The organism is Micromonospora sp. NBRC 101691, assembly GCF_030269285.1.
Taxonomy (GTDB): Bacteria; Actinomycetota; Actinomycetes; order Mycobacteriales; family Micromonosporaceae; genus Micromonospora; species Micromonospora echinospora.
The window spans coordinates 57,672-173,014 of record NZ_BSTB01000014.1; the positions used below are offsets into that span (position 1 = coordinate 57,672).

The 115,343-nt window shown below is 72.3% G+C and carries 98 protein-coding genes and 1 pseudogene (1 of these 99 only partly in view); 69 read left to right on the top strand and 30 right to left on the bottom strand.

What is annotated here, in order from left to right:
• The 4 genes from QSK20_RS20885 to QSK20_RS20900 form a co-directional block, all read left to right on the top strand.
• Window positions 1-2,431, top strand: the 3' portion of a protein-coding gene (locus QSK20_RS20885; protein ID WP_285790284.1) for a PDDEXK-like endonuclease domain-containing protein. It extends 1,622 nt beyond the left edge of the window; only the last 2,431 of its 4,053 coding nucleotides appear in the window; its start codon lies off the left edge, out of view; it ends in the stop codon at window positions 2,429-2,431.
• On the top strand, window positions 2,431-3,273 hold the full coding sequence (locus QSK20_RS20890; RefSeq protein WP_285790285.1) for a hypothetical protein: 843 nt from the start codon (window positions 2,431-2,433) through the stop codon (window positions 3,271-3,273). The genes QSK20_RS20885 and QSK20_RS20890 overlap by 1 nt, the downstream gene beginning before the upstream one ends.
• A gap of 158 nt (window positions 3,274-3,431) precedes the next feature.
• Complete coding sequence (locus tag QSK20_RS20895) at window positions 3,432-5,273, top strand: nucleotide exchange factor GrpE (protein WP_285790286.1); 1,842 nt, start codon at window positions 3,432-3,434, stop codon at window positions 5,271-5,273.
• 159 nt (window positions 5,274-5,432) lie between these two features.
• Window positions 5,433-6,269: an SDR family NAD(P)-dependent oxidoreductase gene (locus QSK20_RS20900; RefSeq protein WP_285790287.1), complete on the top strand. Its 837-nt coding sequence runs from the start codon at window positions 5,433-5,435 to the stop codon at window positions 6,267-6,269.
• A gap of 19 nt (window positions 6,270-6,288) precedes the next feature.
• Here the strand turns inward: QSK20_RS20900 and QSK20_RS20905 are convergent, their stop codons facing one another.
• Window positions 6,289-7,155: a DUF72 domain-containing protein gene (locus tag QSK20_RS20905; protein ID WP_502888964.1), complete on the bottom strand. Its 867-nt coding sequence runs from the start codon at window positions 7,153-7,155 to the stop codon at window positions 6,289-6,291.
• A gap of 527 nt (window positions 7,156-7,682) precedes the next feature.
• Here QSK20_RS20905 and QSK20_RS20910 point away from each other — a divergent pair.
• The 10 genes from QSK20_RS20910 to QSK20_RS20955 all read left to right on the top strand — a co-directional run bounded on the left by QSK20_RS20910 (window position 7,683) and on the right by QSK20_RS20955 (window position 18,511).
• Window positions 7,683-8,885: a dipeptidase gene (locus QSK20_RS20910; RefSeq protein ID WP_285790288.1), complete on the top strand. Its 1,203-nt coding sequence runs from the start codon at window positions 7,683-7,685 to the stop codon at window positions 8,883-8,885.
• The gene (locus QSK20_RS20915) at window positions 8,882-10,510 is read left to right on the top strand and encodes an ABC transporter substrate-binding protein (RefSeq protein ID WP_285790289.1); all 1,629 of its coding nucleotides are present in this window, start codon (window positions 8,882-8,884) and stop codon (window positions 10,508-10,510) included. Before QSK20_RS20910 ends, QSK20_RS20915 begins: the two co-directional genes overlap by 4 nt.
• A 30-nt stretch (window positions 10,511-10,540) precedes the next feature.
• A complete protein-coding gene (locus QSK20_RS20920; protein WP_088980326.1) occupies window positions 10,541-11,494 on the top strand; it encodes an ABC transporter permease in 954 nt (317 codons plus the stop codon).
• Between the two features lie 91 nt (window positions 11,495-11,585).
• Window positions 11,586-12,467 carry an ABC transporter permease gene (locus QSK20_RS20925; protein WP_285790290.1) on the top strand — a complete coding sequence of 294 codons (882 nt, stop codon included), beginning with the start codon at window positions 11,586-11,588 and terminating at the stop codon, window positions 12,465-12,467.
• Between the two features lie 2 nt (window positions 12,468-12,469).
• Window positions 12,470-13,651: a M24 family metallopeptidase gene (locus tag QSK20_RS20930; RefSeq protein WP_088980325.1), complete on the top strand. Its 1,182-nt coding sequence runs from the start codon at window positions 12,470-12,472 to the stop codon at window positions 13,649-13,651.
• On the top strand, window positions 13,648-14,484 hold the full coding sequence (locus tag QSK20_RS20935; RefSeq protein WP_285790291.1) for an alpha/beta fold hydrolase: 837 nt from the start codon (window positions 13,648-13,650) through the stop codon (window positions 14,482-14,484). Before QSK20_RS20930 ends, QSK20_RS20935 begins: the two co-directional genes overlap by 4 nt.
• A complete protein-coding gene (locus QSK20_RS20940) occupies window positions 14,481-15,464 on the top strand; it encodes an ABC transporter ATP-binding protein (RefSeq protein ID WP_285790292.1) in 984 nt (327 codons plus the stop codon). Before QSK20_RS20935 ends, QSK20_RS20940 begins: the two co-directional genes overlap by 4 nt.
• Window positions 15,451-16,440, top strand: a complete 990-nt coding sequence (locus tag QSK20_RS20945) for an ABC transporter ATP-binding protein (protein WP_285790293.1) — start codon at window positions 15,451-15,453, stop codon at window positions 16,438-16,440. The genes QSK20_RS20940 and QSK20_RS20945 overlap by 14 nt, the downstream gene beginning before the upstream one ends.
• 32 nt (window positions 16,441-16,472) lie before the next feature.
• Entirely contained in the window at window positions 16,473-17,675 is a 1,203-nt protein-coding gene (locus tag QSK20_RS20950; protein ID WP_285790294.1) for a dipeptidase, read from the top strand.
• An 89-nt stretch (window positions 17,676-17,764) separates the two neighbouring features.
• Window positions 17,765-18,511 (top strand): GntR family transcriptional regulator, encoded by a 747-nt coding sequence (locus QSK20_RS20955; RefSeq protein ID WP_285790295.1) that lies wholly within the window; start codon window positions 17,765-17,767, stop codon window positions 18,509-18,511.
• Window positions 18,512-18,742: 231 nt separating this feature from the next.
• On the opposite strand, the gene ybiA is transcribed toward QSK20_RS20955, so the two are convergent.
• On the bottom strand, window positions 18,743-19,354 hold the full coding sequence (gene ybiA / locus QSK20_RS20960) for a riboflavin biosynthesis intermediates N-glycosidase (protein ID WP_285790296.1): 612 nt from the start codon (window positions 19,352-19,354) through the stop codon (window positions 18,743-18,745).
• A gap of 64 nt (window positions 19,355-19,418) precedes the next feature.
• Window positions 19,419-20,399, bottom strand: coding sequence for an enolase C-terminal domain-like protein (locus tag QSK20_RS20965; protein WP_285790297.1), 981 nt, complete (start codon window positions 20,397-20,399; stop codon window positions 19,419-19,421).
• A gap of 585 nt (window positions 20,400-20,984) precedes the next feature.
• Here QSK20_RS20965 and QSK20_RS20970 point away from each other — a divergent pair.
• Together QSK20_RS20970 and QSK20_RS20975 are read left to right on the top strand one after the other, a co-directional pair.
• Window positions 20,985-21,362 carry a hypothetical protein gene (locus QSK20_RS20970; RefSeq protein ID WP_285790298.1) on the top strand — a complete coding sequence of 126 codons (378 nt, stop codon included), beginning with the start codon at window positions 20,985-20,987 and terminating at the stop codon, window positions 21,360-21,362.
• A 35-nt stretch (window positions 21,363-21,397) separates the two neighbouring features.
• Window positions 21,398-23,590 carry a tetratricopeptide repeat protein gene (locus QSK20_RS20975; protein ID WP_285790299.1) on the top strand — a complete coding sequence of 731 codons (2,193 nt, stop codon included), beginning with the start codon at window positions 21,398-21,400 and terminating at the stop codon, window positions 23,588-23,590.
• Here QSK20_RS20975 and QSK20_RS20980 read toward each other — a convergent pair.
• Both QSK20_RS20980 and QSK20_RS20985 read right to left on the bottom strand, forming a co-directional pair.
• Window positions 23,492-23,947: a hypothetical protein gene (locus QSK20_RS20980; protein ID WP_285790300.1), complete on the bottom strand. Its 456-nt coding sequence runs from the start codon at window positions 23,945-23,947 to the stop codon at window positions 23,492-23,494. The two genes, QSK20_RS20975 and QSK20_RS20980, sit on opposite strands and share 99 nt — an antisense overlap.
• Window positions 23,944-25,164, bottom strand: a complete 1,221-nt coding sequence (locus QSK20_RS20985; RefSeq protein ID WP_285790301.1) for a hypothetical protein — start codon at window positions 25,162-25,164, stop codon at window positions 23,944-23,946. Before QSK20_RS20985 ends, QSK20_RS20980 begins: the two co-directional genes overlap by 4 nt.
• A 420-nt stretch (window positions 25,165-25,584) precedes the next feature.
• On the opposite strand from QSK20_RS20985, the gene QSK20_RS20990 reads away from it, so the two are divergent.
• Window positions 25,585-28,305 carry an ATP-binding protein gene (locus QSK20_RS20990; protein WP_285790302.1) on the top strand — a complete coding sequence of 907 codons (2,721 nt, stop codon included), beginning with the start codon at window positions 25,585-25,587 and terminating at the stop codon, window positions 28,303-28,305.
• Window positions 28,306-28,317: 12 nt separating this feature from the next.
• On the opposite strand, the gene QSK20_RS20995 is transcribed toward QSK20_RS20990, so the two are convergent.
• The 3 genes and pseudogenes from QSK20_RS20995 to QSK20_RS21005 all read right to left on the bottom strand — a co-directional run bounded on the left by QSK20_RS20995 (window position 28,318) and on the right by QSK20_RS21005 (window position 29,847).
• Window positions 28,318-28,827 (bottom strand): NUDIX domain-containing protein, encoded by a 510-nt coding sequence (locus QSK20_RS20995; RefSeq protein ID WP_285790303.1) that lies wholly within the window; start codon window positions 28,825-28,827, stop codon window positions 28,318-28,320.
• Between the two features lie 155 nt (window positions 28,828-28,982).
• Window positions 28,983-29,492: pseudogene (locus tag QSK20_RS21000) on the bottom strand (hypothetical protein); the annotation flags it as partial.
• Between the two features lie 160 nt (window positions 29,493-29,652).
• A complete protein-coding gene (locus QSK20_RS21005; protein WP_285790304.1) occupies window positions 29,653-29,847 on the bottom strand; it encodes a hypothetical protein in 195 nt (64 codons plus the stop codon).
• A gap of 220 nt (window positions 29,848-30,067) precedes the next feature.
• Here QSK20_RS21005 and QSK20_RS21010 point away from each other — a divergent pair, with 220 nt between their 5' ends.
• Window positions 30,068-30,733 (top strand): GNAT family N-acetyltransferase, encoded by a 666-nt coding sequence (locus QSK20_RS21010; RefSeq protein ID WP_285790305.1) that lies wholly within the window; start codon window positions 30,068-30,070, stop codon window positions 30,731-30,733.
• Window positions 30,734-31,079: 346 nt separating this feature from the next.
• Window positions 31,080-31,430, top strand: coding sequence for an STAS domain-containing protein (locus QSK20_RS21015; RefSeq protein ID WP_285790306.1), 351 nt, complete (start codon window positions 31,080-31,082; stop codon window positions 31,428-31,430).
• Between the two features lie 151 nt (window positions 31,431-31,581).
• On the opposite strand, the gene QSK20_RS21020 is transcribed toward QSK20_RS21015, so the two are convergent.
• A complete protein-coding gene (locus tag QSK20_RS21020) occupies window positions 31,582-33,033 on the bottom strand; it encodes a glycoside hydrolase family 3 protein (protein ID WP_285790307.1) in 1,452 nt (483 codons plus the stop codon).
• A 158-nt stretch (window positions 33,034-33,191) separates the two neighbouring features.
• Here QSK20_RS21020 and QSK20_RS21025 point away from each other — a divergent pair, with 158 nt between their 5' ends.
• The 4 genes from QSK20_RS21025 to QSK20_RS21040 all read left to right on the top strand — a co-directional run bounded on the left by QSK20_RS21025 (window position 33,192) and on the right by QSK20_RS21040 (window position 36,875).
• Window positions 33,192-34,370 (top strand): ROK family transcriptional regulator, encoded by a 1,179-nt coding sequence (locus QSK20_RS21025; protein WP_285790308.1) that lies wholly within the window; start codon window positions 33,192-33,194, stop codon window positions 34,368-34,370.
• Between the two features lie 130 nt (window positions 34,371-34,500).
• Window positions 34,501-35,343, top strand: coding sequence for an ABC transporter ATP-binding protein (locus QSK20_RS21030; protein WP_285790309.1), 843 nt, complete (start codon window positions 34,501-34,503; stop codon window positions 35,341-35,343).
• A 16-nt stretch (window positions 35,344-35,359) separates the two neighbouring features.
• Window positions 35,360-36,253 carry a ribokinase gene (locus tag QSK20_RS21035; protein WP_285790310.1) on the top strand — a complete coding sequence of 298 codons (894 nt, stop codon included), beginning with the start codon at window positions 35,360-35,362 and terminating at the stop codon, window positions 36,251-36,253.
• A 301-nt stretch (window positions 36,254-36,554) separates the two neighbouring features.
• Window positions 36,555-36,875, top strand: a complete 321-nt coding sequence (locus QSK20_RS21040) for a hypothetical protein (protein WP_285790311.1) — start codon at window positions 36,555-36,557, stop codon at window positions 36,873-36,875.
• A 280-nt stretch (window positions 36,876-37,155) separates the two neighbouring features.
• On the opposite strand, the gene QSK20_RS21045 is transcribed toward QSK20_RS21040, so the two are convergent.
• Both QSK20_RS21045 and QSK20_RS21050 read right to left on the bottom strand, forming a co-directional pair.
• Window positions 37,156-37,635, bottom strand: coding sequence for a DUF6232 family protein (locus tag QSK20_RS21045; RefSeq protein ID WP_285790312.1), 480 nt, complete (start codon window positions 37,633-37,635; stop codon window positions 37,156-37,158).
• A 74-nt stretch (window positions 37,636-37,709) separates the two neighbouring features.
• Entirely contained in the window at window positions 37,710-38,180 is a 471-nt protein-coding gene (locus QSK20_RS21050; protein WP_285790313.1) for a DUF6232 family protein, read from the bottom strand.
• Between the two features lie 96 nt (window positions 38,181-38,276).
• Here QSK20_RS21050 and QSK20_RS21055 point away from each other — a divergent pair, with 96 nt between their 5' ends.
• The 4 genes from QSK20_RS21055 to QSK20_RS21070 all read left to right on the top strand — a co-directional run bounded on the left by QSK20_RS21055 (window position 38,277) and on the right by QSK20_RS21070 (window position 42,662).
• On the top strand, window positions 38,277-39,050 hold the full coding sequence (locus QSK20_RS21055) for an enoyl-CoA hydratase/isomerase family protein (protein WP_285790314.1): 774 nt from the start codon (window positions 38,277-38,279) through the stop codon (window positions 39,048-39,050).
• 79 nt (window positions 39,051-39,129) lie between these two features.
• Window positions 39,130-40,752 (top strand): acetolactate synthase, encoded by a 1,623-nt coding sequence (locus QSK20_RS21060; RefSeq protein ID WP_285790315.1) that lies wholly within the window; start codon window positions 39,130-39,132, stop codon window positions 40,750-40,752.
• 123 nt (window positions 40,753-40,875) lie between these two features.
• Entirely contained in the window at window positions 40,876-41,856 is a 981-nt protein-coding gene (locus tag QSK20_RS21065; RefSeq protein WP_285790316.1) for an ATP-binding cassette domain-containing protein, read from the top strand.
• Window positions 41,853-42,662 (top strand): ABC transporter permease, encoded by an 810-nt coding sequence (locus QSK20_RS21070; RefSeq protein ID WP_285790317.1) that lies wholly within the window; start codon window positions 41,853-41,855, stop codon window positions 42,660-42,662. The genes QSK20_RS21065 and QSK20_RS21070 overlap by 4 nt, the downstream gene beginning before the upstream one ends.
• Before the next feature lie 83 nt (window positions 42,663-42,745).
• On the opposite strand, the gene QSK20_RS21075 is transcribed toward QSK20_RS21070, so the two are convergent.
• The 3 genes from QSK20_RS21075 to QSK20_RS21085 are packed head-to-tail and all read right to left on the bottom strand — an operon-like array spanning window position 42,746 to window position 43,894.
• On the bottom strand, window positions 42,746-43,192 hold the full coding sequence (locus tag QSK20_RS21075) for a PLD nuclease N-terminal domain-containing protein (RefSeq protein ID WP_285790318.1): 447 nt from the start codon (window positions 43,190-43,192) through the stop codon (window positions 42,746-42,748).
• A 28-nt stretch (window positions 43,193-43,220) separates the two neighbouring features.
• A complete protein-coding gene (locus QSK20_RS21080) occupies window positions 43,221-43,520 on the bottom strand; it encodes a DUF202 domain-containing protein (RefSeq protein ID WP_285790319.1) in 300 nt (99 codons plus the stop codon).
• On the bottom strand, window positions 43,517-43,894 hold the full coding sequence (locus QSK20_RS21085) for a YidH family protein (RefSeq protein ID WP_502888975.1): 378 nt from the start codon (window positions 43,892-43,894) through the stop codon (window positions 43,517-43,519). The genes QSK20_RS21080 and QSK20_RS21085 overlap by 4 nt, the downstream gene beginning before the upstream one ends.
• Window positions 43,895-43,949: 55 nt before the next feature.
• On the opposite strand from QSK20_RS21085, the gene QSK20_RS21090 reads away from it, so the two are divergent.
• From QSK20_RS21090 to QSK20_RS21105, 4 genes are all read left to right on the top strand, one after another.
• Entirely contained in the window at window positions 43,950-44,747 is a 798-nt protein-coding gene (locus QSK20_RS21090) for a GNAT family N-acetyltransferase (protein WP_285790321.1), read from the top strand.
• Window positions 44,748-44,749: 2 nt separating this feature from the next.
• A complete protein-coding gene (locus QSK20_RS21095; protein WP_502888969.1) occupies window positions 44,750-45,157 on the top strand; it encodes a hypothetical protein in 408 nt (135 codons plus the stop codon).
• A 512-nt stretch (window positions 45,158-45,669) separates the two neighbouring features.
• A complete protein-coding gene (locus tag QSK20_RS21100; protein WP_285790323.1) occupies window positions 45,670-46,449 on the top strand; it encodes an electron transfer flavoprotein subunit beta/FixA family protein in 780 nt (259 codons plus the stop codon).
• A gap of 11 nt (window positions 46,450-46,460) precedes the next feature.
• On the top strand, window positions 46,461-47,420 hold the full coding sequence (locus tag QSK20_RS21105) for an electron transfer flavoprotein subunit alpha/FixB family protein (RefSeq protein WP_285790324.1): 960 nt from the start codon (window positions 46,461-46,463) through the stop codon (window positions 47,418-47,420).
• 98 nt (window positions 47,421-47,518) lie between these two features.
• Here QSK20_RS21105 and QSK20_RS21110 read toward each other — a convergent pair whose 3' ends face one another.
• Both QSK20_RS21110 and QSK20_RS21115 read right to left on the bottom strand, forming a co-directional pair.
• Entirely contained in the window at window positions 47,519-48,349 is an 831-nt protein-coding gene (locus tag QSK20_RS21110; RefSeq protein ID WP_285790325.1) for an anti-sigma factor, read from the bottom strand.
• A complete protein-coding gene (locus tag QSK20_RS21115) occupies window positions 48,303-48,905 on the bottom strand; it encodes an RNA polymerase sigma factor (RefSeq protein WP_285790326.1) in 603 nt (200 codons plus the stop codon). The genes QSK20_RS21110 and QSK20_RS21115 overlap by 47 nt, the downstream gene beginning before the upstream one ends.
• 261 nt (window positions 48,906-49,166) lie before the next feature.
• Here QSK20_RS21115 and QSK20_RS21120 point away from each other — a divergent pair, with 261 nt between their 5' ends.
• The 7 genes from QSK20_RS21120 to QSK20_RS21150 all read left to right on the top strand — a co-directional run bounded on the left by QSK20_RS21120 (window position 49,167) and on the right by QSK20_RS21150 (window position 56,017).
• Window positions 49,167-49,997: a DUF4397 domain-containing protein gene (locus QSK20_RS21120; protein ID WP_285790327.1), complete on the top strand. Its 831-nt coding sequence runs from the start codon at window positions 49,167-49,169 to the stop codon at window positions 49,995-49,997.
• A complete protein-coding gene (locus QSK20_RS21125; RefSeq protein ID WP_285790328.1) occupies window positions 49,994-50,656 on the top strand; it encodes a class F sortase in 663 nt (220 codons plus the stop codon). The genes QSK20_RS21120 and QSK20_RS21125 overlap by 4 nt, the downstream gene beginning before the upstream one ends.
• Window positions 50,657-50,715: 59 nt before the next feature.
• Entirely contained in the window at window positions 50,716-51,888 is a 1,173-nt protein-coding gene (locus QSK20_RS21130) for a cysteine desulfurase family protein (protein WP_285790329.1), read from the top strand.
• Between the two features lie 153 nt (window positions 51,889-52,041).
• Window positions 52,042-53,115, top strand: a complete 1,074-nt coding sequence (mnmA, locus tag QSK20_RS21135; RefSeq protein ID WP_285790330.1) for a tRNA 2-thiouridine(34) synthase MnmA — start codon at window positions 52,042-52,044, stop codon at window positions 53,113-53,115.
• Between the two features lie 187 nt (window positions 53,116-53,302).
• A complete protein-coding gene (locus tag QSK20_RS21140) occupies window positions 53,303-54,307 on the top strand; it encodes a uroporphyrinogen decarboxylase/cobalamine-independent methonine synthase family protein (RefSeq protein ID WP_285790331.1) in 1,005 nt (334 codons plus the stop codon).
• Between the two features lie 212 nt (window positions 54,308-54,519).
• A complete protein-coding gene (locus QSK20_RS21145; RefSeq protein WP_285790332.1) occupies window positions 54,520-54,885 on the top strand; it encodes a VOC family protein in 366 nt (121 codons plus the stop codon).
• A gap of 130 nt (window positions 54,886-55,015) precedes the next feature.
• A complete protein-coding gene (locus QSK20_RS21150) occupies window positions 55,016-56,017 on the top strand; it encodes an ADP-ribosylglycohydrolase family protein (protein WP_285790333.1) in 1,002 nt (333 codons plus the stop codon).
• A gap of 60 nt (window positions 56,018-56,077) precedes the next feature.
• On the opposite strand, the gene QSK20_RS21155 is transcribed toward QSK20_RS21150, so the two are convergent.
• Complete coding sequence (locus QSK20_RS21155; RefSeq protein WP_285790334.1) at window positions 56,078-56,566, bottom strand: type II toxin-antitoxin system PemK/MazF family toxin; 489 nt, start codon at window positions 56,564-56,566, stop codon at window positions 56,078-56,080.
• Between the two features lie 137 nt (window positions 56,567-56,703).
• Here QSK20_RS21155 and ligA point away from each other — a divergent pair, with 137 nt between their 5' ends.
• The 6 genes from ligA (at window position 56,704) to QSK20_RS21185 (ending at window position 67,583) form a co-directional block, all read left to right on the top strand.
• Entirely contained in the window at window positions 56,704-58,839 is a 2,136-nt protein-coding gene (gene ligA, locus QSK20_RS21160; RefSeq protein WP_285790335.1) for an NAD-dependent DNA ligase LigA, read from the top strand.
• Between the two features lie 182 nt (window positions 58,840-59,021).
• Window positions 59,022-61,499, top strand: coding sequence for a putative bifunctional diguanylate cyclase/phosphodiesterase (locus QSK20_RS21165; protein ID WP_285790336.1), 2,478 nt, complete (start codon window positions 59,022-59,024; stop codon window positions 61,497-61,499).
• 158 nt (window positions 61,500-61,657) lie between these two features.
• Complete coding sequence (gene gatC / locus QSK20_RS21170; protein WP_088980289.1) at window positions 61,658-61,963, top strand: Asp-tRNA(Asn)/Glu-tRNA(Gln) amidotransferase subunit GatC; 306 nt, start codon at window positions 61,658-61,660, stop codon at window positions 61,961-61,963.
• A gap of 145 nt (window positions 61,964-62,108) precedes the next feature.
• Window positions 62,109-63,584, top strand: a complete 1,476-nt coding sequence (gatA, locus tag QSK20_RS21175) for an Asp-tRNA(Asn)/Glu-tRNA(Gln) amidotransferase subunit GatA (RefSeq protein ID WP_285790337.1) — start codon at window positions 62,109-62,111, stop codon at window positions 63,582-63,584.
• A 14-nt stretch (window positions 63,585-63,598) separates the two neighbouring features.
• Window positions 63,599-65,092, top strand: coding sequence for an Asp-tRNA(Asn)/Glu-tRNA(Gln) amidotransferase subunit GatB (gene gatB, locus QSK20_RS21180; protein WP_285790338.1), 1,494 nt, complete (start codon window positions 63,599-63,601; stop codon window positions 65,090-65,092).
• A 115-nt stretch (window positions 65,093-65,207) separates the two neighbouring features.
• Window positions 65,208-67,583 carry a thiamine pyrophosphate-binding protein gene (locus QSK20_RS21185; protein ID WP_285790339.1) on the top strand — a complete coding sequence of 792 codons (2,376 nt, stop codon included), beginning with the start codon at window positions 65,208-65,210 and terminating at the stop codon, window positions 67,581-67,583.
• A gap of 162 nt (window positions 67,584-67,745) precedes the next feature.
• Here the strand turns inward: QSK20_RS21185 and QSK20_RS21190 are convergent, their stop codons facing one another.
• Complete coding sequence (locus tag QSK20_RS21190; RefSeq protein WP_285790340.1) at window positions 67,746-69,278, bottom strand: metallophosphoesterase; 1,533 nt, start codon at window positions 69,276-69,278, stop codon at window positions 67,746-67,748.
• 84 nt (window positions 69,279-69,362) lie between these two features.
• Window positions 69,363-70,598 (bottom strand): PQQ-dependent sugar dehydrogenase, encoded by a 1,236-nt coding sequence (locus QSK20_RS21195; RefSeq protein ID WP_502888970.1) that lies wholly within the window; start codon window positions 70,596-70,598, stop codon window positions 69,363-69,365.
• Window positions 70,599-70,660: 62 nt separating this feature from the next.
• On the opposite strand from QSK20_RS21195, the gene QSK20_RS21200 reads away from it, so the two are divergent.
• Together QSK20_RS21200 and QSK20_RS21205 are read left to right on the top strand one after the other, a co-directional pair.
• Window positions 70,661-72,352 (top strand): hypothetical protein, encoded by a 1,692-nt coding sequence (locus QSK20_RS21200; RefSeq protein ID WP_285790342.1) that lies wholly within the window; start codon window positions 70,661-70,663, stop codon window positions 72,350-72,352.
• An 18-nt stretch (window positions 72,353-72,370) separates the two neighbouring features.
• Window positions 72,371-73,294: a 2-hydroxyacid dehydrogenase gene (locus QSK20_RS21205; RefSeq protein WP_285790343.1), complete on the top strand. Its 924-nt coding sequence runs from the start codon at window positions 72,371-72,373 to the stop codon at window positions 73,292-73,294.
• A 7-nt stretch (window positions 73,295-73,301) separates the two neighbouring features.
• Here the strand turns inward: QSK20_RS21205 and QSK20_RS21210 are convergent, their stop codons facing one another.
• Window positions 73,302-73,691: a PH domain-containing protein gene (locus tag QSK20_RS21210; RefSeq protein ID WP_285790344.1), complete on the bottom strand. Its 390-nt coding sequence runs from the start codon at window positions 73,689-73,691 to the stop codon at window positions 73,302-73,304.
• Window positions 73,692-74,023: 332 nt separating this feature from the next.
• On the opposite strand from QSK20_RS21210, the gene QSK20_RS21215 reads away from it, so the two are divergent.
• Window positions 74,024-76,486: a putative bifunctional diguanylate cyclase/phosphodiesterase gene (locus QSK20_RS21215; protein ID WP_285790345.1), complete on the top strand. Its 2,463-nt coding sequence runs from the start codon at window positions 74,024-74,026 to the stop codon at window positions 76,484-76,486.
• Here the strand turns inward: QSK20_RS21215 and QSK20_RS21220 are convergent.
• Window positions 76,466-77,497 carry a LacI family DNA-binding transcriptional regulator gene (locus QSK20_RS21220; RefSeq protein ID WP_285790346.1) on the bottom strand — a complete coding sequence of 344 codons (1,032 nt, stop codon included), beginning with the start codon at window positions 77,495-77,497 and terminating at the stop codon, window positions 76,466-76,468. The two genes, QSK20_RS21215 and QSK20_RS21220, sit on opposite strands and share 21 nt — an antisense overlap.
• Window positions 77,498-77,846: 349 nt before the next feature.
• Here QSK20_RS21220 and QSK20_RS21225 point away from each other — a divergent pair, with 349 nt between their 5' ends.
• The 5 genes from QSK20_RS21225 (at window position 77,847) to QSK20_RS21245 (ending at window position 85,907) form a co-directional block, all read left to right on the top strand.
• Window positions 77,847-79,133 (top strand): ABC transporter substrate-binding protein, encoded by a 1,287-nt coding sequence (locus tag QSK20_RS21225; RefSeq protein ID WP_285790347.1) that lies wholly within the window; start codon window positions 77,847-77,849, stop codon window positions 79,131-79,133.
• A gap of 90 nt (window positions 79,134-79,223) precedes the next feature.
• The gene (locus QSK20_RS21230) at window positions 79,224-80,225 is read left to right on the top strand and encodes a carbohydrate ABC transporter permease (protein WP_285790348.1); all 1,002 of its coding nucleotides are present in this window, start codon (window positions 79,224-79,226) and stop codon (window positions 80,223-80,225) included.
• Entirely contained in the window at window positions 80,222-81,103 is an 882-nt protein-coding gene (locus tag QSK20_RS21235) for a carbohydrate ABC transporter permease (RefSeq protein ID WP_285790349.1), read from the top strand. The genes QSK20_RS21230 and QSK20_RS21235 overlap by 4 nt, the downstream gene beginning before the upstream one ends.
• A complete protein-coding gene (locus tag QSK20_RS21240) occupies window positions 81,100-83,676 on the top strand; it encodes a glycoside hydrolase family 2 protein (RefSeq protein WP_502888971.1) in 2,577 nt (858 codons plus the stop codon). Before QSK20_RS21235 ends, QSK20_RS21240 begins: the two co-directional genes overlap by 4 nt.
• Before the next feature lie 221 nt (window positions 83,677-83,897).
• The gene (locus tag QSK20_RS21245) at window positions 83,898-85,907 is read left to right on the top strand and encodes an FAD-dependent oxidoreductase (protein WP_285790350.1); all 2,010 of its coding nucleotides are present in this window, start codon (window positions 83,898-83,900) and stop codon (window positions 85,905-85,907) included.
• Between the two features lie 125 nt (window positions 85,908-86,032).
• Here the strand turns inward: QSK20_RS21245 and QSK20_RS21250 are convergent, their stop codons facing one another.
• Window positions 86,033-86,509 (bottom strand): flagellar protein FlhE, encoded by a 477-nt coding sequence (locus QSK20_RS21250; protein WP_285790351.1) that lies wholly within the window; start codon window positions 86,507-86,509, stop codon window positions 86,033-86,035.
• 584 nt (window positions 86,510-87,093) lie between these two features.
• Between QSK20_RS21250 and QSK20_RS21255 the strand changes: the two genes are divergently transcribed.
• Both QSK20_RS21255 and ygiD read left to right on the top strand, forming a co-directional pair.
• Window positions 87,094-88,332 carry a S8 family peptidase gene (locus tag QSK20_RS21255; RefSeq protein WP_285790352.1) on the top strand — a complete coding sequence of 413 codons (1,239 nt, stop codon included), beginning with the start codon at window positions 87,094-87,096 and terminating at the stop codon, window positions 88,330-88,332.
• A gap of 323 nt (window positions 88,333-88,655) precedes the next feature.
• A complete protein-coding gene (ygiD, locus tag QSK20_RS21260) occupies window positions 88,656-89,537 on the top strand; it encodes a 4,5-DOPA-extradiol-dioxygenase (RefSeq protein WP_285790353.1) in 882 nt (293 codons plus the stop codon).
• A 236-nt stretch (window positions 89,538-89,773) separates the two neighbouring features.
• Here the strand turns inward: ygiD and QSK20_RS21265 are convergent, their stop codons facing one another.
• A complete protein-coding gene (locus QSK20_RS21265) occupies window positions 89,774-91,003 on the bottom strand; it encodes a pectate lyase (RefSeq protein WP_285790354.1) in 1,230 nt (409 codons plus the stop codon).
• A 250-nt stretch (window positions 91,004-91,253) separates the two neighbouring features.
• On the opposite strand from QSK20_RS21265, the gene QSK20_RS21270 reads away from it, so the two are divergent.
• Window positions 91,254-91,409, top strand: a complete 156-nt coding sequence (locus tag QSK20_RS21270) for a hypothetical protein (protein ID WP_285790355.1) — start codon at window positions 91,254-91,256, stop codon at window positions 91,407-91,409.
• A gap of 68 nt (window positions 91,410-91,477) precedes the next feature.
• On the opposite strand, the gene QSK20_RS21275 is transcribed toward QSK20_RS21270, so the two are convergent.
• Window positions 91,478-91,672: a hypothetical protein gene (locus tag QSK20_RS21275; RefSeq protein WP_285790356.1), complete on the bottom strand. Its 195-nt coding sequence runs from the start codon at window positions 91,670-91,672 to the stop codon at window positions 91,478-91,480.
• Window positions 91,673-91,932: 260 nt separating this feature from the next.
• On the opposite strand from QSK20_RS21275, the gene QSK20_RS21280 reads away from it, so the two are divergent.
• The 3 genes from QSK20_RS21280 to QSK20_RS21290 all read left to right on the top strand — a co-directional run bounded on the left by QSK20_RS21280 (window position 91,933) and on the right by QSK20_RS21290 (window position 95,972).
• A complete protein-coding gene (locus QSK20_RS21280) occupies window positions 91,933-92,916 on the top strand; it encodes a hypothetical protein (RefSeq protein ID WP_285790357.1) in 984 nt (327 codons plus the stop codon).
• A 295-nt stretch (window positions 92,917-93,211) separates the two neighbouring features.
• Window positions 93,212-95,788: a hypothetical protein gene (locus QSK20_RS21285; protein WP_285790358.1), complete on the top strand. Its 2,577-nt coding sequence runs from the start codon at window positions 93,212-93,214 to the stop codon at window positions 95,786-95,788.
• Window positions 95,789-95,828: 40 nt separating this feature from the next.
• On the top strand, window positions 95,829-95,972 hold the full coding sequence (locus tag QSK20_RS21290) for a hypothetical protein (RefSeq protein WP_285790359.1): 144 nt from the start codon (window positions 95,829-95,831) through the stop codon (window positions 95,970-95,972).
• 55 nt (window positions 95,973-96,027) lie between these two features.
• Here QSK20_RS21290 and QSK20_RS21295 read toward each other — a convergent pair whose 3' ends face one another.
• Window positions 96,028-96,222: a DUF397 domain-containing protein gene (locus tag QSK20_RS21295; protein WP_285790360.1), complete on the bottom strand. Its 195-nt coding sequence runs from the start codon at window positions 96,220-96,222 to the stop codon at window positions 96,028-96,030.
• Window positions 96,215-97,099: a helix-turn-helix domain-containing protein gene (locus tag QSK20_RS21300; protein ID WP_285790361.1), complete on the bottom strand. Its 885-nt coding sequence runs from the start codon at window positions 97,097-97,099 to the stop codon at window positions 96,215-96,217. The genes QSK20_RS21295 and QSK20_RS21300 overlap by 8 nt, the downstream gene beginning before the upstream one ends.
• 546 nt (window positions 97,100-97,645) lie before the next feature.
• Here QSK20_RS21300 and QSK20_RS21305 point away from each other — a divergent pair.
• The 4 genes from QSK20_RS21305 to QSK20_RS21320 are packed head-to-tail and all read left to right on the top strand — an operon-like array spanning window position 97,646 to window position 100,299.
• The gene (locus QSK20_RS21305) at window positions 97,646-98,002 is read left to right on the top strand and encodes a DivIVA domain-containing protein (protein ID WP_285790362.1); all 357 of its coding nucleotides are present in this window, start codon (window positions 97,646-97,648) and stop codon (window positions 98,000-98,002) included.
• Window positions 97,999-98,250, top strand: a complete 252-nt coding sequence (locus tag QSK20_RS21310) for a hypothetical protein (RefSeq protein WP_285790363.1) — start codon at window positions 97,999-98,001, stop codon at window positions 98,248-98,250. The genes QSK20_RS21305 and QSK20_RS21310 overlap by 4 nt, the downstream gene beginning before the upstream one ends.
• Window positions 98,247-98,918 (top strand): hypothetical protein, encoded by a 672-nt coding sequence (locus QSK20_RS21315; protein WP_285790364.1) that lies wholly within the window; start codon window positions 98,247-98,249, stop codon window positions 98,916-98,918. Before QSK20_RS21310 ends, QSK20_RS21315 begins: the two co-directional genes overlap by 4 nt.
• Window positions 98,919-98,928: 10 nt before the next feature.
• On the top strand, window positions 98,929-100,299 hold the full coding sequence (locus QSK20_RS21320; protein WP_285790365.1) for a DnaJ-like cysteine-rich domain-containing protein: 1,371 nt from the start codon (window positions 98,929-98,931) through the stop codon (window positions 100,297-100,299).
• A gap of 18 nt (window positions 100,300-100,317) precedes the next feature.
• Here the strand turns inward: QSK20_RS21320 and QSK20_RS21325 are convergent, their stop codons facing one another.
• Entirely contained in the window at window positions 100,318-101,043 is a 726-nt protein-coding gene (locus QSK20_RS21325; protein ID WP_285790366.1) for a TetR/AcrR family transcriptional regulator, read from the bottom strand.
• A gap of 95 nt (window positions 101,044-101,138) precedes the next feature.
• Here QSK20_RS21325 and QSK20_RS21330 point away from each other — a divergent pair, with 95 nt between their 5' ends.
• Together QSK20_RS21330 and QSK20_RS21335 are read left to right on the top strand one after the other, a co-directional pair.
• The gene (locus QSK20_RS21330; RefSeq protein WP_285790367.1) at window positions 101,139-102,113 is read left to right on the top strand and encodes a hypothetical protein; all 975 of its coding nucleotides are present in this window, start codon (window positions 101,139-101,141) and stop codon (window positions 102,111-102,113) included.
• Window positions 102,110-102,622, top strand: coding sequence for an ABA4-like family protein (locus QSK20_RS21335; RefSeq protein WP_285790368.1), 513 nt, complete (start codon window positions 102,110-102,112; stop codon window positions 102,620-102,622). The genes QSK20_RS21330 and QSK20_RS21335 overlap by 4 nt, the downstream gene beginning before the upstream one ends.
• On the opposite strand, the gene ilvD is transcribed toward QSK20_RS21335, so the two are convergent.
• A complete protein-coding gene (gene ilvD / locus QSK20_RS21340; RefSeq protein WP_285790369.1) occupies window positions 102,601-104,448 on the bottom strand; it encodes a dihydroxy-acid dehydratase in 1,848 nt (615 codons plus the stop codon). The two genes, QSK20_RS21335 and ilvD, sit on opposite strands and share 22 nt — an antisense overlap.
• 129 nt (window positions 104,449-104,577) lie before the next feature.
• On the opposite strand from ilvD, the gene QSK20_RS21345 reads away from it, so the two are divergent.
• From QSK20_RS21345 to ilvC, 4 genes are all read left to right on the top strand, one after another.
• Window positions 104,578-107,010: a putative bifunctional diguanylate cyclase/phosphodiesterase gene (locus QSK20_RS21345; RefSeq protein ID WP_285790399.1), complete on the top strand. Its 2,433-nt coding sequence runs from the start codon at window positions 104,578-104,580 to the stop codon at window positions 107,008-107,010.
• Between the two features lie 232 nt (window positions 107,011-107,242).
• Window positions 107,243-109,099 (top strand): acetolactate synthase large subunit, encoded by a 1,857-nt coding sequence (locus QSK20_RS21350; RefSeq protein WP_285790370.1) that lies wholly within the window; start codon window positions 107,243-107,245, stop codon window positions 109,097-109,099.
• 147 nt (window positions 109,100-109,246) lie between these two features.
• On the top strand, window positions 109,247-109,762 hold the full coding sequence (ilvN, locus tag QSK20_RS21355) for an acetolactate synthase small subunit (protein WP_088980265.1): 516 nt from the start codon (window positions 109,247-109,249) through the stop codon (window positions 109,760-109,762).
• Between the two features lie 123 nt (window positions 109,763-109,885).
• Window positions 109,886-110,899 (top strand): ketol-acid reductoisomerase, encoded by a 1,014-nt coding sequence (gene ilvC / locus QSK20_RS21360; protein ID WP_088980264.1) that lies wholly within the window; start codon window positions 109,886-109,888, stop codon window positions 110,897-110,899.
• A 98-nt stretch (window positions 110,900-110,997) separates the two neighbouring features.
• On the opposite strand, the gene QSK20_RS21365 is transcribed toward ilvC, so the two are convergent.
• The gene (locus QSK20_RS21365; protein ID WP_285790371.1) at window positions 110,998-112,698 is read right to left on the bottom strand and encodes a tetratricopeptide repeat protein; all 1,701 of its coding nucleotides are present in this window, start codon (window positions 112,696-112,698) and stop codon (window positions 110,998-111,000) included.
• 350 nt (window positions 112,699-113,048) lie between these two features.
• Between QSK20_RS21365 and serA the strand changes: the two genes are divergently transcribed.
• Window positions 113,049-114,644, top strand: coding sequence for a phosphoglycerate dehydrogenase (serA, locus tag QSK20_RS21370; protein WP_285790372.1), 1,596 nt, complete (start codon window positions 113,049-113,051; stop codon window positions 114,642-114,644).
• 173 nt (window positions 114,645-114,817) lie between these two features.
• Here serA and QSK20_RS21375 read toward each other — a convergent pair whose 3' ends face one another.
• Window positions 114,818-115,222, bottom strand: coding sequence for a hypothetical protein (locus tag QSK20_RS21375; RefSeq protein WP_285790373.1), 405 nt, complete (start codon window positions 115,220-115,222; stop codon window positions 114,818-114,820).
• Window positions 115,223-115,343: the final 121 nt, after the last annotated feature.

Consider the following 115,343-nt stretch of genomic DNA (forward strand, 5'->3'; position numbering starts at 1 on the left):
CACCATCGCAAGCTACGGGGAGCAGATCTTCGGTCCCACCCTGGACGATCACGTCTACGCCGCGGCACCCCGGCGGCTCAGGTCGCGTCGGTCGGAACCCCTGGGTGTGTTCCGCCGGATGCAGCTGCGTCGGGAGCTGTGGCGGAGCTGCCCGGGTGCCCCCCGCAAGCGCGCCGAACTGCACCGTGGCCTGCTCGCCGCCGTCGACCAGCGTGAGCGCTGGCAGAAGCTGAGCCGCCGGGACAGCGCACCGGTCGCCCTGGCGGGTGCCGACCTGTGCATGTCGACCTTCGTCAAGGTACGGAACCACCTGGCGGCGGTGGCGGCCTGTGCCCGCATCGAGGGCCTGGACCGGGGAGCCGCGACCACGGCAGTCGACACCCTCGCGGAGTTGACCGCCGACCGGGAGACGCTCTTCCGGATGCCGGAGCTCAACAAGCAGCAGGAGCTGTTCCGGTCACTGGGGCTCACCCACCTGCTCGACGATCTCGCCCGTCGACAGGCCTCCAGCGACGAGGCCGCCGACGTCCTGTTGCGGGCGTGGCTCCAGGTGATCCTCGACGAGATGCGCCTACGGGTGCCCCACCTCGGCCAGTTCGTGGGTCAACGACACACACAGCTCGTCGAGGACTTCCGGCAGGCCGACGCGTCGCACATCGCCTCGGCCGCAGCACGCGTGCGGCGGAACGTGGCCGTGAACCTGCGGCGTGTCCGCGACGCCTTCCCCGAGCAGAACGGTCTGGTCCGGCAACAGGCCGCCAAGAAGAGCCGGCACATGCCGCTGCGGAAGCTGCTCGACAGCGCCCCCGACGTGCTGCTGGCAGCCTTCCCGTGCTGGGCGATGTCGCCGCTCGTGGTCAGCCGCCTCCTGCCGGCACAGCGCAGGTTCGACATGGTGATCTTCGACGAGGCGAGCCAGATCGAGCCGCACGACGCGGTGGCCTCCATCATGCGCGGCACCCAGCTCGTGGTCGCCGGAGACCCGAAACAGCTTCCGCCCACGCCGTTCTTCCGGCGGCTCGTGCAGCAGAACCCGTCGGGCGACGACGACCTCGACGAGGAGAGCCTGGAGGACTACGAGTCGGTCCTCGACGTGCTCGGTGGTCTGATCTCGGACCGGCACCGGTTGTCCTGGCACTACCGCAGCCGCGACGAACGGCTGATCGCCTTCTCGAACGTCGAGATCTACGACCGTTCCCTGGTGACCTTCCCCGGAGTGCAGGTCGACAGCCCGCTGCGATCAGAGGTGGTGGACGGCCGGGTCCCGCCCGGCCAGAGCGGATCCTCGCCCGAGGAGGTCGAGCGGGTGGTCGACCTCGTCCTCGAACACGCCCGTCAGCGCCCCGACGAGAGCCTGGGCGTGATCACCATGGGCCAGAAGCACGCACAGCGCATCGAGATGGCCCTGCGTAACCGGCGGCGGGAGCACGAACACCCGGACGACTTCTTCTCCCAGGACCGGTCTGCGAGCCAGCGGTTTTTCATCAAGAGCCTGGAGAACGTCCAGGGTGACGAACGGGACGCGATCATCCTGAGCATCGGGTACGCCAAGACCCGCGATGGGCGGCTACCGATGAGGTTCGGCCCGCTCAACCAGGAGGGTGGGGAACGACGGCTGAACGTGGCGGTCACCCGGGCCCGCCGCCGGATGACCGTGGTAAGCGCCTTCTCGCACCACGACATGGACCCGACCCGGACGGCGGGGACCAGGAACCGCGGCCCCGAGTTGCTGCGGCGGTATCTCGAGTTCGTCGCCCTCGACGGTGACCTCGGTGCCCGCCAGCACACCGGCGTCGAACTGAACGGCCTCGAACGCAGCGTGCTGGAGGCCGTGCGACAGCAGGGAATCAACGCCGTTCCCCAGTGGGGTGTGTCCGGCTACCGGATCGACCTGGCGCTCGCGCATCCGGAACAGCCCGGCCGGATGGTGCTGGCAGTCGAGACCGACGGTCACGCCTACCACCAGGCGCACAGCGCGCGGGACCGGGACCGGCTGCGCCAGCAGCACCTGGAGCGGCTGGGTTGGGAGTTCCACCGCATCTGGTCGACCGACTGGTACGTCGATCCCGCCGGTGAAACCGCCAAGCTGGTGGCGCGGTGGCGACAGGCGGTGGAGAGGGCCGACCGCGCTCCGGCAGAGCACTTCGTCCGGCCGGAACCGGAGCGTCCCGCGCCACCCCCTCCGCCGGCCGCCCAGCGGGGCCCGCGGCCAGCGGTCATGAGCGGGCTCTCCATCACCGAGTACACCCGGGACCAACTGGTCCGCATCTGTACCTGGCTGCTCAGCGACCAACTCCAGCGTGACCGGGACGACCGGTTGCGGGAGGCCATGACCGAGCTCGGTTTTCGCAAGCGGGGTTCCGTCATCGTCCGACGTCTGACCGAAGCACTCGACATCGCCCAGCAGCGCGTGGACCGGGAGGTCTCCTGATGGTCAACCTCGATCTGCTCACCCTGGAACGGGTGGCTCGCCTCATCTGCGACATGGACGGTCCGTACGAGCGCACCGGGACGCAGATCGAGCGCTTCCTGCACCGGGTGCGGTGGCCCGGGGAACCGCAGTACGACGGTTCTCCCCGGGTGCCCTGGCTCAGTGACCAGTTGAGTGCCCACGCCGACGATGCTGCCGCGGTCGACCGGCTGCTCTGTCGCATCTGCGATCCCCTGGAGTACGACGGGGGCCTCGAAGCGGCCGAGCCGATCGCCGAGGAGTTGAACCGCATCCTGGCCTCCGAGCAGCTCACCGTCACGTACGTCGGCGGCCGTCCGGTGCTCGGCCAACTCGGCAGGACCGGCGACGCCCCGATGTACGGGCCGCCAGCGGACCTGCACGAGCGGGTGCGACGCCTGGCCACCGACAGCAAGGCCGTCGGGGTTCTCATGACCCGGGCCGAGGAAGCGTCGATCTGCCAGACCAACGGCGCCTATTCGATGGCGATCATCGGTATCGGGAGCTTCGTCGAGGGACTGTTGCAGGTCGTCGTGACCGGACACGACGCGGACGTCCGCAAGAACGGGCTGTCCGACCGGAGCGGGCGGAAGGTCCGGATCGAGCGCGCGGGTCTGCAACTTCTCCTCGAGCACGCGCACCGGCGGAAGTGGGTGCAGACCGATGCCCGGGATTTCATGGAGCAGGTTCGCAACTACCGGAACTTCGTCCACCTCCGGCACCAGGCCGACTACGGACTGGTGCCCGACCTGGACACCGTCCGGATGTGCTGGGCACCCGTGCACGCGCTGCTGAACGACCTGGAATCCGCGCTCCTGTCGTAGCAGCGGTTGCTTTCACATCGACGTTGGCTGGTCACCCCTCTCCGAAGGTCGGGAACTCCGCCTCCACTGCCCCTGCTGGATCGACGGCAGCGGGCGGTGGGTCGGTGGCGGCGTAACCGACCGGAGGTGGACGGGCACTACCCTCCCCGGGAGGTCCGATGCTGGGATTTCGATCGATCGTCACCACCCGCCAGGAGCGGGACAACCTGCTGCCCCTGGTGCGGGAACAGCTCGAAAAGTGGATGACAGGGCCCAAGGGCTGGGACCCTGCGGCGCTTGAAGTGAATCGCTGGGCCACCGTCGGTGACGGCGTCCGGGCGTTGTTGTTGCAGCACAAGGGGCAGGACGGATCAGCCTCGGAGCGGGTACGGATCGTCGAGGCGAAGCCGGAGGGACGATGGACCACCCAGCTGACCGCGCACTCGCCGCACGCCAGGGACCGCCCGGCATGGGCCTGGATCGACATCGAAGCTCCCGATCCTGACGGGGAAGCCGGTAAGACTCGCCCCCGGATGGCCGGAACGCCACGGTTCGTGGCGCCGATCCTCGACGTCGTCGAAGCCTGGGACGGCGCGGCCCGGCTGACGACACGTCCGATGATCATCCGTGAGGAAGAAGCTGACGAGGTGTATCGGGCACTGCTCGATCCCGAGCGGCGTGGCGTCGTCTTCGTGGCCGGTAGCGACGAATCGCTGCCGCTCAATCCCTGGGCGGACCTGATCGGACGGCTGACCCAGTTCACCAAGGGGCTGGCTGCGTGCTACGTCCTTGACGGTGCAGCAACACGGTTGTTGAACGACCGGCTGGGCGAGATGCACGCAGTCGCGCCCGGCCGGCTTCGGACCTATCGCTCACAGGTGCAGCCGGACGTGGCGGTGGATGCGCTACGCCACCGGGTGCTGAGCACCGAACGAATCCTCGACGACAGGGAACACGCCCGGCTGGCCCGTGTACTCGCGTCCAGCGCCCAGGTGCAGGCGCTCGAACAGCCACTGCAACCTGCGGTGGCGCGGGTTCATCGCATGCTCGAACGTATAGCCGACGAACTGCTGGTGAACCGGCTCGGCGACGCAGGGCGTAAGCCCGCCGTTCCGGTGGTGGCCCTACCGCCGACGACTGTGGAACCGTCGCAGAGCGATCGCCGGCAGGATGGCGTCGAGGCGCAGGACAGCCTGCTGGTCGGCTATCTGAAGCTCAAAGTCGGCCTTGACGAGCCGACTGCCGACCGGATCGACGATCTGGCGCGCTGGGCGGAGATCGGAAGGGCGGCGGGGCAGGCACAGGAGGACGTGGCGTCCCGGCTCGCTCAGTTGCAGACCGAACTCGAGGAGGTGAGGACGGCCCACCGGGAGCTTGTCTCGCAACTGGAGGACGAGCAACTGGAGAACCGCGAGGCGGTCGATCTGTTGACGCGGGCCGAGGAGACCAACCGGAAGCTACGGCATCAGTTGGCCTCGGCCGGGCAGGCGGCGACGGCTTGGACGACGGAGGCCGGCGAGGAGGACGTGGCCCGGCCGGACAGCTTCGGTGAACTGCTCCGCTGGATCACGAAACTGGAACACGTCGAGTTCACCGGTGACCCGGACTGCCCCGCTGACCTCGACGGCATCGACACTCTCGGTGCTTGGGCCTCCAAGACGTGGGATGCCCTGTTGGTGCTGGAGGACTACGCCACGGCGAAGGCGGACGGACGGTGGGATCGGGATGTCCAGGGCTTTCTCCAGCAGACCCCGGCCGGCTGTCACGTCTGGCCTGCGCGGCGGCACGCGCGGGACGAGAGCGGAGAGGTGCGCAACAACCCGGCGTTCTGGCGGTGCCGGGTACTACCGGTACCCGTTGAGGTCGATGCCTCGGGAGAGGTCTTCATGGGCGCTCACTTCAAGATCGCAAACTTCGCGATGGTCAGTCCTCGGATGCACTACCACGACGACACCGTCGGAAGCGGTCGGATCTACGTCGGTTACATCGGTCGTCACCTGCCCACCGGCCAGACGAACTGATGGCTGCCGTCTCCTGGTCGTAGACCAACGCGTGCCGGCCGCCCGACCGATCCGGTACCTCCGCCGCAAAACGCCGCCATCGGATGGCGGGAGTGCTCTACTGACCCTGACCTGCGCCGGCACCCGGGCAGGTCAGGGCCGGGGGCGACGGGGGGCGTGATGGGCGGGCGGCTGGACGGCAAGGTCGCGGTGGTCACGGGCGGGACGAGCGGCATCGGCCGGGCGACCGCCGAACTGTTCGTGGCCGAGGGTGCCAAGGTCGTCGCGGGGGACATCTCCGACGACCTCGGTGCCGAGCTGGCGAACAGGTGCGGCGAGGCGCTGACCTACCAGCACGCGGACGTGACGGTCGAGGCCGACATCGAGGCTCTGGTGAGCACGGCGGTCGAGCGGTACGGCCGGCTCGACGTGATGTTCAACAACGCCGGGGCCGGCGGCGACCCGGCCGGCATTCAGGAGATCACCCAGGAGGGGGCGGACCGGACGTTCCGGCTGCTGGCCACGTCGGTGATCCTCGGCCACCGGTACGCCGCGCGCCAGTTCGTCCGGCAGGGCAGCGGTGGCTCGATCATCTCCACCAGTTCGGTCGCCGGGTTGCAGGGCGGGCAGTCGACGCTGGGGTACACGGCGGCCAAGCACGCCGTCGTCGGCATCGTCCGGGAGGCGACCGCCCAACTCGCGCCGCTGGGCATCCGGTCCAACGCGGTCGCGCCGGGCATCACCATGACCGGCATCATGGGTCCGGCGTTCGGCGTCCCCCGTGAGCGGGACGAGGAGTTCAAGGCGTTCCTCGCCACCGAGCTGGCCGACAAGCAGCCCATCGGGCGGGTCGGGCAACCGGAGGACATCGCGCGGGCGGTGCTCTTCCTGGCCAGCGACGACGCCGAGTGGATCACCGGTGTGGTGCTTCCCGTCGACGGCGGCCAGACCGCGATCAGCATGGGCGGCTGGCTGGCTGCGGCGGCACAGGCCGGCGCGGAGTTCGGCGCGGGGTGACCGTCGCCCGGCGGACCGGTCAGAACAGGGTCAGCGGCTCGACCGGGCTCGGTTCGACCGGGATCGGCTCGGGCAGGGGCGCCAGGCCGGGTACGCGTGCGCGTACCTCGTCGTGGAAGCGGCGGGCGAGCACGGGCGCGTCGGCGTTGTCCGGGGTGTGGACGAACACGGTGGGGGAGCGGCCCTCCCGGAGCCATCCGGTCACCACGTCGATCCAGTGCTGCCAGCCCTCGACAGTCCGGGTGGTGTCGTCGCGGCCGAGGTAGCGGACGATCGGCCGGTCGGTGAGCGCGTGGGTGCGCAGGGGCATCCGGGGCTTCTTCGTCCAGGCGTCCCGTTCCGCGTCGCTGGTCGGCGGGCTCCGGAAGAAGGCGGTGGTGTCGAAGGGGATCCACTCGGCGTCGGCGTCGGTGAGCACCCCTTCGAGGAGTCGTACCGCCCGGGGGTCGTCGAAGAACGCGGGGTGGCGGACCTCGACGGCGTACCGGTGGGTGGTGGGAAGCCGGCGCAGGAAGCGGGCGAGGGTGGGCACGTCGGCCGGGGCGAACGAGCCGGGGAGCTGGATCCAGAGGGCGTGCGCCCGTGGGCCGAGCGGTTCGATCGCGTGCAGGAAGGCGCTCAGTGGTTCGTCGGCGCCGTCGAGCCGGTGGTCGTGCGTGACGGTCCGGGGCAGTTTCAGGACGAACCGGAAGTCGGGGTCGGTCTGGTCGGCCCAGGTGGTGACGGTCTCCCGGGCCGGGGTGGCGTAGAAGGTCGTGTTCCCCTCGACCGAGTCGCACCAGCCGGCGTAGTGCCGCAGCCGCTCGTGGGCCGGCAGGGGGTGCGGCAGGATCCGCCCCTGCCACGCCTTGAGCGTCCACATCGCGCACCCCACGTGCAGCCGCATGCTTCCGGATTCCTTCCCGTCGACGTGTCCGGACACGGTATACGCCCGTCCCTCCCACCCCGGACGGGCGGACGGCCGGACGCGGCTGGCGTCGGCGTCGATGGTGCCCGACTCGTCTTGCGGCATGTCGGGGCTTCCGGTCGGTCGGACACCCCGAGATGCCGCAAAGCGAGTGGATCAGCGGGGCGGGGGCAGGGGTGGGGGCGGGGCGGGTGCGCTCGGTGCCGGGGTAACCCGTGGGCAACAGTTCGGACCTCTGGCGGTAATGGTCTGACCTCCTGAGGGTGGAGGTCTGTCGGGGGTCGTCTTTTCGGGTGGGGGTGGGGTCGGGTGGACGGGGTCGTCGTGCCTCGGCCGCAGGTCGCGATTCGCCCATGCACCGTCCTGACCTGCGGGAATGTTGCCTGTTGAGGTAACGGTCGGGTCACGGGGTATTCCCGAGGAGTTCTTCGCTGCACTAGCGTCCGGGGAGGCATGAGGTCAGACCTCATTCCTCAGACCTCTACCTGGACGAGGTGAGTTGACGAGTGCAGGAACCCGCCCCCCGTTACGCCGGATACCGGTCCTTCGACTACCTGACGCCGCACGTCGACTACAAGGTCTTCGCGCTCGCGCCGCAGGTGGGCCGGGTACCGGAACACGACCTCGGCCTCAGTGACGACCAGCGCGCCCGGGTCGCCCGGCTGCTCCGTGAGCACATGGCCATCTCGCTGCACGAGCACCCGAAGATCCTGCCGGCCGACGTGTCGCAGCTGCGGGACTACAACCGCACCGGACGCAACTCGTTCGGCTTCGAGGGCCTGGCCCGCTCCGGCATGACCGCGGTCTTCGACAACTTCATGAACGGCACCGGCTGCGTGACCAGCGAGCACGCCTGGAAGTGGGACGACGTCATCTACGACATCGGCCTGCGCTTCGCCGACGTCGCCAAGCAGGACCACGTGGTGGTGGCGACCACGCTGGAACAGATCTTCGAGGCCAAGCGGAACGGCCAGATCGCCCTGGTGGCGGGTCTGGAAGCGGCCACGATGATCGAGAACGAGCTGGACCGGATCGACATCCTCTACGGCTTCGGCGTGCGTCAGATGGGCATCGCCTACAGCCAGGCGAACATGCTCGGCTCCGGCCTCTCCGAGACCCGCGACGGGGGGCTGACCCACTTCGGGCGGCGCGCGGTCGACCGGATGAACAAGCTCGGCATCGCCATCGACATCTCGCACTCCGGCGACCAGACCTCGCTGGACGTGGTCGAGGCCAGTCGGGTCCCGGTGTTCATCACGCACGCCGGTGCCCGTTCGGTCTGGAACACCCCCCGGATGAAGCCGGACGAGGTGATCCGGGCCTGCGCCGAACGGGGTGGCGTGATCGGCATCGAGGCCGCTCCGCACACCACGCTCTCGGCGGACCACCCGCACCACTCGATCGAGTCGGTGATGGACCACTTCACGTACTGCGTGGATCTGGTCGGCATCGACCACGTGGCGTTCGGCCCGGACACCAACTTCGGTGACCACGTCGGGCTGCACGACAGCTTCACCCAGCACCTGGCGATCGGGCAGGCCCACGGCGTCGTGGACCACCCCCGGGTCGAGTACGTGAGCGGCATGGAGAACCCGGGCGAGTGCTTCAGCAACATCGTCGGGTGGTTGGTCACGCACGGTTACTCCGACGACGAGATCGCCAAGGTCATCGGCGGCAACATCATCCGGGTTCTTCAGGAGGTTTGGTGAAAAAGACAGTCAAGGGTCGGTGGCGGCTCGCTGTCGCGCTCGGCGTGGCGGCCACGCTGGGTGTCTCCGGGTGCGGCCTGAACGAGGACAACAACTCGTCCTCGGAAAGCTCGTCCGGCAGTTCGGTGCTGCGCATCGGCACCACCACGGACGTCAGCAACTTCAACCCGCTCCAGTCGCTGAGCAAGACCGACTCGTGGATCCTCAACGCGATGTACCCGCACCTGCTGCGGATCGACGAGAGCGCGAAGAAGGCCCCGGAGCTGGCCAAGGAGTACCGCTACGAGGACGACGGCAAGACCGCCGTGTTCATCCTGCGGGACGACTTCAAGTGGACCGACGGCAAGCCGGTGGTCGCCGAGGACGTCAAGTTCAGCGCCGAGCAGATCATGAAGTACAAGCTCGGCAACGTGGCGGCGAAGCTGACCTGGGTCGAGTCGATCGAGGCCCCGGACGCGACCACGGTCAAGTTCCGGCTCTCGCAGCCGTACGCGCCGTTCGCCGAGGGCGTCGGCTTCTGGATGTCGATCGTGCCGAAGCACGTCTTCGAGTCCGCCGGTGACCTGTCCAAGTTCCCGAACGACTCGAACTGGGTCGGGGCCGGGCCGTTCGTGCTGGAGAGCATGACCAAGGGCCAGCGCTACGTGATGAAGCGCAACGAGCACTACCCGCTCGCCCCCGACGGCAAGGCTGCCGTCAGCCAGGTCGAGTACCGGGTCTACCCGGACGTCAACACGATGATGCTGGCGCTGCGCAACGGCGACATCGACATGATGGGCACCCCGGTGCCGGTGTCGGCGGCGAAGCAGTTCGAGGGCGACTCGAAGATCAAGATGGAGAAGGTCGGCGCGCTCGGCTTCGCCCACCTGACCTACAACATGAAGAACAAGCAGCTGGCCGACCAGCAGGTCCGGCAGGCGCTGTCGATGTCCGTGGACACCAAGTCGATCATCTCGGCGGTGCTCCAGGGCGACGCCCAGCAGATGGCCGGCCCGATCTCGCCGATCTTCTCGGACTACGACAACACCGAGATCCAGCCGTACCCGTTCGACCCGGCGGGCGCGAAGGCCAAGCTCACCGCGGCCGGCTACAAGGACGGCAACGGCGACGGCTTCTTCGACGAGCTGACCTTCGGGGTGGCCTGCGACCAGTCGAACGCCAACATCACCCGGGTGGTGCAGCTCTTCCGGGAGAGCGCCGCCCAGGCCGGCATCAAGCTGGAGAACGAGTGCGTCGAGCGGAACACGTTCCTCGCCCGCACCAAGAACGGTGAGTACGACATCGACGCCTCGCAGTGGGGCGTGTTCGACAACCCGATGGACCAGCTGCGCAGCACCTACCTGTCCAGCAACCCGGGTGGCATCAACTACAACCTGCTCGAGTCGCCCGAGATGGACCGGCTGATCAACGACGCCGCCGGCACCACCGACCCCGAGGCGTTCAAGACCAAGATCAAGAACATCGACAAGGTCGTGCACGAGCAGGCGTACCTGACCCCGCTGTACGTGGAGAACTTCCAGTTCGCCTACAACGCCAGCAAGTTCACCGGCTTCGCCCCGTCGCCGTCGGACCTGCTCGGCATGGTCACCGCGTACTCGCTGGCCCAGGTCAAGCCGGCCAGCTAACCCCAACCAGAGGGAGAGGAGGGGTCCCCCGTGGCGCGTTTCGTGCTCAGTCGGGCACTGAAGGCCGTCCTGACCGTGTGGATTGCGATCACTTCGACGTTCTTCCTGCTCCGGCTGCTGCCGGGGGACCCCACGACCCTGATGGTCGAGGGGGACATGACGCCGGAGATGCAGGCGGCGCTGCTCAAGACGTACGGCCTGGACCGTCCGCTGTGGGAGCAGTACGTGTCGTACCTGCGTGAGCTGCTCCAGGGCAACCTGGGTATCTCGTTCCGGCAGATCCAACCGGTCACCGACATCATCGTCGACCGGCTGCCGTGGACGCTGCTCCTCGCCGGCAGCGCCTTCGTCATCACCATCGCCATCGGCATCCCGATCGGCGTCTGGGCCGCCGTGCACAAGGGCAACTGGCTGGACCGTACGCTCCAGGCGCTCGGCATCGGCGGGCACGCGCTCTTCGTGCCCAGCGTCGCCATGCTGCTGCTGGTCTTCCTCGGCGCGCAGCTCGGCTGGTTCCCGATCGGCGGGGCGATCGACCCGGACACCCGGGGCGCGGCGGCCTACCTGAGCCTGCTGCACCACCTGGTGCTGCCGGTGCTGTCACTGGTGCTGGTGCAGCTCGGCCCGTACGCGCTGACCCTGCGCACCAACATGATCGAGGTTCTCGGCGAGGACTACATCCGGGCCGCCCAGGCCAGGGGACTCTCCGCCACCCGGCGGGTCTGGAAGCACGGCCTGCGCAACGCGATCCTGCCGGCGCTGACCCTGATGGGCCTGCAACTGGGCACCCTGGTCGGCGGCGCGGTGCTCACCGAGACGGTGTTCGCCTACCCCGGCGTCGGCCGGCTCATCTACGAGGCGGTCGGGCAGCAGGACTACCCCGTCCTCCAGGGCGCGTTCATCATGCTCGCCGTCACGGTGGTCTTCGCCAACGCGCTGACCGACATGCTCTACGCCGTCCTCAACCCCCGCATCCGCCTGTGAAGCGCGAGGAGTGCAGCGGAGCGGAGCCCCGCAGTCGCGAGCGGAAGACCAGCCCTGTGAACTCCACCCTTATCCACGAAGGGAGGACGCCGTGAGCGCCCCCGTGCTGACCGAGCAGACGGTGCCGCCGGTCGCCCCGGCCCCCGTCAGGCGGTCCTGGAGCCGCTACCTGCGCCAGCCCTCGGCGGCGCTCTCCATCCTGGTGCTGCTGGTCATGGTGGTGCTGGCGGTCTTCGCGCCGCTGATCGCCGACGAGCCCACCGGTGCCGGGCCGGACGTGCTGCAACCCCCGTCCGGGGCGCACTGGTTCGGCACCGACGACCTCGGGCAGGACATCTTCGCCCAGGTCGTCTGGGGCACCCGGACCAGCCTGGTGATCGGTCTGGCCGCCTCGGTGATCGCGATCGTCCTGGGTACCGCGATCGGCCTGGCCTCGGCCTACTTCCGTCCGATCGACGCGGTCGCCACGGTGATCACCGACGTGATGCTGGCGCTGCCCACCCTGCCGTTGATGATCATGCTGGCCGCGGTGGTCAACCCCAGCGTCTGGACGCTGACCCTGATCATCGGGTTCTTCGCCTGGCCCGAGGTGGCCCGGCTGATCCGGTCGCAGGGCCTGGTGATCAGCGCGATGCCGTACATCGACGGGGCCCGGGTGCTCGGGGCCACCGGGTGGCGGATCGTCACCCGGGAGATCCTGCCCGCCGTCGTCTCGCTGGTGATCGTCAGCGTGCTGCTCACCGCCTCCCGCGCGGTGATCTCCGAGGCCGGGCTGAGCTTCCTCGGCCTCGGTGACCCGGACGCCTGGTCCTGGGGTCGCATCCTGCTCAACGCCCAGCGCAGCGGCGTCATCGCCATCGCCTGGTGGCAGACGCTCTTCCCGTCCCTGGCGATCCTGCTGCTGGTGCTCGCGGCGACCGTCGCCGGCATGCGGTTCAACGACACCCGTGACCCCCGCGGCAACGGAGGCTGACCATGCGACTGCCCGACAGCTTCTACACCAGCGTCCGCGCCCGGCTCGCCGAGGCCCTCGGCGAGCGCGGCCTGGACGGCTTCCTGGCCACGTCCCCGGCGGACGTCGCCTTCCTCAGCGGCTTCTTCTACATCGCCACCGAGCGTCCGGTCTACCTGTGGATGCCCCGGGAGGGCGACCCGCTGCTGGTCATCCCGCGCCTCGACGAGGAGTACGCCGCCCAGCAGGGCGTGACCGTGGAGACGGTCAGCTACTTCGAGTACCCGGGTGTGGTGACCGCCGAGCAGACCCTCGCCACGGCGCTGTCCCGGCGCGGCGGCCCGGCCCGCCGGATCGGGGTGGGCGGCGGGGTGTCCGTGGGCGCCTTCCGGGCCCTGTCGACGGCGCTCACCGGGGCCACCCTGGAGACCACCGACGCGGTGGCCCGGCTGCGGCTGCGCAAGTTCCCCGAGGAGGTCCCGTTCCACGAGGCCGCCGCGCGGATCTGCGACGAGATGCTCGCCGCCGGCCGGGCGCTGATCGAGGAGGCGCTGGCCACCGGGGGACCGCTGCCCCGGGAGGACGAGCTGGCCCGGCACGTCATCGGGTACGGCACCGACCGGATGTACGCCGACTACGACCTGGTCGTCTACACCACCAAGCTGGCCGGCGGGCTGGTCTACGCCGGCCCGAACTCGGCCCTGCCGCACGGCCTGCCGACCCGTCGGCGGCTCCAGCCCGGTGACACGCTGATCCTCTCCCTCGGCGCGGCGGTGGCCAGCCGGTTCGTGGAGAGCGAACGCACCTTCGTCATCGGCGAGCCCACCGCCGAGCAGGTGCGCTACTACGAGGCCGACCGCGAGGCGCAGGAAGTCGGCACCCAGGCGATGGTCGCCGGCCGGACCTGCGCCGAGGTCAACAAGATCTGCCTGGACGTGCTGCGCGGGCACGGGCTGGGTGACTTCATCCGGCACCGGCAGGGACACGGCATCGGGTTGCAGAACCACGAGGCGCCCTGGGTCGAGGACGGCGACGACACCGTGCTCGCCCCCGGGATGCTGCTCTCCAGCGAGCCCGGTGTCTACGTGCCCGGCCACGCCGGCTACCGCATCTCCGACACGGTCCTGGTCGAGGCGGACGGTCCGCGCCGGCTGACCGGCTACCCGCGCGACCTGGCATCGAATGTCATCGAGGGGGTCCGATGAAGATCAATGGAGCGGAACTGGTCGTCGAGGCGTTCGGCCCGACCGACGCGCCCGCGATGATCGTGCACCACGGCGCGCCCGGCCTGGGCTCGCGCAACGAACCGAAGCGCTCCTTCGGGCCGTTCGCCGACCGGATGCGGGTCATCGTCTTCGACGCACGGGGCTCCGGCGAGTCCAGCGACGACGAGCCGTTCACCCACGAGCAGTGGGTGGCCGACGTGGACGCCATCCGGGAGCACTTCGGCTACGAGAAGATCGTGATGGCCGGTGGCTCGTACGGCGGGTTCATCGCGATGGAGTACGCCATCGCCCACCCGGACCGGGTGTCCGCGATGATCCTGCGGGACACCGCCGCGGACACCGCCCACGACCACCTCGCCGTCGAGCGGGCCCGGAGCACCGACCGGTCGGTGATCCCGGAGTGGATCATCGAGCGGATCGGCACCGGCCGGTTCGAGAGCAACGAGCAGCTGCGCGAGTACTGGAAGGGCATCCTGCCGCTCTACGACCACCAGCACGACCCGGCCAAGGACGAGGCGAAGCTCGCCGCCACCCGGTTCCACTACCGGACGCACAACGCGGCCTTCGGGCAGAACATGCCCCGCTACGACCTGAAGCCGAAACTGCCCTCGATCACCTGTCCGACCCTGGTCACGGTGGGCCGCCACGACTGGCGTACCCCGGTGGCGGCCTCGCAGGTCATCGCCGATCTGGTCCCGGACGCCCGGCTGGTGGTCTTCGAGAAGTCCGGGCACTCGCCGCAGCTGGAGGAGCCCGAGCTGTTCCAGCAGGTGGTGCGGGACTTCCTCGCCGAGGCCGGAGTGCTGCGGTGACCAGCCTCCTGGAGGTCGCCGACCTGCGGGTCGAGTTCCCCGGCCCGACCGGGCCGGTGCGTGCGGTCAACGGCGTCTCGCTGGAGGTCGAGTCCGGACGGACCCTGGCCCTCCTCGGCGAGTCCGGCTCCGGCAAGAGCGTCACCGCGCAGGCGGTGATGGGCATCCTCGACACGCCGCCGGCCCGGGTCGACGGCGCGGTGCGGCTGCGCGGCCGGGAGTTGCTCACCCTGCCGCGTAAGCAGCGCGACCGGGTCAGCGGCGAGGAGATCGGCATGGTCTTCCAGGACGCCATGGCCGCGCTGAACCCGGTCTTCACCGTCGGCGACCAGATCACGGAGGTGCTCCGGGTCCGCCGGGGCATGTCCAAGGCCGACGCCCGCCGTCGCGCGGTCGAACTCGTCGACCGGGTCCACATCCCGGCCGCGAAGGACCGGATCCGCGACTACCCGCACCAGTTCTCCGGCGGTATGCGGCAGCGCATCATGATCGCGTTGGCCATCTCCCTGGAGCCGGACCTGCTGATCGCCGACGAGCCCACCACCGCCCTGGACGTCACCGTGCAGGCCCAGGTGATGGAGCTGCTCGCGGAGATCCAGCGGGACAGCGGCATGGGCCTCCTGCTGATCACCCACGACCTCGGGGTGGTCGCCGAGGTCGCCGACGACGTGGCGGTGATGTACGCCGGCCGGATCGTCGAGCGGGGCAGCGTCGGGCAGATCTTCGCCGGCCCGGCGCACCCGTACACCGAGGGGCTGCTCGCCTCGATGCCCCGGGTGGACCGGCGTGACGAGGTGCTCTACGCCATTCCCGGCGCCCCGCCCAACCCGGCCCGGCTGCCCACCGGCTGCCCGTTCCACCTGCGCTGCCCCCGGGTCACCGACGAGTGCCGGGTGACCCTGCCACCACTGGAGACGCTGCCCGCCGGTCGGGCCAGCGCCTGCCACCACCACGAGGAGGTGCTCGGTGCCACCCGCTGACGACGTGGTGCTGCGGGTCGAGAACCTGGTCAAGCACTTCCCGATCAAGGGTCGGGTCCCGTTCACCTCGGGCGGTGTGGTCCGTGCCGTCGACGGGGTCTCCTTCGACCTGCGCCGGGGCGAGACGCTCGGCGTGGTGGGCGAGTCCGGCTGCGGCAAGAGCACCCTGGCCCGGATGCTGGTCGGGCTGGAACAGCCCACCTCCGGCGCGGTCACCTTCGGCACCTCGGTGGTGCACAAGGCCCGGGGCCGGGACCTGCGCGCGCTGCGGCGGCGGATCCAGATCGTGCTCCAGGACCCGTACACCTCGCTGAACCCCCGGCGCACCATCCGGGAGATCCTGCTCCAGCCCTTCGAGATCCACCCCGACGTGCTGGACAAGGGACGCCGGCTGGACCGGGTGAGGGAACTGCTCGACCTGGTCGGCCTCGACCCGCACCTGCACCTGGACCGCTACCCGCACCAGTTCTCCGGCGGGCAGCGGCAGCGCATCGGCATCGCCCGCGCGCTCGCCCTGCAACCCGACGTGATCGTCTGCGACGAGCCGGTCTCCGCGCTGGACGTCTCGGTCCAGGCCCAGGTGGTCAACCTGCTCGAACGGCTCCAGGACGAGCTGGGCGTGGCGTACGTCTTCATCGCCCACGACCTGTCCGTGGTCCGGCACATCTCCGACCGGGTGGCGGTGATGTACCTCGGCAAGCTGGTGGAGACCGGGCCGGAACACAGCCTGTACGACACGCCCCGGCACCCGTACACGACCGCCCTGCTCTCGGCCGTGCCGGTGCCCGAGCCGGCCGCCCGGGGGCAACGCCAGCGGATCCTGCTGGCCGGTGACCCGCCCAGCCCGGTGAACCCGCCCTCGGGTTGCCGGTTCCGGACCCGCTGCTGGCAGGCGACCGAGACCTGCGCCACCACCGAACCGCCGCTGGCCGCCGGCGAACATCCGGTTGCCTGCCACTACCCGCTGGCCGCGTAGCGCCCGGCGACCGTTCCCCAAGGAGAAGTGTCTTGCTGCAAGAACCCGCCCCCCGGTACCAGGGGCACAGGTCCTACTCGTACCTGGAGCCGCACACCGACTACCGGGTGTTCGACCTGGCGCAGGAGGTCGGCCGGGTGCCCGAGCACGACCTCGGCCTGACCGACGCCCAGCGCTCGCGCGTGACCCGGCTGCTCGCCGAGCACGTCGCGATCTCCCTGCACGAGCACCCGGTGGTCCTGCCCGAGGACGTCCGGGAGCTGCGCGCCTACAACCGCACCGCGCGCCAGCGCACCGGTTACGAGGGGCTGGCCCGCTCCGGGCTCACCGCCGTCTTCGACAACTTCATGGCCGGCGCGTCCTGCGTGACCAGCGAGAACGGCTGGAAGTGGAACGACCTCGTCTACGCCCTCGGGATGCGGATGAGCGACCTCTACAAGCAGGACCACGTCTTCCTGGCCACCTCGCTGGCCGACATCCACGCCGCGAAGCGGGACGGCCGGCTCGCGCTCGTCGCGGGCCTGGAGTGCGCCAGCCCGATCGAGAACGAGCTGGACCGGATCGACATCCTCTACGGCTTCGGCGTCCGTCAGCTCGGCATCGCCTACAGCCAGGCCAACATGCTCGGCGGTGGGCTCTCCGAGCGGCACGACGGCGGGCTGACCCACTTCGGGCGGCGCGCGGTCGACCGGATGAACAAGCTCGGCATCGCCATCGACATCTCCCACTCCGGCGACCAGACCTGCCTGGACGTGGTCGAGGCCAGCACCGTGCCGGTCTTCATCACGCACGCCGGCGCCCGTTCGGTCTGGAAGACGCCCCGGATGAAGCCGGACGAGGTGATCCGGGCCTGCGCCGAGCGGGGTGGCGTGATCGGCATCGAGGCGGCCCCGCACACCACCCTCTCGGCGGACCACCTGCACCACTCGATCGAGTCGATCATGGACCACTTCACGTACTGCGTGGACCTGGTCGGCATCGACCACGTCACGTTCGGGCCGGACACGATGTTCGGTGACCACGTCGGGGTGCACAACACCTACGCCGGCAACTACGCGCACGACGCCGGTGACCGGCCGGAGCACCCCCGGGTGGAGTACGTCTCCGGGATGGAGAACCCGGGCGAGGCGTTCGGCAACATCGTCGGCTGGCTGGTCAAGCACGACTACTCCGACGACGAGATCGCCAAGGTCATCGGCGGCAACACCCTCCGGGTCCTGGAACAGGTCTGGTAGTGCCGGATCGGCCGATCGGTCGATCCGGCACCGACGAACTACACTCCGTACGCCGCGGCCGGCGGCGGACAGCGATGAGGTGAGGGCGGATGGGACGGCGCGAGACCGCGCTTCAGGCCGCGCACAGTCGGCTACGGGAGCTCATCGGCAGCGAGTTCCGGGTGGGCGACAAGCTGCCCAACGAGCGGGACCTGGCCGACCGGCTGGAGGTCAGCCGGGCCACCGTACGCGAGGTGCTGGGTCAGCTCGCCGGTGAGGGCGTGGTGACGCGGACCTGGGGGATCGGCACGTTCGTGCACGACGGTGTGGAACGGGTGCCGGTGTCGATCGGCGACGTCACCGCGCTGCGGGACCGGATCACTGCCTCGGGGCACCGCCCGACGCTCCAGGACGCGGCGGTCAGCCGGGCCAAGTGCCCGCCCGGCTGCGCCGAGGTGCTCGGGGTCGAGCCGGACTCGCCGGTGTGGCGGGTCGACCGGCTCTTCGCCGTGGACGGGGTCCCGGCGGCCTGGATCCGCGACCACCTGCCGCTGCGCTTCGACGGCCGGGACCTCGACCCGTCCGGGCTGCTCAGCATCGACCTGGACATGTTCGAGTTCCTGGCCAGCGCGACCGGCATGCCGGTCCGGCGGGCGGAGATCGAACTCGTCGCCGTCCTCGCCGACGAGGAGGCCACCACGCGGCTCGACGTGGCGCTCGGGCACCCGCTGGTCACCGCCACCCAGATCGGCTACGGGGCGGGCGAGGTCGCTCTGTTCCACGGGCACTTCACGGTCCGCACCGACGTGCTGACCCTGCGGATCAGCCGGGGCGGGCAACCCGAACCGGCACGGTGAGCGGCTCCGACCGGTCGGCCAGGGTGCGGTGAGGTCCCCCCGGCCGGTCGGTCCGGTTCCGCGCACCGATGCCCGCCGGTGGACCGGACAGCGGTCCACCGGCGGGCATCGTCGTCTCCATCTCCGCGCCCACGCCTCGCGGGCCGGTGCGCCGAGCAGCAACGTCCCAGCGCCAGTTCGTCGACCCGCCGGCCGTCGCGCGACCCGCACCCGGACCGGCCCGGGGTGAGGTCAGCGCCCGTCGGCCCGGTTCGCCGGATCGCCGTACGTCGCCGCGTCCGGCGTCCCGTCCCGAAGCGCCGCCCGGACCCGCATCAGCGCGAAACCGAGCAGGTTCAGCCCACGCCACCGGGCGGGGTCGGCGGCGGCCGGGGCGTCGGCGGCCAGGCCGATGCCCCAGATCCGGTCCAGCGGACTCGCCTCGACCAGCACCCGATTCCCGGTGCCGAGCAGGAACGCCCGCAGGTCGGGGTGCTGGCCGAACTTGGCGAGGTTGGCGGCCACCACGATCTCGAACCGGCGGTCCCGCCAGGTCTGCTCGTCGAACCCGGCGACCTGACGGCCGAGGGTCTTGGCCTGGTTCGGGTGCGCCACCGTGAGCACCTTCCCGGCGGTCGCCCGGTCGCCGAAGAGCATCGCCTTGGCCCACATCATGTGGTGCTCGGCGGTGGCGAACCGGGTCCCGTCCACGGTGAACGGCGCCGGCCACCACTGGCTCAGGCAACCCGGCCCGACGGTGCCGTCCGGTCGGGCCCGGTGCCCCCAGAAGAACAGGAACTTCGGGGTCCGCCCGGCGCGTACCGCGTCGGTCAGCTCGGCAACGTTCCACACCTGCACGGACATGCCGGCCAGTGTGGCCCACGGTGCCCGCTGCCGCCTCCGGTTTACCGGGCGGTCCGGTGACCGGTCAGCCCCACAGTTCCGGCGTGGGCGGGCTGAGCCGACCCTCCACGCACGGCATCGACGGCTGCACGTCCTCGGTGAGGATCAGGTGCCCGGCGATGTCCCGGAACTCCGCGTAGTGGGCGACCTGGAAGGCGGCGGCGGAGGCGAGCGAGGTGGCCGCGAAGCAGCCGACCATGATGCGCAGGTCACGCTGCCGGGCCTGCGCCACGATCCGCAGCGCGGCGGTGAGGCCGCCGCACTTGTCGAGTTTGACGTTCACCCCGTCGTAGAGTTCGGCGATCCGGGGCAGGTCCTCCTCGGCGTAGAAGGACTCGTCCGCGATGAGGGGCACCTGCCGGGGCAGCCCCCGCAGCGCCTCCTCGTGTTCGGGCCGGACCGGCTGCTCCACCATCCGGACGTCGTGCCGGGCGAGCACCGGCAGCATCGCCACCAGACGCTCCGGCGTCCAGCCGCAGTTGACGTCCACCACCAGTTCGGCGTCGGGCCGGTGGGCGCGGGTGAGTTCCAGCCGTTCGACGTCCTCGGGCGACCCGAGTTTCAGCTTCAGGGCTCGCCGTCCCTGGCTGTCCTTCAGTTCCTGGACGAACTGGGTCTCGTCGGCCAGCGAGACGGTGAGCATGTCCTCGACCGGGGTGGGCTCGGGCAGGCCGATCATCTGCCACACCCGGCGGCCGCTGCGCTTGGCCTCCAGGTCCCACAGGGCGGCGTCGACGGCGTTGCGTGCCGCGCCGGCCGGCAGCAGGGCGAGCAGGTCCTCCCGGCCGGCGCCCTGGCCGATCGCGACCCGGGCCTGCTCCACCTGCTCGGCGGTGGCGGCCTTCGGGTCGGGGAACCGGCTCTCGAACAGGGTGGCCTCCCCGCGGCCCCGGAGGTCGCCGTCGCGCAGCTCCACCCGGACCAGCCGGGTGGCCAGCAGGCTCGCTCTCGCGAAGTGGTACGGCAACGAGAAGGGGATGTCGAGAAAGGCGTGGCTCAGCTCCATCGAGTCCTCATTCCGTCCGACGGCACGAGAAATCGATGGTATGCGATCTGTGTGGTGGTGGGTCGCCGACGACGGCCCAGGTTGTTTCCTCGCGCCCCGTAACTCTTCCCGGCCTGGGGCGTTGGGGATGTCGAAGGCCGTGGAACGTGCGGATGCCCCCGGCGTCCACCGAGGGCATCCGCTGTGCGCGACGCTCGCTGACGGTTGGGGTCAGGCGGGCGCTGCCGGGTGTGCTGCCTTCACGCCACCAACTTCACCCATTCGACGCTCGGTCCGAGGGCGGCTGCGGCCAGGACAGCAAAGATCATTTTTTTCATGGGTGGATCTTAGAGAGCCCATCGCGGGGTGGGTGGGCGGGGTCCCATGAATGGCCGTTCGACCGCTCAAAGCGTCCTTCTGTCCCTTATGGACAGAAGTAAAGGTCATGTAGCGATAAGTTGCTCCCGGCATCAATTGGGGTGGCGCGATTGTGCCCACTCTTCTTTCGCTCGTTCCGGGGGCTGGACGCCGGAGGGTAGTCTGGCGGTCACGCGATTGATGTGCAGCGATCCTTCGCGACCGAGCCATGGACTGGTGGGGGTCTTCATGCCGGATCAGCTTGTCCTTGCCGTCGCCACCGCGCTGGCCGCCAGGGGGGCCGAGGTGCTCTTCTCCGGTGGCCGGGAGGCCGTCGGCGCCCTGTACCGGATGGTCCGCTCCCGTTTCGGCGAGGGAACGGAGGAAGCGGCGGCGTTGGAGGCTGCGGTGGTGGAACCCGACGACTACGACCGGCAGGCGATCTTGGCGGAAGCTCTGGCCAGGACGATGGCGGTGGACCCCGCGTTCGACGCCGCCGTCCGCGCGGAGTGGCGTTCGGTACAGGCGCGACTGTCGGCCTCGCCGGGCGACGTCACGAACGAGTTCAGCGGCACCGCCGGCAAGGTCGTGCAGGCACGTGACATCAGCGGCGACATCCTGTTCTGACCCGACCGCCCGCACGCCGTGAAGGGGTCCGGACATTGGCTGACGCCCGGGACGACAGCGGGACGACCGTCCGGCCCGCCGTACGCAACGAACTGTCCGGGACGGTGACCGGTCCGGTCGTCCAGTCGGCGGCCATCCACGGCGGGGTGCACATCCACACCGGGCCGGTGCCCCCGCCGGCACCTCGACAGTTACCGCCGCCTCCGGCGCACCTGGCCGGGCGGAGCCACGAGATCGACGCGTTGCACCGGCTCACCGGGTCCGGAGCCGGATCCGTGGTGGTGCTCTGCGGTCCGGCGGGAGTGGGCAAGTCGGCGCTGGCCCGGTGGTGGGCGCACGAGGCACGGGCCGGCTTCCCCGACGGCCAGCTCTACGCCGACCTCGGCGGGTACGGCGCGTCCGGTCCAGTCGATCCCGGTGAGGTGCTGGGTGCGTTCCTGCGCGCGCTGGGGCTGGCGTCGGAGCGGATTCCGGGCTCCCTCGCCGAGCGCACCGCGCTCTACCGGACGGTCACCGCGGACACGCCCCTTCTCCTGCTGCTCGACGACGCCTACTCGGCGGCGCAGGTGAGGCCGTTGCTACCCACGTCCGCCTCGGTCGTGCTGGTGACGAGCCGGCGTCGACTGACGGGCCTGGTCGCCGACGGCGGGCGCATGCTGGACGTGCGACCGCTGCCGCCCGCCGACTCGATGCGGCTGCTCAGTAGGGCTGTCGGGGACGCCCGCATCGACCGCGAGGGGGGATCCGCCGGTGAACTCGCGCAACTCTGCGGCGGCCTGCCCCTGGCGCTCACCGTGGCCGCCGGTCGGCTGGCTGCCCGGCCCCTTCTCTCGGTCCGCACCATGGTCGCGGACCTGGCCGACGAGAACGAGCGGCTGGCTCGGCTCGCCGGTCCGGACGACGTCGGGGTCCGTACGGTCTTCGACGTCTCCTACCGGGATCTCAGCCCGCCGGCCGCTGCTCTCTATCGGCGGCTGGCGCAGCATCCGGGCAACGACTTCGGGCCGGGACTCGCCACCGCGTTGGTCGATGCCGAGCCGATGGCGCACGGCGGGGCCTTCGACGTGCTGGGCGAACTGCTGGGGGTGAGTTTGTTGGAGGAAATCGACGAGGATCGGTTCCGCTTCCACGACCTGCTGCGTCTGCACGCGCGGGAGACCGCCGAGAAGTCGGACGACCCGGTCGACCGGCGAGCCGCCCTGCTCACGATCCTGGAGTACCACCTGGCCGCCGCCCGCAACGCCGACCAGGTCGTCACCCCCTACCGGCGGCGGTTGCCGTACACGTTCCGGCAGCCAGCCGGTGCCGTACCCGAGTTCGCCGACCGGTCCGAAGCGCTCGCCTGGCTCGTCCGGGAGCAGGCGAACCTCGTGCAGGCCGGCCGGGCGGCACTGGAGAACGGTTTTCCGGAGCTGGCGTGGCTGCTCTGCGACGCGCTTTGGCCACTGCTGCTCTACATCAAGAACTATCAACTTCGTCTCGAGGTCGACCGCAGGGGCGTGACGGCGGCCCGGCAGTGGGGCCACGTCTGGGCGGAGGCGCACATGCTCAAGCGGTTGAGCAGGGCATCCATGCGGGTGGGGGCGTACGACGACGCGGAGCGGTACGGCCGGGCGGCGGTGGAGCGGTACCGGGAGGCCGACGACGTGCGGGGTGAGCTCGACGCCCGGGAGGGACTGGCGACGCTCTGTCTGGAGACCGGGCGCGAGGAGGAGGCAGGCCGACTGCTGGTGGACGTCCTCGCCGCGAACCGCGCGTTGGGCGAACCGCGTAGCGTCGGCCTGACCTGTGTGAACCTCGCTGCCCTCTGGACCCGGTCGGGTCGGGCGGTGGAGGCGCTACCGCTGCTCACCGAGGCGGGGCAGATCTTCGCCGATCTCGGGGACGTCGATCCGTACAACGCCGCCCGGGTGTCCATCGGTCTGGCGAGCGCCTACCTGGGCGTCGGTGACCTCGACGCGGCCGAGCGTGCGGCGGGCGACGCCGTTGACCGGATGGCCGCGCTCGGCTCGGCCAACGAGCGGGCGGAGGCCCTGACCGTGCTCGGCGAGATCGCCGAGCAGCGGGGGGACACGGCCACCGCCCGGCGGCACCTGGAGGAGGCGTTGGCGGTGTTCACGTCACTGGCCTCACCCCGGGCCGGGGAGGTGGCGACCCGACTCGACCGGGACGGCGTCCGCCGTGGCGACCACCAGGCCGGTCAGGTGGGTGCCGACCGGGCGGAGTGACCGCCCGGTCAGCGGCTCCTGGTCGGGTGGCCGACCGGTGACCCGGCGGGCGTGCAGGACACGGCCGATCCGCAGCAGCAGCGCCCGGGCCGGCGTCCGGCCGCCGCCGGCAGGGCCTCGGGTGACGAACAGCCGTACGCCGTCCCGTCCCGCGTCGCGGATCCCTACGACGATCCGGCCGGTCGGTTCGCCCGCCACTGTCACCACCAGGCCGGGGTGGGCCGTCATCAGGCCCGCGCAGCATCCCGGTCCGCGGTGCGAAGCCACCCAGGTGAGCAGGACGTCCGCCAGCGCGACCCGGCGGGACACCGGTCGTCCGGGCTGCAGCAGCGCGACGACCACATGGGTCCGGTTCACGCGGCAGCCCCCCAGGTGTCGGGCCGGGGGAGCGGCACCGGTTCGACCCGCCGGTGCCGGCCGGGTCGGCTCAGCCGGAGCAGGCGGTACATCGTGGCGCCGAGGAGGTTCGCGGCGGCGCCGGGGCGGGCGGTCAGCGCGGCGGTCACCGCACGGTGGTCGACCGGACGGGCGGAGCGTAGCTGGGGGAGCAGCGTCCGACGCGGATCCAGCCGGCTGGCCCGGGTGGCGACGACACTCTGCGGCGACCCGGGCACGGTGATCCGTCGGGGCACCGGCAACCGCAGCACCGGACGGCCGATCGCGGCGGCGTAGGTGGTGACCGAGCCGTGGTCGCCGAGCAGGTGGTCGGCGGCCACCACCAGGCTCCGCCAGTCCTCCGCCGGATCCGGGAGCAGCAGCCCGGCCCTGCAACAGTCCCGCAGCCAGGCGCGGACCTGGCGGTGACCGTGGGCGTCCCAGACGGCGGGGTGCAACAGCGTGGCCACCCGGAAGCGCTCCGCCGGCAACTGCCTCAGGAGGAGGGGCAGCAGGTCCGGCCAGCGGCCGAAGAGACCGTCCGGCCCCCAGGTGGAACTCACCACGACGAGTTCCTGATCGTCCGACAGGCCGATGGCCTGCCGGTAGCGCTCACGCGACGGCTGGCTGGCAGTCAACCGGTCGAAGCAGGGGTCACCGACCACCACCGCGGCGGGAACCGCCTCCGGACACTGGCGGCGCAGCACCGCCAGTTCGTTCTCGTGGGCGAGCGCGAGGGCGGCCGGCACAACCCGACCGTCGTGTGTGAGTCGCTGCGCGTCGAGGCCGTACACCGGCGGCTCGGCGACCGAGGTGCCACCGAGGCGGTCCGGTCGGACCCGCTTGCCGTGTCCCGCGCCGTGCGGCATGACCAGGATCGGGGCATGCACCTGGTGCAGGCCGCCGAGGGAGGCGGCGAGGGCGAGGTCGAACGGTTCCCGGACGGCCTGCGGCCAGGGCAGCACGAACGCGCCCGCCCGGTCCAGGTGCCGGCGGACCTGCTGGTTGAACACGTCGGGTGCCACCGTGTAGACGACCTGCACCCGGGGGTCGTCCTCGATGTGGCCGACGACGTCGAGCAGGCGTTGCCAACTGGCCATGGTGTGCACCACAACCAGCGCCGTCCGGCACCCCGAACGGGTGATCCATTTTCTGGCGTCGATGCCAATTGGCGTCCTCGGCCATTCGGCAGAACTCATTCCGCGCTCCTTCCGTGGCTGTCGTCCGGGAAGCGTGGCCGGGGCGCATGTGGATCTCCTTGCCGGATTCCTTGCGATTTCATTGCAGTGGTCTGTCAATGCGGTGTCCGATTTTGGACTCTGGGCACCGGCCCTTGGGGGAAGCGGCAATTCGGGACAGAATTGGAGTGGGTGGCGCCGGGGTGGTGTGGAGGGTGGTGGGGTGCCATGGAGTTTTCCATTCTGGGTCCGACCGGCCTTTCCGTGGCTGGACGCAGCGTTCCGATCGGAACCGCGAAACAGCGGGGCCTGCTCGCCGCCCTGCTCTACCACGTCGGTCGGCCGGTGCGGATCGAACTGATCGTGGAAATTCTGTGGGAAAACCGTCCGGTGGATTCCTGCCGACCGATAATCCATGGGCTCGCCAGCCGGCTACGGACGGTGCTGAGATCGGTGGGCCTCCCCGACGCGTTGGTCCGTACCCCCGGTGTCGGCGCCTACCGGCTGGAGATCGATCCGGACCTGGTCGACCACCACCGCTTCGCGACACTGGTGACGGACGCCCAGGCGGCCGTCAGGCAGGCCCGCCACGAACACGGCGCTGCCCTGCTGGCCACCGCCGTCGGGCTCTGGCGGGACGATCCGCTCGCCGAGCTACGGGGCACCCAGGCCGAGCTGTGGCGCGCGACCCTGCGGGACCGGTTGCTCGACGCGTACAAGATGCTGGCCGAGAGCGAGTTGGCACTCGGACGACACGACCGGGTGCTGGCCCGGCTCGAACCCCTGCTCCGCGAGCATCAACTCGACGAGACGCTGGCCCGGCTCTGGGCGAGCGCGCTGCACGTCGCGGGACGGGGTCACGACGCGCGTACCTTCGTCACCGCGTTCCGCCGCCGTTACCGCCGGGAGATGCGCGCCGAACCGGCGCTCGACCTGGCCCCCGTTCCGTCGACGGCGCCCGTCCCGTCGTCCCGCGCCAGGAGCGGCGGGGCGGAGGGCGCCGTACCCGTTCCACCGCCCACTCCCCGCCAACTACCGCACGACGTCCCGGACTTCACCGGCCGCACCGAACTGATCGCCGAGCTCGACTCGCTGGCCGTCGGTGACGGTGGTGGCCGGGTCATCGTCCTGACCGGAACCCCGGGGGTGGGCAAGACCGCGCTGATCACCCATTGGGGCAGGCGGCGGCTGGACCGTTTTCCGGACGGGCAGCTCTACCTCGACGTGGAGGGATGTGGCCCGGGGCCGGTGGTACCGCCGCGTCAGGCGCTGGCCCGGTTCCTGAACGCGCTCGGCGTTCCGGCCGAGGCGGTGCCGCGCGACGACGACGAGCGGCGGGAGAGATACCACCAGCTCCTCGCCGACCGGCGAATGCTCGTCGTCATCGACAACGTGCTCGACTCGGAACAGGCCCGGCAGCTGCTTCCCCGTTCCGACCGCTGCCTGACCGTCGTTTGTAGTCGGAAGGCCCTCCAACGGCTGACCGTCCGGAACGGCATCCGGTCCCTGACGGTGCCACCACTGCCACCCACCGATCGGCGGGCGCTGCTCGGCCGGATCGTCGGGGTGGGACGGGCGAGCACCCAACCCGAGGCGGTGTCGACCCTGGCGCGTCTCTCGAGTGGTCTGCCGTTGGCGCTGCGGGTGATCGGGCAGCACGTGGTGGCCCGTCCCCGAGCGTCCATCGAGGAACTGGCCCGCGAGCTGAGCACCCGGCTCTTCGACTACGAGGGCGACGACTCCGACGAGGGGGTCCTCCGTAGTGTGTTCGACTGGTCGGTCAACGCGCTCGACCCCCTGACCGCCCGGCTCTTCCTGCGGCTGGGGCTCTTTCCCGGTGCCACTGTCGGCCCGGGCGCGGCGGCGGCGCTGCTGGGTGGTGTCGAGCCGGCAGGTGCCGAGCGCCTCCTCGGCACGCTGACCCGGGCGCACCTGGTCGAGCACGACGCTCTCCGTCGGTTTCGGATGCACGCCCTGCTCCGTCTCTACACCGCTGACCGGTGCCGCCGTGAGGCACCGGCTGACGAGCGCCGGGACGCGCTGCGCCGGCTGCTCGACTGGTACCTGCTCTCCGCAGTCGACGCGGTCCGGCTGCTGGAACCGCGGAGCTCGCCGGTGCCGGACCTCCCGGATCCGGCGTCGATGTCGGTGACCCCGCTCTCCTTCGCCTCGGACGCGGAGGCGTTGCGCTGGTGCGAGGCGGAACGGGCGAACCTGCCCGCGGTGGTCCGGACGGCGGCGGACGAGGGCTTCCACCGGCATGCCTGGCAGATCGTGGGCACCATGTACGAGGTGGTCGACCGCTATGGCCGGCAGGAGGACGTCTTCGAGATGCTCCGTACCGCGGTGCACGCGGCCAGCGCCGACGGTCACCAGGAGGGGCGGATCGGGACGCTGGTCAACCTCGGCGCGACGTACTTCGCCATCCACGACTACGGTCCGGCCACCCGAGCGTTCACCGAGGCGCTCCGGCTGGCCAGGGAGTTCGACCTCGGGGAAATGCAGTGGGCCTGTCTGCACAATCTCGCCGCCATTCACCTCCGCACCGGTGCCACGGAGACGGCCGTCGGCAACTTCGAGCAGCTCCTGGGCGCCTGTAAAGACGGCGGAGACTCGATGGAGGAGGCGTTCACCCTGTACCACCTCGGCGACGCGAACCGGCGGCTCGGCCGGTACGACCTGGCCGCGCGGTACCACCGCGAGGCGCTGGAACGCTGGGATCGCCTCGGTTCGCTGCGCGGGCGGAGCCTGGCCCTGGTCCGGCTGGCGGAGCTGCACCTGGATACCGGCGAGCCCGAGGCCGCCGTGGACCGCTGCCGGCTGGTTCTGGACGTCGCGGGGCGCGTCAGCGACGAGCAGGTCCGCTGTGACGCGTTGGTGACCCTGGCCGCCGCGCTGGGCCGCCTCGGCTGGCGGGACGAGGCCGTTGCCCAGGCCATCCGGGCCGGCGCGGTCGCCGAGGAACTCGACGACAGCCTCCGCCGTTCCCACGCCCTCACCGTGCTCGCCGAGATCCACGCGGCGGCCGGCGACCACGGGCAGTCCCGTCGGTGGCTCGCCGCCGCGCTGGAGGCGCTCGGGGAGGTCGACGACCCGGAGCGGAACGTGGTCCGGGAACGGCTGGCCGCCGTCGCCCGTAACCTCCCGGATGACGGGACGTGAGCCGTCGCCCGCTCAGGCCCCGGCGGCGAGGAAGTCGGCCAGCACCTCGGTGTGGGTGGAGAAGGCCAGTTCGGTCGGCTCGGTGAGGACGAGCCACTCGGTCGACTCCGCCGTGGGCGCGGACGGAGGAAGGTCCGCCAGCCGCCGGGTCGGCAACGCACCGAAGATCATGATGGTGCCGCCGCTCGGCGCGCTGTGCACGGCGACGAGGCGTACGGCCGCCGCGTCGCCGGTCAGGCCGGTCTCCTCCCACAGTTCGCGGACGAGCGCGTCCCGCCACTCCTCGCCGTGCTCGATGAAGCCGCCCGGCAGCGCGAGCAGCCCCCGGGCGGGCTCGATGTCGCGGCGCTGGACCACCACGCCGAGCCCGGTGGGGGTGCGGACCGGCTGGACGGCCACCGCCACCGGGAGTGGGTTACGCCAGGTGGTGTGGCCGCAGGCCGTGCAGTTCCGGGGCCAGTCCGCGCCATCGGGATAGGCGGTGCCGCAGCCGGAGCAGTGGGAGTGGGGTATGCCGCTCACACCGCAGGACGATACGCGCCCCACCGCCTGGCCGTCGCGCCGCGGCGGCCTCAGGCCGGCGCGGCCTGCCGCGCCGGCGCGGGCTCGCCGGCCGGGTCGGCAGTGGACACGGCGTCCGGGCTGCTCAGGGTGGAGGCGGCCGGCGGGTCGGTCGGGGTGGGAAAGCCGTACCGGGCGGCGTGCTCCGGGTCGGCGGGGTCGATCTGCCGGAGCCCGGCGTCCGCGAGCCGCTTGTTGACCTCGTCGAGCCGCTCGCGGACGAGGGTGGCCTCCTCGTCGGTGACCCGGCCCCGGTGCGGCTTGCCGGCGTGCTCGACGGTGCCGTAGTCGATCTTCTCGGCGGTCTTGCGGGCCTTCGGCGGACGGACCCGCTCGGCGGTGCGCAGGAGTTGCGCCATCGGCGTCTCGGTCGACATCGCGTCGAACTCGCTGGCGGTCAGCACCACCCGACGGGGCTCCCCGTCGCCCTGCGGGTCGTAGATCTCCACCACGGCGACGTCGAGCGCGGCGTCGTCGATGCCCTCCACCTCGGTCGGACTGATCTCCAACTGCACCGGGCCGGTCACCAGGTCCGGGTGCTCCAGCACGACGACGCGGACCACCTCGTCGTCGGTCGGGAGGACCGTGCCGCTGAAGTCGGAGACGTGGATGGTCTTCTTGCCCATGGGTGGAGCTTCTCCTGTCGGTAGCCGTGCCGGAACGCAAAGAACCTACCCGACAGGTGTGCTAAGACCCTTGCCGCGCGGCTTTCGGGTGTGTCGCGCTCCCCGGCGTCCGCAGGGGCTGCCGGTAGCTCCGTGCCGGGGCGGCCGGGGTGCGGTCCGCTCAGCGTGTGCCGAGGTGACGGCGGGTGGAGAGGTTCGCCGGCAGCTGGTTCAGCTCCGCCCACGACCGGTCGCCGACGTGCGGGGCCCGGCCGCCGGCGTACCGCGACTGGGCCGGCGGGGGCACGTCGTCCCGGAGGGTCGGCCAGAGCCGTCCCGTGTCGCGTTTGTCCTGCTCGATCAGCTGTTTCGGCATGGCCGTACCATCCCAGAGAAAGTTGTCCATCTATGGAAATAGGTGTGACGCGCGGTCGGTGCGTCCGGTTCCCGGTAGGTGGCCGGATCGCGGGCCGGGAGTCATCGGTGATGTTCGCTGTCTGTACCCGCCGTCGCGTGTTTCAACCAACCTCGGACCGGGGGAGGTACGGGTCCGGGATCGCCCGACCCGCGGTGGCCGTGACGCGTACCGTGATCCGGTGCTCGACAGGCGACTCCACCTGCACCTGGTGACCTGGCTCGGCCAGTGGCCGGCCGGGTCGGGGCTGCACGTGGTCGGCTCCCGGCGTCGCTCCCGCCCGGCCTGGGACGGCCGGCTCCGGCCGGCGGTCATGGTGGCCGCCCCCGGCGTCGCGGTGCTCTCCGTGCCACCGGAGCGGGTCGCGGCGGTCCGGGCGCTGGCGGCCGACGGGCCGACCCCGCGGCTGTGGTCGGCGCTGCCCGGCGCGGTCGGACACCCCGCCCTGCCCCTGCGGGAGGGGATCTTCCGCTGGTGCGCCGCCCCCGCCCCGCTGCCCGACGTGGGGGAGTGGACCGACCCGACCGATCCCGGGTTCCCCTCCTGGCTGCACCTGTTCGACCGGGAGGTGCTGGTGGCGCGTGACGCCGACGGGCGCTACCTGGCGGGAGTCGGCGTCAAACGGCACGACCGGTACGGCCACGAGCTGGCCGTCGGGACGGTGCCGGCCGCCCGGGGCCGGGGACTGGCCCGCCGCCTGGTCGCACAGGCGGCCCGGCGGGTGCTCGACGAGGGGGCGGTGCCGACGTACCTGCACGACCCCGGCAACACCGCCTCGGCCCGGGTCGCCGCGGCAGCCGGCTTCCCCGACCGGGGTTGGCGCTCCCGCATCGTCCACCCCGACTGACTGCGGTGTCCGCGCCCGGTTGGTCCGCCCGGCGGCGCGGACCGTGGATCCCGGGCCGGATCCACGGTCCGCAGCCTCTTCCCCCCAGGTCCGAGGAGGTGTCGGACGACCGGCTATCCCGGTGAGGTAACGCTATGTGTCGAGTCGGTAGCCGGCAAGCCCCCAAAATCTGGATCGAGCTGTCCAAAAGTGGGCTTGACCTGCGATTATTTGTCGTCCTCGGTCCGAGGGTCCGCGGTGACGCAGGGTATGAGTCGCTCGGGTCCGCCGATCCGGGGCGGGCCGGTGGATAGGGTCGGCGACGAGGGTGCCGGACGCGGCTGCGGTACGGAGGTGGTGAGCGGTCATGGAGGTGCGGGTGCGCGACACCGGCCGGGGTGATGTCGTGCTGACCCCGGCGGGCGAACTCGACATGTCCACCGTCGGCACGCTGGAGACCGCGCTGGTCGCCGTGTTGAACCGGCCCGACCTCCAGGAGTGCCTGGTCGACCTGGCCGAGGTCAGCTTCCTCGACTCGACCGGCCTGCGGGTGCTGATCGAGGGCTTCAGTCTGGCCCGGGAGCGGGGGCGGTCGCTGCGGGTGGCCAACCCGCAGCCGGCGGTCGAGCGGGTCCTGCGGATCACCTCGGTCGGACCACTGCTGGGGCTGCCGGACGTCACCACCCCGCTGCCGCCCGACGCCCGCTGGCTGGGCTGAGCCCGGCCCGGCGATCGACCCGGCCGGCGTCCTCCCCGGCCCGGCCGGACGCCCGCGCCGGTCAGCCGGCGGGACCGGGTGTCGTCGCCGGTCAGCCCGTGGGACCGGGTGTCGTCGCCGGTCAGCCGGTGGGATCGGTCGTCGTCGCCGGTCAGCCGGCCAGGCCGAGCACCTCCGCCGCGGCCCGGCCGTTGGCGTGGCTGGCACCGTAGGTGGCGACGAACCCGCGGACCCCGGCCGGCCGCCAGCGCCCCGGCCAGCCCATCTCCACCACGGTCACCGGATGGACGGCGGCCAGCCCCTCGACCAGCTCCGCGCCGCCGGCCAGCCGGTGCAGGTGCCGGCCGACCAGCACGACCGGCCGGTCCCCGGCGAGCGTCCGCAGGGCGGCCGGGTCGGTCTCGCCCGCCACCACCCGGACCTCCTCGGCGTCCGACAGGTGGGGACCGAGCCCCCACGGCACCCGGCCCTCGGCCATCGTGGCGGTGGCGTGCACCTGCACCACCAGTGGCCGGTCCAGCCCGGCGACGATCCCCTCGACGCGGACCGCCCGGCGCGCGGCGGCGTACCCGAGGTCGCCGTGGTCGGGCGCGGGCCCGTCGCCGGGCCGGGTCCAGGCGGCGAGTTCGGCGGTGCGGCCGGCGGCCTCCTCGACCCGGTCGCGGGCCAGCCGCCCGTCGCCGAGCGCGGCGACGATCTCGGCGACCACGTGCTCGACCAGCGCGGCGTCGACCTTCGCGCCGATGCAGAGGAGGTCCGCGCCGGCCGCGAGGGCGGCCACCGCGGCCGGACCGACCCCGCCGGCGGCCACCGAGGCGCCCTTCATCTCCAGCGCGTCGGTGATCACCGTGCCGGTGAAGCCCAGCTCCCGGCGGAGCAGGTCGACCAGGACGGCCCGGCTGAAGGTCGCCGGCCGGTCGCCGGTCAGCACCGGTACCCGGATGTGCGCGGTCATGACCGCCCGGGTGCCGGCGGCCACCGTCGCCGCGAAGGGCGGCAGGTCGCGTTCGCGCAGCACGTCCAGGGGGACGTCCACGGTGGGCAGTTCCAGGTGCGAGTCGGCGACGGTCGCCCCGTGTCCGGGGAAGTGCTTGGCGCAGGCCGCGACCCCGACACCCTGCAACCCGTCGACCGCGGCAGCCGAGTGTGCGGCGACCCGGAGCGGGTCGGCGCCGAACGACCGGGTGCCGATCACCGGGTTCTCGTCGGCGCTGTTGACGTCCACCGTCGGAGCGAGGTTGACGGTGACACCCACGGCGGCCAGCTCCGCGCCGATCGCCGCGTAGACGCGGCGGGTGAGCGCCACGTCCCCGACCGCGCCGAGCGCGGCGTTGCCCGGGTACGGGCTGCCGGTGGCGTGCGCCAGCCGGGTGACGTCGCCGCCCTCCTCGTCGATGGCGACCAGCACGTCGGTGCGGGCGTCGCGTAGCGCGGCGGTCGCCGTGGCGACCTGGGCCGGCGTTTCGACGTTGGTCCCGAACAGGGTGTAACCGGCCAGCCCCGCGCCGACCAGGTCCAGCGCCCAGGGCGGCGGGGTGGGCCCCGGGTACGCCGCGAGCAGCGTGCCGAGGGCGAGGCGACGAAGTCCTGGATCGAGCCCCACGTGATCTCCTTCTCGACGTCGTCCGGGTCCTCCGGCGTGCCGATCGACAGCTCCGGGCCGGTCGTCCGGCCGCTGACCCGTGTCGGGGACGGCCGTTACGCTACGGTCACCCCGGATCGATTCGATCAACAAGGTTTACCAAAACCAGAGGACGTGGCATGAGTTCGACGCGGCTGCCCGGCACACCGCGCCTGTTGCGGGCGCTCAACGACCGCGCGGCCCTGGAGCTGCTCCTCGAACGTGGGCCGCTCACCCGTGCCCGGCTGGGTGAGCTGACCGGGCTGTCCAAGGTCACCGCCTCGCAGCTCGTCGAGCGGCTGGAGGAGCGGGGTCTGGTCACCCGGGTCGGCGAGCAGGCCGGCGGGCGCGGGCCGAACGCGCAGCTCTACGCCGTTCGGCCGGGCAGCGCGCACGTCATCGGGGTGGACGTCGGCGCGGATCGGGTGGAGGCGGCGTGCGCCGACATCACCGGGGCGGTGATCGGCCGGGTGGAGCAGTCGACCCGGGACACCGACGACCCGGTGGGGGTGGTGCACAACGCGGTGGTGCGGGTGGCCAAGGAGGCGGGCACGCCGATGGAGAGCGTGCGACGGGTCGTGCTCGGCACCCCCGGCCTGGTCGATCCGACCACCGGGGACATCACCTTCGCGTTCAACCTGCCCCGCTGGCACCGCGGCCTGCTGGCCGCGCTCCGCGACGACCTGGCCACCCCGGTGGTCTTCGAGAACGACGTCAACCTGGCCGCGGTCGCCGAGGCACAGTCCGGCGCGGCCCAGGGGATGACGGACTTCGTCCTGGTCTGGGTGGACGCCGGGGTCGGCCTGGCGATCATGCTGAACGGACGGTTGCACCACGGCAGCACCGGTGCGGCCGGCGAGATCGGTTACCTCCCGGTGCCCGGGGCGCCGATCCCCCGGGACGTCTCCCGTCGGGCCAAGCCGGCGTTCCAGCAACTGGCCGGAGCGGAGGCGGTCCGCGCGGTGGCCCGCGAGTACGGCTTCCCCGACGACGTCGCCGCCCCCGATGCCGTCCGGGCGGCGATCGCGGCCGGTACGGCCGGCGGCCCGATGCTCGACGAGCTGGCTCGACGGCTCGCGCTCGGGGTGGCGAGCACCTGCGTGGTGCTGGACCCGCCGCTGGTGGTGCTGGCCGGTGAGATCGGCCGGGCGGGTGGCGCGGCGCTGGCCGAGCGGGTGCAGCACGAGGTGGCCGCGATCACGCTGGTCCGGCCGAGGGTGGTGCCCACCGGGCTGAACGAGGAGCCGATCCTGCGGGGCGCGCTGCGGACCGCCCTGGACGCCGTCCGCGACGAGGTCTTCGGTTCCACGGTCGGCTGACCCGTCGGGTCGGACCCCACTCCCCATGTGAAGGAATTCTTCACTACATGCGTCTGACCTGCAAGGTCTTGCCAGTGATGCGCGTCGCCCGTCGGAGTGCCCGGGTACGGGCACGTGGTTGGATGGATGGGTGACTGCTGAGCTGATCCCTGGCGCGGATGGCGCCGCACCCGCACCTTCAGCCGTGGACGAGGATCTGGTGGTCAACCTCGACGGGGTGGGCGTGCGCCGGTCCGGCACGGCGCTGCTGCACGACGTCGACTGGCGTGTCGAGTTGGACGAGCGTTGGGTGGTGCTCGGACCCAACGGCGCCGGCAAGACCACGCTGCTCAACCTGGCGGCGGGACGGCTGCACCCGACCACCGGCGTCGCCCACGTGCTCGGCGAGCGGATCGGGCGGACCGACCTCACCGAGCTGCGTACCCGGATCGGGCTCTCCACCGCGGCCCTGGCCGAACGGATCCCGACCGAGGAGAAGGTCACCGACGTGGTGGTCACCGCCGCCTGGTCGGTGGTCGGCCGGTGGCGGGAGAGCTACGACCGCACCGACGAGGTCCGCGCGCGGGCCCTGCTCGGCCAGCTCGGCGTCGCGCACCTCGCCGACCGGGGCTACGGCACCCTCTCCGAGGGCGAGCGCAAGCGGGTGCAGATCGCCCGGGCGCTGATGACCGATCCGGAGCTGCTGCTCCTCGACGAGCCCGCCGCCGGGCTCGACCTCGGTGGCCGGGAGGACCTGGTCGCCCGGCTGGCCGAGCTGGCGTACGACCCGGACGCGCCGGCGCTGGTGCTGGTCACCCACCACGTCGAGGAGATCCCGCCGGGCTTCACCCACGCGCTGCTGCTGCGCGAGGGGGGCGTGGTCGCGCAGGGTCTGCTCGGTGCCACGCTGACCAGCGACAACCTCTCCAAGACCTTCGGCCTGCCGCTGGTGGTCGAGCGTTCCGGTGAACGCTTCACCGCCCGTGCCGCCTGACCCACGGAGGCCTTCCGTGCCGCAGACCCGGGTCGTGGTGGTGGGCAGCGCGAACATGGACCTGGTGGGCACGGCCCCCGCCCTGCCCCGGGTCGGGGAGACCGTGCTCGGCACCGACTTCGTGATGGTGCCCGGCGGCAAGGGGGCCAACCAGGCCATCGCCGCCGCCCGCGCCGGCGCGTCCGGCGCCTTCCTCGGCGCGATCGGGTCGGACTCCTTCGGGGTCACCCTGCGGGCCCGGATCACCGCCGCCGGGGTGGACACCAGCCAGCTCCGGGTGACCTACGGCTCGTCCGGTGTGGCGCTGGTCATGGTCAACGCCGTGGGCGAGAACCTGATCCTGGTCACGCCCGGCGCGAACGCCTCCCTGACCGGGCTCACCGACGCCGAGCTGGCCGCCGTGCGGGACGCCGACGTCATGGTGGCGCAGTTGGAAATCCCGGTGGAGACGGTGACCGAGGCGGCCGTGGCCGCCCGGTCGGCCGGCACCCGGGTCGTCCTCAACGCGGCACCGGCCCGGCAGGTCCCGGCAGAGCTGCTGGACCTGGTCGACATGCTGGTGGTCAACGAGGTGGAGGCCGCCGCGCTCACCGGACGGGGCCGTGAGGCGCCGGAGGCGCTGCTGGACCTGGTGCCCCGGGCGGTCCTCACGCTCGGCGCCGACGGCGCGTGGTACGTCGACCGCGACGGGACCGCCGTGCACGTTCCGGCGGTCGAGGTCGACGTGGTCGACTCGACCGCAGCGGGCGACGCGTTCACCGCCGCCCTCGCCGTCGCCTGGGGCGAGGGACGGGACCTGCTCGACGCGGTCCGCTGGGCGGCGGCGGCCGGCGCGGCCTGCACCCGCCGGCTCGGCGCGTCGGTGGCCCTGCCGCACCGCGCCGAGATCGACGAACTCTACGCACGCTGAGCCCGGCCGCCGGCGGCCGGGCGACGGCACGTCCGGAACCGGACGCCTGACGGCTGACGCACCCGGGGGCACGTACTGCCGGGACCTGGCTAGTCGGTCTGGTCGTCGGTGAGGCGTTCGCCCCGGCGGCGGAGCATGCCCAGACCGGGGATGCCGGCCACGGCCATTCTCAGGTCCCGGGTCACGTCGAGCAGGTCGTGCAGGTCCGGGCCGACCCGGTCGAGCGTGGCCGATCGGCAGGATGTCGGTGGTCAGGTGCTCCTTGAGCTTGGGGAGCTCGTCGACGAGACGGATGGCGGCGGTGACCTCCTCGTGGCTGAGCTGCTCCACGAACCGCGCGGTCATCGGGGCGGCCCGGCGCAGCGCCGGCTCGTACGCGGCGAGCAGTTCCCCGGCGGTGGCGGAGGCTGCCTCCGCCGTCTCCACCGTGCCGGCCGCCCGCCGGGCGACCACCTCCGCCTCGGCCACCACCCGGCCGGCTGCGGTGGAGACCTGCTCGGCCTCGGCCACCACCACGGCGGCCTTCGCGGCGACCTCGGTGGCGTTCTCGATCGCGGTGGTCGCGGCGGCGCTGATCACCGCCACCTCGCGGACCGCGGACTCGGCGTCGGTGAGCACCTGATCGGTCCGGTCCAGGGTCTGCTCGATCCGGTCGACCACCCCGTCGATCCGGGTCACCAACGCTTCGACGGCGTCGAGCACCGCGAAGGCGCGCGCCGGGACGGCCGCGAGCGAGACCGCCGAGCCGAGCGCCTGGTCGACCGCGGACCGGGTCAGCCCGGCGGCCCGGGAGGCGGCGCCGGTGGTCATCCCGAGGACGGCGGACGGGCGGGGGAGGGGAATCACCATGCGACCAAGTGTGCGGCGCGAACGCCAGAACCGCCTGCGGTGGGTGGGTGGGGTCAGCGCTCTTCCTGCTGTTCGACGGCGCGTTGCACGGCCCGGTAGATCTGCCCGAACCGGAGCGCGTCCGGACTGCTCAGCAGCAGGATGTCGTGCCCCCGGTGCTGTACCCAGAGCTCGTGCATCCGGTCGCCGCGTTCGTAGGAGCGGTCCAGCCAGCCCAGCGGCAGTTCCAGGAACGGGGCGAGCACCAGCGCGCCGACCGCGAAGGCGGCCAGGACGATCAACGCGAGTGTCCAGTTCCCCCGGTCCTGCGCCGACCAGGCCAGCGAGATGACACAGAGCAGCGCCACCAGTGGCGGCAGGGAGAGGAGCAGGACCAGGACGCCCCGGCCCAGCTTCCGGGAGTGCTGCCCGAGGGTGCTCCGTCCCCGGGCGTGCCAGACGTAGGTGATCTCGGGCAGCCGCAGGATGTGCCCGTCCACCCGGATCGACTCGGAGGTCACCTGCACCGCGTCGTCCTGGTAATAGAGCGTCATCTCTCCAGTGAACCCGGCGCGGGCTCGTTCGGCAGCCCCGTCCCGCCGACGAACCGTCCGCTGTGGACGGCGGATCAGCGGGGACGGGCCGGCTGGCCGCGTTCCATGGCCCGTTGCAGGGCGCGGTAGATCTGGCCGAAGCGCAGCGCGTCGGCCGTGCGGACCAGCCGGACCGGGCGGCCCTGCCAGCGGATCCAGATCTCCAGCTGCCGGCTGCCCCGCGCGTACGAGCGGTCGAGGCGTTCGAAGAGGACGTCGGCGACCGGGCCGACGGCGAGCCCGACCAGCACCGACGCGCCGACGATCGCGATGGTGACGGTCCAGGACCGGTGCAGCCAGATCGCCAGGGCGATGCCGAGGACGGCGGCCACCAGCGGGCCGGCCATCGCCGCGCCGATCGCGCCCCGGCCGGCGAGCACCCGCCAGGACCGGCTGCCCCGCTGGTGCCAGACCTCGCTGATCTCGGTGAGCGGGAAGCGCTGCCCGTCGACCCGGACGGCGGTCGAGCTGACCTGCACCGACCTGTCGTCGTAGAACATGACCATCGCGACTCCCGGTGACGGAGCTGACACCAGACTATCTACCCCAACGACCCTCGCCGTAAGGTTGGCACGCGACTTCGACGAGGAAGTGAGGGCAGTATGGGCGAGTTCGTTCGGCTGGAGACCAAGGACGGCATCGGCACCATCCGGCTGGACCGGCCGCCGATGAACGCGCTCAACGTCCAGGTCCAGGAGGAGCTGCGCGAGGCCGCCACGGCCGCCGCCGACGACCCCGAGGTCCGCGCCGTCATCGTGTACGGCGGGGAGAAGGTCTTCGCCGCCGGTGCGGACATCAAGGAGATGGCCGACATGTCCTACGTGGACATGCTGGAGCGCTCCGCCCGCCTCTCCAGCGCGCTCACCGCGTTCACCCGGATCCCCAAGCCGGTGGTCGCCGCGATCACCGGGTACGCCCTCGGCGGCGGCTGCGAGCTGGCGCTGGCCTGCGACTGGCGGGTGGTGGCCGAGGACGCCAAGCTCGGCCAGCCGGAGATCAAGCTGGGCATCATCCCCGGTGCCGGCGGCACCCAGCGGCTGGCCCGACTGGTCGGCCCGGCCCGCGCCAAGGATCTGATCATGTCCGGCCGGATGGTCGACGCCCAGGAGGCGCTGCGGATCGGGCTGGCCGACCGGGTCGTCCCGGCCGCCGACGTCTACCTCGCCGCCGTCGCGATGGTCCAGCCGTACCTCACCGGTCCGGTGCAGGCGCTGCGGGCGGCGAAGCTCGCCGTCGACGCCGGCCTCGACATGGACCTCACCTCCGGTCTGGCCTGGGAGAGCCAGCTCTTCGCGGGGCTGTTCGCCACCGACGACCGCAGCGAGGGCATGGCGGCGTTCGTGGAGAAGCGCAAGCCGAGGTTCACCGGTCGCTGACACGCCGCGCCGAAGCTTCTTCACGTTCCAGGTGACCGACCGGTAACCTCGGACCGGCCACGCGACGAGAGGGGCGGCGATGACGGAGCGGATCGAGGGGCACGGCGGGGAGTTGGCGCTCGCGGCGCTACGTGCGTACGGCGTACGCGAGATGTTCACCCTCTCCGGCGGGCACGTGTTCCCGCTCTACGACGCCGCCCACAAGACCGACTTCCCGGTCTACGACGTGCGGCACGAACAGTCGGCGGTCTTCGCGGCCGAGGCGGTGGCCAAGCTCCAGCGCCGCCCCGGCCTCGCCGTGCTCACCGCCGGCCCGGGTGTCACCAACGGCATCTCCGGCCTGACCAGCGCCTTCTTCAACGCCTCGCCGGTGCTGGTGCTCGGCGGTCGGGCCCCGGCCTTCCGCTGGGGCTCGGGCAGCCTCCAGGAGATGGACCACCTCCCGCTGGTGCGGCCGGTCACCAAGCACGCCGAGACGATCTTCAGCACCGACGACATTCCCGGGATGGTCGCCGCCGCGCTGGACGCCGCGCTCACCCCGCACCGGGGGCCGGCCTTCCTCGACCTCCCGCTGGAGGTGGTCTTCTCGGTCGGGGAGGCCGACCGGCCGACCGGCGCCGCGCCGGCTCCGCTGGCGGCCGACCCGGACGAGGTGGCCCGCGCCGCCGCGTTGATCGCCGGAGCCCAGCGCCCGGTGATCGTCGCCGGGTCGGACGTCTGGACCGGTGACGCGGTCGACGCGCTGCGGGCGGCGGCCGAGGCGCTCGGCGTGCCGGTCTTCACCAACGGCATGGGGCGCGGCGCGCTGCCGCCGGATCACCCCCTCACGTTCGCCAAGGCCCGGCGGGCCGCGCTCTCCGGGGCCGACGTGGTCGTGGTGGTGGGCACCCCGCTGGACTTCCGGCTCAGCTTCGGCGACTTCGGCGACGCGCAGGTGGTGCACGTCGTCGACGCGCCGAGCCAGCGTGCGAGCCACGTCGAGACGGCCGTCTCGCCCGCCGGTGACCTGCGACTGATCCTCACCGCGCTGGCCGACCACCCGGGCGACCGGGTCGACCACGCCGACTGGATCGCGCAACTGCGCGACAAGGAGGACGCGGCGAAGGCGCGCGACGCCGAGGAGACGGCCGCCGAGACCGACCCGATCCGTCCGGCCCGGATCTACGGCGAGCTGCGCCGGGTGCTCGCGCAGGACGCGATCACCATCGGCGACGGCGGCGACTTCGTCTCGTACGCCGGCCGCTACCTGGAGCCGGCCCAGCCCGGCACGTGGCTCGACCCCGGCCCGTACGGCTGCCTCGGCACCGGCATGGGGTACGCGATGGGGGCCCGGATCACCCACCCGGACCGGCAGGTCTGCGTGCTGATGGGCGACGGCGCGGCCGGCTTCTCGCTGATGGACGTCGAGTCCCTGGTCCGGCAGAAGCTCCCGGTGGTGATGGTGGTCGGCAACAACGGCATCTGGGGCCTGGAGAAGCACCCGATGCGCGCCATGTACGGCTACGACATCGCCGCCGACCTCCAGCCCGAACTCCGCTACGACCAGGTGGTCGCCGCGATGGGCGGAGCCGGCGAGACGGTGACCAAGGCCGCCGACCTGGGTGCGGCCCTGGAGCGGGCCTTCGACGCCGGTGTGCCGTACCTGGTCAACGTGATCACGGACCCGACCGACTCGTACCCCCGCTCGTCGACGCTCGCCTGAAACGGAAACAACCAGGAGATTCCCCCGCTGTCGCCGTAGGGTCGGCCCGGGACGACCGGAAACTGTCACACCCGTCGTCCAGACTGGCCGGATCACGACGTGCGACACGGGGGAGTTTCCGTCATGAACCATGCGATCCGGGCGGAGGGGCTGGTCCGACGTTTCGGCGCCACCACCGCCCTGGCCGGAGTCGATCTCGAAGTGCCGAGCGGGACGGTGTTCGGCCTGCTCGGCCCGAACGGGGCCGGCAAGACCACCACGGTCCGGGTGCTCGCCACCCTGCTGCGGGCCGACGAGGGACACGCCACCGTCGGCGGGTACGACGTCGCCCGCGACGCGCACCGGGTCCGGCAGCTCATCGGCCTCACCGGCCAGTACGCCTCGGTCGACGAGACCCTGACCGGGGTGGAGAACCTGGTGCTCATCGGCCGGCTGCTCGGGCAGCGGCGCGCCGACGCGCGGGCCCGGGCCCGGGAGCTGCTCGGTGACTTCCACCTGACCGACGCGGCCGACCGGCCCGCCAAGACCTACTCCGGGGGCATGCGTCGCCGCCTCGACCTGGCGGCCAGCCTGGTCGGTCGGCCGCAGGTGCTCTTCCTCGACGAACCGACCACCGGGCTCGACCCGCGCAGCCGCAACGAGCTGTGGGACATCGTCCGCGGCCTGGTCGCCGACGGGGTGACCGTGCTGCTCACCACCCAGTACCTCGAAGAGGCCGACCAGTTGGCCAGCGAGATCGCCGTGGTCGACCACGGCCGGGTGATCGCCCAGGGCACCCCGGAGGAACTGAAGACGAAGACCGGCGGGCAGACGTTGGCCGTCCGTCCGACGCGGGCCGCCGACCTGCCGACCGTGCTGGCCCTGGCCGGTCAGGTCACCGGGCTCGTCCCCGAGGTGGCGCAGGGCACGGTGACCGTGCCGGTGAACGACTCGTCGGTGCTGCCGGCCGTGGTGCGTCGCCTCGACGAGGCCGGGATCACCGTCACCGAGTTGGCGCTGCGCGGCTCCACCCTCGACGAGGTCTTCCTCTCCCTGACCGGCCACCGGCCCGAACCGGAACAGACCGACAGCGCCGAAGCCGAACTGGAAGGCACGCTGGCATGACCGCCGTCACCGCCCCCGCCCCGCTCGCCCCGGCCCGCCGGCTGGGCGTGCTCGCCGGGCTGTCGCACACGTTCACCCTGGCCTGGCGGAGTCTGGTGCAGATCAAGCACAACCCGCTGGAGTTGGCCGACCTGAGCGTCCAACCGGTGATGTTCGTGCTGCTCTTCACCTACGTCTTCGGCGGAGCGATCTCCGGTTCCCCGGGTGAGTACCTCACCTTCGCGCTGCCCGGCATCATCGTGCAGAACGCCTTCTTCGCCACCATGACCACCGGTTTCGGGCTCAACCACGATCTCACCAAGGGCGTCTTCGACCGGCTCCGGTCGCTGCCGATCGCCCGCTGGGCGCCGCTGGCCGGGCGGATCCTCGCCGACACGGTCAAGCAGGCCTGGTCGGTGTCGCTGCTGATCGGTGTCGGCGCGATCCTCGGCTTCCGGCTCCAGAACGGCCTGCTCGGCCTGCTCGGGGCGCTCGCCCTGCTGCTGGCCTTCTCGCTGGCCGCCGCCTGGGTGTCGGTGCTGGTCGGGGTGCTGGTCAGCGAACCGGACAAGGTGCAGGTCTTCGGGTTCATGGTGATCTTCCCGTTGACCTTCACCAGCAACGCGTTCGTGCCGACCGAGACCATGCCCGGCTGGTTGCAGGCCTGGGTGGAGGTCAACCCGGTCACCGTGCTCGCCGACGCGTTGCGCGGACTGCTGGTGTCCGGCCCGGTGCTCGCGCCGGTGGTGCAGTCGGTGATCTGGGGCGTCGCCATCGCGGCGGTCTTCGCCCCGCTCGCCGTCCGCGCGTTGCGCCGCCGGGTCTGACCCTCCCCACCCGCCCGACCGGGCGGTGGGGGACGGCGCGGGCCACCTCGCACACCGGGTGCGCCCGCGCCCGACCGGAGCGGTCAGGCGGTCTGGTCCGGATCGGTGTGCCGGTCCGGGCTGTCCGCCCGGTCGGGGTCGCGGGGGTTCCGCTGGCCGCCGGCAGCCGGCCCGGGGTCGCGCTCCCGGCGCAGGTCCTGCTCACGCCGCCGCAGGTCGTCCTCCCAGCGGCGGAACATCTCCTCGTCCTCCCGTCGGGTGGAGTCCGCGATCGACTTCAGGAAGTCGGGGTCGTCGTCCGGGGCGGCCGGCCGCCGGGGTGCGGGGCGTGGCCCGCCACGGGCGGGCGCGGGCCGGCCGGCGAGGAACCAGGCGATCGGGCCGATCAGGGGCACCAGCAGGAGCACCGGCACCCAGACGGCGCGGGGCATCGCGCGTACCTGGTGCTTCTCGGCGGACAGACAGTCGATCAGCGCCAGCGCGGCGAGGACCACCTGGGCCGCGACGAGGAGGAGGAAGACCCGGACCATCCACCAATCATGACGCACTCCCGGCGGGTCACCACAGCGTCCGCAGCACGAGGACGGTGCCGAGCAGGGCGTACCCGGCGGCGACCAGGGCGGCCAGGGGGACGGGGAGCCCCCCGGTGGGCGCCCGCCCGGTCCCGGTGCCCCGCCGCCAGCACAGCGTCAACGCCGCACCCCAGGTGAGCACGGCGAGCCCGGCGACCAGGGTGCCGGCGACGCCACCGTCGGCGGCCAGCCGGACGGCCAGCACGGTGACCACGGTGAGCGCCAGCGCGGTCCGCCGCCAGGCGAGCCGGGTCCGCTCGGGTTGCAGCCCGGGGTCGACGGTCATCCGCGCCCGACCGCCCGGGCCAGCACCGCCACCACCAGCAGGAGCGCGCCGAGCCCGACGGCCAGCGCGAGGACGGCCGGGAACCGGGAGGCGGGCAGGTCCTCACCGAGCCGGATGGCCCGTTCGGTGCGGGCCCAGTGGTCCACCGCCCGGACGGCCACCGTGCCGCCGAGCAGCAGCAGCGCCACCGCGATCACCTCGCGCAGGTGGGTCAGGGGCAGCGGGGGCAGGAACTGGGCGGCGGCGAGCCCACCGGCGATCAGGGCCAGTCCGGTCCGCAGCCAGGCCAGGAAGGTGCGTTCGTTGGCCAGCGAGAAGCGGTAGTCCGGACGGGTGCCGACTTCCCGCATCTCCTGCGGGTCGAACCACCGCATGATCGCCTGCCACACATCGCCATTATCGGGTCGACCCCGGACGTAGCCTGGACCGATGAGCGATCTTGACGCGACGATCCTGCGGACGGCGTACGACCGGCAGTTGCGACCGGACGTCCCGGATCCGGTGCCGGACGGGGTGACCGTGGAGCAGGACGGTCCGCTGGTCCGGATCGTCGGCCTGGACCACCGGGGCTTCCTGACGTACCGGGACCTGGGCGGGCTGACCGGCGCGGACCTGGACGCGCTGATCGTCCGGCAGCGGGAGCTGTTCCGGCAGCGGGGCGAGGCGGTCGAGTGGAAGCTGTACGGCCACGACGAGCCGGCGGACCTGGCCGACCGGCTCCGCGCGGCCGGGTTCGTCCCGGAGGAGCCGGAGACCGTCGTGGTCGGCCCGGTCGCGCCGCTCGCGGCCGCCGTCCCGGTCCTGCCCGAGGGCGTACGCCTCCGCGAGGTCACCGACCGGGCCGACCTGGAGCGGATCGCGGCGATGGAGGCGGAGGTCTGGAACGACGACCGGGGGCACCTGGTCGACGGGTTGGCCCGGGAGATCGCCGCCGACCCCCAGTCGATCACGGTGGTGGTGGCCGAGGCGGACGGGACGGTGATCAGCGCCGGCTGGATCCGCTACGTGGCGGGCACCGGGTTCGCCACCCTCTGGGGCGGCTCGACACTGCCGGCGTGGCGTCGGCAGGGTGTCTACCGGGCGCTGGTCGCCCACCGGGCCCGGCTGGCGGCGCAGCGCGACCGCACGCTGCTCCAGGTGGACGCCTCGGCCGAGAGCCGGCCGATCCTCGAGCGGCTCGGTCTCGTCCCGGTCACCACGACGACCCCGTACGTCTACACTCCGTGATCATGGACCAGTCGCTGACGGCCGAGGAGAAACTGACCCTCAAGACCGGCGCGTTCGGTGCCGTCTTCCTGGTGTCGAACGCCGATCCGGGGTTGTTCGCCCTGGTCCGGGAGAGCTTCGCCGCGTCCGGGGTGATCGCCGGCACCAGCGGGACGGTGCGGGACGCGCTCACCTCCGGCCCGCTGCCGAGGCTGCCCGAGGGGTCCTCCCTGCAGGTGGAGCAGGCCGCGCTGGCGGCTCTGGGCCGGGCGATGACGATCCTGCGGGAGAAGGCCCCGGGCGAGGTGGCCGCGTACCGCTCGGTGGTGCTGACCGCCGCGGACCGGGCGGCCCGGGCGCACCGGGGGGTCGACCCGGCCGAGCAGGTGGCGATCGGTCGGATCAGGGAGGTGCTGGACGCGACGGACTGAACGTCCGGTGGCGCTCGGGGCCGGCGTGACGGTGGCGCGGGTCGGTCGACGAGGGCTCAGGCACCGGCCGGGGCGAGTCGGACGGGCGTCCAGAGCGCCCGGACGGCGAGCCGCACGCAGCGTTCCCGCAGCCGCCCGCAGGCGCACCGGTACGGCGTCGGAGGGAGCCGACGGCACGGTCGGGTCGTCGGCGCGTCGAAACCAGCCGACATCGCGTCCGGAGCAACTGGTGTCGCGTCGGGAACAGCGGACGTGACCGGCGATGACACCCCATCGACCTGACCTGACATGTCGTAATACCTCCCGATTCATGACTGTACCGGGTTGGTCGGAATTCGGTGAGCTGTGTCACGCTGAGCCCGTCGGAGCACGATGCTACTGACAGGTAACATTGCCGAAGTGGGTAACTGCACAACAGCCCGCGGTTGACCGGGGTCAACGCCACACGCGAGGCTGCGCCCGGGACCGGGCGAGCAAAGCCATCACCACCACAGGAGGGTCGTCGAAGCGCGATGAACATCGTCGTACTCGTCAAGCAGGTGCCCGATTCGGGCGCGGACCGCAACCTGCGCAGTGACGACAACACCGTCGACCGCGGTTCGGCGAACAACGTGATCAACGAGATGGACGAGTACGCCATCGAGGAGGCGCTGAAGATCAAGGAGGCGCACGGCGGCGAGGTCACCATCCTGACCATGGGTCCGGACCGGGCGACCGAGTCGATCCGCAAGGCGCTCTCCATGGGGCCGGACAAGGCCGTCCACGTGGTGGACGACGCGCTGCACGGCTCCTGCGCGGTGGCCACCTCGAAGGTCCTCGCCGCCGCTTTGGGCACGCTCAATGCCGACCTGGTCCTCTGCGGGGCCGAGTCGACCGACGGCCGGGTCCAGGTCCTGCCGCACATGCTCGCCGAGCGGCTCGGCGTCGCCGCGCTCACCGGCGCGCGGAAGCTGACCGTCGACGGCGGCACCCTGACCATCGAGCGGCAGACCGAGGAGGGGTACGAGGTGGTCACCGCCCCGACCCCGGCCGTGGTCTCCGTCTGGGACACCATCAACGAGCCGCGCTACCCGTCCTTCAAGGGCATCATGGCGGCCAAGAAGAAGCCCGTGCAGACCCTCTCCCTGGCCGACCTGGGCGTCGCGCCGAGCGAGGTCGGCTTCGACGGCGCGACCAGCACCGTGCTGGAGCACAGCAAGCGCCCGCCGCGCTCCGGCGGCGAGAAGGTCACCGACGAGGGCTCCGGCGGCGTGCAGCTGGTCGAGTTCCTCGCCACCGAGAAGTTCGTGTGAGGGGTCAGGAGATGTCTGAGGTTCTCGTCGTCGTCGAAGCCACCCGGGAATTCGGCGTCAAGAAGGTCACCCTCGAGATGCTCACCCTCGCCCGCGAGCTGGGCACCCCCGCCGCGGTGGTGCTCGGTGGCCCCGGCGCGGCCGAGGCGCTCGCCGGCAAGCTGGGCGAGTACGGCGCGGAGAAGATCTACGCCGCCGAGAGCGAGGAGATCGACGGCTACCTGGTGGCCCCGAAGGCCACCGTCCTGGCCGAGCTGGTCACGCGGGTCCAGCCCGCGGCCGTGCTGCTCGCCTCGGCCCAGGAGGGCAAGGAGATCGCCGCCCGCCTCGCGGTCAAGCTGGACAACGGCATCCTGACCGACGTGGTCGGCCTCGCCGCCGACGGCACCGCCACCCAGGTCGCCTTCGCCGGCTCCACCATCGTCAAGTCCAAGGTCACCAGGGGCCTGCCGCTGGTCACCGTCCGGCCGAACTCGGTCAACCCGGTCCCGGCCGCCGCCACCCCGGCGGTCGAGCAGCTCACCGTCACGGTGGGCGAGGCCGACAAGCTGGCGAAGGTGGTCGACCGGGTCGCCGAGCAGAAGGGCTCCCGCCCCGAGCTGACCGAGGCGTCGGTCGTCGTCTCCGGCGGTCGCGGGGTCGGCAACGCCGACAACTTCAAGCTGGTCGAGGAACTGGCCGACCTGCTCGGCGGCGCGGTCGGCGCGTCCCGCGCGGCGGTCGACTCGGGCTACTACCCGCACCAGTTCCAGGTCGGACAGACCGGCAAGACCGTCTCCCCGCAGCTCTACGTGGCACTCGGCATCTCCGGCGCGATCCAGCACCGGGCCGGCATGCAGACCTCGAAGACCATCGTCGCGGTCAACAAGGACGGCGAGGCGCCGATCTTCGAGCTGGCCGACTTCGGTGTGGTGGGCGACCTGTTCAAGATCGTCCCGCAGGCCGCCGAGGAGATCCGCAAGCGCAAGTGAGCCGTACGCGCGAGGGCCGCGAAACCGTCGGGGTTTCGCGGCCCTCGTCGCCGTACGGGAGCTGATCGGCGGGCCGGGGAGCTGAGCCGGCCCGCCGATCAGCTCGTCAGGGTGCCCCGCAACAGGCTGTCGCCGGAGTGGGCAGTGTTGTTGTCGTACTGCTCGGCCGAGACATCGACCACCGAGTACCGGTCGAGGTCGACGTTAGGGGGCAACGGTAGCAGCGCGTCCGCCCCGTCGCCGAGCACGCCCACCGAGAACATCTCCATCGACGCCGGATCGATCAGCCACACCTCGTAGTAACCCGGCACCTCGGGCAGATTCGCCACGTGCAGGTGCAGCCGGCCGTCGGCGAACACCCGGGCGTCCCCGGTGGCCTCCGGCGGCGTCGTCCCGTACGCGGCCAGTGGCGCGCTGGCCAGCACCTGCGGCGGCGGCTCCGGGGCGTCAGGGCGTACCACGGCCAGGGTGCCGAGCACCCCGAGCACCGCGGCGGCGGTGGCGGTCACCGCGCTCAGCACCCAGCCGGAGACCCGGCGCGGCCGACGGCCCGGCCGGGAGAACGGCGAGGCCCGCCCGGTGCCGTTCCCGGCCAGATCCGGGCCGGTGCCGTTCTCGGTCGGGGCGGTGCTGCTTTCGGCCGGGGCGGTGCTGCTCTGGGCCGACGGCTCCGGCCGGCGGGGCCGGGTCAGCGACGGCAGGCTCTGCGTCGCGGCGACCTCGGTGGCGATGGCGTCCCAGACCTGCGGCGGCGGTTCCGGCAGGTCCCGCAGGGCCTGCGTCTCCGCGCCCAGCCCGGCGACGTGCCGCAGGGCGGCCAACTCGGCCCGACAGTGCGCGCAACCGTCGAGGTGGTGGTTCTCGCCGGTGTCCGCCTCGCTCTCACCGAGCGCCAGAAAGACCAGCCGGTTGTGTTCCAGGTGCTGCACCGTCCACCTCCCATCGGCGTTTCAGACTCGCCATGCCACGTCGGATGTGGCTCTTGACCGTGCCCAGCGGCACCCCGGTCACCGTCGCTATCTGCTGGTGGGTCAGGTCGTCGAAGAACGCCAGCTCGAGCATCCGCCGCTGGTCGGCGGGGAGCCGGGCCAACTCGTCGGCGACCACCAGCCGGTCGACGACGCGATCCGGGTCCGGGCCGGTCGGCTCCGGCTCGGGCAGCTGCCGGACCGTCTCCACCGCCCGGGTCTCCCGGGCGACCACCCGCAGCCGGTCCACGACCTTGCGGCGGGTGATCCCGAGCAGCCAGCCGACCAGGGAACCCTTCGACGGGTCGAAGGTCTCCCGACCCATCCAGGCCGCGACGAACGCCGCCTGGGTGACGTCCTCGGCGTCGGCACGGTTGACCAGCGTGCTGGTCGCCAGATGGAAGACCGCCCGGCCGTACCGGTCGTACGTCTCCCGCAGGGCCGTCTCGTCGCCAGCGCGGAAACGGTCGGCCAGGTCGTCCCCGGAAGGGCCGGTGTCAGGTGTCTCCGCTGTCACCGGGCGGCTCGCCTTACGTGGAGCATGCCCGACTGTAACTCCCGCAGTCATCACACCACCCTCCCGGTCGGTCGCTCCGCCGCACGTTCACCTGGGTTCTTCGTCCCGGGCCGGCCCGGCGGATGCGGACCGAACGGAGAAAAGAAAGTCGTCGACGCCGCATCCGGCCGGCGCAGTGCCGACGTAACCCGTTCCGCAAGCCAGGCCTGGCACGAACGGCACCTTCCCGTGAGATCAGCACCAGCCATCAGGAGGACAGCCATGCAGGTTTCGTACGTCCGTCGCCTCACCGCGGGCACGGCGGTGGCCGTGGCGACGTTCGCCGGGGTCAGCGCGTTCACCGCCGCCCCCGCGTACGCCGCCACGTCGAAGGTCTCCGTGGTGCACGGCATCCCGGACACTCCGGTCGACGTGTACGTCAACGGCGAGAAGACGCTGACGAACTTCCAGCCCGGCGACGTCGCCGGCCCCCTGGACCTCGAGGAGGGCCAGTACGACATCGCCCTGACCAAGCCGGGCGAGCCGGTCGGCAGCGCGATCCTGAAGGTCGACGACGCGCAGGTGCCGGGCGGGGCGAACGTCAGCATCGCCGCGCACCTCGACGCCGGCGGCCAGCCCAAGATCACGCCGTTCGTCAACGACACCGCGAAGGTGGACGCCGGCAAGGCCCGGCTGATCGTCCGGCACACCGCCGCCGCCCCGGCGGTGGACGTCCGGGCCGGCGGCACCCCGGTCTTCGAGGACCTGACCAACCCGAACGAGGCCAAGGCCGACGTGGCGGCCGGTAGCGTCTCGGCGGACGTGGTGCTCGCCGGCACCGACACCGTGGCGATCGGCCCGGCGAACCTGAACCTCGCCGAGGGCACCGCCACCATCGTCTTCGCGATCGGCTCGGCCCAGGGCGACAACCTGGAACTGGTCTCGCAGACCATCTCCGGGCTGCACTCCGTCCCGGGTGGTGTACCCACCGGGGACGGTGGCCTCGCCGGCACCGGCCCGCAGACCTGGTGGTACGTGCTGGCCGGAGCCGGCGCGCTGCTGCTGGTCGGCGGCGGGGCACGGCTGGCGACCGCACGGTCCGGTCGCCGGTGACGGTACGCAACCGCGGCGCGCTGGCGGCGGTGGCCGCCGGCGCTGCCGCGCTCACCGTCGCCACCGTGGTGGCCTGCGGCAGCCGGCCCGCCGCGGACGTCGGCGGCGCGGACGTCGAACGCCTCGCCACCGCCACCCCACCCCCGGCCGGCGCCCCCGCCGCCACCCGGGTCCCGGTCACCTCCGGGGACCTGCCCACCGCGGCCGGCACCGTGCCACCGACCCGGCTGCGCATCCCGGCCATCGGGGTCGCCGCCACCGTCGACGCGGTCGGCATAGACGAACGGACCGACGAGTTCGACGTACCGCCCAGCGTCGACCAGGTCGGCTGGTACCGGTACGGGCCCGGCCTGGAGGCCGACGCCGGTTCGATCGTGGTCGCCGGGCACGTGGACAGCGCCACCCAGGGCCGGGGGGCGTTCTACCGGCTCCGCGAACTGGACCGGGGCGACACCGTCACGGTCACCGGCAGCGACGGCCGGGAACGCGCGTACCGGGTGGTGGCCCGCGAGGAGTACGACAAGACGAAGATCCCGCTGGACCGCTACTTCGCCCGGGACGGGTCGGTGCGGCTCACCCTGATCACCTGTGGTGGCCCGTTCGACGCCGAGGCCCGCCGCTACCGGGACAACATCGTGATCACCGCCGTACCCGCGTGAGCCGTCCCCACCTCCCTGCGGGCCGGGTGGGGACGGGACGGCGGATAGGCTGAACCGCGATGACATACCTGGATCACGCGGCGACGACCCCGATGCTCGACGAGGCACTGGAGGCGTACGTCGCGACCGCTCGCGAGGTCGGCAACGCGTCGTCACTGCACGCGGCGGGGCGGCGTGCCCGTCGCCGGGTGGAAGAGTCCCGGGAACGGGTGGCCGCCGCCCTGGGCGCCCGTCCGTCCGAAGTGATCTTCACGGGCGGGGGCACCGAGAGCGACAACCTCGCGGTCAAGGGAATCTTCTGGTCCCGACGGGAGGCCGGGCGGAACCGGGTCGTCTCCAGCGCGGTCGAGCACCACGCCGTGCTCGACGCGGTGGACTGGCTCTGCGCGCACGAGGGCACCGGGGTGGGCTGGCTGACGGTGGACGGGGCCGGCCGGCTCAGCCCGGTCGGGCTCCGCGCCGAACTGGCCGCGCACGGGGACCAGGTGGCCCTGGTGACCGCGATGTGGGCCAACAACGAGGTCGGCACCGTCCAGCCCGTCGCCGAGCTGGCCGCCGTCGCCGCCGAGTACGGCGTGCCGTTCCACACCGACGCGGTCCAGGCGGTCGGGCAGGTGCCCGTCGACTTCGCCGCCAGCGGCGTCGCCGCGCTGACCGTCACCGGGCACAAGCTCGGCGGCCCGACCGGGGTGGGCGCGCTGCTGCTCGCCCGGGACGTCGCGGCCACCCCGCTGCTGCACGGCGGCGGCCAGGAGCGCGACGTCCGTTCCGGCACCCTGGACACCGCCGGGATCGCCGCCTTCGCCGTCGCGGTCGAGAGCGCGGTCAAGAACCAGCAGTCGTACGCCGCGCGGGTCACCGCGCTCCGCGACGACCTGGTGGAACGGGTCCGGCGGGCGGTGCCCGAGGTGGTCCACAACGGCGACCCGGCCGACCGGCTCCCGGGCAACGCGCACTTCTCCTTCCCCGGCTGTGAGGGGGACGCGCTGCTGCTGCTCCTGGACGCCCAGGGCATCGCCTGTTCGACCGGTTCGGCCTGCTCGGCGGGCGTGGCGCAGCCGTCGCACGTGCTGCTGGCCATGGGCGCCGACAACGACCGGGCCCGCTCCTCGCTGCGCTTCTCACTCGGGCACACCTCCACCGAGGCCGACGTGGACGCCCTGATCGCCGCGCTCCCCGCCGCCGTGGAGCGGGCCCGCCGGGCCGGCGCGATCCGCTCCGCCCGGTCCTGACCCACCGCCCGGGGCGGCGCAGCCGGTCCGTGACGCCGTGCCGACCGGCATGACTGGTTCTTGACGTGGTGTGGGCCGGCGCGGCCAGCTCTCGGCGCCGTGCCGACCGGCTCCCGGCACGGGCTACCCTCGACGGGTGAAGGGGGTACGGCGGTGAGGGTCTTGGCAGCGATGTCCGGCGGGGTCGACTCGGCGGTCGCCGCCGCGCGGGCGGTGGAGGCGGGACACGACGTCACCGGAGTGCATCTGGCGCTGGCCCGTAATCCGCAGACCTACCGGACCGGGGCACGCGGCTGCTGCACCCTGGAGGACTCCCGGGACGCCCGTCGGGCCGCCGACGTGCTCGGCATCCCGTTCTACGTCTGGGACATGGCCGACCGGTTCCACGCCGACGTGGTCGACGACTTCGTCGCGGAGTACGCGGCCGGGCGTACCCCGAACCCGTGCCTGCGCTGCAACGAGAAGATCAAGTTCGCCGCGGTGCTGGACCGGGCCGTGGCCCTCGGCTTCGACGCCGTGGTCACCGGCCACCACGCCCGGCTCGGCCCGGACGGGCTGCTGCGCCGCAGCGTCGACCTGCCCAAGGACCAGTCGTACGTGCTGGCCGTGCTCACCCGTGAGCAGCTCGACCGGTCGATGTTCCCGCTCGGCGACTCGACCAAGGCACAGGTGCGGGCGGAGGCGGCCCGGCGAGGGCTGGCCGTGGCCGACAAGCCCGACTCGCACGACATCTGCTTCATCGCCGACGGCGACACCCGGGGCTTCCTGGCCGACCGGCTGGGCGAGGCCCCCGGCGACGTGGTCGACGCGCTGACCGGCGCGGTGGTCGGCAGCCACAGCGGCGCGTACGCGTACACGGTGGGGCAGCGGCGGGGACTGCACCTGGACCGTCCCGCCCCGGACGGCCGCCCCCGGTACGTGCTCTCCATCACCCCGAAGACCAACACGGTCACGGTCGGGCCGGCCGAGGCGCTGGATGTCACCGAGGTCAGCGCCGAGCGTCCGATCTGGACCGGCGGCCCCCGTCCCGACCACCCGGTCGAGTGCGAGGTGCAGCTACGCGCCCACGGCGACGTCGCGCCGGCCACGGTCACCCTCGACGCCCACGGGCTGCGTGCCACGCTGCGCCGCCCGGTGCGTGGCGTCGCCGCCGGCCAGGCCATCGTCGCGTACCGGCCCGACCCGGCCGGCGACGTGGTGCTCGGCTCCGCGACCATCACCGCCTGAGGTGCCAGCCGGCCGCGCCGGCTGAGGTGGTAGCCGGCCGCGCCGGCTGAGGTGGTAGCCGGCCGCGCCGCCTGAGGTGGTAGCAGGGGTCCCCTGTTACCGCTTTTTGCCGAGGAAGGGTCCCCTGCAACCACCGCCGACCCGGCGACGCGGACGGCCGGGGTGACGGCCGGTTACCCTGTCGACCGTGACTGATCAGGTCTGGCCCTGGCCGCGTGGCGCGGCGACCGGCATCGGCTCCCTCCCCGGCACCGACGTCGCCGAAGCGCAGCGCGTCGTCCTCGGCGAGCTGCCGGACCTGCCCCACCTTCCCGAGCTGCCGGCCCGTGGCCCCGGCGCGGACCTGGTCGGGCGCGGTGCCGGACTGCTGGTCGAACTGCCGGTCGAGCTGTACGCGGCGCGCTGGCGGATCGCCCCCCGCCCGGGACGGGACCTGCGCCGCACCCGCGACCTGATGGAACGCGACCTCGACCAGCTCGCCGAGCAGGCCGAGGAGTACACCGGCCCGATCAAGGTGCAGGTGGCCGGCCCGCTCACCCTGGCCGCCACGCTGGAACTGCCGATCGGCGGTCGGATGCTGCGCGACCCGGGCGCGGTGCGGGACCTCACCGGCTCGCTCGCCGAGGGGCTGCGCGGTCACGTCGAGGCGGTCGCCCGTCGGGTGCCCCGGGCATCGGTGCTGGTCCAGCTCGACGAGCCGTCGCTGCCGGCCGTACTGGCCGGGCGGGTCCCCACCGAGAGCGGGCTCGGCGCGTACCGGGCGATGGAGTCGGAGGTCGCGCGGACCGCTCTGCGTACGGTCGTCGAGGCGGCCGGCGTGCCCGTCATCGTGCACTGCTGCGCCCCGGACGTGCCGCTGGAACTGGTCCGCGACGCCGGCGCGGTCGCCGTCGCGTTGGACCTCGCCCAGGTCACCGACCTCGATCCGCTCGGCGAGGCGATCGACGCCGGGCTGGGGTTGCTGGCCGGGGCCGCCCCGGCGCTGCCGTCGTCGGCCGGTCGCGCACCGACCTCCGCCCAGGTCGCCGATCGGGTACGCCAGCTCTGGGACCGGCTCGGTTTCCCCCGGGCCCGGCTGCCCGAGCAGGTGGTGGTGACCCCGGCGTGCGGCCTGGCCGGGGCAACTCCCCGTCACGTGCGCGAGGTGCTCGCCGCCTGCCGCGACGCCGGCCGGCGGCTGGCCGAGGAGTAGGCACCCGGCCGGCGGCCCGCCGAGCAGCAGGAGTCCGGTGGGTGGTCGGCAGGAGGAACAGGCGGCCGGCGGGGAGCCTACGTCGGTTCGGCCTGGTCGGCCTGGGAACAGGCGGCCGGCGGGAGGGGGCCGTAGGTTCGGCGGCCGGAACCTCGGGTCGCGGCTCGCCGGGATCCGGGTTTCCCGTCGTGTCGGGTGGGCAGGATGACGTCATGATTGGACAGCTACGTTCCGTGGTTGTGGACTGCCCCGACCCCCGTGCCCTGGCCGACTTCTACGCCGAACTGCTCGGCCTGTCGATCGCCGAGGAGGAGTCGGAGGACGACTGGGTGGTGCTCGGCGGTCCGCGCGGGCAGTATCCCCGAATCGCCTTCCAGGCGGCCCCCGACCTGCGCCCGCCGGCCTGGCCCGACCCGGAACGCCCGCAGCAGTTCCACCTGGACGTGCAGGTGGACGACGTGGACGCGGCCGAACAGCGGGTGCTCGCCCTGGGCGCGCGCCGGCTGCCCGGGGAGGGGGACGACTTCCGCGTCTACGCGGACCCGGCCGGTCACCCGTTCTGCCTGGTCTTCGACTGAGCCGTGGTAGCAGGGGTCCCCTGCTAAGCAAAAAGCGGTAGCAGGGGACCCCTGCTACCACGCCAGCCCTGCCACCACCCGGACCCGGCAACCACGCCGACGGTTGCGGGGGACGGGCAGGATGAGGGCCATGATCCAGCCTTCGGTACGGCGTGCCTCCGGTTCCTTCTTCGGTCTCGCGTACGGCGACGCCCTGGGCGCGCCGACCGAGTTCCTGACGGTCGACGAGATCGTCCGCCGGTACGGTCCGGGCGGTCCCCGGACGCTGGCCGGTGACCCGGCGCTGGTCACCGACGACACCCAGATGGCCCTGGCGGTCGCCGGGGCGCTGCGGGAGGCCCCGGCGCTGACCCCGGAGGCGGTCGAGCCACTGCTGCGGCAGCGCTTCGTCGCATGGTCGGTCAGTCCGGAGAACAACCGTGCCCCCGGCATGACCTGCCTGCGTGCCTGCGGGGAGCTGGCGCGCGGGGTGCGCTGGCAGGAGGCGACCCAGGCCGGCTCGAAGGGGTGCGGGGCGAACATGCGGGTCACTCCGGTGGGCCTGCTCGACGTCGACCTGGACACCCTCGCCGGGCTTGCCCAGCTCCAGGCCGGCCTGACCCACGGGCATCCGACCGGGCTGGCGGCCAGCGAGTTGACCGCGTACGCGGTGCGGGCGCTGCGCGACGGGGCGACCCTGCCCGAACTGCCCGAGGTGCTCGTCGCGCACGCCCGGCGGCAACGCCGGGTCTATCGGCACGAGTGGCTGGGCGACCTCTGGCAGCAACCGGGCGTGACCGACCCGGCCGACTTCGTCGCGCGGGGCTGGGACGAGTGCCTGGACGTGCTCGACCGGCTGACCACTGCGCTGGCCCGCCCCGACGACGGTGGCGACCCGTGCCGGGAGACCGGGGACGGCTGGGTGGCCGAGGAGGCGCTCGCCACCGCCCTGCTCTGCGCGGTCCGGCACGCCGACGATCCGGTCGGCGCGTTGGCCCGGGGCGCGACCACCGCCGGCGACTCGGACTCGATCGCCGCGCTGGCCGGCGCGTTCGTCGGCGCGGCCCACGGTATGGCCGCCTGGCCCGCCGACTGGGCCACCCGCATCGAGTACGCCGACGAACTCCGTGCCTTCTCCGCCCCCCTCGACTGATCCCGCCGCAGCCGGACCCCTCCGGTTTCCGTACGCCGGGACCGGAGGCGGGGGGACAGGTCAGGGCTGGGGGTGGAGGCGGCGCCAGAGGGCCGGGTCGCAGGTGCCGGCGCGGCTGCGGAAGGCGTCGGCCTCGACCCGGATCGTCGTACCGAGGTCGAGGAAGCTGTCGTGGTCGGCGGTGGCGTCCCAACTGCGGGTCGGGATGCGGATGTGGTCGTCACGGTCGCCCTTGTCCTGACTCGTGATCTTGAACACGTCCGCGCCCCGTCGGTCGGCCCGCAGCACCAGGCAGGGGCGCACCTTCGAGCCGGTGCCGTCGGCGTACGGCACGTCCGCCCACCAGATCTCGCCGGGTCGGGGCGTACCGGTGGCGGTCCGCCGGTCGCGCGGACGTGGCGGCGCGGTCGGCCGGTCGGTACGACGTGGCGGCCGGGTCCGTCCCGTCGGACGCGACGGCGGCGCGGGCCGGTGCCGCCAACTGCTCCACGCCCAGCCGGCGGCCACCGCCAGCAGGATCGCCAGCGCCCAGGGCAGCCACTCCGGCATGCGCGTCCCGCCTTCCGCCCGCCCGGTCCCGCGCCGGGTGACCAGCCGATTGTCCCACCCGACCGATACGGTGCCTCAGGTAGCGTGATCAGCGAGGTCGCGGGGTGTCCGTGGTCTCAGGGCGTGGAGGGTCGCACGTGTCCGAGGAAGCCATCCCCCAGCAGGTCAGCCCGGCGCAGGAGGAGGCGGCCGGGGCGGAGCCGCCGGCCGGGGTCAAGGAACGGCACGCCACCCTCAGCCAGGAGCTGACCGACCACCAGTACCGCTACTACGTGCTGGACGCCCCGACCGTCAGCGACGCCGAGTTCGACACGCTGCTGCGCGAGCTGGAGGCGATGGAGGAGGAGTTCCCGGCGCTGCGCACCCCGGACTCGCCCACCCAGCGGGTCGGCGGCACCTTCTCCACCGACTTCGCGCCGGTGACCCATGCCGAGCGGATGCTCTCGCTGGACAACGCTTTCGCCGACGAGGAACTCGCCGCCTGGGCCGAACGGGTGGTCCGCGACGCCGGTGGCGAGGTTCCCTACCTCTGCGAGCTGAAGGTCGACGGGCTGGCGATCAACCTCACCTACGAGCGCGGCCGGCTGGTCCGGGCCGCGACCCGGGGTGACGGCCGCACCGGCGAGGACGTCACCGCCAACGTCCGCAGCATCCGGGACGTGCCGTCCGAGCTGAGCGTCTCCGCCGAGTTCGGCCCGCCGCCGGAGCTGCTGGAGGTGCGCGGCGAGATCTACTTCCCGGTGGCCGGCTTCGCCGACCTCAACGCCGGCCTGGTCGAGCAGGGCAAGCCGCCCTTCGCGAACCCGCGCAACGCCGCCGCCGGCAGCCTGCGGCAGAAGGATCCGCGGGTCACCGCGTCCCGGCCGTTGCGTTTGGTGGTGCACGGCATCGGCGCGCGGCGCGGATTCCAGCCCACCGCGCAGTCCGAGGCGTACGCGGCGCTGAAAGGGTGGGGGCTGCCCACCAGCGACCGGTGGCGGGTGGTGCCCGACCTGGCCGGCGTCGCCGAGTACATCGCCCACTACGCCGCCCACCGGCACGACGTCGAGCACGAGATCGACGGCGTGGTGGTGAAGGTCGACCCGGTCTCCATCCAGGGCCGGCTCGGCTCGACCAGCCGGGCACCGCGCTGGGCGATCGCCTTCAAGTACCCGCCGGAGGAGGTCAACACCAAGCTCCTCGACATCCAGGTCGACGTCGGGCGGACCGGCCGGGTCACCCCGTTCGCGGTGCTCGAACCGGTCCGGGTGGCCGGCTCGACGGTGGCGCTGGCCACCCTGCACAACGCCCGCGAGGTGGAGCGCAAGGGGGTGAAGATCGGCGACACGGTGGTGCTGCGCAAGGCCGGGGACGTCATCCCCGAGGTGCTCGGCCCGGTGGTCGAGCTGCGCCCGCCGGACGCCCGCGACTTCGTGATGCCCACCCACTGCCCGGCGTGCGGTTCCCCACTCGCCCCCGCGAAGGAGGGCGACGTCGACATCCGTTGCCCGAACTCGCGGACCTGCCCGGGGCAGTTGCGGGAACGGCTGACCTACCTCGCCGGTCGGCGGGCACTGGACATCGAGGTGCTGGGCGAGAAGGCGGCGGCCGCGCTGCTCGACTCGGGTGTGATCACCGACGAGGGTGACCTGTTCCTCCTCGACGAGAAGCGCCTGGCCGAGGTGCCGTTCTTCGTCAACAAGGACGGCAGCCTGGGCAGCAACGCGGCCCGCTTCCTGGCCAGCCTGGACCAGGCCCGGCAGCGGCCGCTCTGGCGGGTGCTGGTGTCGCTGTCGATCCGGCACGTCGGCCCGACCGCCGCGCAGGCCCTCGCCCGGCACTTCGGTTCGGTCGACGCGATGCGGGCGGCCACCGAGGAGGAACTCTCCTCGGTGGAGGGCGTCGGCCCGACCATCGCGGCGAGCCTGACCGAGTGGTTCACCGTCGACTGGCACCGTGCGGTCGTCGACAAGTGGGCCGCCGCCGGGGTACGCATGGCGGAGGAGACCGTCGACGAGGGGCCGCGTCCGCTGGAGGGGATCAGCGTCGTGGTCACCGGCACCCTCGCCGGGTTCTCCCGGGACCAGGCCGCCGAGGCGATCCAGTCCCGGGGCGGCAAGGTCAGCGGGTCGGTCTCCAAGAAGACCGGCTTCGTGGTGGTGGGGGAGAACCCGGGCTCCAAGGCGGAGAAGGCCAGCGCCCTCAAACTGCCGGTCCTCGACGAGGACGGCTTCCGGGTGCTGCTCGAGTCCGGCCCGGACGCCGCGCGCGAGGTGGCCCGCCGCGAGGAGTGAGCCGGGACCGGGCCCGACCGGCGCGGCTTGCGGCAACTGGCGGCGTATACCAACTTAATTACGACTACGACCGATTCGTGGCTGTCCTACCGTGAAATCTTCCGGCGGGGGCGTTTGATGGGGAGCACGGCGTGGCACAAGGTCACGCCGTGCGAACCGGACCGCACACCTCGGGAGGTGCGATGGAGGCCGCCGACCTGCGGAATGCCGTGCCGCCTGCCCGGGTGGGGCCGTTCTTCGGGTTCGTCGGCGCGACCGTCGTACTGGCCGTCGGGCTCACCCTCGTTCCGCTGGTCTCGCTCCCCGGTGACCTCGCCACGCTGCCCGGCGCCTTCTGGATCATGGCCGTGCTCGCCGTGGTCTGTGACGCCCGGCCCTTCGTGCCGCCCGGCCAGCGGCACAGCTCGGCGGTCTTCCCGTCGATCTGCTTCACCTTCGCGATCCTGATCGCCTGGGGACCGGGTGCGGCGGTGGCGGTGCAGACCGCCGCGGTGGTCGTCTCCGGCTGGCGGCTCCGGCACGTCGCCTGGCGGACCACGTTCAACGCCGCCCAGTACGCCTGTGCGCTCGCCGCCGCGGACGAGGTGATCCGGCTCGGTCCCGGCTCGGCGTTCGCCGACGACCGTCTGCACTGGACCGACGCGGTGGCGCTGGCCGGGGCGGCGGTGGCCTGGTTCGTGGTCAGCTACGTCCTGGTCAGCCTGGCGGTACGGCTGCGCTTCGGTGACCCGTGGTGGCCCACCGTCCGGCGCGGACTCGGTTTCGAGCTGCTCTCCACCGGTTCGTTGCTGCTGCTCGCCCCGGTGCTGGTGGCCGCGGCCCGGGCCAGCGCGGCGCTGATCCCACTGGTGCTGGTGCCGCTCTTCGCCGTCTACCGGATGGCCCGTCTCTCCGCCGACCAGGAGCACCTTGCCGCGCTCGATCCGCTGACCGGGCTGCCCAACCGCAAGGCGTTGCTCACCGAGGTCGCCGAGCAGATCCGCCGGCACGCCGAGCGGGGCGCCCAGGGGATGCCCGACGGGCAGCTCGCGCTGCTCCTGATCGACCTGGACCGGTTCAAGAACGTCAACGACGCGCTCGGCCACGCCGTCGGTGACCGGCTGCTGGTGGCGGTGAGCGACCGGCTCACCTCGGCCCTCGGCTCCCGGGACATGGTGGCCCGGCTCGGCGGCGACGAGTTCGCCGTCGTGTCGGGCGGGCTGACCGGGGTGGACGACGCCCGCCGCGTCGCCGACCGGGTGGTCCGCGCCCTCGCCGAGCCGGTCCCGCTCGACGGGTTGCCGCTGGACGTCGGAGGATCGATCGGCATCGCGCTCTTCCCCGAGCACGGCGAGGACTTCGCCACCCTGATGCGCCACGCCGACGTGGCGATGTACGACGCCAAGCACCGCAACGACACCGTCGCCGTGTACGCCGCCGAGTCGGACCACAACTCCGCCGAGCGTCTCGGTCTCCTGGCCGACCTGCGCCGGGTGCTGGAGTCCGGGACGACCGATCCGGTGGCGTTCGACCCGACGGTAGCCGGGACCGCGACCTCAGCCGGGACCGCAGCGGCGGCCGGAGCCGGGACCGCAACGGCAGCCGGAGCCGCAACAGCCGCGACCGCCCGGGGCGGCGACGGGGCCGCGCTGCCCGCCGGGGACGACGACACCCCCGTCCGGCAGGGTTCGCGCCGGTGGGGTGGGCGGCGCGACCGGTCCGCCACGCACCCCGACGAGCTGATCAACCAGATCATCACCGGGGCCGACCCGGTTCGTCGACGGGCCGGACGGACCGACGACACCCCGGCACCCCGCGCACCCGAGCCGGCTTCGGCACCGGAGTGGACGCCGCTGGTCGGGCCCGGGACGGCCGACGGCACCGAAGGGCGGGTCGAGGCGGGCGAGCCGTGCGGGATCACGATGTACTACCAGCCCCAGGTCCGGATCGCCACCGGTGAGGTGGTCGGGGTGGAGGCGCTGCTGCGCTGGCGGCACCCCCGTCGGGGCATGGTCGACCCGGAGGAGCTGATCCGGGTCGCCGAGCAGAGCGCGGTGATGCGGCTGCTGACCCGCCGGGTGGTCGACGACGTGGTGGGGCAGTTGGCCCGCTGGTCGGCGGCGGGCAGCACCCTGCGGGCCGCGCTCAACGTCAGCGTCCGGGACCTGCACACCGGGGAGATCGCCGACCAGATCGGTGACCTGCTCACCCGCTACGCGATCCGTCCGGACCGGCTGCAACTGGAGATCACCGAGGGTGCCCTGATGGCCGACCCCCGGCGGGTGCTCGACACGATCTCCCGGCTGCACCGGATCGGGGTGGCCATCGCGCTGGACGACTTCGGCACCGGATACTCCTCCCTCCAGCACCTGCGGCGGCTGCCGCTGTCCGAGGTGAAGGTGGACCGCTCGTTCGTCCTCGGCATGGCCGACGACCCCGACGACGCCGCGATCGTCCGTTCGATGATCGAACTGGCCGGGGCGCTCGGCCTGCGGGTGGTCGCCGAGGGGGTGGAGGACGAACGGACCTGGCGGTCGCTCCACGCCGCCGGCTGCGACCTGGCGCAGGGCTGGTTCTACGCCCGACCGATGCCGGCCGACGAACTGACCGCGTGGCTGGCCCGGTACCGACCGGTCCGGCCGACCGGCGTGACCGGCAGCCGCTCCCGGCCGAGCGGCTGACCGCCCGCCACCGTCGGTGCCACCGACCGGCACGCGGGGGGAGTCGGGGGCGCGGCTGACGTGCCAGCCAATAGACTCGCTCGGGTCACCACGCGGGCAGTCGACCCCGCGGTCGGCGTACCGCCCGAATCAACAGCACCAGCACGAAGGGGGCACCGATGGCCGCCATCTCCCGCGAGGAGGTCGCGCATTTGGCGCGCCTGTCGCGGCTCGCCGTCACGGAGGAGGAGCTGGACACGTTCGCCGGCCAGCTCGACGTGATCCTCCAGGCCGTCGCCCAGGTCGGCGAGGTCGCCGCCGCGGACATCCCGCCGACCTCCCACTCGGTGCCGCTGACGAACGTCCTGCGGGAGGACGTCGTCCGGCCCGGCCTGACCCCGGACGAGGCGCTGTCGGGCGCACCCGACGCCGAAGAGCAGCGGTTCCGCGTCCCGCGGATCCTGGACGAGGATGTGGCGTCATGAGCGAGCGCAGCGAGCGAATCGGAACCGTCGATGTGTGCTCAGGGCGCCGGCGAGCGGAGCGAGGTGGCGCCATGAGCGAGCGCAGCGAGCGAATCAGCGGCACCGGTGTGCGTCAGGGCGCCAGCGAGCGGAGCGAGGTGGCGGCATGACCGACCTGACCCGGATGACCGCCGCCGACCTGGCCGGTCTGGTGGCCAGCGGGGAGACCTCCGCCGTCGAGGTGACCCGGGCGCACCTGGACCGGATCGCCGCCGTCGACGAGCGGGTGCACGCCTTCCTGCACGTCGACACCGAGGGTGCGCTGGCCGCCGCCCGTGCCGTGGACGAGCGGCGGGCCGCCGGCGAGGAACTCGGCCCGCTGGCCGGCGTTCCGGTCGCGGTCAAGGACGTGCTCACCACGAAGGGCGTGCCGACCACCGTCGGCTCGAAGATCCTCGAAGGCTGGCGTCCGCCGTACGACTCGACCATCGTCGAGCGGCTCCGGTCCGCCGGCACGGTGATGCTCGGCAAGACCAACATGGATGAGTTCGCGATGGGCTCCTCCACGGAGTACTCCGCGTACGGTCCGACCCGCAACCCGTGGGACCTGGACCGCATCCCGGGCGGCTCCGGTGGCGGCAGCGCCGCCGCGCTCGCCGCGTACGAGGCCCCGCTGTCGATCGGCTCGGACACCGGCGGCTCGATCCGGCAGCCGGGCGCGGTCACCGGCACCGTCGGCGCGAAGCCCACCTACGGCGGCACCTCCCGGTACGGCCTGGTCGCCTTCTCCTCCTCGCTGGACACCCCCGGCCCGTGTGCCCGTACGGTGCTCGACGCGGCGCTGCTGCACGCGGTGATCGGTGGCCACGACCCGCGCGACTCCACCTCCATCCCGCAGCCGGTGCCCGACGTGGTGGCCGCCGCGAAGCGCGGCGCGACCGGCGACCTGACCGGCGTTAAGCTCGGTGTGGTCACCGAGTTCTCCGGTGACGGGGCCGAGCCGGGCGTGCTCGCCGCCTTCCGGGACGCGGTCGAGGCGCTCACCAAGCTCGGCGCGGAGATCGTCGAGGTCTCCTGCCCGCACTTCAGGTACGCGCTGCCGGCGTACTACCTGATCGCCCCGAGCGAGTGCTCGTCCAACCTGGCCCGCTTCGACGGGGTCCGGTTCGGTCTGCGGGTCGGCGACGACGGCAACCGCTCGCTGGAGGAGGTCATGTCGCTGACCCGCGACGCCGGCTTCGGCCCCGAGGTCAAGCGGCGGATCATGCTCGGCACGTACGCCCTGTCGTCCGGCTACTACGACGCCTACTACGGGCAGGCGCAGAAGGTCCGGACGTTGATCACCCGGGACTTCACCGCCGCCTTCGAGCAGGTCGACGCACTGATCTCGCCGACCACCCCGTTCGTGGCGTTCCCGATGGGCGCGCGGACCTCCGACCCGTACCAGATGTACCTGGCGGACCTCTTCACCATCCCGTCGAACCTCTACGGCGGGCCGGGCATCTCGGTGCCCTGCGGGCTCTCCGAGGGGCTGCCGGTGGGGCTCCAGGTGATGGCCCCGACCATGGCCGACGACCGGATGTACCGGGTCGCCGCCGCGCTGGAGTCGGCTGTCGGCACGTTCACCCCACCGGCACTGTGAGTCAGGAGCGTCAGATGACCACGACCCTGCCCGCGTACGACGACGTCGTCGCGCGCTACGAACCGGTGATCGGCCTGGAGACCCACGTCGAGCTGGGCACGAACACCAAGATGTTCTGTGCCTGCCCGACCGACTTCGGCGGCGAGCCGAACACCCGGGTCTGCCCGGTCTGCCTGGGCCTGCCCGGCTCGCTGCCGGTGGCCAACAAGGCGGCCATCGAGGCGACCATCCGGATCGGCCTCGCGCTGAACTGCTCCATCGCGTCCTGGTGCCGGTTCGCCCGGAAGAACTACTTCTACCCGGACATGCCGAAGAACTTCCAGATCAGCCAGTACGACGAGCCGCTCTGCGTCGACGGCTACCTGGACGTCGAGGTGAACGGCGAACTGGTCCGGATCGGCATCGAGCGGGTGCACCTGGAGGAGGACACCGGCAAGACGCTGCACGTGGGCGGTTCCGGCCGGATCCACGGGGCCACCGAGTCGCTGGTCGACTACAACCGGGCCGGCATCCCGCTGGTGGAGATCGTCACCAAGCCGGTTCCCGGCACCGGGGCGCTCGCCCCGGAGGTGGCCCGCGCGTACGTCACCGAGCTGCGCGACGTGATCCGCTCTCTCGGCGTCTCCGACGTCCGGATGGAGGAGGGCTCGCTGCGCTGCGACGTCAACACCTCGCTGAGCCGGCCGGGCGAGGAGTGGGGCACCCGCACCGAGACCAAGAACGTCAACTCGCTGCGCGCGGTGGAGCGGGCGGTCCGCTCCGAGATGCTGCGCCAGGCGATGGTGCTCGACTCCGGCGGCCGGATCGTCCAGGAGACCCGGCACTTCCACGAGGACACCGGGGACACCACGTCGGGCCGGTCGAAGGAGACCGCCACCGACTACCGCTACTTCCCCGAGCCGGACCTCGTCCCGCTCGCCCCGGACGCGGCCTGGGTCGCCGAGCTGAAGGCGGCCCTGCCGGAGCTGCCCCGGCTGCACCGCCGCCGGCTCCAGCAGGAGTGGGGGATCTCCGACCACGACATGCAGTCGGTGCTCAACGCCGGCGCGGTCGAGCTGATCGAGGCGACGGTGGCCGCCGGGGCCACCCCGGCCGCCGCCCGCAAGTGGTGGCTGGGCGAGCTGTCCCGGCGGGCCAACGAGGCCGGTGTGGAACTGGCCGACGTCGGGGCCACCCCGGCCCAGGTCGCGGAGCTACAGGGGCTGGTCGACGCGGGCAAGCTCAACGACAAGCTGGCCCGGGTGGTCCTGGAGGGCGTGGTGGCCGGCGAGGGCACCCCGACCGAGATCATGACCAACCGCAACCTGGAGGTCGTGTCGGACACCGGCGCGCTCACCGCCGCGGTCGACGAGGCGATCGCCGCCAACCCGGACATTGCGGAGAAGGTCCGCAGCGGCAAGGTCGCCGCCGCGGGCGCCCTGGTCGGCGCGGTCATGAAGACCACCCGCGGCCAGGCCGACGCCAAGACCGTCCGCGAACTGGTGCTGGCCCGCCTCGGCGTCTCCTAGCCGGCGTTGGTCGCCCGCTCGTTTCGTGCCTGCAGGGGCCCCTTGTTCGACAGAAACAGGTAACAGGGGGCCCCTGCTCACACCCCACCACCACCCCCTCGGTAGGAGTTCAACGGTGAACGTCCACCCCTTGCGTCCCGACGTCGACCTCGACGTGCTCGACGAGATCCAGCGGCGGGTGCTCTGGCTCGCCACCCGGATCGTGGACGCCGCCAACCACGACCGGCGCACCGGGGACGGCGTGAAGGTGGGCGGGCACCAGGCGTCCAGCGCCTCCCTGGTCACCGCGATGACCGCGCTGTGGTTCGCCCACCTGGACGCCGCCGACCGGGTCGCGGTCAAGCCGCACGCCTCGCCGGTGTTCCACGCCATCCAGTACCTGCTGGGCAACCTGGACCGGTCGTACCTGCCGAAGCTGCGGGCCCGGGGTGGGCTCCAGTCGTACCCGTCGCGCACCAAGGACCCGGACGAGGTGGACTTCTCCACCGGCTCGGTCGGCCTCGGCGCGGCGGCACCGCTCTTCGCGGCGGTCACCCGGCGGTACGTCGACGCGCACTTCGGCCCCCGCCCGCACTCCCGGTTCGTCGCGCTGATCGGGGACGCCGAGCTGGACGAGGGGAACATCTGGGAGGCGGTCGCCGATCCGGCCACCACCGCTCTGGGCAACGTGACCTGGCTGGTGGACTTCAACCGCCAGTCACTGGACCGGGTGGTGCCCGGGGTGCGGATCAACCAGTGGCGCGGCCAGTTCGAGGCGGCCGGCTGGCACGTCGTCGAGGTGAAGTACGGCCGGCGGCTCGCCGAGGCGTACGCGCGGCCGGGCGGCGCGGCGCTGCGCGACTGGATCGACGCGATGCCGAACGAGCAGTACCAGTCGCTGTTCGGGCTGGCCGGGGAAGCCCTGCGGGCCCGCTTCCTGGACGGCGCGCCCGAGGGCATCGAGGCGCTCATCGCCGACGTCTCCGACGAGGAACTGGGTCCGCTCGTCACCGACCTCGGCGGGCACGACCTGGCCGCCATGCTCGACGCGTACGCCCAGTGCGACGCGGTCACCGACCGGCCGAGTGTGATCTTCGCGTACACGGTGAAGGGCTGGGGACTGCCGATCGCCGGCAACCCGCGCAACCACTCGGCGCTGCTCGGCACCGAGCAGGTCGACGCGCTGCGCACCGCGCACGGCCTGACCACGGACACCGAGTGGGACCGCCTCGACCCGGCCTCGCCGGCCGGGATCTGGGCCAACGCCCGCCGGGAGGCGCTGGCCCGACCGCCGCGCGAGCGGGCGCTGCCGGTCACCGTCCCGGAGACCACCCGGGTACGCGCGAACAAGCCGATCTCCACCCAGGAGGTCTTCGGCCGCGTGCTGGTCGACCTGGCCCGGCACGAGGAGGTGGGCCGTTACCTGGTCACCACCGCCCCGGACGTGGCCACCTCGACCAACCTCGCCGGCTTCATCAACAAGACCGGGGTGTTCGCCCCGACGAAGCAGCGCTCCTGGTCGGAGGACCGGATGCTGCGCTGGGAGCAGCACCCCGCCGGGCAGCACATCGAACTGGGCATCTCCGAGATGAACCTGTTCCTGCTGCTCGGCCAGCTCGGGCTGTCCTGGGACCTCTCCGGCCAGCCGCTGCTGCCGGTCGGCACGGTCTACGACCCGTTCGTGCTGCGCGGGCTGGACGCCTTCCTCTACGGCACCTACTCCGGTTCCCGGTTCGTGGTGGCCGGCACCCCGTCCGGGATCACCCTCGCCCCGGAGGGCGGGGCACACCAGTCGACCATCACCGCCTCGGTCGGCCTGGAACTGCCCGGCGTCACCTTCGTCGAGCCGGCGTACGCGACCACGCTCGACTGGTTGCTCTGCGACGCGCTCGGCCAGATCGCCCGGGGCGACGCGCCGACCTCCACCGCCGCGCCGGTCGAGGACGGCGCGTACTACTTCCGGCTGAGCACCCGCCCGATCGACCAGGCCCCGTTCGAGGCGGCCCGCGCCCGGCTGGGGGACGCGGTGCTGCGCCGGCAGGCGGTCGCCGGGGCGTACCGGCTCATCGACGCGCACCAGGCGCATCCGGAACTGGCCGACGCCCCGGTGGTGCACCTGGCCGCCTCCGGCGCGGTGCTGCCGGAGGTGCTCGCCGCCGCGGCCGAACTGGCCGAGGAGGGCATCGCCGCGCACGTGGTGGACGTGACCTCGCTGGACCGGCTCTACCGGGCCTGGCAGCGCACCCTGCGGCAGGGGGTCCGGACGGCGACCGTGCCGAGCGTGCCGGGCGTGCTGCGGGCGGCGTTCGGCGACCGGGCCCCGGTGGTCACCGTGCAGGACGCGGCCTCGCACGCGATGGCCTGGCTCGGCTCGGCGCTCGGGGTGCCGGCGGTGCCGCTCGGCGTGGACGAGTTCGGCCAGTCCGGCAGCGTCCACGACCTGTACGAGCTGCACGACCTGCTGCCCGGCAGCATCGTCAACGCCGCCCTGGCCGCCCTCTCCCTGCGCTGACCTCTCCCTGCGCTGACCTCTCCCTGCGCTGACCGCCTCCGGCCACATCCGCTGCGGGCCCCACCCGCGGGGGTCGTCCTCCGCCTGACCGGGTGGCCGGCAGTGTGGTAGCGGAGGGTGACCGGTCCTGGTGGGTGACGGCCGGGTCGGTGGCGGTCGGAGTCAGCGGGTCGGGGTGGGCGTGACCGGGACGTCCGCGCCCGCCTGCGGGTCCCGGACCACCCGGCGTTCCAGGTTCACCTGCGCCTGGCCGGTGCCGCCGACGGTGATGTCGTCGTACGCCTGGAGCAGCTTGTTCTCGTCGAAGTAGAGCACGCTCATCGACAGCGGCGTCGGCTCCTCGCCCTCCAGCCCGCGCAGCCCGGCCCCGCCGGTGGAGCCCTGCACCATGAGCTGGGTCGGCGTCTTGCCGTCCTGCTGCGGCAGCTTGGAGACCTGCCGGTTGTGGGTGTGGCCGGAGAGCACCAGGGGGCAGGTGCCGGAGAGCGGGCCAGCCGACGCCGGGTCGTGCACCAGCGCGATGTTCACCGGCGTCGGCGACTCACGGACGGTGGTGGCCAGCTTCTCGCCCGTGCTGATCACCTGGTCGGCGGTGGGCCGGTCGAGACCGCCGGCGGCGGGGGCGGTGCTCTTGTCCGGGGTGAAGCGCGGGTCGCCGATGCCGGCGATGGTCAGCCCGGCCACCGTCGTGGTCGTGTTGTCCAGCACGATCGCGTTCGGCTGGCGGGCCACGGCGGCGGCGGTCCGCCCCGAGTCGTGGTTGCCCCGGATGTAGACGTACGGCTTCTTGAGCAGCCCGATCGAGCCGACGTAGTTCGCCTCCGGCTCGCTGCCCCAGTCGGTGATGTCGCCGGTGTCGATCACCACGTCGATGTCGAACTGCTCCACCACGGTGCGGATTAGCTGCCAGCCGGTCGGGTTCAGGTGCATGTCGGAGACGTGCAGCACCCGGGTGGTGTTCGGGGCCGGCTCGTACACCGGCAGCGCCGAGACGGTGGTGTAGAGCTGGCTGACGTTGCCCACCAGCCGCTGGAGCTGCTCGGCGTACTTGGTGTAGTCGTTGGCGATCCGCCGGGCGTCACCGACGATGGCGGGGGCGTTGACCAGCAGCCCCTCGTACCGGGGTTCCTCGATCGACTGCGGCCGGAGGGTGGACGCGGCGACGCCGAGGCTGCCCGCGGTGACCACCAGCGCCAGCCCGCCGGCCCAGGCCGTACGGCGGGTGTCCCGGAAAGCCAGCCCGGCCAGGACCAGGGTGACCAGGACGGCCGCGCCGACGGTCCGCAGGCCGAGGCGGAACACGCCGTTGCGGACGTCCTCGACGGCGGACTGGCTGGCCCGGTTGATGCTCGCCGGATCGTCGATCAGCGCCTCGACCCGTCCCTGGTCGAGCGCGCCCAGCTCGACGTCGAGGTGGGCCGGCCCGTCGTGGCTGTCCAGCAGGAGGGCACCCAACGGTGGGATGTCGACGGTGGTGCCGCCACTGAGCGCCGGGGTCAACACCATCCGGGCCCGGAACGGCCCGATGTCGGTGTCGACCTGACCGCCGGCGAGGACGCCGAGCAGGGCGCCGGTCAGGCTGACCGTCAGGATCGCCAGCACCACCCCGAACCGACGGAGCGTGCCGACCCACTTCCGCCCGGGGAGACGACCGTCCCCGGTGCGCTGTCGCGTGTTCTCGTCGTGCCCGTCCATGGTGAGATTCTGACCTGCCCCAAAGGGGATCTTGGCAAACCCGGGGGTTGCCGCCCTGCCGTGGCCCGAGGATGTTTCCCCAGGTCAGCTGCGGCCGGCTCCGCCACCGGCGAAGACCAGCCGGAGCAGGCGGTCGTCCTCCGGTTCCGGATCACCCCGGCCGTCGTGGTTGGAGGTGCTCACCCAGAGTGAGCCGTCGGGCGCGGCGGCCACCGCCCGCAGCCGACCGTACCGGCCGGTGAGCAGTTCCCGGGGCTGACCGAGCACGGTGCCGGTGTCGGTCAGCTCGACCAGCCAGAGCCGCTCCCCGCGCAGGCAGGCGGTGGCCAGCAGACGCTCCTCCACCACCGCCGCCCCGGAGCAGGACGCCTCCCCGGTGCCCCACTGCACGATCGGGTCCCGGTAACGGCGGTCGCCGGCCTTTCCCTCGACCTCCGGCCAGCCGTAGTTGCCACCCTTGGTGATCAGGTTGACCTCGTCCCAGGTGTTCTGCCCGAACTCCACGGCGTACATCCGTTTGCCGGCGTCCCAGGTGATCCCCTGCACGTTGCGGTGGCCGATCGACCAGACCGGCGAGTTCGGGTACGGGTTGCCGGGGGCGGGCTTCCCGTCGGGTGTGATCCGGAGGATCTTGCCGCCGAGGCTCTTGACGTCCTGCGAGAGCGGCCGGTCACCGCCGTCGCCGGTGCTGGCGTAGAGGAAGCCGTCCGGGCCGAAGGCGAGGCCGCCGCCGTTGTGCACGCCGGCGACCGGGATGCCGGTGAGGATCGGCGTCGGCGTCCCGCCGAGGGTGAACCTGACGATCCGGTTGTCCCGCTCGGTGGAGTGGTACGCGAAGACCGTCCGGTCGGTGGCGTAGTTGGGGGAGACGGCGACGCCGAGCAGACCGCCCTCGCCGGACGCCTCGACGTCGGCGATGGTCTGCACCGGGGTGACCTTCAGCCCATCCGGCCCGGACTCCGGCCCCACCTGGAGGATCCGGCCGTTGTCCCGCTCGGTGACCAGGGCTCCGCCGTCCGGCAGGAAGGCGATCGCCCACGGCACCCGCAGTCCCTTGGCCAGTACCGTCGCCACCACCTCCGGACCGCCCTCGCTGCCGGCGGTCGCCGACGGCGTCGGGAAGGTCGGGGGTTCGCCGGCCGGGTCGGGTTCCGGCTCGCCGAGGCTGCATCCGGCGGTGACCAGCAGCAGTGTTGCGCAGGACGCCGCAGCCGTCGCACGCAGGCGGCCGATGCGGGGGTACGGGAGACGAGCGCTCACCCGGACCAGACTAGCCGCTCGCCGGACGGGGCTCCGGTACGCGATCCAAGGCCCTAACATGAAACACGCTGACAAAAGCGGATATGTCAGCTGGTAGGCCCCGCCCTTGCGAGACTCCAGCCGTGGTGCTCACTGACCGGCCGGTACGGCCCGTACGGTTCGGCACGGCGGTCCGGCCCCGGGTTTCGCCCGCCCGGACGGCCCTCGTGCTCGGTGCGGCCGGGGTCGCCTACCGGCTGGCGGCGCTCCTGGCCGGCCTGCCCCCGACCAACAGCGACGAGGCGGTCACCGGCCTGGTCGCGTTGCACGTCGTGCAGGGCCGTGAGTTCCCGCTCTTCTTCTACGGGCAGCACTACATGGGGGCGTTGGAGGCGTACCTCGCCGCCCCGCTCTTCGCGGTCGCCGGTCCGGGCGTGGTCGCGCTGCGACTGCCGAACCTGGCGCTCTACGCCCTGTTCCTCGTCCTGGTGTGGCAGCTCGCCCGCCGGCTCTACCACCCGTGGTTCGCCACCGCCGTGGTCGGTCTGCTCGCCCTCGGCTCGGACCGGATCCTCAAGAACCAGTTGATCGCCGGGGGCGGCTACCCGGAGATGAACCCGGCCGGGGCGCTGCTCGTCCTGCTCGCGGTGCTGCTGGGCCTCGGCGTCGTACGCCGCCGCGCGTCGGCCTTCGCCGTCTTCGGCCTGGTCGCCGGCCTCACCCTCTGGGACGACTGGCTGGTCCTGCCGTACGTGGCCGCCGCCGGGGCGCTGCTGCTCGCCGGTGCCGGCCGGGACCTGGTCGGGCGCGGCGGGGCGGCCCTGGCCGCCGGGCTCGCCGTCGGGCTGCTGCCGATCGTGGCGCACAACCTCACCGCCGCGCCGGAGCACCGCTCGCTCGCCGCCTACCGGCAACTCGGCGGGGGTACGCCCGGCGACTGGGTCGACCGGCTGCACGGCGGTGTGGTGTTCGGGCTGCCGATGGGGACCGGCTTCTGCCCACCCGGTCGGTGCGCCGGCTGGCAGCTCTGGTGGGGGGTGGCCGCTCCGCTGCTGCTGGCCGTGGCCGGGCTGCTCGCCCTCCGGGCGCTGTGGATCCTGCGTCCGGCGTCGCTCCGACGTGGGGTCCTGTGTTCGGCCTCACCCCGACGCGGGGTCCTGGGTCCGGCCTCGCCCCGACGCGACGACGGGGTCCACACAGCGCGGATCCGACAGGGCGGACGGCTGGCGTTGGTCGGTGCGGCGGCGGTGAGCCTGGCCGCGTACGCCGGCAGCGCCGCCGCCGGCGACACCCCGGTGGAGAGTTCCCGCTACCTGTCCTGCCTGCTCATCTCCCTGCCGGCGCTGCTCTGGCCGCTGTGGGTGGCCGCCGGCAACCACCTGCTCCCCGCCGCCGCGCGGCTCACGGCCTGGGCCGGGCTGGCGGCGGTGGCCGGCAGCGCGGTGCTGGCCACCGGAGCCCTGGTCGCGGACGCGGACACCCTGACCCGCGCCGACGAACGACGGCGGGACCTCGTCGTCGCCCTCGACCGGCTCGGCGTCCGCGACTTCTACGCCGACTACTGGACCTGTTACCCGGTCGTCTTCGCCACCCGGGAACGGCTGGCCTGCGGGGTGATCCGGGACGACCTGCGTGCCGGTTGGGACCGGTATCCGGCGTACCCGGCGCGGGTGGCCCGGGCCGACCGGGTGGCGTACGTGTCGCCCACCGGCACGGCGTTGAGCCGGGCGGTGGCCGACCACCTGGCCGCCACCGGCACGCCGGTCACCCGGACGACCGTCCCCGGTTACGACATCCACCTGCCCGCCGCCCCGGTGGGCCTGCCGCTGCGCTGACGGCTAGGGTCGGCGAGCGTGAAGGTATGGATCCCGCACGAGCAGGGCCGGGCCCTGGTCGACCAGCTGCCCGGTGTCACCGTCGAGGTCGCCGAGAGCCCGGACCGGCTGCCGGGCGACCCGGCCGGGGTGCGGTTCTGGGTGCCACCGTTCCTCTCCACCGGGAACGTGGTCGAACTGGCCGGCAAGCTGCCCGACCTGGAGGTGGTGCAGCTGCTCAGCGCCGGGGCGGACGCCTGGGTCGGCCGGCTGCCGACCGGGGTGACCCTCTGCGACGCCCGGGGCGTGCACGACTCCGCCACCGCCGAGTGGGTGGTCACCGCGATCCTGTCCCGGCTGCGCGGCTTCGACACCCTCGCCCGCGCACAGGGCCGGCGCGAGTGGGCGTACGGCGAGGTGGCCCCGACCGACGAACTGGCCGGCAAGCGGGTGCTGATCGTCGGCGCCGGCTCGATCGGTGCGGCGGTACGGGCCCGGCTGACGCCGTTCGAGGTGAGCTTCACCCTGGTCGCCCGGACCGCCCGCCCCGACGAGGGCGTGCACGGCGTCGACGAGCTGCCCGCGCTGCTGCCGTCGGCGGACGTCGTCGTACTGCTGGTGCCACTGACCGGGGCGACCCGGGGCCTGGTCGACGCGGCCTTCCTCGCCGCGATGCCCGACGGGGCCCTGCTGGTGAACGCGGCCCGGGGACCGGTGGTCCGCACCCCGGCGCTGGTGGCCGAGCTGACCACCGGTCGGATCGCCGCCGCCCTGGACGTCACCGACCCCGAGCCGCTGCCGGCCGACCACCCGCTCTGGGAGCTGCCCAACGTGCTGATCACCCCGCACGTCGGGGGCTCGGTACGCGGCCTGCTGCCCCGCGCCTACCGGCTCGTGGCCGGGCAGCTGCGTCGGATGGTGGCGGGCCAGCCGCTGGAGAACGTCGTCACCGACGGCTACTGACGGCGGGTCAGTCCTCGGCGCGGCCCGGGGCGGCCGGGAGGGCCTGGTTGGTGACCGCGACGAGCCGGGGCAGGTCGGCCCCGCGCACCGCCGGCAGGGCCACCCGCTCGCCGTCGTCGAGCCGGGCGACCGCCCGCCCCTTCGGGTCGGCGGCCAGTTCGGCGATCCGCGCCCAGGGCAGTCGACGCTGCCCGAACAGCGCGCGGACGCGGACCTCCCGGGGATCGGCGTCGGTGCCGGCCCGCCACGCCCAGACGGCGACCACCAGCGGGACGAGCAGCACCGGGAGGAGGTACCACCGGGCGTCGGCGATCGGCAGCGCGCCGATGAAGGCGACCACCGCGGCGACCAGGATGGCCTGGCTGTGCCGGAAACGGAGAGTGTCGGTGCGGCTCACCCCTCGATGATTCCACCCGTCGGGAGGAGCCCCGGCGTCGGGCGGCCCCGTACCGGCCGGCCGGATCGCGGCGTCCCGCGCGGCCGGGGCGGCGCGGTGACCGGGGTCACGGTCGGTGGGGCATAACCGGCTGCCGGTCGGGGTCGTTGCTGCGGGCAGAGGTGTGCCGGTTTCACGTCCGGGCGCCCCGGCCCCGCCCACGGAGGTGACCGATCCTGTCCCTCGTACCGCCACCCCGCAGCCCCGTACCGGCGCCCGAGGCCGCCGTCGTCGCGGCCGCGCTCCTGTGCGTCGTCGCCGGCCTGGTCCGCCTGCTGTCCGCCCCGGTCGCGGTGACGCTCGCCGTGGCGGTGGCCGCGACCGTCGCCACCGCCCGGCTGGTCCGGCTGGCCCGCGCGGACCGGGCGGTCCGGCACACCGTCGCGCTGCTCCACGGCGGGGTGGCCGCGACCGCGCTCTGCGTCGCCGGGCTGCCGCTGGTCGCCCCGGGCAACCGGGCGGCGGTCGCCACCGTCGGGCTGTCCGCCGTCGCCCTGCTGCACACCCTCGGCCTGCTCCTGCTGCCGGGGCGTGTGCCGCTGCCGACCGCCGTCCGACTGCGGGAGGTCACGGACGCCGTCGGCCTCGGCCTCAGCCTGGCCTTCGCCAGCTGGATGCTCCTGCCCGCCGGGGTCGCTCCGGTGCCCGTCCGGGCGGCCCTGGTGGTCGCCGCCGGCGGGATCTCGGCGGTCCTGGTCACCGCCTCGACCGGCGGGCCGCCCCGGGTCGGGCTGGCGGCCTGGCGGGCCGGTGCCGTGGCGAGCCAGCTCGGTCTGACCGCTCTGGTGCTGCTCCACGCCTACCGGGCCCCGGAACCGGTGACCCTGCTGGTGGCCCCGCTGACGACGGCCGGCGTGCTGCTGACCGTGGCCGGTGCCCGCCGGTCGACCCGTCCGGCCCCGCCGCACCACGCCGGTCCCGCCCCGGTCTGGCCCCGGATCACCGCCCCGGCCGTGATCGCCTCCCTGGGCGCCGGCTACCACCTCGCCCAGGTCGGGGCGTTCGACCGCACCGCGATCGCCCTCGGCCTGGCGGTGATCCCGCCGCTGGTCGTCCGGGAACTGCTGACCGCCGCCGACACCCGTCGGTACGCCGCCCGGCTCACCCGGCAGGAGGCCCGGTTCCGGGCGCTCGTCTCGGGTGGGCACGACCTGATCATTCTGCTCGACGACGACCTGCGGGTGCGCTGGCAGTCGCCGGTCGCTCCCCGACTGTTCGGGTGGACCGACGCCGACGTGCTCGGTCGTCCCTTCATCGACCTGCTCCACCCCGCCGACGCGCCCCGGGCCGAGGCCGTGCTGGCGGAGGTCCGGGCCGGGCGACCGCCGGGGCTGCTCGCCGTCCGGATGCGCGACGGTCGGGGAGCCTGGCGGGAGACCGAGTCCACCGTCGGCGACCAGCGCGACGTCCCCGAGGTGGCGGCCGTCGTCCTGCACGTGCGGGACGTCGGCGAGCGGTGCCGGTTGGAGCGCACCGTGCGCCACCTCGCCGTCACCGACCAGCTCACCGGGCTGGTCAACCGGCGTGAGCTGCGCCGGGCGCTGACCGTTCGGCGAACCGAACCGGGGGAGCCCGCCACGCTGCTCGTGCTGGACCTGCACGGCCTCTGCGAGGTCAACGACGGCAGCGGGCAGGCCGTCGGCGACCTGGTCCTCGTCGAGGTGGCCGAACGCCTGTGCGCCACCGCCGGCCCGGACGACCTGGTCGCCCGGCTCTCCGGGGACGAGTTCGCGGTGATCGCCGAAAGCGGTTCGGTGCCCGCGTACGGGCTCGCCGTCCGGCTGCTCACGGCGCTCACCGAGCCGTACCGGCTGCCCGGGGCGCAGGTGCGGCTGGAGGTGAGCATCGGGGTCGCCGACACCGCCGCCGGTAGCGCCGACGACGTGCTACGACAGGCCGACCTGGCCCGACGGCGGGCCAGCCAGCTCGGTCGTAACCGGATCGAGTGGTACGACGTCTTCCTCGAGGAGCAGTTGGTCCGCCGGCTGGACCTGGAGCGGGAACTGGCCGGCGCGGTGACCCGGGGCGAGCTGGACCTGGTCTACCAACCGGTGCACCGCCTGGCCGACCGGGCGCCGGTGGGCACCGAGGCGCTGTTGCGCTGGCGCAGCCCCCTGCTCGGCACCGTGCTCCCCGCCGAGCTGATTCCGGTCGCGGCCGACCTGGGCCTGCTCGACGAGGTCGGGCAGTGGGTGCTGGACCGGGCCTGCCGGCAACTCGCCGCCTGGTCGTCGGCGCGCCCGCTGCTCTGGATGGCGGTCAACGTGACCCCGGCCGAGCTGACCGCGCCGGGCTTCGTCACCCGGGTGGCCGGCACCCTCGCCCGGCATCAGGTGGCGGCCGACCGGCTGGTGGTCGAGGTCGGCGAGGCCGGGCTCGACGTCGACCTGCCGACCGTGACGGCCCGGCTGGCCGGGCTGCGGTCCCTCGGTGTCCGGACGGCGCTGGACGACTTCCACGCCGGGCGTGCCTCCCTGCGTCGGTTGCGGGAGCTGCCGATCGACCTGGTCAAGGTCGATCCACGGCTGGTCGGGGGCGGCGGGCCGGAGCAGCCCCTGATCGACGTGGTGCTGAACCTGGGCGGGCGCCTCGGGTTGGAGGTCGTGGTGGAGGAGCTGGAGTCGGCCGGCCAGGTCGACCGGGCGTACCGCGCCGGCTGCCGGTACGGGCAGGGCTTCGCGCTCTCCCGCCCGGCGACCGCCGAGCGGGTGGAGGCGTTCCTGGAGGAACACCCGTCACCGGACGCGTTCACCTGACCGGGGTGGTGCGGTGCTGCCGCGCGGGGTCAGGTGAGCCGTCTCGTCCTGGAACGCGCTGACGGTCTCCCCACCGATCGCCGCCAGCAGGTTCCGGGCGGCGAGTGCGCCGTACGCGGGGATGTCCCGGCCGAGCGCGGTCAGCGGCGGGTGGACCAGCCGGCAGAGCGGGGAGTCGTCCCACGCCACGATGGAGAGGTCACCGGGGACGGCGAGACCCATCTCCTGGGCGACCGCGAGCCCGGCGACGGCCATCACGTCGTTGTCGTAGATGACCGCGGTGGGTCGGCCCGGGGAGCTGAGCAGTCGCCGGGTCGCCCGGGACCCCTCCTCCCCGGTGTAGTCGGAGGGGACGGTCACCGCGTCGACCAGGCCGAGTTCCCGGCACACCCGCTCGAACGCCTCGGTGCGGTTCCGGGTGTGCAGCAGGTCGGGCAGGCCACCGACCCGGGCGATCCGGCGGTGTCCGAGGGCGACCAGGTACTCCACCGCCTCGACCAGCGCGGCGGCGTCGTCACACCAGACGCTGGGCAGCGTGCCGGTGTGTCCCGGCCCGCCGATCACCACCGCGGGCAGGCGCAGTTCCTCCAGCACCGGCACCCGCCGGTCGTTCACGCGCAGGTCGCAGACGAGCACCCCGTCGACCCGTCGTTCCGCCCACCAGCGCCGGTAGACCGCGATCTCCGCGTCCTGGTCGGCGACGACCTGGAGGGTCAGCGCGTACGACCGGGCGGAGAGTTCGGCCTCGACGCCGCTGATCAGCTCCATGAAGAACGGTTCGATGCCGAGGATCCGGGCCGGACGGCACAGGGCCAGCCCGACCGCCGCGGCGGTGGCCCCGGAGAGGGCCCGGGCCGCGCTGCTCGGGCTGAAGCCGATCTCCTCGGCGATGGCGAGGATGCGCCGCCGGGTGGCGTCGGAGACCCCGGGCTGTCCGTTGAGCGCGTAGGACACCGCTCCCTTGGAGACTCCGGCCCGTCGGGCGACGTCGGCGATGGTCGGCCGTTTCACCGGCGCGTCCCTCCACTTCCCGGTCGCCCTCGCGGGCGGTTCCCTGCGGGCCCTCGGGCTGATCATGCCCGGCCGGCCCCCGGCGCACCCACGCTACTGCACGCGGTGGGCGTCCGGCGGGAGCGACGGCACTTGCCCGGTTAAGCGGCACCCTTTCCCGGCGGTCAGCCGCTCTCCCCGCCAGGAGTGAGGTGCGTCCAACAGTCATTGGGCGCGTGCCTACGGCATCCTGAAATGTCGATCATGGTCAATCGTTGACATGCCGGAAACCGGCTCGTACGGTGGCCTGACTTATCCGGTTCAGTCGACGTCTCTCGATCCCGGGAGCGTTCCCATGCGGAGGAGTGACATGGCACGGTCCTGGTCTCGATGGGCCCGGCTGGCCTCGGCGGGTGTGGTCAGCCTGGCCATGGTCGCGGCGTGCAGCGGCAACAGCGGTGGCGGCGGAGCCGACTCGGGCGGCACCGTCACGCTCAAGATCAATTTTTGGGGCGACTTCGGCCTCGACGAGCTGAAGTCGACGTACGAGTCGGCCAACCCGAACGTCAGGATCGTGCTGAACACGGGGGAGTACAACGCCCAGCACGAGGACCTCCAGAAGAAGCTGATCGCCGGCAGCGGCGCCCCCGACATCGCCGCCGTCGACGAGGGCTTCGTCGTCCAGTTCCGGGGCCAGGCCGACAAGTTCGTCAACCTGCTGGACAAGGGCGCCGACCAGTACGAGCAGAAGTACCTGCCCTGGAAGTGGCGGCAGACCCTCACCCCCGACGGCAAGACCCAGATCGGCCTCGGCACCGACGTCGGCGGCCTGGCCATGTGCTACCGCACCGACCTCTTCGCCGCCGCCGGCCTGCCCACCCAGCGGGAGCAGGTCTCCGCGCTCTGGCCCACCTGGGACCGGTTCGTCGAGGCCGGTCAGCGGTACACCGCCCGCAGCGGCAAGAAGTTCATCGACTCCGGCACCAACATCTTCAACCCGGTCCTCGGGCAGCAGCCGGTCGGCTTCTACGACGAGAACGAGACGCTGAAGATGGACGGCGGGCCGAAGGTCGCCTTCGACGTCGCCGCGAAGAGCATCGCCACCGGCCTCTCCGCCAACCTCACCGCCTTCTCGCCCGAGTGGAACAGCGGTTTCGTCAAGGGCGACTTCGCCGTGCTGGCCTGCCCGGCCTGGATGCAGGGGCACATCAGGAACACCGCGCCGCAGACCGAGGGCAAGTGGGACGTGGCCGCGATCCCCGGCGGGGGCGGCAACTGGGGCGGCTCCTTCCTGACCATCCCCAAGCAGGGGAAGAACGTCGACGAGGCGTACAAGTTCCTGGAGTGGCTGATCCAGCCGGAGCAGCAGATCGAGATCTTCAAGAAGGTCGGCAACCTGCCGTCCCAGCCGGCGCTCTACCAGGACCCGGCGATCCGGGACTTCGCCAACCCGTTCTTCAACAACGCGCCCGTCGGGCAGATCTTCTCCAAGACGGCCGAGAACCTCACCCCGCAGTACCTGGGCCGCAGGAACGGCCCGACCCGGGTCGCCGTGGAGAACGTGTTGAACCGCCTCGCCACCGGCAACCTCAAGGGCAAGCCCGACCAGGCCTGGACCGAGGCGGTCAAGGAAGCCGAGAAGGCCGCGAACTCCTGACCGTACGCGGACGGTCGGCCGGCGGGACGTACCCACGGGGGTCGTTCCACCGTGCCGGCCGGCCGCCGGTGGCGAACCCGGAGGTCCCCGATGCCCCCCACCCGTGCCGCCGCCACGGCGCCCCGACGTGGCCGTGACGCCCGCCCCGAGCCCGACGCGCGCGTGTCCCGCTGGCGCGACCGGCTGTACCGGTTCGACGTGCGCTACCTGCCGTACCTGCTGATCGCGCCGTTCTTCCTGCTCTTCGCGCTCTTCGGGCTCTTTCCGATCGTCTTCAACGGGGTCGTGGCGCTGCGCACCTGGCGGCTCGACGACCCGACCCGGGACGGCTGGGCCGGCCTGGACAACTTCCGCCGCCTGCTCTCCGACGGCGACTTCTGGAACGCGCTCTACAACACCTTCGGGATCTTCCTGCTCTCCACCGTGCCGCAGCTGCTGCTGGCGCTGGTCGTGGCCGCGCTGCTCAACCGGAAACTGCGGGCGCAGACCTGGTGGCGGGTGGGCGTGCTGCTGCCGTACGTCACCCCGGTGACCGCCTCCACGCTGATCTTCTCGGTGGTGTTCGCCCGGGACACCGGCATCGCGAACTGGGCGTTGTCGCTTCTCGGCATCGGCGACACCGAGCCGATCGACTGGCGCGCGTCGACGTGGGCCTCCTGGATCGCCATCGCCACCATGGTCAACTGGAAGTGGATCGGCTACAACGCGCTGCTCTACCTCGCCGCGATGCAGTCCGTCCCGCGTGACGTCTACGAGGCGGCGGCGGTCGACGGGGCCGGCCCCTGGCGGCAGCTCTGGCGGATCACCGTACCGATGATCCGGCCCGTGGTGATCTTCACGGTGGTGCTCTCCACCATCGGCGGCCTGCAACTGTTCACCGAGCCGATGCTCTTCGACAGCAACCCCGCGCTCGGCAACGGCGGCGACGACCACCAGTGGCAGACCATCGCCCAGCTCATCTACAAGGTCGGCTGGCGCGACCTCAACCTCGGCTACGCGGCGGCGATGTCCTGGGCGCTCTTCCTGGTCATCCTGGTCGTCGCCGCCGTCAACGCCCTGCTCACCAACCGCCTGGGCGGAGGGAAGCGATGAAGAACCGACGGCGGGCCGCGCTGACCGGGCGCGCCCCGCAGCACACCCCCGGCAGCGTCTGGAGCTACCTCTTCCTCAGCGTCGTCATCGCGTTCTCGGCGTTCCCGCTGTACTGGATGTTCGTCATCGCGACGAACACCGACGAGGCGCTGGCGAAGATCCCGCCGCAGGTGCTCCCCGGCGGGCAGCTCGCCACCAACCTGCGCGAGGTCTTCTCGATGCAGGACGTCTTCTTCCTCCAGTCGCTCGGCAACAGCGTCATCGTCTCGTCCGTGGTGACCGCCTCGGTGCTCTTCTTCTGCTCGCTGGCCGGATTCGCCTTCGCCAAGCTGCGGTTCAAGGGACGGAACGCGCTGATGGTGATGGTGATCCTCACCATGACCGTGCCGAACCAGCTCGGCGTGGTCGCCCTCTACATCCTGATGGGGCACATGCCCGGCGAGGGCGGCTGGAACGGCACCCTGCTCGCGGTGATCGCCCCCGGTCTGGTGACCGCGTTCGGGGTGTTCTACATGCGACAGTTCATCCTCGACGCGGTCCCCGACGAACTCGTCGAGGCGGGCCGGATCGACGGCGCGAGCACCATGCGGATCTTCTGGAGCGTGGTGCTGCCGGCGGTGCGACCCGCGCTGGCCGTACTGGGCCTGCTCACCTTCGTGGCCACCTGGAACGAGTTCCAGTGGCCCCTGATCACCCTGGGCGGCACCGACTACCCGACCTCGATGGTCGCCCTCTCCGACCTGGCCAGCGGCAACTACGTGCTGTACCGGCGGGTGCTGGCCGGTGCCCTGGTCGCCACCCTGCCGCTGCTGGTGATGCTGGTCATCGGCGGTCGGCAGATCGTCCGCGGAATCATGGAAGGCGCGGTGAAGTCGTGAACCACACGCACGGGGGCGCTCCGAACCGGCACGCCCTGCACGACGGCTGGACCCTGCGGGCGCTGCCCGCCCCGCCGGCCCCGGCCGAGGCAGACCAGGCCGACCCGGCTGGCGCGGTGACCGTCCCGGCGGGCATCGCCGGCCGGGTGATCCCGGCGACCGTGCCCGGCTGCGTGCACACCGACCTGCTCGCCGCCGGGCTGATCCCCGACCCCTACCTCGACGACAACGAGACCGGGCTCGCCTGGATCGGCCGCACCGACTGGGTGTACGAGACCACCTTCGACCGGCCGCCGGGCGACGCGGACCGGACCGACCTGGTCTGCGCCGGCCTGGACACCGTCGCCACGCTCACCCTCAACGGCGTCGAGCTCGGCCGGACCGAGAACATGCACCGAAGCCACCGGTTCGACGTCGGGGCGCTGCTACGCGACCGGGACAACCACCTCGTCGTCCGGTTCGACTCCGCCTACCGGTACGCCGAGGCACACCGGGACCGGCTCGGCGACCGGCCGAACGCCTACCCGGAGCCGTTCCAGTTCATCCGCAAGACGGCCTGCAACTTCGGCTGGGACTGGGGTCCGACCCTGGTCACCGCCGGGATCTGGCAGGAGATCGGCCTGCACGCCTGGTCGACCGCCCGGCTCGCGGACGTCCGTCCCCTGGTGACCGTCGCCGACGGCGTCGGCACCGTCGCGGTGCACGTCACGGCCGAACGGGCCGCCGACGTCCCGCTCGTCGTCCGCGCCACGGTCGCCCGCGTGACCGCCGAGACGGTGCTGCCGGCCGGGGAGAGCACGGCGGTGCTCGACCTCACCGTCCGCGACCCCCGGCTCTGGTGGCCCCGGGGGTACGGCGACCCGCACCGGTACCCGCTGACCGTCACCCTCGGCGCCCTCGACGGCACCCCGCTGGACGACTGGACCCGGCGGATCGGCTTCCGGTCGGTGCGCCTCGACACCGCCGCCGACCCGCACGGCAGCGCGTTCGCCCTGGTCGTCAACGGGATTCCGGTCTTCGTCCGGGGCGTCAACTGGATCCCCGACGACGTCTTCCCCGACCGGGTGACCCGCGACCGGCTGGCCCACCGCTTCGACCAGGCGATCGGCGCGAACGTCAACCTGCTACGCGTCTGGGGCGGCGGCCGGTACGAGTCGGACGACTTCTACGACCTCGCCGACTCGCTCGGACTCCTCGTCCAGCAGGACTTCCTCTTCGCCTGCGCGGCGTACCCGGAGGAGGAACCGTTCCGCACCGAGGTCGAGGCCGAGGCGCGGGAACAGGTCACCCGGCTGGCCGTCCACCCGTCCCTGGTGCTCTGGACCGGCAACAACGAGAACATCTGGGGCTGGCACGACTGGGACTGGCAGGAGCCGCTCGCCGGGCGGACGTGGGGGCGGGGCTACTACCTCGACCTGCTGCCCCGGATCGTCGCCGAACTCGACCCGACCCGCCCGTACTGGCCGGGCAGCCCGTGGTCGGGCCGCGAGGAGATCCACCCCAACGACCCGGCGCACGGCACCACCCACATCTGGGACGTCTGGAACACCGACGACTACCTGAAGTACCGCGAGTACGTGCCCCGGTTCGTGGCCGAGTTCGGCTACCAGGCCCCGCCCGCGTACGCGACGCTGCGCCGGGCGCTCTCGGACGACCCGCTCGCCCCGGACTCGCCCGGCATGGCCCACCACCAGAAGGCCATCGACGGGAACCGGAAGCTCCAGCGCGGGCTGGAGGCGCACCTGCCCACCCCGGCCGACTTCGACGAGTGGCACCACCTGACCCAGGTCAACCAGGCCCGTGCCATCGCCTGCGGGGTGGAGCACTTCCGGTCGCACCGGGGCGTCTGCATGGGCGCCATCGTCTGGCAGCTCAACGACTGCTGGCCGGTGACCTCCTGGTCGGCGGTGGACGGCGACGGACGCCGCAAGCCGCTCTGGTACGCCCTGCGGCACGCGTACGCCGACCGCCTGCTCACCGTTCAGCCCCGCGACGGTGGCCCGGCCGGCGGAGGTGGCCTGGCCGGCGGTGGCGACCTGGCTGGCGGTGGCCTGGCCGGCGGCGGTGGGCTCGTCCTGGTGGCGGTCAACGACAGCGGGCAGCCGTGGCGGGCCCCGGCCACGGTCACCCGGCTCACCCTGGCCGGCGAACCGCGCGCCAAGACGTCGTACGAGCTGGACGTGCCGCCCGGCGCGGCGGTGACCCTCGCCCTGCCGGCGGACCTGGCCCGTCCCGAGGACGCCCGGCGTGAACTGTTGGTCGTCGAGGCGGGGGAGAGCGCCGAGCGGGCCCTGTGGTTCTTCGCCGAGGACCGGGACATCCCCTGGCCGGCGGCGGCCCACGACGCCACCGTCGAACCGGTCGACGGTGGGGTACGGGTCCACGTCCGCGCCCGCGCCATCCTTCGCGACCTGACCCTCTACCCGGACCGCCTCGACCCGGCCGCCGAGGTCGACCGGGCGCTGGTCACCCTGCTCCCCGGCGAGTCGACCACCTTCACCGTCCACAGCCGACTACCGCTCGACCCCGCCGCCCTCACCACACCCCCGGTGCTGCGCGCGGTCAACGGCTAGCCGGGCGCGGCGCGCGCTGAAGTGTTAGCAGGGGACCCCTGTTACCGCTTTTTGATGAGGAAGGGTCCCCTGCAACCACCCCCGGACGCACCACCACGAGAGCCGGAGCGCCCCCGCTCCGGCTCTTGACATCGCGCAACCTATGGACAAAAGTCGATTGAGTTCGGGGTGCGGCGGCGCGCTCCCTCCCCTCGAAGGCCCGTGCCCGAAAGGCAGCCGCCATGTCGCCTGTGCTCAATCGCCGTCACCTGCTGCGCCTCGGTGGTGCCACCCTGCTCGTCGCCGGCTCCACCGGCATCGGCCTGCCCGCCCTGGCCGCCGACACCGTCACCGCCGACCTGGTCGTCTACGGCGCCACCTCGGCCGGCATCGTGGCCGCCGTGCAGATGCGCCGGATGGGGCGCACCGCGCTGATCCTCGAACCGGGCCAGCACGTCGGCGGACTCACCACCGGCGGACTCGGCTACACCGACAGCGGCACCAGCGCCTCCATCGGCGGCATCGCCGGGGAGTTCTACCGGCGGGTGCACGCGAAGTACCACGGCAACACCGTCACCCCCGACTCGCCGATGCGGCTGGTCTTCGAACCGCACGTCGCCGCCGAGGTCTTCGACGACCTGCTCGCCGAGCACGGGGTGCCGGTCTACCTCAACACCCGGCTCGCCCAGGTGGTTCGCGCCGGTAACCGGATCACCGCGCTCACCACCGACAACGGGCAGACCTTCGCCGGCCCGATGTTCGTCGACGCGACGTACGAGGGCGACCTGATGGCGAAGGCCGGTGTGTCGTACGCCCTCGGCCGCGAGGCCAACGCGGTGTACGGCGAGACGATCAACGGGGTGCAACTGCGTAGCGGCCACCAGTTCACCCGGCCGGTCGACCCGTACGTGGTGCCCGGCAATCCGGCCAGTGGCCTGCTTCCCGGTATCTCCGCCGCGCCCGTCGCGCCCAACGGCACCGGCGACGGGCTGATCCAGGCGTACAACTTCCGCATGTGCCTGACGAAGGCCGCCGACCGGATCCCGTTCCCGAAGCCCGTCGGCTACGACCCGGCCGACTACGAACTCCTGCTCCGCTACGTCCAGGCCGGTTTCACCGGACCGTTCTTCACCACCCAGGGCGTCGGCAACGGCAAGACCGACTCCAACAACCACGGCGCGTTCTCCACCGACTTCATCGGCGCCAACCACACCTACCCGACCGCCAGCCCCGCCGCGCGGGAGAGCATCGTCGCCGACCACCGCACCTACCAGCAGGGCCTGATGTGGTTCCTGGCCAACGACCCCCGGCTGCCCGCGTCGGTCCGGACCTCGACCGCCGCGTGGGGCCTGGCCGCCGACGAGTTCACCGCCACCGGCGGCTGGCCACCCCAGTTGTACGTCCGGGAGGCCCGCCGGATGGTCTCGGCGTACGTGGTGACCGAGCGGGACTGCCGGGGCCGGGTGCGGGTCGCCGACGCGGTCGGACTGGCCAGCTACACCATGGACTCGCACAACTGCCAGCGGGTCGTGGTCGACGGCGTCGTCAAGAACGAGGGCGACGTGCAGGTCGGGGTGCCCGGCCCGTACCCGATCAGCTACCGCGCGATCGTGCCCACCGAGGCGCAGTGCGCCAACCTCCTCGTGCCGGTCTGCCTCTCGGCCAGCCACATCGCGTACGGCTCGATCCGGATGGAACCGGTGTTCATGATCCTCGCCCAGTCCGCCGCCACGGCGGCGAAGCTGGCGATCGACGCGGGGACGCCGGTGCAGCAGGTCGACGTCGCTGCCCTCCAGACCCGGCTACGCCAGGACGGCCAGCACCTCCAGTGGCCGCCGGCGGTCGACGGCGAGATCGTCGTCGACAACGCCTCGGCCGCGGTGACCCGGGCCGGCACCTGGCTGAGCAGCAGCCACGTCAGCGGGTACTGGGGCGTCGACTACGAACACGACGGCAACACCGGCAAGGGCGTCAACCGGCTGCGCTTCACCCCGGCCCTGCCGGCCGCCGGCAGCTACGCGGTCAGCCTGCGCTGGACCGCCGACCCCAACCGGGCCAGCAACGTACCGGTGGACGTGGTGCACGGCGGTGGCGTCACCACCCGTACCGTCGACCAGCGCGGTTCCGGCGGACAGTGGGTGTCCCTCGGGACGTACGCCTTCGCGGCCGGGACGGCCGGCAGCGTCCTGATCCGCACCGACGGCACGGACGGCTACGTCGTCGCCGACGCCGCCCGCTTCCTCCCCGCCTGACGCCGCCCAACCCGGCGTTCGGCTTCCTGTTTGCGGCAAGTCGGGGTGTCCGGACACTCGGACACCCCGACTTGCCGCATGTCGCTGATGCAGGCCGACGTAGGCCGACGTGGGCGGGGCCGCGGTCAGTGGGAGACGACGTGGAGCGGGGAGTCCTGGGCGCGGGCCGGTGACGGGGTGGTGTAGGTGTAGTTCACGATCACCGAGTGCTGGCCGCCGTACCGGTAGGGGCTGAGGACCTTCGTCACCGGGTCGAGGACGGCGAGCCGGAACAGCCAAGCGCGCTGCGCCGACAGGCCCGCCCAGGCGGTGGTGTTGCCGGTGGCCCAGCCGTTGGGCAGGTCGAGGCAGAGCAGTTGCCCCGGCCCGTTCGGGTTGCAGAGCTGGGCGATCACGTTGAAGTGGTTGGAGATCGAGTACGACCAGTAGATCGTGCCGATGGACGACACCGCGGGCGTGCCGGGCAGCGCGTTGACGGTGGAGCTGGAGTACCACCAGTTGGTCTGGTACAGGACGGCGCCGGTCGGGTTGACGACGTAGCCGGCGTCGGCGGCACGGGCGGCGGAGGTGGGTAGCAGGACGGCGATCACGGAGGCGATCACGATGCCGATCCTTCGGACGGTGGTCACAGGTGGACCTCCATTCGTGGGAAGGCCATCAACCTAGCGTTGAGTGTCGATGTGTGTGCAGAGGGTGATCATCCACTGCTCATCATCCGACCGCAGGATGGCGATCGAGGCTGGACTCCCGCCCACCCGGGCCCCGCGCAGGCTCGAAGCCGGCTCGGGGTTCTCTGCCTGATCTGCTTGCGACGACTCGGCGATTGGTCGACATTGATGCCGAATCTTATTCTATTGGCAGTTCGGGTGCGCCATGCTGGGTTGATTGAGGCTTGGGAAAGATATCCCAAGAGTCCGCACCGAGCAGCGCACCCTGGTCCGATTGTCTGATTTTTCCGCCCGAACCCGAGCGTCCGACGTTGGCGTGGTTGACGCCCGGCTCGCTGCTGGCCACGGCAAACGAGGGTGCGGGGATCGTAACTACTTAGTCGAACATCAATATTATGGAGTGTTGTTATGTTCAAATAAAGAGAATCTTGGATTACCTTTCGGGTAGCCATTCAGGGCCGGTCCCAGCCGTGGCGCCTCGCCAGTCGAGAACGGCCACAGTAAGGAGGAATCGGGAAATGTCGCTCCCCCGAAAGCGCAAGGGTCGAACTGCCGCCCTGGGGGTCGTCGCCGTCTCGGCGATGGTCACCGCCATGATCGGCACGCCGGCCGCCGCCGCTCCGACCACCGGCAGGATTCTCAACGCCGGCAGCGCCACCGCCGTCGCCGACAGCTACATCGTCGTCCTCAAGGACAGCGCGGTGGGCGGCACCGCCGGCCGGGCCAAGGCCGCCGTCGCCAGCAAGGCAGCCTCCCTCGCCGAGCGCTACCGCGCCACCGTCCGCGACGTCTGGGGCGACGCCCTCAACGGCTTCTCCGTACGCGCCAGCGAGAAGACCGCCAAGCGGCTCGCGGCCGACCCGGCGGTGGCCTACGTCGAGCAGGACGGCACCGTGCAGACCACGACCACCCAGTCCCCGACCCCGTCCTGGGGCCTGGACCGGATCGACCAGCACCCCCTCCCGCTGGACAACTCCTACAGCTTCACCAGCACCGGCTCCGGCGTCGTCGCGTACATCATCGACACCGGCATCCGGACCACCCACACCGACTTCGGCGGACGGGCCGTCCACGGCTACGACGCGGTCGACGGCGCCCTGCCGGCCGACGACTGCAACGGCCACGGCACCCACGTCGCCGGCACCGTCGGCGGCACCCGCTACGGCGTGGCGAAGAACGTCCGGCTGGTCGCCGTCCGGGTCCTCAACTGCGCCGGCAGCGGCACCCTCGCCGGCGTCATCAACGGCATCAACTGGGTGACCAGCAACCACGTCTCCGGCCCGGCCGTGGCCAACATGAGCCTCGGCAGCACCCTGAACACCTCGGTGAACGCCGCGGTGACCAACTCGATCGCCGACGGCGTGACCTACGCGGTCGCGGCCGGCAACTCCAACGCCGACGCCTGCAACTTCTCGCCGGCCTCGACCCCGAACGCGATCACCGTCGGTGCCACCGACAGCAACGACATCCGCGCCTCCTACTCCAACTGGGGCAACTGCGTCGACATCTACGCGCCGGGCACCGGCATCACCTCGGCGTGGATCACGAGCACCACCGCGAGCAACACCATCAGCGGCACCTCGATGGCCTCCCCGCACGTGGCCGGCGCCGCCGCCCGTGTCCTACAGGTCAACCCGGCCTGGACGCCGGTGCAGGTCCGCAACTACCTGGTGACCTGGTGCACCTGCCCGTTGCCCCCCTGGCCGCCGTGTCCGTGCCCGCCCCCCGTCCTGCTCTACATGGACCCGGCGTACTGACCTGACACCCACCCGATCGGCCCCGGGGCGTCATCGCCCCGGGGCCGATGCCGTCCCATCGAGCCGGTACTCCAGTCGTAGTGATCCAGACAGCAGCCGAGGGTTGGTTCGTCGGCCTCCCGGGCGGTGCCGGTGTGGCTTCGGACGGCGGCGCGCTGGTGAACTCGTCGCTTCTGGGAAGCGTGGCGCTGACGCCGAACGGTCGAAGTGGCGCGCGCGCCAGCAACAGTGGATAGGCTCTGTTCGGCATGGTTCACCTGCGGCCTCCGGGCTGACGCCAGGGCTGCGGCGTTGCCACCACCGGCGTCGAGGAAGGCTCGATCGTGACGGCAGACCCGGTCAGGACCTCGGACGTCCGGATGCCGGCGGCCTTCTTCGGCCACGGCAGCCCGATGAACGCGCTGGAGGTCAACCGCTACACCGCAGCGTGGAAGGCCTTCGGCGAGAGCGTGCCGCGACCCCGGGCGATCCTGGTCGTCAGCGCCCACTGGTACATCAACGCCACCGCCGTGACCGCCATGCCGAGGCCGCGCACCATCCACGACTTCTACGGCTTCCCCCGGGAGCTGTTCGAGGTGCAGTACCCCGCCCCCGGGCTCCCCGAGCTGGCCACCGAGGTCAGCGACGTGGTCCACCCGACGTGGGTGGGCGCGGACGTCGACAGCTGGGGCATCGACCACGGCACCTGGTCGGTGCTCGTGCACGCCTTCCCCGACGCCAGCATCCCGGTCGTCCAGCTCAGCATCAACGCCGCCAAACCCCTGGACTACCACCTGGAGCTGGGCGCGAAGCTGGCTCCCCTGCGCGACCGGGGCGTGCTCGTCGTCACCAGCGGCAACGTGGTGCACAACCTGCGCGGGATGGACTGGAACCTCACCGACGGCGGCTACGACTGGGCGCGGCGCTTCGACGAGGACGCCAAGGCCCGCATGCTCACCGACCCGACCGGGTTCGCGAGCCTCGACGCCCACCGTGACTACGACCTCGCGGTGCCCACCCCGGACCACTTCATCCCGGCGCTGTACCTCGCCGGCCTCGCCGGAGCCGCCGACGTGCCGGAGACCGAGGTCCTCGTGGACGGCTACGCCTATGGTTCGCTGTCGATGACGGCGTACGTGCTCGGTCGTACCGGCCAGGGCGCCCCCGACGGCACCGGCTCCCCGCAACCGCCGGCCGATCTGCCTCCCGACGCGTCCAACATCTGACCGGGTCGCTGATCCCACCGCGCTGGCGGGTCGAGCCCTGACGGTCGACCGCGTAGCGGCTCCTCCGGCATCCCCGCCGGCGGACCGTCAGGGTCGGGCACCATGACGGGTGCTGACGGTACCGGGGTCGACGGTCTCACCGAGGCGCTGCGGCGTCGAGGGTAGCGACCGTGTGTAGGTGTGTGGGGCACCCGCCGTCAGACGGGTGCCCCTTCGCGAACAAGCGTGTCTGGTGACTACCGGAAGGTGACGTCACTTCTGTTGACCTTGCAGTTGGCGTCGTTCCAGCCCTCACCGAGGTAGCTGGGTTCGCTGCCCTTGGGCACGCCCTTGTACTTGCCGCAGATGGTGGCCGAGCCGATCACGACCACGCGAGTGATCGTCGCGGTGTCGTTCCAGTTGCTGTTGATGCCGGCGAGCATGTCGATGTCGTCGACGAGGACGTTGTCGATACGCACGTGGCGGGTGTGCGAGGTGGAGCAGTTGCCGCAGCCGCGGTACAGCTTGCCGGAACCCTTGAGGTAGAAGCCGGAGATGCTGACCGTGCCGTTGCCGTTGTGCTGGAAAGTCTTGTCGCTGCCGTTACGCGCGCCGCCACCGATGATGTAGGAGGTACCGCCGTTGGTCTGCTTGAAGGTGGCGGCGTCCTCGCCGATGTCGTTCCACCACACGTTGCGCAGCGTGCAGGTCCCCTCGCAGTGCACGCCGTCACCTGCGGGCGAGCCGAGGATGACGTTCTGCAGCGTGCCACCGTTGGCGATCTTGAACATCGGGTCCTGCGACTCGCCCTGCCCACCGTCACCGATGCAGCAGTAGGTCTTCATCCCGCCGTCGAAGGTGCCGGAGACGCTGACCGTGCCCGAGATGCTCACGGAGCCGGCCGACGACGGCCATGCGCCAGTCGGCGTGCCCGGGTTGCCGGTCGGGCCGGGCGTCGGACTGCTGGTCGGGCTGGCCGTCGGACCGCTGGTGGGGCTGGAGGTCGGGGTCGGGTTCGACCCGCCGCTGGAGTACGTCTCGAACTCGGCGATCCGAGGAGTGCCGGACCCGCTGGTGATGACGAAGGAGATCTTCTTCAGCGACGTCGAGGAGAAGTTGATGGTGCTCGGGGCGCTGCTGCCGCTGGCCAGGACGGAGCCCGTGTCGTGGTTCTTGAGCTGCCAGCCGCTGATCGAACCGCCGCCCGAGGCCTGCACGATGACAGCCGAGGACACCGTGGTGGCGCTGCCCCACTTGACCGAGACCGTGCCGGTCGAGCCGCTCGGCGACCAGTAGGTGCTGGCGTTGCCGTCGATGACGTTGCCATAGCTGGTACCACTGGCCTTGCTGGAGCCGTCGGCCCCGGCACCGAGGCTCAGGTTCGTGGCGGCCGAGGCGTTGGGAACCTGCAGCGCCAGCGCGACGACGGCACCTGCGACCACAGTGGCACCGCCGGCCAGCCACCGCGTGGCGACTTTGCGTCTCATCCGATGTCACCTTTCAGACATAGAAACCTGGTAGAGGAAAGCGCTTTCCGGCAACGATAGAGAACGGTTGATGATGAGGCAAGGGTCACATCCAGTATGTATATTTATGCCAGTGCAAGTCCGATATGGGCATAAGAAGCACCGCCTCTTGGGTTAGGAACTCGCCCCACTGCGGTTTCCGATCACCGCCGACGAGGTGTCGGCGCTGCTCGTTCGGGCTCAGACGCCGGCGGCCCACGACAGTGTGGGGGTGGCCGACGGCGGACCGGGCATGCCGGTGACCGGCTGGAGCACCACCGGCGGCGACTTGTGTGTCCCGCACTTCGTGGGGATGCACGCCCTCCAGGCGGTGCCCCTGGTCGCCCTGGCCCTGGCCCGGCTCCGTAGGAGTTCTCTGGGTCGCTGAGCGGGGTGGGCGGAACGTGGAGCGGCCCCGGCTCGGTGTGGATGACCGAGCCGGGGCCGCATGACGGGTTAGCGGCTGCCCCGTAGGCGGCGGTGTGCCGCGACGACCATGTCGCTGATGGCGATCAGGGCGACGATGGCGAGCGCGAGCCCGCGTGCCTCCACGGCGGCTGCGGTGGCACCGGCAACGGATCCGGCACTCCGCATGGTGACCCAGGTCAGTTCGTACGGCTGGGGTGGGCGGCGCTGCTCCTCGGGCTTCATTCTCTGCCTCCTCAGGTCGTCTGCGACCCATTAGGAGGCCGGGCGGGCGGCTTTCCGTCCCGGCGGTTCAGGGCTGCCCACAGAACGTCCGTGACCACCGCCAACTCGTGTTGTGTCAGGCAGCGAAGCGGGGGTCGAGGGCGTTCTCGTGCCGGCGGCTGACATTTTCGCGGGAGTCCGCCGAATCGGCCGGATAGTCGGCACGCGAACCGCTACTTTGGATCGTCACATCTGAAGGTGCAGGTCGAAAGGAAGCAATCATGGTCAGCTATGCGCAGGCCGTGCTGCCGCGATGGCACGGGCGGGACGGAAGCGATCTTGCCAGCCTGACCTCGGAGATCGCTGATTGGTCCATGTCGACCGCCATGCGCGACCTGGTCGAGTGCTTCGACGAGAAGTGGCCGTCCGGGGACGTCGTCGAGGTGTTGGCCGGCCTGGAGGAGATCTCGGCCCGCTGTTGGGACTTCCGGGCCGGTGGTGAACGGGCCGCCGCCGTCGCCAGGGACTTCTCCAGAGGCGTCACCGAGCGGGTGCATGCAGCCGCTGCCGCCCTCGGCCTGCGTCACCACAATTTGCCCCGTGAGCGCGCCTACGACCACGTCCTTATCCACGGCGGCCTGCTGCGGGGCTGCCTGATCCGGGCCGGTCACGCAGCCGCCCTGCTCGATGGGGTCATCGACAGTCCCGAGGTCTGCGGGTTGGGCAGCTTCCGCCCGACGACCGAGCCGGAACAGTCGATGGCATCGGAGTTGGCGGTCGGGGAGTGCGGCGACGAGTTCGACGCCATGGACATCGCGCTGCGGTCGGCCTTTCCCGGTGCCGTACGCGATCGTGAGACGGGAGAAAAGTCGCCTGACAAGCCCCATGTCTCCTTTCTGACTCGGGAATATCGAATCCCGATCGGCCCCCGCCTCCGGGTCCTGGCAGCGCCGTCCTCAGATCCGAACCGGCGAGCCAACACCGCGGACACCTGTACGTTCTGGGCGAACTCCGTGGGCCGGCCTGATCCAGGACAGAAGATCCTCCTGGTCACCACCGAACACTTCGTCCCCTTCCAGCACGCGGACGCGATCCGGGTTCTCGGAGTTCCGTACGGCTGCGCGGTGGAGACGGTCGGTGTCGACCCGGCCACCGTTTCGAGCGGACACCTTCGGCAGCGATTGACCACCACCAACTTCCTGCAGGAGACCCGGTCAGCTATTCGGTCCATGCAACTTCTGCTGTCCACTGTGCACACTGGCTGAGTCCCGCCTTTGGGGAGGCCACGTGTCGGGGAAATCCGCAGCCACCGGATCTGACCGGACCGACCTGGTGCTACGCGCCTGGGAAGCGCTGCTTGCGGGGCGCGCCGAGCAGCTTCGACAGGGGTTGCGGGACAATCGCCGGTCCACCGACGGCGTCGACACGGAGGGACTTTTCGCGGCCGTCGGTGGCTACCTCGTCAGCGAGGGGAAGTGGGTTCGGCTGCCGGAACTACGCCGCAGGATCAGGTCGTGGGGTGGTGGATCCGGTGCAGCGGCATCCGGTCAGGGGCCCGTGGTGACCCCGGGGTCGGAGTCGATCGAGGTGCCGTCCCCGGGGTGGGTGGACGACGGGTACTGGTTCAGCACGATCGCCGACACCATGCTGATCCTGCCCGAGGAACGGGCCGCCGTGGCACGCCACCAGCCGGTCGGGGACCTCTTCACGTACTGGAGGGGACATCACCGGCCGCACGAGCGCCCCGCCGCCCGGCCACCCCAGCGGATCGCCGCCGACCGGCGCAGCTTCGTCGAGGCCACCGCCGGTCACCTCCCGGCGCGCCCCGCGAACCCGCCCTCCGAGCCCTACCGGTACGTCGAGGTCCACCCCGACTCGGAACGGACCTTCCACAAGCGGCTGGAGGACCGCCTGAGCGGTCGACAGGACAGGCCGGCTTCCCAGGCCGAGTGGGTCCGGGTGGGCCCCGCCGACGAGGTGCTCCGGCTGCTGGACGATCGGCAGCGACGGGCCCATCTCGCCGAGGCGCTCGCCGAGGACCAGCGTCGAACCCCGAGCTTCGGGGCGCACAGCCGATCGGAGTTCATCGCGCGGCTGCGTCCCGGTGGCGGGCTCCAACCCCACCACCTGCTTACGGTCGGCACGCTCCTGTACCGGGCGTGGAAGCTTGCCATGTACTGCCGGGTCGCCCACTACCTGGACGTGCGGTATCCCGCCTGGCGCGACCCGACGCGCTGGAACGTCCAACTGCCGCTCGGCGACGGCGGTCGGTTGCACGTGGTGACCGCCGAACCGTTGCCCGGACCGGTGCCCGAGGAAGCTCCCCGCCTGCTGAAACGGCTACCGGTACCGGCTCTCTGGTTGGGCCTGTGGGACCAGTGGGTCGAGCCCTTCGACTGCGTGTTCGCGGACCTGGCACCGTTGGCCGAGCGAGGCCCCCGGCTGCGCGGAATGGTCCCGGAGGACAAGGGCAACCTCGGGGTCAGGGCGAAGCTGGCCGCTTTCGTCGAGCTCGCCGCCGCCGACATCCGGCCGCCGCTGGAGGCCACCCCGTTCCGACCCGTCACCCGTTGGACGCCAGCCCAGCGACTGTTCCTGTCTGCGGTGGCCACGATGGTGGACTACGCCGAGGTGGCCGCCGAGGTCCACGCAGCACGCGACCCGCAGCCGTCCTGGACCCCGCCGAGGCAACGTATCGTGCCGGTGACGGAGGTGCCGGGTGCCGCAGAGCGGGACGAGGCGCAGCGGGGGCGCGACGAACGGCAGATCATCGACTTGCAGGCGTCCCTCGAACACCACGAGGTCGATCGCAGGTACGGCCAGTCCGCAGCGGACGCGGCCAGGACGTACTTCAGCGACCCGGACCGGTTGCACGAGTGGGCAGTCGTCCTACGCCGCCACGAGGACCGCGACGTCCGGCTGAGGCTGACCCGGCAGTTGATCGTGCCGTTGACGGCCAGGGTCCGGGACCTCGGCGACGACGACGTCGCGATCGCCGACATCATGAACACCGTCCAGATGCTCTCCTTCGACATCAGCACGCTCGCACCCGAGGAGACCGACCGGGTGTTCCTGCCGTTGATCGCCGCGTTGCCCGCCGGAGTGGGCGGTCCCTTCGTGGCCAACGTGCTACGTTCGATCGCCATCCAGCACAGCAAGGCCCACCGGTACCCGGACGCGCAGCGGTGGATGCTACGGGCGCAACAGTGGCTGAGGGTCAGGCAGGTCAGCGGCCGCTCCCGGCGCTACGACGGCGAGATCCAGCAGTTGCACGAGGCCCGCCAGCAGGTCGCGCTCCAGGCAAACGGCCTGTACGTACGCATCGTGGAGTGGCTGCTCTCCCACCCGAAGTACGCGACCCGGAGTTACGGCGGCAAGAGGGCCTTCGAACGCCTCAGGGAGTTCGCCACCCACGCGCTGCGGTACGCCGGCGACGCCTACGGAGAGTTGGAGCTCATCCAACGCCAGTACACGCTTCCCTCCACCAAGACGAAAGCCCGGGCGGCGACCCTGGCCTGGGTCACCAACACCAGGTGCATGTTCATGCGCGCCCTGCTGCTGCGCGCCATGCTGCACCTGGTCGAGGCCGACAGCGCCTACCTCACCGCCGAGGAACGCCCCGAGGCCAGGAAATCGGCAGCGGTGCTCCTCGACTACGTTCCGATCCTCTACCGGGAGACCACGAGCAGCCCTCTGGCGGCGGCCCACGTCAACGAGTTGACCCGGATCGCCCTGCACTACGGCTTCCTCACCGGACAGCGCTTCCTGCCACCCGGGAACCCCACCATCGTGCCGGAGCACCTGGCCCGATCGCGGCCGGGTAGCGCCCGCGACGGCTCGGTGGGCCGCTTCGACCTGACCGGCGCCTCGAACTACCTCATCAGGCAGGGACACGATGCGGGCATCCTCGCCAGCATCACCTACGAGCCGGCCATAGCAGTGCTACAGCGGCACAGCCTACCCACAACGGACATCCCCGACGGGCCACACGGCCGCCGGGACCGACCGCCGAGCTACCGGGAATGGCTGGGCGAAACCGACCTGGCCCGGAAACTGGCCAGACGGTTCTCGCCCGGGGAGTTCCTGCGGACCAGCGGACTGCTCACTCCGCAGAGCATCCCGGACGTGCCCTTCTGAGCAGTCTGCCGTCAGCCGTGGAAGGGACTCGGGGTGGGCAGTGCGGTTCACTGGCTGGCAGGACACCCGCGACGGCGACCGCCTGGTCCAACAGTCGCTCCGCAGGACGCTCTACATCAAGTTCAAGATTCGCGACAGCGACCTGTTCGAGCGTGCCTTCAGGTACATCCGCGAGTACTACTGACGATCCCTGAGCTGGGTGCGGCGGGCCGTGCAGGCCGCCGCACCCTGAGCCGCGGTCAGCGGGTGCGCTCCACCTGGCCGGTGAATCTGGTCCAGGCGGCGGGGGTGAAGGTGAGAACCGGACCAGTCGGGTCCTTGCTGTCCCGTACGGCGACGAGTCCGGGCAGGTTGTCGGCGACCTCCACACACTCACCGCCGTTGCCGCCGCTTCGGGTGCTCTTGTGCCATCGGGCACCGGTCAGGTCAGCCATGATGAATCTCCCCAAGGATCTTCGTGATCACGTTCTTCGATTGTCCTTCATCGAAGGCGAGCCGCCCCAGGCTCGACCAGACCTTCTCGTAGGCCGCGAACTCCGCCGGCCGGTCGAGGTAGAGCGCGCCCGTCCACGATTCGCAGTAGACGACGGGCGGCTCAGGAGTGCTCCGGTTGCCGGGCGGAAACTCAAGCATCACGAACTCGCCGCCCACCGCGCCGAGATGTGGCCCGGCTGCCAGGGGCAGGATGCGGATGGAGACGTTGGGGAGGTCGGTCACCTCCAACAGGTGACGGAGCTGTTCGGTCATGACGGCAGCGTCGGCGATCGGACGGAGGAGCACCGATTCGCAGAGAGTGACCTGCACCCGTGGTGCGCGGGGCAGGCGGCGGGTGAGCAGCGACTGTCGCTGCAAGCGCAACTCGACCGCCAGCTCCCGATCCTCGTCGGTCATCTCCGGTTGGTCGACCTGGTAGACCCCCAGGGCGTACCGCCTTGTCTGGAGCAGGCCCGGCACCAGCGTGTTCTTGTAGAACCGGAGCCGGGAGGCAGCTGACTCCAAACCCACGTACAGCTCGAACCAGTCGGGGACGGCGTCGCCGTAAGCGTGCCACCAGCCTTTCGCCTTGGTCTCGCTCGCCAGGGCGGCCAGTGCGCCTGTCAGTTCCGGGTTCGCGTCGTAGAGCTGGCACATGGCGCGTACGTCGACCGAACGGACGGACCCGAGGCCGCTCTCGACCCGCCAGACCTTCTGCCGGCTGCACTCCAGCGCTTCGGCCGCCGCGTCGAGGGTGACCCCCGCCTCGGTGCGCAACTGGCGTAGTGCCCGGCCGAGTTGCCGTCGCGGCACCGTCGAGCCCATGTCCTCGGCCAACGATCACGCCTCCATCCGATTTCGAATGCGCCCCTGAAATGACTATCCGCTGATTGCCGCCGAGTCAAGAATCGAAATTGCGGAACGTTGCGTTATTGATATTCCGTCTTGAGGTTCCGTGGTCGTGACGATCGCGAGCGCGTCGATGACGGCGTACGCTCGGCCGTACCGGCCAGGGCGCCCCCGGTGGTGTCGGCTCCCCGCAACCGCCGGCCGACCTGCCTCCCGACGCGTCCAACATCTGACCGGGCCGCTGATCCCGCCGCGCTGGCGGGTCGAGCCCTTGACGGTCGACCGCATAGCGGCCCCGCCACCCTCCAAATTTGCAACATCCCGAACCTCGTCTCTGGAATGCCTGCCCGTTGGTCAGAAATAAATCCGGAACCGGGGCGGGACAAAGTTGTGTTATTGCTGTTCGGGGTCGCATTATGGCCGTGGCGCGGCGGTCTTGCTCTCTCGGTGGGATCGCTGTGCCTCTTCTCGCTTTCCGGTCTGACGGTGGATCCCAGGCCGGTCACCCTGAATTCGGAAAGGAGTGTTGCCCTCGTGCGCGCATTTCTTCGTTGGGCAACGACAATCGGCCGACACGCAATCGTCAAACCACGGGAGTTCCACGCCGGGTCGGTCCGGTCGGGCGGCGGGAGGCCGCGCGGGACGGCGTACCGGAGCAGGGCGGTCGGACCGCTGCGGCCCTGGCAGGTCCGCGACCGGCTCTTCACCCCGCGCGGCCGGCACGGGGTCGACGCCGCCGAGGTGCGGGCCTTCCTCGACCGGGTCGCCGACGACCTGACCGCCCTCTACGCCGAGGTGGCCCGCACCCACGCCGAGGCCGACCGGATCAAGGCGGCCCTGCGCGAGTGGCAGACAGCGGCGGCCCGGCGCGAGCTGGCGGGTGCCCGGTGAGCGGACGGTTCGTGGCACACCTGCCGTTCACCGCCGCCGACCTGCCCGCCGCCCGGCAGTTCGCCGGCACCCTGGCCCGTTCGGTGAGCTTCCTGTCCGAGGTGGACGCCGCCGAGGTCACCGTCAGCTTCGAGGACGAGCAGGGCGTACGCCACCGGGTCTTCTGTGACCTGCCGCTGCCCGACCGCCGCCGCTGTGCGCGCCGGGTCGACCACGACGGAGCCTGCTCGGCGAGGCCGCCGCGATGAGCCCGGCCCCTACGGTCGCCTGCCCGGAGTGCGCCGGCACCGGCTGCCCGCGCTGCCGGTGGCAGGGCCGCCGCCGCGCACAGCTCCTGCTCACCGTCGCCAACCGGGACACCGGCGCGGTCGCGGCCCGCCGGGTGACGCCCTCCGACCTCGACCCCCGCCCGGACCCGGCGGGCGGCTGGACAGCCGAGCTGACTCCCTGGGTACGCGACCTCGCCGCCACCGTCGCCGCTGTGCTCGACCCCGAACCGCTGCTGGTACGCCTCCCGCCGACCTGGCGGCCCGATCTGTCCGCCGCCGACCGGTACACGCTGGCGGCGGAAGCCCTCGCCGGGGCGGCCCGCCACCCGTGGCGGCTCTGGCTGGGCCGGTCGACCGCGACGGCCCCGGTCGACCCGGCCGCCCGGCTGGCCCGGCTCTGCGGGCTCGCCGACCTGCTCCTGCTCGACCTGGTCGTGGCGGTCCGCCGCAACGGCGACCGGGCGCACTGGACGGTCCGGTACGACATCCCCGGCTCGCCCGTGCCGGCCGGCCCGGCCGAGGGAAGTCCTGACCTGGCGACCGCGCTGGTCCGCACCGATGTGCCGGCGGCCCTGGCCGGTCTCGCCGACCGGGGGGCTGACCGCGCCGGCCCGGCTGCTCGATCCTGCCCTACCGCTCACGCGTGAGGTGCCGGACGTGCCGCTCGGGCGTGAGGTGCCGGACGTGCCGCTCGGGCCCAAGGTGCCGGACGTGCCGCCCACCATCCGGCGGCCCCCGCCAGAGACCGGGCCGGTGGACCGGATCGAGCGGAGCATCCTCGCCGAGCTGGTCGAGCCGGCCGAAGGTGATCCACGCGCTGTGCGGCATGTCGGGGTGTCCAGCCCGGCGGACACCCCGACATGCCGCGACTCGCGTCGATCACCGGACGGGGGAGGGCCCGACGGCACCGACCGGCCGGGTGCCGAGGCGATCTGGCGGGACGGCGGCTGGTGGCGCACGGGGCTGCGGTACATCCCCGAAGAGTCACCTGGCCGGTCCGCGCTGCCGGCCGGCGGTCGTCCCCGGCCGTCGCTGCACCGGGTCGTCGAGCCGCCCGACCCGCTCCGGCTCCGCGAACCGGTGCCCGGCCGTCCCTGCCCGGACTGCCGCTCGCGGGAAGCGACGCGGCCCTGCCGGTGTGGAACCGGTGGCGGACCGGCCGGTGACTGTGACCGCTGCGGCGGGACCGGCCGGCGGCGATCGGCGCTGCGCTGCGCCACCTGCGGCGGCACCCGACGGCTGCGCCGGACCGTGCTGGTCACCCTGACCGACCTGCGGCACCGGGTGGTGCACCTGACGTGGCAGGCCGGTGTCCCGGAGGTCACCTGCGAGGTCGCCACCGCACCCGGTGGGCTGACGGTGGTCCAGCTTCCTGAGCGGTACCGGCTTGGTGCCTGGGCGCGCGTGTTCGGCGTACGACCGGAGGACCTGGCGGAGGCCGACGGTGGTCACGCGGTCCCGCGTGAGCTGCGCGACGGGTACGTCACGCTGCCCTGGCCCGGGGCCGACCCGGTGGGGGAGTACGTCCGCGAGGTCGGTCACGGGCTGGCTGCCGGTCGGCTCGTCGTCACCGCCGCACGCCCGGACGTGCCGCCGCTGGTCGAGTTGATCCGGCTCGGGGTCGGCCTGGACCTGGCGCTGCACGTCAGCCTGCTCGACCTGCGGCGGCACACCGGCCACCCGCTGCGGGCCGACGGCCGCTACTGGTCGGTGGAGGTACGGCACCGGGACGCCCCGGTGCACCCGGCCGACCTGCCCACCCGGCCCAGCCTGGCGACGGCGCTCGACGAGTGCCTGACCCACCTCGCCGACGACCTGGCCGGGCTGGTCCCCGCCGACCCGGGTGTGCCGCTGCCGGTGCCCTTGTCGCCGGCCCGTGGACCGGTAGCCGACCCGGTGCCCGCCCTGCTCCGGCTCGCCGCCGAGCACGCCGGCCGGGCGGTGACCCTACGCTTCACCCGTGCCGGCCACACCGCCCACCTGCACGACGGCGACGGCATACGCCAGTTCGACCCGCCGTTCGGGTGAGTGGGCCGTAGTGGCTGGTCAGGTGGCGTCGCGGAGGGCGACGAGGCGGTTGCCGAGTTGGACGAGCATCGCCCGGTGGTACTCGGTGGCCGCGTCCCCCTCCAGCCAGCGCAGGTGGTTGAGCAGGTCGAGCATGACCAGCCCGTGCAGTTGTGCCCAGGCCCCGAGGAACTGGGCCAGCGCGCCGGGGGAGAGGTGCGGCGCCATGGCCTGCGCGGCCCCGGTGAGCTGGGCGGTCAGCGCCGGATCGTCCGCCGGTACGGGCACCGCGGCGATCTGCTCGGCGGTCCAGCCGGCGAAGACCACCTCGGCGAAGACCTCCGCCACCCGGCGACCGGCCATCATGGTCGGCCCGCCCTCGGGAGCGGCGTAGCCGGGCACCGGGTTGCCGTAGAGGAGCAGGAACAGGGGCTTGTTGCCCAGCGCCCATTCCCGGTACGTCAGGCTGACCGCGACGCACCGGTCGACGTAGCCGGCGTCGCGGTGGGCCTCGGCGGTGGCCCGGAGGGCGTCGGCGAGCGTGTTCTGCCCGTGCGCGATCAGTGCGGTGAGCAGCGCGTCGCGACTGTCGAAGTAGTGGTAGAGCGCCTGGACGGTCATGCCGACCTCGCGGGCCACCGCCCGCAGCGACAGCTCGTGGACGCCGTGCTCGGCGAGGTGCCGGAGCGCCACGCCGATGATCTCGTCGATGGTGGCGGCCCGGCGGCGTTCGCGCAGGCTGGCGGACGGCTTCACGACTGACACTGCTCATCCTCCTTGACAGTGTTCAAAAATTCCTCCTAGCCTGACGTTGTTCGTTCTGCCTGACACTATCAGGCAAGGCTTCCCTGGAGGACGTCATGACCCGCCCCGCCTCCCGCTACCAGCTGCACCGACCCCTGATGGCCTTCACCGCCGCGACGGCCGTCCTGGCGGTGATCTGCGCCGTCGGTCTGGTCGTGGACGACCGCACCCTGGTCGGCGCGCCGATCTGGGCCAAGCCGCTCAAGTTCGCCCTCAGCTTCCTGCTGTACGCGCCGACGCTGGCCTGGCTCCTCTCCCTGCTCCGCCGGCACCACACCGCCGGGCGGCGTGCCGGCACGGTCGTCGCCGTCACCGCCGCCGTCGAGATGGTGGTCATCGTGGGGCAGGTGCTCCGGGGCCGGCAGAGCCACTACAACGTGCTCACCGCGTTCGACGCGGCCCTCTGGACGGTCATGGGGGTCAGCATCGGGGTGCTCTGGGCGGCCAACCTCGTGGTCGCCGTCCTCCTGCTCCGGGAGCGGATCGCCGACCGGGCCACCTCGTCGGCCGTCCGCCTCGGGTTGGCCCTGGCGGTGGCCGGGATGGCGCTCGGCTTCCTGATGACCGGTCCCACCCCGGAGCAGGTGACCACCATGCGGGAGGGCGTGGCCACCGTGGTCGGCGCGCACAGCGTCGGCGTCCCGGACGGCGGGCCCGGTCTGCCGCTGCTCGGCTGGAGCACCACCGGTGGTGACCTGCGTATCCCGCACTTCGTCGGAATGCACGGACTCCAGGCGCTGCCCCTGGTCGCCCTGGCGCTGCTCCGGCTCGGCCGTCGCCTGCCCCGGCTGCGCGACGACGCCACCCGCCGGGGCCTGGTCCGCACCGCCGCCGCCGGGTACGCCGGGCTGGTCGCCCTGGTCACCTGGCAGGCGCTGCGCGGGCAGCCGTTGACCGCCCCGGACACCGCCACCCTCGCCGCGGCCGGCGTACTACTGGTGGCGACCGTCGGGTCGGCCGCCGTCGTGCTCGCCACCGCGCGGACGCCGGTGCCCACCGCCACGCCGGCCCTCGTCGGCGGTACGCGGTGACCGGGCGGATCTTCGACCTGACGTTCCCGCTGGTCGTACCGTTCTGGGCCCTGATGATCCTGCTGCCCGGCTGGTCGTGGACCCGGCGGATCGTCGGCTCGCCGTGGGTCGTGGTGCCGCCGCTGGTCGGCTACCTGGTTCTCGCGGTCGTGGAGTTCGACCGGCTCTGGCCGGTGGTGAGCCGACCGTCGCTGACCGGGTTGTCGGAGTTCCTCGGCACCCCGGCCGGCGCGGCGACGCTCTGGGCGCACGTGATCGCCTTCGACCTCTTCGTCGGCCGGTGGATGTACCTGGACGGGCGGGAACGGGGGATGCATCCGCTGCTGACCGGGCCGATCCTCGTGCTGACCATCCTGCTCTCCCCGGTGGGTCTCCTCGCTCACCTGGCGTTGCGGGAGGTGGCCGGGCGCAGGTCGCCGCGATCGGGGACGGCCGGATCCGACCCGGCCCCGCCGGCCGGGGTGGTCCCGACCGGCGGAGCCGTCGGTCAGTCGGGCACGCGGCGGTAGGCGCCGTCGCTGGCCGAGGTGGCCATCGAGGCGTACGCGCGCAGGGCGGCGGAGACCGGCCGCTCCCGGTCCACCGGCGTGTACGGCCTGTCGCGCTTCTCCTGGGCGATCCGCCGGGCCTCCAGCACGTCGGCCGGGACGTTCAGCTCGATCGACCGGTTGGGGATGTCGATGACGATCTCGTCGCCCGGCTCCACCAGGGCGATCAGCCCGCCGGAGGCGGCCTCGGGGGAGGCGTGTCCGATCGACAGGCCGGAGGTGCCACCGGAGAACCGGCCGTCGGTGAGCAGCGCGCAGGACCGCCCGAGGCCGCGTCCCTTCAGGAACGAGGTGGGGTAGAGCATCTCCTGCATGCCGGGGCCGCCCTTCGGGCCCTCGTACCGGATCACCACCACGTCCCCGGCGACGATCTCCTTGGCGAGGATGGCCGTCACCGCGTCGTCCTGGGACTCGTAGACCTTGGCCGGTCCCCGGAAGGTCAGGCACTCCTCGGGCACCCCGGCGGTCTTCACCACGCAGCCGTCCGGGGCGAGGTTGCCGTGCAGGATGGCCAGCCCGCCGTCGGCGGAGTACGCGTGCTCGCCGTCCCGGATGCACCCACCGGCCGCGTCGGTGTCCAGGGTGGACCAGCGGTTGGTGGTGGAGAACGGCTCGGTGGTGCGCACCCCGCCGGGGGCGGCGTGGAACAGTTCGACCGCCTCCGGCGTCGGCGAGCCGCCCCGGACGTCCCAGTCGGCCAGCCACCGGTCCAGCGAGGGGGAGTGCACCGAGGAGACGTCGCGGTGCAGCAGCCCGGCCCGGTCCAGTTCGCCGAGGATGGCCGGGATGCCGCCGGCCCGGTGCACGTCCTCCATGTGGTACTGCGGCGAGTTCGGGGCGACCTTGGCGAGGCAGGGCACCCGCCGGGAGATGGCGTCGATGTCGGCGACGTCGAAGTCCAGCTCCGCCTCGCGGGCGGCGGCGAGCAGGTGCAGGATCGTGTTGGTCGAGCCGCCCATCGCCACGTCCAGCGCGACGGCGTTCTCGAACGCGGACCGGTTGGCGATCGCCCGGGGCAGCACCGAGGCGTCGTCGCGCTCGTACCAGCGCTTGGCGATCTCGACGACGGTGCGGCCGGCCTCGACGAAGAGCGACCGGCGCGCGGCGTGGGTCGCCAGGGTCGAACCGTTGCCCGGCAGGGCCAGCCCGATCGCCTCGGTGAGGCAGTTCATCGAGTTGGCGGTGAACATGCCGGAGCAGGAGCCGCAGGTCGGGCAGGCGGAGCGCTCGATCTCGCCGAGCTGGTCGTCGGTGACCGCCTCGTTGGAGGACGCGATCATCGCGTCGATCAGGTCGATCTTGGAGTGCACGATCCCCTCGATCGCCACCGTCTTGCCGGCCTCCATCGGGCCGCCGGAGACGAAGACGGTCGGGATGTTCAGCCGGAGCGCGGCCAGCAGCATGCCCGGTGTGATCTTGTCGCAGTTGGAGATGCAGACCAGGGCGTCCGCGCAGTGCGCGTTGACCATGTACTCGACCGCGTCGGCGATCAGCTCGCGGCTGGGCAGCGAGTAGAGCATCCCGCCGTGCCCCATGGCGATGCCGTCGTCCACCGCGATGGTGTTGAACTCCCGCCCCACCCCGCCGGCCTCGGCCACCGCGTCGGCGACCAGGCCGCCGAGGTCCTTGAGGTGGACGTGACCCGGTACGAACTGGGTGAAACTGTTGGCGATGGCGACGATCGGCTTGCCGAAGTCGTCGTCGGTCATCCCGGTGGCCCGCCAGAGGGCCCGGGCGCCGGCCATCGTCCGACCGTGCGTGGAGGTCTTCGACCGCAGCTCAGGCATAGGGTCAAGTGTGGCACCACCGGCGCGGACGGCCAGTGGCGATCGCGCCGTGTCCCAACAGATGCACACCCGGCCCCCCGCGACCGTGCGCCGTCCGGCAGAGTTGACGCTGTGCAGTTCTCCCCGGTCATGATCGTAGTCGCGGTGCTGAGCGGGCTCGGGGCGACGGTGGCCACCGGTCTGCTGGTCGCCTCGGTCCGGCACCGGAGCGGCGCATACCGGCAGGCCCACCTGCTGCTGGCCGCCGGTGCCACGGTCGCGACGCTCAGCCTGGCCACCGGGCTGGCCGCCGTCGCCGTCGCCGGAGACGACCAGGGGGAGCGAACACGGTGGGCCACCGCGGTCGCGATCGGCATCGCGGTCAGCGGCTTCCTCGGGTGCGCCGGGCTGCTCCGGATGCCCGGGGTCGTCGGGTCGCCGTCCGGCGCGGTCCGGCTGCTGCTCGACGGGGTGAGCGTGGCGGCGGCGCTCTGGTTCGTCGGCTGGGTGCTGTTCTCCGAGCCCACCCGGCTGCTCGGGGAGACCTCCCACCTGTCCTGTCCGCCGATCCTGCTCGCCACGGTCAGCGCGGCCCTGGCCGCCGGGCTGAACGCGGTCGTCGCCGCCCGGGCGCCCCGCCCCCGTGCCCGTCTGGCCGGGCTCTGCTGCGGCGTCACCAACATGGTCTGCGGCGGGCTCGGGGTGGCGGCCGGACTCTTCGAGGGGCTTGCGTGGCTGGCCTCTGCCGGCGGGGCGGTGCTCGCCGTCGGGCTGCTCTCCGCCGGGCTCGCCGTGCACACCACCAAGCCGCCCGGCCAGGTCGACGCCGACCTGATCCGGCGGGACAGCGAGTACGCCTTCATCCCGATGGTCGCCATGGCCGCCTCAGCGGCGTACCACCTCCTCCAGGACGGCCGCTTCGACGCCCTCGCCATCACCGCCGGCAGCATCGAGGGGTTCGCGCTGGTGACCCGGCAGTACCTCACCCTCCACGACATGCGCGGGTACGCTGCCCGGCTGGCCGAGCGGGAGGCGCACTTCCGTGAGCTGGCCCACACCGACCCGCTGACCGGGCTGGCGAACCGGCGGGGGCTGATGCGCGCACTGGCGTCCGGGGTCGCCGGCCGTGAGCCGGTGGTGCTGCTCGGTCTCGACCTGGACGGCTTCAAGCACGTCAACGACATGCGGGGGCATGACGTCGGCGATGCGGTGCTGGCCGAGGTGGGGCGGCGGCTACGTGCCCGGCAGGGCCCCGACGATCTTCCTGCCCGCCTCGGCGGGGACGAGTTCGCGGTGCTGACCCACCGTGGTCCGGAGGACGCCGAGCGGCTCGCCCAGGAGTTGCTGCGTGCGCTCGGCGAGGCGTACCAGCAGCCGGACGGGCCGGTCTTCCTCTCGGTCAGCGTCGGGGTCGCCGGTCAGGGCGATCCCGACGGCGCGGCCGTGTCCCAGGACGCGGCCGGGAGCGGCCCGGGCGTCGACGAGTCGGATGTCGAGGTGCTGCTGCGCCACGCCGACCTGGCCCTGCGCCACGCCAAGCAGCAGGGCAAGAACCGGGTCGAGCGGTACGACGCCACCTACGAACGGATGCTCCGCCGCCGGACGACCGTGGAGCACGAACTGCGCGGGGCGATCGGGCGCGGCGAACTGCGGCTGGCGTTCCAGCCGGTGGCCTCCCTGCCGTCGGTGCGCCCGGTCGGGGCGGAGGCGCTCCTGCGCTGGCGTCACCCGGAGCTGGGCAACGTCCGGCCGGACGAGTTCATCCCGCTCGCCGAGGAGTGCGGCATGATCGCCGCACTCGGCGCGTGGGTGCTCGACCAGGCCTGCCTCCAGCTCTCCCGCTGGCTGGCCGACGGCCACGACGTCTGGGTGTCGGTGAACGTCTCGCCCCGGGAACTGCACGCCGAGGAGTACGTCGGCCAGGTCGCCGAGGCGCTGCGGGCGCACCGGGTGCCGCCGCAGCGGCTGGTGCTGGAGGTGACCGAGCACACCGTGGCAACCGACGTCGACGAGCTGATCCGGCGGTTGACCGCGTTGCGCCGTACCGGGGTGCGGATCGCCCTGGACGACTTCGGGGCCGGGTACTCCTCCCTGGGACAGCTCCGCCGGCTGCCGATCGACATTCTCAAGATCGACCACAGTCTGGTCGCCGAGCACGAGCCGGTCCGTCCGGTGGACCGGGACGGGCCGCCGTTCGCCCCGATGGTCGACATCGTGATGCGGCTGGGTCACCAGCTCGGGCTGGAGGTCATCGCCGAGGGGGTCACCTCGCCGACCGAGCTGGCCGCGGTGGTCGCCGCCGGCTGCCGGTTCGGGCAGGGGGCGCTCTTCGGCTGGGGCGTACCGGCGGAGCACCTGGAGGCGATGCTCGACGCCGCGACCCCGGTGGGCCCGCGACCGGCCCCGGTCGCCGAGGGTGACCCGGCGGAGAGCGGGCCGCCCGCGCCGGCCCCGCGGACCGCCCCGGAGTCGCTGCGGGCCGAGCGGGAGAACGCGTCCGACCTGGTTGCCGAGGACGCGGTATCGACGCAGGTCAGGCCCGGTGTCGGGCGGGACGTGCACGGTGGTGCGATACGCCGTTGACCAACATGTGGGATCAGTTGACTCATCGCGTGAGATGCGTCAGGCTGTCCCCATGTCGTCGTTCCGCTTCCCGCGAGTACTTACCTGAGCGCACTCTCCCCTCGTGAGAGTGCGCTGGCCCCGTGCGTCTGCACGAGGGCCGTTTTTATTGCCGTTGGACCCATCGGGGCGGGCCCCGCCCGCGTTGCACTGCTTGACGAGCCACTCACCCGAGCCGAAGGCCAGAACCGTCATGACGAGACCCACGCCAGAGACCCTCGCCCACTCCGCCCGGCGAGCCCGGACGACCGCCGAGCCCGCCGCCGACCGCGCCGCCGTCCCGGCGGTACCCGCCCCGGCCACCCCGCTCCAGGTCTCCGGTGCCGGCTCGCTGGTGCGCTCGCTCGAGGCGCTCGGCGTCGACGTGGTGTTCGGCATCCCCGGCGGCGCGATCCTGCCGGCGTACGACCCGCTCTACGACTCCCGGGTCCGGCACATCCTGGTCCGGCACGAGCAGGGCGCGGGGCACGCCGCGACCGGCTACGCGCAGGCCACCGGCCGGGTCGGGGTCTGCATGGCCACCTCCGGCCCCGGCGCGACGAACCTGGTCACCCCGATCGCCGACGCGTACATGGACTCGGTGCCGATGGTGGCGATCACCGGTCAGGTGCCGCGCCCCGCGATCGGCACGGACGCCTTCCAGGAGGCGGACATCCAGGGCATCACGCTGCCGATCACCAAGCACAACTTCCTGGTGCAGACCCCCGAGGAGATCCCGCGGGTGCTGGCCGAGGCGTTCCACCTGGCCGCCACCGGGCGTCCCGGTCCGGTGCTGGTCGACATCCCCAAGGACGTCCTCCAGGCGCAGACCACCTTCACCTGGCCGCCCACCCTCGACCTGCCCGGGTACCGGCCCACCCTGCACCCGCACGGCAAGCAGATCCGCGAGGCGGCCCGGCTGATGACCGGCGCCCGCCGGCCAGTGCTCTACGTCGGCGGCGGCGTGCTCAAGGCCGGGGCCACCGAGGGGCTGCGCCGCCTGGCCGAGCTGACCGGCATCCCGGTGGTCACCACGCTGATGGCGCGTGGGGCGTTCCCCGACTCGCACGAGCAGCACCTGGGCATGCCCGGCATGCACGGCACGGTCGCCGCGGTGTACGCGTTGCAGAAGTCGGACCTGATCGTGGCGCTGGGGGCGCGCTTCGACGACCGGGTGACCGGCCGGCTGGACTCCTTCGCCCCCGGCGCGGCCGTGGTGCACGCCGACATCGACCCGGCCGAGATCGGCAAGAACCGGGCGGCGGACGTGCCGATCGTCGGGGACGCCCGGCACGTGATCGACGAGCTGATCGGCGCGGTCACCGTCGAGCACGCCGCCGGCCGGACGGCCGAGCTGACCGACTGGTGGGCGCAGCTCGACGACCTGCGCGGGCGTTACCCGCTCGGCTACGACGAGCCCGCCGACGGCACCCTCGCCCCGCAGTACGTGATCAAGCGGCTCGGCGAGATCGTCGGCCCGGACGCGATCTACGTGGCCGGTGTCGGGCAGCACCAGATGTGGGCGGCGCAGTTCATCTCGTACGAGAAGCCGTACACCTGGCTGAACTCCGGCGGCGCCGGCACGATGGGCTACGCCGTCCCGGCCGCGATGGGCGCGAAGGTCGGCCAGCCGGACACGGTGGTCTGGGCGGTGGACGGCGACGGCTGCTTCCAGATGACCAACCAGGAACTGGCCACCTGTGCCCTGGAGGGCATCCCGGTCAAGATCGCCATCATCAACAACGGCAACCTGGGCATGGTCCGGCAGTGGCAGACCCTCTTCTACGGGGAGCGGTACTCCAACACCGAGCTGGGCACCCACAAGCACCGCATCCCGGACTTCGTCAAGCTGGCCGAGGCGCTCGGCTGCGTCGGCCTGCGCTGCGAGAACGCCGCCGACGTGGACAAGACCATCGAGGCCGCGATGGCGATCGACGACGCGCCGGTCGTGATCGACTTCGTGGTCGGCAAGGACGCGATGGTCTGGCCGATGGTCGCCGCCGGCACCAGCAACGACGAGATCATGTTCGCCCGCGGCGTCCGGCCGGTCTTCGACGAGGACGACGTTTAGTCATGATCGATCGCACCGAGCGTAGCGAGGGCCGTGAGGGCATGACGAGGAAGGCACTGCCATGACCATGGACGGACGGAGCGAACGAACCAGCAGGCGTAGTCCCCTGTCGCGCGTCGGCGCGACCGAACGAAGCGAGGCCGTGGCATGAACCTGCACACGCTGTCGGTTCTGGTGGAGAACAAGCCGGGCGTCCTGGCCCGGGTCTCCGGACTCTTCTCCCGGCGCGGGTTCAACATCGACAGCCTCGCCGTCGGCGAGACCGAGAACCCGGACGTCTCCCGGATCACCATCGTGGTCAACGCCGAGTCGTCCCCGCTGGAGCAGGTCACCAAGCAGCTCAACAAGCTGGTCAACGTACTCAAGATCGTCGAGCTGGACCCGCAGGTCTCGGTCGCCCGGGAACTCCTGCTGGTCAAGGTCCGCGCCGACCGGGCCGCCCGGAGCCAGGTGCTGGAGACGGTGAACCTCTTCCGCGCCCGGGTGGTCGACGTCGCCCCCGACACGCTGACCATCGAGGCGACCGGCACCCCCGACAAGCTGGACGCACTTCTGCGTGACCTGGAGCCCTTCGGCATCAAGGAGATGGTCCAGTCGGGCACCGTGGCGATCGGGCGCGGCTCGCGCTCGATCACCGCCGGCCCGTCGCTGCGGGCCGCCTGACCCCCCCCGACCAGAAGGGCGCGCGCCGCCGCAACCCGGTGGGACCGGGGCGCTCGCCGCCGGAAATTCAGCCGCACCGACCACGACGGGCCGCCCGGGCCGTCGTACGAAAGGGAAGTTCTCATGAGCGTTGAGGTGTTCTACGACGACGACGCCGACCTGGGCCTGATCCAGGGCCGGAAGGTCGCGGTCATCGGCTACGGCAGCCAGGGCCACGCCCACGCGCTGTCGCTGCGCGACTCCGGCGTCGACGTGGTGATCGGTCTGCCCGAGGGCTCGAAGAGCCGGGCCAAGGCCGAGGAGCAGGGGCTGCGGGTGCTGACCCCGGCCGAGGCGTCCGCCGAGGCTGACGTGATCATGATCCTGGCCCCGGACACCGCGCAGCGCAAGCTCTACGCCGAGTCGATCGCCCCGCACCTGAGCGCCGGCAAGGCGCTCTTCTTCGGGCACGGTTTCAACATCCGGTACGGGCTGATCAAGCCCCCGGCCGACGTGGACGTGGCGATGGTCGCCCCGAAGGGCCCGGGTCACCTGGTCCGTCGCCAGTACGTCGACGGCAAGGGCGTGCCCTGCCTCGTCGCCGTCGAGCAGGACCCCTCGGGCAACGCGCTCGCCCTGGCCCTGTCGTACGCGAAGGGCATCGGCGGCAGCCGGGCCGGCGTGATCAAGACCACCTTCAAGGAGGAGACCGAGACCGACCTCTTCGGTGAGCAGGCGGTCCTCTGCGGTGGCGCGTCCGCGCTGGTGCAGACCGGCTTCGAGGTGCTCACCGAGGCCGGGTACGCGCCCGAGGTGGCCTACTTCGAGTGCCTGCACGAGCTGAAGCTGATCGTCGACCTGATGTACGAGGGCGGCATCGCCCGGATGCGCTACAGCATCTCCGACACCGCCGAGTACGGCGACCTGTCCCGGGGCCCGCGCGTCGTCGACGCCCGGGTCAAGGAGGAGATGCGCAAGATCCTGTCCGAGGTCCAGTCCGGCGAGTTCGCCCGCGAGTGGATCGCCGAGGACGAGGCGGGCCGACCGAACTACCGCAAGTGGCAGGCCGAGGGCGCGGCGCACCCGATCGAGGAGACCGGTCAGAAGCTGCGCGGCATGATGAGCTGGGTCGACCGGCCCATCACCGAGACCGCCTGACCCCGGTCGGATCGTTCACCCGGGCCGCCTTGCGGCAGTCCGCTCCCGACGCGGCCCGTGGCCCGACGCCCACCCGGCGTCCGGACCACGGGCCGCCGTCACGTGATGCCCTGTTCCAGGTTCTCGGCCTCGGTGGCGAGCCGGAGGGCCTCGTCGGTGCGGTCGAGCCGGGCCAGCGTGCGGGCCAGGTTGCGCAGCGGCGTGACGGCCTCCTGCGGTGGGAGGCCGGAGTCGTCCGCCCGGATGACGGCGAGACAGTCCCGGTGCGCCTGCACGGCCTCGTCCAGCCGGTCGAGGACGTGTAGCCGGTTGCCCAGGTTGCCGAGCGCCCGGGCCAGCTCCCGCCGCTGGTCCGGACCATCGGCGGACAGCTCCCGCCGGATCGCCACACACTCGCGGAGCAGGTCGGCCGCCTCGTCGGGGTCACCGGCCCGGTTGACCGCCTGGTCCAGGCCGAACAGCGCGTGGCCCAGCAGCGCGCGATGCCGTGGATCCGCCCCGGCCAGCTTTCGGGCCAGGGCCACCGCCTCCCGGCCCGCGGTCACCGCGTCCAACCCCGCCACCCGGTCCATCGGCGGCTGGCCGGGGCGCCCGTCCCGGCTCGGCGCGTCGAACGCTGTCAGCGTCACCACCAGACCCAACGCCTGGACCAGCAGCGGCCGGAACACCTCCGGCAGGTCGTCGGCCCGTCGCCGGCAGACCGGGACGGCCTCGGTCAGCAGCGGCTCGACGGCCCTCCACTCCCCGTCCGTGATCCGGGCCACCGCGAGCGCGATCAGGGCGCTGCCGAGTTCCGTGTCGTCGACGTCCCGGGCCGCCTCGACCGCCTCGCCGAGGCGGGCGGTGCCGGCCGGCCGGTCCCCGGTGCTCAGCAGCAGTGCACCGTGTACGCGCAGCGCGCCGGCCAGCGCGCCCCCGTACGCGCCTGGCGGATGGTCGGCGGCCAGCCGCCGCAGGAGGTCGACGGCTTGCCCGGCGGCCCGCAGCGCGGCCTCGGTCTCACCCGGTTCCGCCCGGCACTCCGCCTCGACCAGCAGCGAGCGGGCCCGCAGCGACCGGCCGAACGGTGGGTACACGCGGCACCAGAACCTCAGGTCGGCACGGAACTCGTCGATCAGGGCGAGCGCCTCCCCGGCCCGACCGGTCGCGGCCAGGCTCTGCGCCAGGTCGACCGCCGTGGACAGACCGACCGAGATCCACCGGGTCTGCCGGTACGCGGAGAGCGGCCGGTAGAGGTCCATCGCCTGCTGCCGGACGGCGCACGCCTCCTCCGGCCGGCCCAGCGCCTGGTGGCAGTCTCCGATCGTTAGCAGCGTCCTGGCCAGCCGCATCCGTTCTGGCACGGTCAGCGGAGCGCACGCGTCCCAGGCCGCCCGGGCGCGTAGCGCGAGCAACAACGCGCGGCGAGGTTCGCCGAGCACGTTCAGGTTGGCGGCGAGGAGCTGCCGGGCGGTGGCGAGCACCACCAGCGCGGCCCGGTCGGCCGGGTCGTCGACGTACCCGATGGCCTCCTCGAGCTGGTCGATCGCCTCGCCGACCGGCTGCTGGTCGGGGATGCCGACCCGGGCGACCAGGGCACGCGCCAGGTCGACGCGGTGCCGGTCCGGTCGGGCGGCCGCCAGCCGACGGCACAGCGCCAACGCCTCCTGGGCTGCCGCCGCGCGCCGGGCGGTCGAGCCGGGCAGGCCGTTCAGGTACTGGGACCGGGTGATCAACGCCTCGGCCAGTCGGGGACCCCACCCGAGGGGGCGGCGGCGGGCCAGTGGGCGGAGCAGCGCGATCCGGACGACGAGCGACATCGGTGACTTCCCTCCCCGCATGGGTGCGCTTTCCCCTTGTAGCAGGGCGCAGCCAGCGGTTGAACGGACGATGACGTGCCGGTGACCGGTCCGGTCCTCGTGCCGGAACGGCACGTTCGGTCGAGGACCGTCCCATGTCCGGCTGGTGTGTGAGGGCCCTCACCCCGGTCCTTGGGACAGCGGCGGTGGGCAGCGGCCTACCATCGCGGGTAGGTGTTCCCGGTGCCCCGCACACCCTCGCGGTAGGCGCTCGCGGCACCCGCACGGCCCATGGCCCGGTCAAGCAAACAGGGCGCAGCGCGGCGTCCGTCGACGCCGCCGATCCGCTCTGACGATATCTACGAGGACCGATGAATCCTGTCGTACTGATCGCCGAAGAACTCGCTCCCGCCGCCATCGAGGTGCTCGCCCACGACTTCGACGTACGCCACGTCGACGGCACCGACCGTCCGGCGCTGCTCTCCGCCCTCGCCGAGGCCGACGCGGTGATCGTGCGCAGTGCCACCCAGATCGACGCGGAGGCCGTCGCCGCCGCGCCCCGTCTCAAGGTGGTCGCCCGCGCGGGCGTCGGTCTGGACAACGTCGAGGTGCCCGCCGCCACCGCCCGGGGCGTGATGGTGGTCAACGCGCCCACCTCGAACATCGTCTCCGCCGCCGAGCAGGCCGTCGCCCTGCTGCTCGCCGTGGCGCGCAACACCGCCAGCGCCAGCGCGGCGCTCAAGGCGGGGGAGTGGAAGCGGTCCAAGTACACCGGCGTCGAGATCCAGGGCAAGACCGTGGGCGTGGTCGGCCTCGGCCGGATCGGCGTGCTCTTCGCGTCTCGGATCGCCGCCTTCGGCACCCGGCTGATCGCGTACGACCCCTACATCCAGCCGGCCCGCGCGGCCCAGCTCGGAGTCCGCCTGGTCGGGCTGGAGGAGCTGCTGCGGGAGAGCGACTTCATCTCGATCCACCTGCCGAAGACCCCGGAGACGGTCGGCCTGATCGGCGAGAAGGAACTGGCGATCGTCAAGCCGGGCGTACGGATCGTCAACGCCGCCCGGGGCGGCCTGGTCGACGAGCAGGCGCTCGCCGACGCCATCGCCGAGGGCCGGGTCGCCGGCGCCGGCGTGGACGTGTACGCCAAGGAGCCCTGCACCTCCTCGCCGCTGTTCGCCTTCGACAACGTGGTGGCCACCCCGCACCTGGGCGCCTCCACGCACGAGGCGCAGGACAAGGCCGGCCTCGCCGTGGCGAAGAGCGTCAAGCTGGCCCTCCAGGGCGAGTTCGTGCCGGACGCGGTGAACGTCCAGGCCGGCGGCGTGGTCGCCGAGGACGTCCGGCCGCTGCTGCCGCTGGCCGAGAAGCTCGGTCGGGCCTTCACCGCCGTGGCCGGTGGGGTGGCCGCCAGCGTCACCGTCGAGGTGCGCGGCGAGATCGCCAACCACGACGTCTCGGTGCTCAAGCTCGCCGCGACCAAGGGGCTGTTCAGCTCGGTCGTCGAGGAGCAGGTCACCTACGTCAACGCCCCGCACCTCGCCGCCGAGCGCGGTGTCGAGGTGACGCTGACCAGCCAGCCCGAGTCGGACCAGCCGAGCCTGGTCTCCGTCCGGGGCGCGCTGCCGGACGGCCGGACGGTCAGCGTCTCGGGCACCGTCGTCGGCGCTCCCGGCCGGGAGGTCCGCAAGCTGACCGAGGTCGACGGCTTCGACGTGGAGATCGGGGCGGAGGGCATCCTGCTCTTCCTCCGCTACGTCGACCGTCCCGGTGTGGTCGGCACCGTCGGCACGCTGCTCGGCGAGGCCGGCATCAACATCGCGGCCATGCAGGTGGCCCGTCGCGAGGCCGGCGGCGAGACGCTGATGACGCTCACCGTCGACCAGGCCCTCGGCGCGGACCTGCTCACCTCGGCCGCCGAGTCGATCGGCGCGACCGCCGCCTCCGCCGCCGACCTGCGCGACGAGTAGATCCCCGTCCCCGCACGACGCAGGGGCCCGGCCAGTGGTGGCCGGGCCCCTGCTCGCTGTCGGGCCCGCGTTGGTCGTGCGGCGTTCGTCGTCCGGCCGCCCGGCACGTGCTCCCGGGCGGTTCCGGGTTCGAGGCGGTCTGCCGGACGGGGGACCGTCGCCGGTGGCCGGTCCTAGCGGGTGTGGGCGGTGGAGTGGGGGACGGGAAAGGTCGCGTGGTGGGCGGGGGCGGGGGCTGCCGTCGGGGGCGGGTAGACGGAACCGTCCTGGGGGTCGAAGAGCATCAGACCGTTCTCGGCGGCGAGCCGTTCGATGTCCAGGAGCACCTGGTCCTCACAGGTCGCATAGAGACTCATCGCCACGTGGTCCGCGGTGGCGTGCAACGGCGTCACCTCCCACGGCGATCCCGGCCCGGGACGGTCCGGGTAGCTGGCGGTGATCGCCCGGTAGAAGGCGACCACCCGGGGGTCGGGGTAGCTATCGACGTGCTGTCCCTGTCGGCACCGTTGCACGGCCGCCCGCACGTCCGTGGGGGAGGCCCCTTCCGGTAGGGCCCACACGCTCAGATCGAAACTCACGGCGGACAGCGTGCCATCCGGTCGACCCGTCGCGTCACCGGACCCCGTGGACCGTCCGGAGAGGAACCCGCAGCGTCAAACCGGGACGGTCGGTTGTGGAGACCCTTGCGGCGACATACGA

What these genes read in the sequence shown, in the direction of transcription:
- QSK20_RS21045 (WP_285790312.1), bottom strand. Translation starts at nt 37,635, where the DNA reads ATGACGCTCTATTACCAGGACGACGCGGTGCAGGTGACCTCCGAGTCG.
- QSK20_RS21075 (WP_285790318.1), bottom strand. Translation starts at nt 43,192, where the DNA reads ATGGTCCGGGTCTTCCTCCTCCTCGTCGCGGCCCAGGTGGTCCTCGCC.
- QSK20_RS21330 (WP_285790367.1), top strand. Translation starts at nt 101,139, where the DNA reads ATGACCCGCCCCGCCTCCCGCTACCAGCTGCACCGACCCCTGATGGCC.
- QSK20_RS21265 (WP_285790354.1), bottom strand. Translation starts at nt 91,003, where the DNA reads ATGAGACGCAAAGTCGCCACGCGGTGGCTGGCCGGCGGTGCCACTGTG.
- QSK20_RS20955 (WP_285790295.1), top strand. Translation starts at nt 17,765, where the DNA reads ATGGGACGGCGCGAGACCGCGCTTCAGGCCGCGCACAGTCGGCTACGG.
- QSK20_RS21090 (WP_285790321.1), top strand. Translation starts at nt 43,950, where the DNA reads ATGAGCGATCTTGACGCGACGATCCTGCGGACGGCGTACGACCGGCAG.
- QSK20_RS21295 (WP_285790360.1), bottom strand. Translation starts at nt 96,222, where the DNA reads ATGGCTGACCTGACCGGTGCCCGATGGCACAAGAGCACCCGAAGCGGC.
- QSK20_RS21085 (WP_502888975.1), bottom strand. Translation starts at nt 43,894, where the DNA reads ATGCGGTGGTTCGACCCGCAGGAGATGCGGGAAGTCGGCACCCGTCCG.
- QSK20_RS21100 (WP_285790323.1), top strand. Translation starts at nt 45,670, where the DNA reads ATGAACATCGTCGTACTCGTCAAGCAGGTGCCCGATTCGGGCGCGGAC.
- QSK20_RS21070 (WP_285790317.1), top strand. Translation starts at nt 41,853, where the DNA reads ATGACCGCCGTCACCGCCCCCGCCCCGCTCGCCCCGGCCCGCCGGCTG.
- QSK20_RS21230 (WP_285790348.1), top strand. Translation starts at nt 79,224, where the DNA reads ATGCCCCCCACCCGTGCCGCCGCCACGGCGCCCCGACGTGGCCGTGAC.
- QSK20_RS21065 (WP_285790316.1), top strand. Translation starts at nt 40,876, where the DNA reads ATGAACCATGCGATCCGGGCGGAGGGGCTGGTCCGACGTTTCGGCGCC.
- QSK20_RS21275 (WP_285790356.1), bottom strand. Translation starts at nt 91,672, where the DNA reads ATGAAGCCCGAGGAGCAGCGCCGCCCACCCCAGCCGTACGAACTGACC.
- QSK20_RS21345 (WP_285790399.1), top strand. Translation starts at nt 104,578, where the DNA reads ATGATCGTAGTCGCGGTGCTGAGCGGGCTCGGGGCGACGGTGGCCACC.
- QSK20_RS21195 (WP_502888970.1), bottom strand. Translation starts at nt 70,598, where the DNA reads ATGTTAGGGCCTTGGATCGCGTACCGGAGCCCCGTCCGGCGAGCGGCT.
- QSK20_RS21015 (WP_285790306.1), top strand. Translation starts at nt 31,080, where the DNA reads ATGGAGGTGCGGGTGCGCGACACCGGCCGGGGTGATGTCGTGCTGACC.
- QSK20_RS21005 (WP_285790304.1), bottom strand. Translation starts at nt 29,847, where the DNA reads ATGCCGAAACAGCTGATCGAGCAGGACAAACGCGACACGGGACGGCTC.
- serA (WP_285790372.1), top strand. Translation starts at nt 113,049, where the DNA reads ATGAATCCTGTCGTACTGATCGCCGAAGAACTCGCTCCCGCCGCCATC.
- ilvD (WP_285790369.1), bottom strand. Translation starts at nt 104,448, where the DNA reads ATGCCTGAGCTGCGGTCGAAGACCTCCACGCACGGTCGGACGATGGCC.
- QSK20_RS21025 (WP_285790308.1), top strand. Translation starts at nt 33,192, where the DNA reads ATGAGTTCGACGCGGCTGCCCGGCACACCGCGCCTGTTGCGGGCGCTC.
- QSK20_RS21155 (WP_285790334.1), bottom strand. Translation starts at nt 56,566, where the DNA reads ATGCCGGAGTGGCTGCCCTGGGCGCTGGCGATCCTGCTGGCGGTGGCC.
- QSK20_RS21255 (WP_285790352.1), top strand. Translation starts at nt 87,094, where the DNA reads ATGTCGCTCCCCCGAAAGCGCAAGGGTCGAACTGCCGCCCTGGGGGTC.
- QSK20_RS21080 (WP_285790319.1), bottom strand. Translation starts at nt 43,520, where the DNA reads ATGACCGTCGACCCCGGGCTGCAACCCGAGCGGACCCGGCTCGCCTGG.
- QSK20_RS21095 (WP_502888969.1), top strand. Translation starts at nt 44,750, where the DNA reads ATGGACCAGTCGCTGACGGCCGAGGAGAAACTGACCCTCAAGACCGGC.
- gatC (WP_088980289.1), top strand. Translation starts at nt 61,658, where the DNA reads ATGGCCGCCATCTCCCGCGAGGAGGTCGCGCATTTGGCGCGCCTGTCG.
- QSK20_RS21190 (WP_285790340.1), bottom strand. Translation starts at nt 69,278, where the DNA reads ATGGACGGGCACGACGAGAACACGCGACAGCGCACCGGGGACGGTCGT.
- gatA (WP_285790337.1), top strand. Translation starts at nt 62,109, where the DNA reads ATGACCGACCTGACCCGGATGACCGCCGCCGACCTGGCCGGTCTGGTG.
- QSK20_RS20905 (WP_502888964.1), bottom strand. Translation starts at nt 7,155, where the DNA reads ATGCGGCTGCACGTGGGGTGCGCGATGTGGACGCTCAAGGCGTGGCAG.
- QSK20_RS21235 (WP_285790349.1), top strand. Translation starts at nt 80,222, where the DNA reads ATGAAGAACCGACGGCGGGCCGCGCTGACCGGGCGCGCCCCGCAGCAC.
- ilvN (WP_088980265.1), top strand. Translation starts at nt 109,247, where the DNA reads ATGAACCTGCACACGCTGTCGGTTCTGGTGGAGAACAAGCCGGGCGTC.
- QSK20_RS21120 (WP_285790327.1), top strand. Translation starts at nt 49,167, where the DNA reads ATGCAGGTTTCGTACGTCCGTCGCCTCACCGCGGGCACGGCGGTGGCC.
- QSK20_RS21350 (WP_285790370.1), top strand. Translation starts at nt 107,243, where the DNA reads ATGACGAGACCCACGCCAGAGACCCTCGCCCACTCCGCCCGGCGAGCC.
- QSK20_RS21150 (WP_285790333.1), top strand. Translation starts at nt 55,016, where the DNA reads ATGATCCAGCCTTCGGTACGGCGTGCCTCCGGTTCCTTCTTCGGTCTC.
- QSK20_RS21165 (WP_285790336.1), top strand. Translation starts at nt 59,022, where the DNA reads ATGGAGGCCGCCGACCTGCGGAATGCCGTGCCGCCTGCCCGGGTGGGG.
- QSK20_RS20985 (WP_285790301.1), bottom strand. Translation starts at nt 25,164, where the DNA reads ATGAGTTCTGCCGAATGGCCGAGGACGCCAATTGGCATCGACGCCAGA.
- QSK20_RS21060 (WP_285790315.1), top strand. Translation starts at nt 39,130, where the DNA reads ATGACGGAGCGGATCGAGGGGCACGGCGGGGAGTTGGCGCTCGCGGCG.
- QSK20_RS21280 (WP_285790357.1), top strand. Translation starts at nt 91,933, where the DNA reads ATGGTCAGCTATGCGCAGGCCGTGCTGCCGCGATGGCACGGGCGGGAC.
- QSK20_RS21130 (WP_285790329.1), top strand. Translation starts at nt 50,716, where the DNA reads ATGACATACCTGGATCACGCGGCGACGACCCCGATGCTCGACGAGGCA.
- QSK20_RS20935 (WP_285790291.1), top strand. Translation starts at nt 13,648, where the DNA reads ATGAAGATCAATGGAGCGGAACTGGTCGTCGAGGCGTTCGGCCCGACC.
- gatB (WP_285790338.1), top strand. Translation starts at nt 63,599, where the DNA reads ATGACCACGACCCTGCCCGCGTACGACGACGTCGTCGCGCGCTACGAA.
- QSK20_RS20970 (WP_285790298.1), top strand. Translation starts at nt 20,985, where the DNA reads ATGCCGGATCAGCTTGTCCTTGCCGTCGCCACCGCGCTGGCCGCCAGG.
- QSK20_RS21365 (WP_285790371.1), bottom strand. Translation starts at nt 112,698, where the DNA reads ATGTCGCTCGTCGTCCGGATCGCGCTGCTCCGCCCACTGGCCCGCCGC.
- QSK20_RS20965 (WP_285790297.1), bottom strand. Translation starts at nt 20,399, where the DNA reads ATGGAGCTGAGCCACGCCTTTCTCGACATCCCCTTCTCGTTGCCGTAC.
- QSK20_RS20895 (WP_285790286.1), top strand. Translation starts at nt 3,432, where the DNA reads ATGCTGGGATTTCGATCGATCGTCACCACCCGCCAGGAGCGGGACAAC.
- QSK20_RS21315 (WP_285790364.1), top strand. Translation starts at nt 98,247, where the DNA reads ATGAGCCCGGCCCCTACGGTCGCCTGCCCGGAGTGCGCCGGCACCGGC.
- QSK20_RS21055 (WP_285790314.1), top strand. Translation starts at nt 38,277, where the DNA reads ATGGGCGAGTTCGTTCGGCTGGAGACCAAGGACGGCATCGGCACCATC.
- QSK20_RS20930 (WP_088980325.1), top strand. Translation starts at nt 12,470, where the DNA reads ATGCGACTGCCCGACAGCTTCTACACCAGCGTCCGCGCCCGGCTCGCC.
- ilvC (WP_088980264.1), top strand. Translation starts at nt 109,886, where the DNA reads ATGAGCGTTGAGGTGTTCTACGACGACGACGCCGACCTGGGCCTGATC.
- QSK20_RS21225 (WP_285790347.1), top strand. Translation starts at nt 77,847, where the DNA reads ATGGCACGGTCCTGGTCTCGATGGGCCCGGCTGGCCTCGGCGGGTGTG.
- QSK20_RS21050 (WP_285790313.1), bottom strand. Translation starts at nt 38,180, where the DNA reads ATGGTCATGTTCTACGACGACAGGTCGGTGCAGGTCAGCTCGACCGCC.
- QSK20_RS21145 (WP_285790332.1), top strand. Translation starts at nt 54,520, where the DNA reads ATGATTGGACAGCTACGTTCCGTGGTTGTGGACTGCCCCGACCCCCGT.
- QSK20_RS20890 (WP_285790285.1), top strand. Translation starts at nt 2,431, where the DNA reads ATGGTCAACCTCGATCTGCTCACCCTGGAACGGGTGGCTCGCCTCATC.
- QSK20_RS20900 (WP_285790287.1), top strand. Translation starts at nt 5,433, where the DNA reads ATGGGCGGGCGGCTGGACGGCAAGGTCGCGGTGGTCACGGGCGGGACG.
- QSK20_RS21105 (WP_285790324.1), top strand. Translation starts at nt 46,461, where the DNA reads ATGTCTGAGGTTCTCGTCGTCGTCGAAGCCACCCGGGAATTCGGCGTC.
- ybiA (WP_285790296.1), bottom strand. Translation starts at nt 19,354, where the DNA reads ATGTCCGTGCAGGTGTGGAACGTTGCCGAGCTGACCGACGCGGTACGC.
- QSK20_RS21245 (WP_285790350.1), top strand. Translation starts at nt 83,898, where the DNA reads ATGTCGCCTGTGCTCAATCGCCGTCACCTGCTGCGCCTCGGTGGTGCC.